120 protein-coding genes (1 of these 120 running past the window's edge) are annotated in these 115,343 nt (G+C 46.0%); 31 read left to right on the top strand and 89 right to left on the bottom strand.

Annotated features, from left to right (window positions below; translation table 11 throughout):
- A protein-coding gene (locus tag EXZ60_RS05805; RefSeq protein ID WP_064625935.1) for a LysM-like peptidoglycan-binding domain-containing protein crosses the window boundary here: on the bottom strand, positions 1-151 show its start. The gene continues 413 nt to the left of window position 1, outside the view; 151 of the gene's 564 nt are visible here — the first part of the coding sequence; its start codon is at positions 149-151; its stop codon lies beyond the left edge, outside the window.
- A 235-nt stretch (positions 152-386) separates the two neighbouring features.
- Between EXZ60_RS05805 and EXZ60_RS05800 the strand changes: the two genes are divergently transcribed.
- Entirely contained in the window at positions 387-1,007 is a 621-nt protein-coding gene (locus EXZ60_RS05800; protein ID WP_010318783.1) for an FKBP-type peptidyl-prolyl cis-trans isomerase, read from the top strand.
- Between the two features lie 191 nt (positions 1,008-1,198).
- On the opposite strand, the gene rplQ is transcribed toward EXZ60_RS05800, so the two are convergent.
- The 37 genes from rplQ to kefG all read right to left on the bottom strand — a co-directional run bounded on the left by rplQ (position 1,199) and on the right by kefG (position 25,369).
- Complete coding sequence (rplQ, locus tag EXZ60_RS05795; RefSeq protein WP_017042856.1) at positions 1,199-1,585, bottom strand: 50S ribosomal protein L17; 387 nt, start codon at positions 1,583-1,585, stop codon at positions 1,199-1,201.
- Positions 1,586-1,611: 26 nt separating this feature from the next.
- Complete coding sequence (rpoA, locus tag EXZ60_RS05790; protein WP_010318781.1) at positions 1,612-2,604, bottom strand: DNA-directed RNA polymerase subunit alpha; 993 nt, start codon at positions 2,602-2,604, stop codon at positions 1,612-1,614.
- A 23-nt stretch (positions 2,605-2,627) separates the two neighbouring features.
- Complete coding sequence (gene rpsD / locus EXZ60_RS05785; RefSeq protein WP_013855928.1) at positions 2,628-3,248, bottom strand: 30S ribosomal protein S4; 621 nt, start codon at positions 3,246-3,248, stop codon at positions 2,628-2,630.
- A gap of 27 nt (positions 3,249-3,275) precedes the next feature.
- A complete protein-coding gene (gene rpsK / locus EXZ60_RS05780) occupies positions 3,276-3,665 on the bottom strand; it encodes a 30S ribosomal protein S11 (RefSeq protein ID WP_001118870.1) in 390 nt (129 codons plus the stop codon).
- Positions 3,666-3,685: 20 nt separating this feature from the next.
- On the bottom strand, positions 3,686-4,042 hold the full coding sequence (gene rpsM, locus EXZ60_RS05775) for a 30S ribosomal protein S13 (RefSeq protein ID WP_010318779.1): 357 nt from the start codon (positions 4,040-4,042) through the stop codon (positions 3,686-3,688).
- Positions 4,043-4,189: 147 nt separating this feature from the next.
- On the bottom strand, positions 4,190-4,303 hold the full coding sequence (rpmJ, locus tag EXZ60_RS05770; protein WP_000868186.1) for a 50S ribosomal protein L36: 114 nt from the start codon (positions 4,301-4,303) through the stop codon (positions 4,190-4,192).
- Positions 4,304-4,330: 27 nt separating this feature from the next.
- Entirely contained in the window at positions 4,331-5,665 is a 1,335-nt protein-coding gene (gene secY, locus EXZ60_RS05765; protein WP_017046739.1) for a preprotein translocase subunit SecY, read from the bottom strand.
- 20 nt (positions 5,666-5,685) lie between these two features.
- Positions 5,686-6,120, bottom strand: coding sequence for a 50S ribosomal protein L15 (gene rplO, locus EXZ60_RS05760; RefSeq protein WP_010318777.1), 435 nt, complete (start codon positions 6,118-6,120; stop codon positions 5,686-5,688).
- A gap of 5 nt (positions 6,121-6,125) precedes the next feature.
- Positions 6,126-6,302, bottom strand: a complete 177-nt coding sequence (rpmD, locus tag EXZ60_RS05755; protein ID WP_004398455.1) for a 50S ribosomal protein L30 — start codon at positions 6,300-6,302, stop codon at positions 6,126-6,128.
- Between the two features lie 5 nt (positions 6,303-6,307).
- Positions 6,308-6,808: a 30S ribosomal protein S5 gene (gene rpsE, locus EXZ60_RS05750; RefSeq protein WP_010318775.1), complete on the bottom strand. Its 501-nt coding sequence runs from the start codon at positions 6,806-6,808 to the stop codon at positions 6,308-6,310.
- A 14-nt stretch (positions 6,809-6,822) separates the two neighbouring features.
- Positions 6,823-7,176, bottom strand: coding sequence for a 50S ribosomal protein L18 (gene rplR / locus EXZ60_RS05745; protein WP_013855926.1), 354 nt, complete (start codon positions 7,174-7,176; stop codon positions 6,823-6,825).
- A gap of 9 nt (positions 7,177-7,185) precedes the next feature.
- Positions 7,186-7,719: a 50S ribosomal protein L6 gene (gene rplF, locus EXZ60_RS05740; protein ID WP_010318773.1), complete on the bottom strand. Its 534-nt coding sequence runs from the start codon at positions 7,717-7,719 to the stop codon at positions 7,186-7,188.
- A 10-nt stretch (positions 7,720-7,729) separates the two neighbouring features.
- On the bottom strand, positions 7,730-8,122 hold the full coding sequence (gene rpsH / locus EXZ60_RS05735; protein WP_010318772.1) for a 30S ribosomal protein S8: 393 nt from the start codon (positions 8,120-8,122) through the stop codon (positions 7,730-7,732).
- Positions 8,123-8,151: 29 nt separating this feature from the next.
- Positions 8,152-8,457 (bottom strand): 30S ribosomal protein S14, encoded by a 306-nt coding sequence (gene rpsN / locus EXZ60_RS05730; protein ID WP_010318771.1) that lies wholly within the window; start codon positions 8,455-8,457, stop codon positions 8,152-8,154.
- A gap of 17 nt (positions 8,458-8,474) precedes the next feature.
- Positions 8,475-9,014, bottom strand: coding sequence for a 50S ribosomal protein L5 (rplE, locus tag EXZ60_RS05725; protein ID WP_010318770.1), 540 nt, complete (start codon positions 9,012-9,014; stop codon positions 8,475-8,477).
- 24 nt (positions 9,015-9,038) lie between these two features.
- A complete protein-coding gene (gene rplX / locus EXZ60_RS05720) occupies positions 9,039-9,356 on the bottom strand; it encodes a 50S ribosomal protein L24 (protein WP_010318769.1) in 318 nt (105 codons plus the stop codon).
- Positions 9,357-9,368: 12 nt separating this feature from the next.
- Positions 9,369-9,740, bottom strand: a complete 372-nt coding sequence (gene rplN / locus EXZ60_RS05715) for a 50S ribosomal protein L14 (RefSeq protein WP_010318768.1) — start codon at positions 9,738-9,740, stop codon at positions 9,369-9,371.
- A 160-nt stretch (positions 9,741-9,900) separates the two neighbouring features.
- Entirely contained in the window at positions 9,901-10,155 is a 255-nt protein-coding gene (gene rpsQ, locus EXZ60_RS05710; protein WP_013855925.1) for a 30S ribosomal protein S17, read from the bottom strand.
- A complete protein-coding gene (gene rpmC, locus EXZ60_RS05705) occupies positions 10,155-10,346 on the bottom strand; it encodes a 50S ribosomal protein L29 (protein WP_010318766.1) in 192 nt (63 codons plus the stop codon). The genes rpsQ and rpmC overlap by 1 nt, the downstream gene beginning before the upstream one ends.
- Positions 10,346-10,756, bottom strand: coding sequence for a 50S ribosomal protein L16 (gene rplP, locus EXZ60_RS05700; RefSeq protein ID WP_010318765.1), 411 nt, complete (start codon positions 10,754-10,756; stop codon positions 10,346-10,348). Before rplP ends, rpmC begins: the two co-directional genes overlap by 1 nt.
- A gap of 11 nt (positions 10,757-10,767) precedes the next feature.
- A complete protein-coding gene (rpsC, locus tag EXZ60_RS05695; RefSeq protein ID WP_010318764.1) occupies positions 10,768-11,466 on the bottom strand; it encodes a 30S ribosomal protein S3 in 699 nt (232 codons plus the stop codon).
- Between the two features lie 19 nt (positions 11,467-11,485).
- Positions 11,486-11,818: a 50S ribosomal protein L22 gene (rplV, locus tag EXZ60_RS05690; protein WP_026027327.1), complete on the bottom strand. Its 333-nt coding sequence runs from the start codon at positions 11,816-11,818 to the stop codon at positions 11,486-11,488.
- Between the two features lie 10 nt (positions 11,819-11,828).
- The gene (gene rpsS, locus EXZ60_RS05685; RefSeq protein WP_010318762.1) at positions 11,829-12,107 is read right to left on the bottom strand and encodes a 30S ribosomal protein S19; all 279 of its coding nucleotides are present in this window, start codon (positions 12,105-12,107) and stop codon (positions 11,829-11,831) included.
- Positions 12,108-12,127: 20 nt separating this feature from the next.
- Complete coding sequence (gene rplB, locus EXZ60_RS05680) at positions 12,128-12,952, bottom strand: 50S ribosomal protein L2 (RefSeq protein ID WP_013855922.1); 825 nt, start codon at positions 12,950-12,952, stop codon at positions 12,128-12,130.
- Between the two features lie 16 nt (positions 12,953-12,968).
- Positions 12,969-13,271: a 50S ribosomal protein L23 gene (gene rplW, locus EXZ60_RS05675; protein WP_010318760.1), complete on the bottom strand. Its 303-nt coding sequence runs from the start codon at positions 13,269-13,271 to the stop codon at positions 12,969-12,971.
- Positions 13,268-13,870 carry a 50S ribosomal protein L4 gene (gene rplD, locus EXZ60_RS05670; RefSeq protein WP_010318759.1) on the bottom strand — a complete coding sequence of 201 codons (603 nt, stop codon included), beginning with the start codon at positions 13,868-13,870 and terminating at the stop codon, positions 13,268-13,270. Before rplD ends, rplW begins: the two co-directional genes overlap by 4 nt.
- A gap of 16 nt (positions 13,871-13,886) precedes the next feature.
- Positions 13,887-14,516: a 50S ribosomal protein L3 gene (gene rplC, locus EXZ60_RS05665; protein ID WP_013855921.1), complete on the bottom strand. Its 630-nt coding sequence runs from the start codon at positions 14,514-14,516 to the stop codon at positions 13,887-13,889.
- A gap of 14 nt (positions 14,517-14,530) precedes the next feature.
- Entirely contained in the window at positions 14,531-14,842 is a 312-nt protein-coding gene (gene rpsJ, locus EXZ60_RS05660) for a 30S ribosomal protein S10 (protein WP_001181007.1), read from the bottom strand.
- A gap of 423 nt (positions 14,843-15,265) precedes the next feature.
- On the bottom strand, positions 15,266-16,006 hold the full coding sequence (gene rlmB, locus EXZ60_RS05655; RefSeq protein ID WP_017042851.1) for a 23S rRNA (guanosine(2251)-2'-O)-methyltransferase RlmB: 741 nt from the start codon (positions 16,004-16,006) through the stop codon (positions 15,266-15,268).
- 17 nt (positions 16,007-16,023) lie between these two features.
- Positions 16,024-18,471 carry a ribonuclease R gene (rnr, locus tag EXZ60_RS05650; RefSeq protein ID WP_017046740.1) on the bottom strand — a complete coding sequence of 816 codons (2,448 nt, stop codon included), beginning with the start codon at positions 18,469-18,471 and terminating at the stop codon, positions 16,024-16,026.
- Positions 18,472-18,632: 161 nt separating this feature from the next.
- Positions 18,633-19,268, bottom strand: coding sequence for a tetratricopeptide repeat protein (locus EXZ60_RS05645; RefSeq protein ID WP_013855917.1), 636 nt, complete (start codon positions 19,266-19,268; stop codon positions 18,633-18,635).
- A gap of 218 nt (positions 19,269-19,486) precedes the next feature.
- Positions 19,487-20,785 (bottom strand): adenylosuccinate synthase, encoded by a 1,299-nt coding sequence (locus tag EXZ60_RS05640; RefSeq protein ID WP_013855915.1) that lies wholly within the window; start codon positions 20,783-20,785, stop codon positions 19,487-19,489.
- Positions 20,786-20,914: 129 nt separating this feature from the next.
- Positions 20,915-21,856, bottom strand: coding sequence for an isoaspartyl peptidase/L-asparaginase (locus tag EXZ60_RS05635; RefSeq protein WP_094143381.1), 942 nt, complete (start codon positions 21,854-21,856; stop codon positions 20,915-20,917).
- 216 nt (positions 21,857-22,072) lie between these two features.
- Positions 22,073-22,669, bottom strand: coding sequence for a peptidylprolyl isomerase (gene slyD / locus EXZ60_RS05630; RefSeq protein WP_013855912.1), 597 nt, complete (start codon positions 22,667-22,669; stop codon positions 22,073-22,075).
- Between the two features lie 97 nt (positions 22,670-22,766).
- Positions 22,767-22,967 (bottom strand): YheV family putative zinc ribbon protein, encoded by a 201-nt coding sequence (locus EXZ60_RS05625; protein ID WP_010318749.1) that lies wholly within the window; start codon positions 22,965-22,967, stop codon positions 22,767-22,769.
- A 31-nt stretch (positions 22,968-22,998) separates the two neighbouring features.
- The gene (gene kefB, locus EXZ60_RS05620; protein ID WP_088721332.1) at positions 22,999-24,798 is read right to left on the bottom strand and encodes a glutathione-regulated potassium-efflux system protein KefB; all 1,800 of its coding nucleotides are present in this window, start codon (positions 24,796-24,798) and stop codon (positions 22,999-23,001) included.
- Positions 24,782-25,369, bottom strand: a complete 588-nt coding sequence (kefG, locus tag EXZ60_RS05615) for a glutathione-regulated potassium-efflux system ancillary protein KefG (RefSeq protein ID WP_174223808.1) — start codon at positions 25,367-25,369, stop codon at positions 24,782-24,784. The genes kefB and kefG overlap by 17 nt, the downstream gene beginning before the upstream one ends.
- Positions 25,370-25,501: 132 nt before the next feature.
- On the opposite strand from kefG, the gene EXZ60_RS05610 reads away from it, so the two are divergent.
- The 6 genes from EXZ60_RS05610 (at position 25,502) to crp (ending at position 31,058) form a co-directional block, all read left to right on the top strand.
- Positions 25,502-27,421, top strand: a complete 1,920-nt coding sequence (locus EXZ60_RS05610) for an ABC transporter ATP-binding protein (protein WP_017049199.1) — start codon at positions 25,502-25,504, stop codon at positions 27,419-27,421.
- A gap of 1 nt (position 27,422) precedes the next feature.
- Positions 27,423-27,902 (top strand): TIGR02444 family protein, encoded by a 480-nt coding sequence (locus tag EXZ60_RS05605; protein WP_010318745.1) that lies wholly within the window; start codon positions 27,423-27,425, stop codon positions 27,900-27,902.
- 56 nt (positions 27,903-27,958) lie between these two features.
- The gene (locus EXZ60_RS05600; RefSeq protein WP_277435436.1) at positions 27,959-28,966 is read left to right on the top strand and encodes a hydrolase; all 1,008 of its coding nucleotides are present in this window, start codon (positions 27,959-27,961) and stop codon (positions 28,964-28,966) included.
- A 59-nt stretch (positions 28,967-29,025) separates the two neighbouring features.
- Entirely contained in the window at positions 29,026-29,232 is a 207-nt protein-coding gene (locus EXZ60_RS05595) for a YheU family protein (protein ID WP_010318743.1), read from the top strand.
- A gap of 82 nt (positions 29,233-29,314) precedes the next feature.
- A complete protein-coding gene (locus EXZ60_RS05590; RefSeq protein ID WP_010318742.1) occupies positions 29,315-30,184 on the top strand; it encodes a phosphoribulokinase in 870 nt (289 codons plus the stop codon).
- Positions 30,185-30,425: 241 nt separating this feature from the next.
- Complete coding sequence (gene crp, locus EXZ60_RS05585) at positions 30,426-31,058, top strand: cAMP-activated global transcriptional regulator CRP (RefSeq protein WP_010318741.1); 633 nt, start codon at positions 30,426-30,428, stop codon at positions 31,056-31,058.
- A 103-nt stretch (positions 31,059-31,161) separates the two neighbouring features.
- Here the strand turns inward: crp and EXZ60_RS05580 are convergent, their stop codons facing one another.
- From EXZ60_RS05580 to EXZ60_RS05545, 8 genes are all read right to left on the bottom strand, one after another.
- Positions 31,162-31,956 (bottom strand): DUF1338 domain-containing protein, encoded by a 795-nt coding sequence (locus tag EXZ60_RS05580; RefSeq protein ID WP_277435435.1) that lies wholly within the window; start codon positions 31,954-31,956, stop codon positions 31,162-31,164.
- 67 nt (positions 31,957-32,023) lie between these two features.
- Entirely contained in the window at positions 32,024-33,481 is a 1,458-nt protein-coding gene (gene astD, locus EXZ60_RS05575) for a succinylglutamate-semialdehyde dehydrogenase (RefSeq protein ID WP_277435434.1), read from the bottom strand.
- 31 nt (positions 33,482-33,512) lie between these two features.
- Positions 33,513-34,532, bottom strand: coding sequence for an arginine N-succinyltransferase (gene astA / locus EXZ60_RS05570; protein ID WP_088721335.1), 1,020 nt, complete (start codon positions 34,530-34,532; stop codon positions 33,513-33,515).
- A gap of 66 nt (positions 34,533-34,598) precedes the next feature.
- On the bottom strand, positions 34,599-35,810 hold the full coding sequence (locus EXZ60_RS05565) for an aspartate aminotransferase family protein (protein ID WP_026027324.1): 1,212 nt from the start codon (positions 35,808-35,810) through the stop codon (positions 34,599-34,601).
- Between the two features lie 378 nt (positions 35,811-36,188).
- Positions 36,189-36,767 carry an aminodeoxychorismate/anthranilate synthase component II gene (locus EXZ60_RS05560; protein WP_017042838.1) on the bottom strand — a complete coding sequence of 193 codons (579 nt, stop codon included), beginning with the start codon at positions 36,765-36,767 and terminating at the stop codon, positions 36,189-36,191.
- A 310-nt stretch (positions 36,768-37,077) separates the two neighbouring features.
- Positions 37,078-38,820 carry an L-tyrosine/L-tryptophan isonitrile synthase family protein gene (locus EXZ60_RS05555; RefSeq protein ID WP_277435433.1) on the bottom strand — a complete coding sequence of 581 codons (1,743 nt, stop codon included), beginning with the start codon at positions 38,818-38,820 and terminating at the stop codon, positions 37,078-37,080.
- Positions 38,821-38,896: 76 nt separating this feature from the next.
- Positions 38,897-40,333, bottom strand: coding sequence for an FAD-binding protein (locus EXZ60_RS05550; RefSeq protein ID WP_277435432.1), 1,437 nt, complete (start codon positions 40,331-40,333; stop codon positions 38,897-38,899).
- On the bottom strand, positions 40,330-41,166 hold the full coding sequence (locus EXZ60_RS05545; RefSeq protein ID WP_277435431.1) for a TauD/TfdA family dioxygenase: 837 nt from the start codon (positions 41,164-41,166) through the stop codon (positions 40,330-40,332). Before EXZ60_RS05545 ends, EXZ60_RS05550 begins: the two co-directional genes overlap by 4 nt.
- A gap of 335 nt (positions 41,167-41,501) precedes the next feature.
- On the opposite strand from EXZ60_RS05545, the gene EXZ60_RS05540 reads away from it, so the two are divergent.
- Positions 41,502-42,392, top strand: a complete 891-nt coding sequence (locus EXZ60_RS05540; protein WP_277435430.1) for a LysR family transcriptional regulator — start codon at positions 41,502-41,504, stop codon at positions 42,390-42,392.
- Between the two features lie 45 nt (positions 42,393-42,437).
- Here the strand turns inward: EXZ60_RS05540 and EXZ60_RS05535 are convergent, their stop codons facing one another.
- The 14 genes from EXZ60_RS05535 to pilM all read right to left on the bottom strand — a co-directional run bounded on the left by EXZ60_RS05535 (position 42,438) and on the right by pilM (position 57,724).
- Complete coding sequence (locus tag EXZ60_RS05535; RefSeq protein ID WP_277435429.1) at positions 42,438-45,053, bottom strand: ExeM/NucH family extracellular endonuclease; 2,616 nt, start codon at positions 45,051-45,053, stop codon at positions 42,438-42,440.
- 306 nt (positions 45,054-45,359) lie between these two features.
- The gene (locus EXZ60_RS05530; RefSeq protein WP_088718007.1) at positions 45,360-46,124 is read right to left on the bottom strand and encodes an ABC transporter substrate-binding protein; all 765 of its coding nucleotides are present in this window, start codon (positions 46,122-46,124) and stop codon (positions 45,360-45,362) included.
- Positions 46,125-46,279: 155 nt separating this feature from the next.
- Entirely contained in the window at positions 46,280-47,296 is a 1,017-nt protein-coding gene (trpS, locus tag EXZ60_RS05525; RefSeq protein WP_013855895.1) for a tryptophan--tRNA ligase, read from the bottom strand.
- Between the two features lie 155 nt (positions 47,297-47,451).
- Positions 47,452-48,138 carry a phosphoglycolate phosphatase gene (locus EXZ60_RS05520; protein ID WP_026027427.1) on the bottom strand — a complete coding sequence of 229 codons (687 nt, stop codon included), beginning with the start codon at positions 48,136-48,138 and terminating at the stop codon, positions 47,452-47,454.
- Positions 48,139-48,233: 95 nt separating this feature from the next.
- The gene (gene rpe, locus EXZ60_RS05515; RefSeq protein WP_013855893.1) at positions 48,234-48,908 is read right to left on the bottom strand and encodes a ribulose-phosphate 3-epimerase; all 675 of its coding nucleotides are present in this window, start codon (positions 48,906-48,908) and stop codon (positions 48,234-48,236) included.
- A gap of 112 nt (positions 48,909-49,020) precedes the next feature.
- Positions 49,021-49,851 (bottom strand): Dam family site-specific DNA-(adenine-N6)-methyltransferase, encoded by an 831-nt coding sequence (locus tag EXZ60_RS05510; RefSeq protein ID WP_013855892.1) that lies wholly within the window; start codon positions 49,849-49,851, stop codon positions 49,021-49,023.
- A 69-nt stretch (positions 49,852-49,920) separates the two neighbouring features.
- Positions 49,921-51,420, bottom strand: a complete 1,500-nt coding sequence (locus EXZ60_RS05505) for an AAA family ATPase (RefSeq protein WP_277435428.1) — start codon at positions 51,418-51,420, stop codon at positions 49,921-49,923.
- 48 nt (positions 51,421-51,468) lie between these two features.
- Positions 51,469-52,557 carry a 3-dehydroquinate synthase gene (aroB, locus tag EXZ60_RS05500; RefSeq protein ID WP_088721344.1) on the bottom strand — a complete coding sequence of 363 codons (1,089 nt, stop codon included), beginning with the start codon at positions 52,555-52,557 and terminating at the stop codon, positions 51,469-51,471.
- 23 nt (positions 52,558-52,580) lie between these two features.
- Positions 52,581-53,102, bottom strand: a complete 522-nt coding sequence (aroK, locus tag EXZ60_RS05495) for a shikimate kinase AroK (protein WP_010317691.1) — start codon at positions 53,100-53,102, stop codon at positions 52,581-52,583.
- A 186-nt stretch (positions 53,103-53,288) separates the two neighbouring features.
- Positions 53,289-55,004, bottom strand: coding sequence for a type IV pilus secretin PilQ family protein (locus EXZ60_RS05490; protein ID WP_013855889.1), 1,716 nt, complete (start codon positions 55,002-55,004; stop codon positions 53,289-53,291).
- A 23-nt stretch (positions 55,005-55,027) separates the two neighbouring features.
- On the bottom strand, positions 55,028-55,549 hold the full coding sequence (locus EXZ60_RS05485; RefSeq protein WP_013855888.1) for a pilus assembly protein PilP: 522 nt from the start codon (positions 55,547-55,549) through the stop codon (positions 55,028-55,030).
- Complete coding sequence (gene pilO / locus EXZ60_RS05480; RefSeq protein ID WP_013855887.1) at positions 55,536-56,129, bottom strand: type 4a pilus biogenesis protein PilO; 594 nt, start codon at positions 56,127-56,129, stop codon at positions 55,536-55,538. Before pilO ends, EXZ60_RS05485 begins: the two co-directional genes overlap by 14 nt.
- Positions 56,122-56,724 carry a PilN domain-containing protein gene (locus EXZ60_RS05475; protein ID WP_277435427.1) on the bottom strand — a complete coding sequence of 201 codons (603 nt, stop codon included), beginning with the start codon at positions 56,722-56,724 and terminating at the stop codon, positions 56,122-56,124. The genes pilO and EXZ60_RS05475 overlap by 8 nt, the downstream gene beginning before the upstream one ends.
- A complete protein-coding gene (pilM, locus tag EXZ60_RS05470) occupies positions 56,714-57,724 on the bottom strand; it encodes a type IV pilus assembly protein PilM (RefSeq protein WP_094165236.1) in 1,011 nt (336 codons plus the stop codon). Before pilM ends, EXZ60_RS05475 begins: the two co-directional genes overlap by 11 nt.
- Before the next feature lie 149 nt (positions 57,725-57,873).
- Between pilM and EXZ60_RS05465 the strand changes: the two genes are divergently transcribed.
- On the top strand, positions 57,874-60,372 hold the full coding sequence (locus EXZ60_RS05465) for a PBP1A family penicillin-binding protein (protein WP_170888852.1): 2,499 nt from the start codon (positions 57,874-57,876) through the stop codon (positions 60,370-60,372).
- Positions 60,373-60,408: 36 nt separating this feature from the next.
- On the opposite strand, the gene oxyR is transcribed toward EXZ60_RS05465, so the two are convergent.
- Positions 60,409-61,299 carry a DNA-binding transcriptional regulator OxyR gene (gene oxyR / locus EXZ60_RS05460; RefSeq protein ID WP_026027425.1) on the bottom strand — a complete coding sequence of 297 codons (891 nt, stop codon included), beginning with the start codon at positions 61,297-61,299 and terminating at the stop codon, positions 60,409-60,411.
- 146 nt (positions 61,300-61,445) lie between these two features.
- Between oxyR and EXZ60_RS05455 the strand changes: the two genes are divergently transcribed.
- From EXZ60_RS05455 to EXZ60_RS05445, 3 genes are all read left to right on the top strand, one after another.
- Positions 61,446-62,174, top strand: coding sequence for a redoxin family protein (locus tag EXZ60_RS05455; RefSeq protein ID WP_013855882.1), 729 nt, complete (start codon positions 61,446-61,448; stop codon positions 62,172-62,174).
- Between the two features lie 113 nt (positions 62,175-62,287).
- Positions 62,288-63,757, top strand: coding sequence for a dihydrolipoyl dehydrogenase (locus tag EXZ60_RS05450; protein WP_026027892.1), 1,470 nt, complete (start codon positions 62,288-62,290; stop codon positions 63,755-63,757).
- A 129-nt stretch (positions 63,758-63,886) separates the two neighbouring features.
- Positions 63,887-64,141, top strand: a complete 255-nt coding sequence (locus EXZ60_RS05445; protein WP_017046763.1) for a DUF3624 domain-containing protein — start codon at positions 63,887-63,889, stop codon at positions 64,139-64,141.
- A 193-nt stretch (positions 64,142-64,334) separates the two neighbouring features.
- Here the strand turns inward: EXZ60_RS05445 and argH are convergent, their stop codons facing one another.
- The 4 genes from argH to argC all read right to left on the bottom strand — a co-directional run bounded on the left by argH (position 64,335) and on the right by argC (position 69,472).
- Complete coding sequence (argH, locus tag EXZ60_RS05440; RefSeq protein ID WP_013855879.1) at positions 64,335-66,209, bottom strand: argininosuccinate lyase; 1,875 nt, start codon at positions 66,207-66,209, stop codon at positions 64,335-64,337.
- Between the two features lie 129 nt (positions 66,210-66,338).
- Positions 66,339-67,562, bottom strand: a complete 1,224-nt coding sequence (locus EXZ60_RS05435) for an argininosuccinate synthase (protein ID WP_017043213.1) — start codon at positions 67,560-67,562, stop codon at positions 66,339-66,341.
- Positions 67,563-67,655: 93 nt separating this feature from the next.
- On the bottom strand, positions 67,656-68,447 hold the full coding sequence (argB, locus tag EXZ60_RS05430) for an acetylglutamate kinase (RefSeq protein WP_010317663.1): 792 nt from the start codon (positions 68,445-68,447) through the stop codon (positions 67,656-67,658).
- Positions 68,448-68,470: 23 nt separating this feature from the next.
- Positions 68,471-69,472 (bottom strand): N-acetyl-gamma-glutamyl-phosphate reductase, encoded by a 1,002-nt coding sequence (gene argC / locus EXZ60_RS05425; RefSeq protein WP_081245068.1) that lies wholly within the window; start codon positions 69,470-69,472, stop codon positions 68,471-68,473.
- 155 nt (positions 69,473-69,627) lie between these two features.
- Between argC and argE the strand changes: the two genes are divergently transcribed.
- The 3 genes from argE to EXZ60_RS05410 all read left to right on the top strand — a co-directional run bounded on the left by argE (position 69,628) and on the right by EXZ60_RS05410 (position 74,536).
- Entirely contained in the window at positions 69,628-70,764 is a 1,137-nt protein-coding gene (gene argE, locus EXZ60_RS05420) for an acetylornithine deacetylase (protein ID WP_013855875.1), read from the top strand.
- A gap of 232 nt (positions 70,765-70,996) precedes the next feature.
- The gene (gene ppc / locus EXZ60_RS05415; RefSeq protein WP_026027891.1) at positions 70,997-73,630 is read left to right on the top strand and encodes a phosphoenolpyruvate carboxylase; all 2,634 of its coding nucleotides are present in this window, start codon (positions 70,997-70,999) and stop codon (positions 73,628-73,630) included.
- A gap of 366 nt (positions 73,631-73,996) precedes the next feature.
- Entirely contained in the window at positions 73,997-74,536 is a 540-nt protein-coding gene (locus EXZ60_RS05410; protein WP_010317655.1) for a PadR family transcriptional regulator, read from the top strand.
- Positions 74,537-74,598: 62 nt separating this feature from the next.
- On the opposite strand, the gene cysE is transcribed toward EXZ60_RS05410, so the two are convergent.
- The 5 genes from cysE to epmA form a co-directional block, all read right to left on the bottom strand.
- Positions 74,599-75,420, bottom strand: a complete 822-nt coding sequence (gene cysE / locus EXZ60_RS05405; RefSeq protein ID WP_010317654.1) for a serine O-acetyltransferase — start codon at positions 75,418-75,420, stop codon at positions 74,599-74,601.
- 86 nt (positions 75,421-75,506) lie between these two features.
- Positions 75,507-76,535, bottom strand: a complete 1,029-nt coding sequence (gene gpsA, locus EXZ60_RS05400) for an NAD(P)H-dependent glycerol-3-phosphate dehydrogenase (protein WP_088718026.1) — start codon at positions 76,533-76,535, stop codon at positions 75,507-75,509.
- A 211-nt stretch (positions 76,536-76,746) separates the two neighbouring features.
- The gene (gene secB, locus EXZ60_RS05395) at positions 76,747-77,214 is read right to left on the bottom strand and encodes a protein-export chaperone SecB (protein ID WP_013855870.1); all 468 of its coding nucleotides are present in this window, start codon (positions 77,212-77,214) and stop codon (positions 76,747-76,749) included.
- Between the two features lie 167 nt (positions 77,215-77,381).
- Entirely contained in the window at positions 77,382-77,816 is a 435-nt protein-coding gene (locus EXZ60_RS05390; protein ID WP_010317649.1) for a rhodanese-like domain-containing protein, read from the bottom strand.
- A gap of 156 nt (positions 77,817-77,972) precedes the next feature.
- The gene (gene epmA / locus EXZ60_RS05385) at positions 77,973-78,947 is read right to left on the bottom strand and encodes an elongation factor P--(R)-beta-lysine ligase (RefSeq protein ID WP_194574588.1); all 975 of its coding nucleotides are present in this window, start codon (positions 78,945-78,947) and stop codon (positions 77,973-77,975) included.
- A 244-nt stretch (positions 78,948-79,191) separates the two neighbouring features.
- Here epmA and frdA point away from each other — a divergent pair, with 244 nt between their 5' ends.
- From frdA to frdD, 4 genes are read left to right on the top strand one after another with little or no spacing between them, the layout of a single operon-like run.
- Positions 79,192-81,006, top strand: coding sequence for a fumarate reductase (quinol) flavoprotein subunit (gene frdA / locus EXZ60_RS05380; protein ID WP_277435426.1), 1,815 nt, complete (start codon positions 79,192-79,194; stop codon positions 81,004-81,006).
- On the top strand, positions 81,006-81,764 hold the full coding sequence (locus tag EXZ60_RS05375; RefSeq protein ID WP_013855867.1) for a succinate dehydrogenase/fumarate reductase iron-sulfur subunit: 759 nt from the start codon (positions 81,006-81,008) through the stop codon (positions 81,762-81,764). Before frdA ends, EXZ60_RS05375 begins: the two co-directional genes overlap by 1 nt.
- A 2-nt stretch (positions 81,765-81,766) precedes the next feature.
- Positions 81,767-82,150 carry a fumarate reductase subunit FrdC gene (gene frdC, locus EXZ60_RS05370; protein ID WP_017043204.1) on the top strand — a complete coding sequence of 128 codons (384 nt, stop codon included), beginning with the start codon at positions 81,767-81,769 and terminating at the stop codon, positions 82,148-82,150.
- Between the two features lie 12 nt (positions 82,151-82,162).
- Positions 82,163-82,540 (top strand): fumarate reductase subunit FrdD, encoded by a 378-nt coding sequence (gene frdD / locus EXZ60_RS05365; protein ID WP_010317640.1) that lies wholly within the window; start codon positions 82,163-82,165, stop codon positions 82,538-82,540.
- A 124-nt stretch (positions 82,541-82,664) separates the two neighbouring features.
- On the opposite strand, the gene efp is transcribed toward frdD, so the two are convergent.
- Positions 82,665-83,231, bottom strand: a complete 567-nt coding sequence (gene efp / locus EXZ60_RS05360) for an elongation factor P (protein ID WP_017043203.1) — start codon at positions 83,229-83,231, stop codon at positions 82,665-82,667.
- Between the two features lie 33 nt (positions 83,232-83,264).
- Here efp and epmB point away from each other — a divergent pair, with 33 nt between their 5' ends.
- Positions 83,265-84,287 carry an EF-P beta-lysylation protein EpmB gene (epmB, locus tag EXZ60_RS05355; protein WP_277435425.1) on the top strand — a complete coding sequence of 341 codons (1,023 nt, stop codon included), beginning with the start codon at positions 83,265-83,267 and terminating at the stop codon, positions 84,285-84,287.
- Between the two features lie 72 nt (positions 84,288-84,359).
- Entirely contained in the window at positions 84,360-84,833 is a 474-nt protein-coding gene (locus EXZ60_RS05350; protein ID WP_013855863.1) for an MgtC/SapB family protein, read from the top strand.
- Between the two features lie 51 nt (positions 84,834-84,884).
- Here the strand turns inward: EXZ60_RS05350 and EXZ60_RS05345 are convergent, their stop codons facing one another.
- The 5 genes from EXZ60_RS05345 to EXZ60_RS05325 form a co-directional block, all read right to left on the bottom strand.
- Positions 84,885-85,442, bottom strand: a complete 558-nt coding sequence (locus EXZ60_RS05345; protein ID WP_026027420.1) for a hypothetical protein — start codon at positions 85,440-85,442, stop codon at positions 84,885-84,887.
- Positions 85,443-85,750: 308 nt separating this feature from the next.
- Positions 85,751-86,038, bottom strand: coding sequence for a hypothetical protein (locus EXZ60_RS05340; protein WP_194570796.1), 288 nt, complete (start codon positions 86,036-86,038; stop codon positions 85,751-85,753).
- A gap of 130 nt (positions 86,039-86,168) precedes the next feature.
- On the bottom strand, positions 86,169-87,827 hold the full coding sequence (gene ltrA / locus EXZ60_RS05335) for a group II intron reverse transcriptase/maturase (RefSeq protein ID WP_194570797.1): 1,659 nt from the start codon (positions 87,825-87,827) through the stop codon (positions 86,169-86,171).
- Positions 87,828-88,949: 1,122 nt separating this feature from the next.
- Complete coding sequence (gene groL / locus EXZ60_RS05330) at positions 88,950-90,584, bottom strand: chaperonin GroEL (RefSeq protein WP_013855861.1); 1,635 nt, start codon at positions 90,582-90,584, stop codon at positions 88,950-88,952.
- A gap of 69 nt (positions 90,585-90,653) precedes the next feature.
- Positions 90,654-90,944, bottom strand: coding sequence for a co-chaperone GroES (locus EXZ60_RS05325; RefSeq protein WP_010317634.1), 291 nt, complete (start codon positions 90,942-90,944; stop codon positions 90,654-90,656).
- A 252-nt stretch (positions 90,945-91,196) separates the two neighbouring features.
- Here EXZ60_RS05325 and EXZ60_RS05320 point away from each other — a divergent pair, with 252 nt between their 5' ends.
- Positions 91,197-91,814 carry a metalloregulator ArsR/SmtB family transcription factor gene (locus tag EXZ60_RS05320; protein ID WP_017043200.1) on the top strand — a complete coding sequence of 206 codons (618 nt, stop codon included), beginning with the start codon at positions 91,197-91,199 and terminating at the stop codon, positions 91,812-91,814.
- A 116-nt stretch (positions 91,815-91,930) separates the two neighbouring features.
- A complete protein-coding gene (locus EXZ60_RS05315) occupies positions 91,931-92,269 on the top strand; it encodes a DUF3135 domain-containing protein (RefSeq protein WP_013855858.1) in 339 nt (112 codons plus the stop codon).
- A gap of 76 nt (positions 92,270-92,345) precedes the next feature.
- On the opposite strand, the gene EXZ60_RS05310 is transcribed toward EXZ60_RS05315, so the two are convergent.
- Both EXZ60_RS05310 and EXZ60_RS05305 read right to left on the bottom strand, forming a co-directional pair.
- Positions 92,346-92,771: a DUF805 domain-containing protein gene (locus EXZ60_RS05310; protein WP_026027889.1), complete on the bottom strand. Its 426-nt coding sequence runs from the start codon at positions 92,769-92,771 to the stop codon at positions 92,346-92,348.
- Between the two features lie 17 nt (positions 92,772-92,788).
- Positions 92,789-93,136: a 5-carboxymethyl-2-hydroxymuconate Delta-isomerase gene (locus tag EXZ60_RS05305; RefSeq protein ID WP_013855856.1), complete on the bottom strand. Its 348-nt coding sequence runs from the start codon at positions 93,134-93,136 to the stop codon at positions 92,789-92,791.
- A 292-nt stretch (positions 93,137-93,428) separates the two neighbouring features.
- Between EXZ60_RS05305 and tpiA the strand changes: the two genes are divergently transcribed.
- Positions 93,429-94,202, top strand: coding sequence for a triose-phosphate isomerase (tpiA, locus tag EXZ60_RS05300; RefSeq protein ID WP_026027419.1), 774 nt, complete (start codon positions 93,429-93,431; stop codon positions 94,200-94,202).
- A 147-nt stretch (positions 94,203-94,349) separates the two neighbouring features.
- Positions 94,350-95,687, top strand: coding sequence for an MATE family efflux transporter (locus EXZ60_RS05295; protein WP_185762017.1), 1,338 nt, complete (start codon positions 94,350-94,352; stop codon positions 95,685-95,687).
- Between the two features lie 105 nt (positions 95,688-95,792).
- Here the strand turns inward: EXZ60_RS05295 and rraA are convergent, their stop codons facing one another.
- From rraA to priA, 7 genes are all read right to left on the bottom strand, one after another.
- Positions 95,793-96,314 carry a ribonuclease E activity regulator RraA gene (gene rraA / locus EXZ60_RS05290; RefSeq protein WP_129532797.1) on the bottom strand — a complete coding sequence of 174 codons (522 nt, stop codon included), beginning with the start codon at positions 96,312-96,314 and terminating at the stop codon, positions 95,793-95,795.
- A 76-nt stretch (positions 96,315-96,390) separates the two neighbouring features.
- Positions 96,391-97,308 carry a 1,4-dihydroxy-2-naphthoate polyprenyltransferase gene (locus EXZ60_RS05285; protein WP_017043197.1) on the bottom strand — a complete coding sequence of 306 codons (918 nt, stop codon included), beginning with the start codon at positions 97,306-97,308 and terminating at the stop codon, positions 96,391-96,393.
- 122 nt (positions 97,309-97,430) lie between these two features.
- Entirely contained in the window at positions 97,431-98,762 is a 1,332-nt protein-coding gene (gene hslU, locus EXZ60_RS05280; protein ID WP_013855851.1) for an HslU--HslV peptidase ATPase subunit, read from the bottom strand.
- 35 nt (positions 98,763-98,797) lie between these two features.
- Positions 98,798-99,364 carry an ATP-dependent protease subunit HslV gene (gene hslV, locus EXZ60_RS05275; protein ID WP_017046778.1) on the bottom strand — a complete coding sequence of 189 codons (567 nt, stop codon included), beginning with the start codon at positions 99,362-99,364 and terminating at the stop codon, positions 98,798-98,800.
- Between the two features lie 120 nt (positions 99,365-99,484).
- Entirely contained in the window at positions 99,485-100,027 is a 543-nt protein-coding gene (locus EXZ60_RS05270) for an SPOR domain-containing protein (protein WP_017043196.1), read from the bottom strand.
- A 102-nt stretch (positions 100,028-100,129) separates the two neighbouring features.
- Positions 100,130-101,137 (bottom strand): DNA-binding transcriptional regulator CytR, encoded by a 1,008-nt coding sequence (gene cytR, locus EXZ60_RS05265; protein ID WP_017043195.1) that lies wholly within the window; start codon positions 101,135-101,137, stop codon positions 100,130-100,132.
- Positions 101,138-101,442: 305 nt separating this feature from the next.
- Entirely contained in the window at positions 101,443-103,644 is a 2,202-nt protein-coding gene (gene priA, locus EXZ60_RS05260; RefSeq protein ID WP_277435424.1) for a primosomal protein N', read from the bottom strand.
- Between the two features lie 268 nt (positions 103,645-103,912).
- Between priA and rpmE the strand changes: the two genes are divergently transcribed.
- Together rpmE and EXZ60_RS05250 are read left to right on the top strand one after the other, a co-directional pair.
- A complete protein-coding gene (gene rpmE, locus EXZ60_RS05255) occupies positions 103,913-104,128 on the top strand; it encodes a 50S ribosomal protein L31 (RefSeq protein WP_010318344.1) in 216 nt (71 codons plus the stop codon).
- 205 nt (positions 104,129-104,333) lie between these two features.
- Positions 104,334-105,611: a malic enzyme-like NAD(P)-binding protein gene (locus EXZ60_RS05250; protein ID WP_026027888.1), complete on the top strand. Its 1,278-nt coding sequence runs from the start codon at positions 104,334-104,336 to the stop codon at positions 105,609-105,611.
- 148 nt (positions 105,612-105,759) lie between these two features.
- Here EXZ60_RS05250 and metJ read toward each other — a convergent pair whose 3' ends face one another.
- The gene (gene metJ, locus EXZ60_RS05245; RefSeq protein ID WP_010318342.1) at positions 105,760-106,086 is read right to left on the bottom strand and encodes a met regulon transcriptional regulator MetJ; all 327 of its coding nucleotides are present in this window, start codon (positions 106,084-106,086) and stop codon (positions 105,760-105,762) included.
- 393 nt (positions 106,087-106,479) lie between these two features.
- Here metJ and EXZ60_RS05240 point away from each other — a divergent pair, with 393 nt between their 5' ends.
- The 3 genes from EXZ60_RS05240 to metF all read left to right on the top strand — a co-directional run bounded on the left by EXZ60_RS05240 (position 106,480) and on the right by metF (position 111,193).
- A complete protein-coding gene (locus EXZ60_RS05240) occupies positions 106,480-107,646 on the top strand; it encodes an O-succinylhomoserine (thiol)-lyase (protein ID WP_277435423.1) in 1,167 nt (388 codons plus the stop codon).
- Entirely contained in the window at positions 107,646-110,057 is a 2,412-nt protein-coding gene (locus tag EXZ60_RS05235; protein ID WP_081245075.1) for a bifunctional aspartate kinase/homoserine dehydrogenase II, read from the top strand. Before EXZ60_RS05240 ends, EXZ60_RS05235 begins: the two co-directional genes overlap by 1 nt.
- 245 nt (positions 110,058-110,302) lie before the next feature.
- Positions 110,303-111,193, top strand: a complete 891-nt coding sequence (gene metF / locus EXZ60_RS05230; RefSeq protein ID WP_017043191.1) for a methylenetetrahydrofolate reductase — start codon at positions 110,303-110,305, stop codon at positions 111,191-111,193.
- 118 nt (positions 111,194-111,311) lie between these two features.
- Here the strand turns inward: metF and zapB are convergent, their stop codons facing one another.
- Positions 111,312-111,554, bottom strand: a complete 243-nt coding sequence (gene zapB, locus EXZ60_RS05225; protein ID WP_010318338.1) for a cell division protein ZapB — start codon at positions 111,552-111,554, stop codon at positions 111,312-111,314.
- Between the two features lie 317 nt (positions 111,555-111,871).
- On the opposite strand from zapB, the gene glpX reads away from it, so the two are divergent.
- Entirely contained in the window at positions 111,872-112,879 is a 1,008-nt protein-coding gene (gene glpX / locus EXZ60_RS05220; RefSeq protein ID WP_277435422.1) for a class II fructose-bisphosphatase, read from the top strand.
- Between the two features lie 113 nt (positions 112,880-112,992).
- On the opposite strand, the gene pfkA is transcribed toward glpX, so the two are convergent.
- On the bottom strand, positions 112,993-113,955 hold the full coding sequence (gene pfkA / locus EXZ60_RS05215) for a 6-phosphofructokinase (protein WP_026027416.1): 963 nt from the start codon (positions 113,953-113,955) through the stop codon (positions 112,993-112,995).
- Between the two features lie 260 nt (positions 113,956-114,215).
- Positions 114,216-115,124 (bottom strand): CDF family cation-efflux transporter FieF, encoded by a 909-nt coding sequence (fieF, locus tag EXZ60_RS05210; protein ID WP_010318335.1) that lies wholly within the window; start codon positions 115,122-115,124, stop codon positions 114,216-114,218.
- Positions 115,125-115,343: the final 219 nt, after the last annotated feature.

Below are 115,343 nucleotides of genomic sequence, written 5' to 3'. Positions count from 1 at the left end.
TCGCTAATAAAGCGCGCTGGTGAAGCTTAGGCAGCGCCAGCCAAACTGTGCGAACACGTAAAATAAGGCCACGCCAATCGAATGCATGCCACTTCTGTTGGATAAACGCTAAATAATCAGTTTGCGGTTTCTTCTTGTGACGACGATTCATCTTAACCCGTCTCCTTTTCTGTCGAGCTACAGTATAAAAACTCAAGAGGGATCAGTATAGAGCCAAGGTGGCGATAACGTAAACGTTGACACAATCTTGAACATTTTTCTTTGGGATCTGCGATTTGTCACAACCTGAAGGTTCAATATTGGATATTTCCCATTAGCATTTCATCCCATGCTTGAAACTGATATCCTTTGGCACTTGTTTATTTACATAAAAAGAGTGACTGTTTATGTCTGAAGTAAAATTTGACACTGTAGAGCAAAAAGCAAGCTACGGTATCGGTCTACAAATGGGCCAACAACTTGCGGGTAGTGGTCTAGAAGGACTTAACGTTGACGCCATCGCCGCAGGTATCGCAACCGCATTAGTAGGCGACATGCCATCAATTGAAATTGATGAAATCAATAATGCACTGCAAGAGTTGCACATGCGTGCAGAATCTCTACGCCAAGAAGCTGCCAAAGCAGCCGCAGCCGACGGTGAAGTATTCTTAACAGATAACGCACTACGCCCTGAAGTGACCGTTCTTGAATCTGGTCTACAGTACGAAATTCTTACAGAAGGTACGGGGGATATCCCGACATCTGACAAGCAAGTACGTGTTCATTACCACGGTGAATTGACTGACGGTACAGTATTTGATAGCTCTGTATCTCGCGGTCAACCAGCTGAATTCCCAGTAACAGGTGTAATCAAAGGTTGGGTAGAAGCACTACAACTGATGCCTGTGGGTTCAAAATGGAAACTCTATATTCCACAAGATCTTGCCTACGGTGAGCGTGGCGCTGGCGCTGCAATTCCTCCTTTTGCAGCTCTAGTATTTGAAGTAGAGCTACTCGACATTCTATAAATAGAATTGATATAGAATTGATAATGAGAAGGTTGGCATTCGCTGACCTTTTTTTATTAGTATTTCTTACTTAGCATCTATCAAAAACGACACTACGCATACTTATCTGGTTAGCCCGTGTTCAAAGATAAAATCTACGCATACAAAAAAGCCGAGTATTACTACTCGGCTTTTTTAATTATACGAACTGATTACTCAGCAGCAGCTTCTACAGCTACTTCTGGGCGATCGACAAGCTCAATGTATGCCATTGGAGCTTTATCACCAGTACGGAAACCGCACTTTAGGATACGTGTGTAGCCGCCTTGGCGAGCTGCAAAACGTGGACCTAGTTCGTTAAATAGTTTTGCCACAACTTCGTTATCACGAGTGCGAGCAAATGCTAGACGACGGTTTGCAACACTGTCAGTCTTAGCTAGTGTAATCAAAGGCTCAACGACGCGACGTAGCTCTTTTGCTTTTGGCAAAGTAGTCTTGATAACTTCATGACGTACTAGAGAGCTAGCCATGTTGCTGAACATCGCTTTGCGATGACTGCTGTTGCGGTTGAGTTGACGACCACTCTTACGATGGCGCATGACCTAATCCTTCTAACTAGTATCGATTAATCTTCAGCGATAGACGCTGGCGGCCAGTTCTCTAGGCGCATGCCCAAAGATAGACCACGTGATGCAAGCACGTCTTTAATCTCTGTAAGAGATTTCTTACCAAGGTTTGGCGTTTTAAGTAGCTCAACCTCAGTGCGCTGTACTAGATCACCGATGTAGTGAATCGCTTCTGCTTTCAAACAGTTAGCAGAGCGAACTGTTAGTTCAAGATCGTCTACAGGACGCAGTAGGATTGGATCGAATTCTGGCTTCTCTTCCTTCTCCTCAGGTACACGTACATCACGAAGATCTACGAACGCATCCAATTGTTCAGCAAGAATAGTTGCTGCACGACGGATTGCTTCCTCAGGTTCTAGAGTACCGTTCGTTTCCATATCGATAACGAGCTTATCTAAATCAGTACGTTGTTCTACGCGAGCGGCTTCCACAGAGTAGGCAATTTTGTCTACTGGGCTGTAAGTAGCATCTACAAGTAGACGACCGATTGGACGCTCATCCTCTTCAGTATGGATACGAGCTGAAGCTGGAACATAACCACGACCACGTTCTACTTTGATACGCATAGCGATCTCAGCGTTGTCATCCGTTAGATGACAAATCACGTGCTCAGGGTTAGTGATCTCTACATCACCATCATGGGTGATGTCACCTGCAACAACAGGGCCCGAGCCTGATTTGTTTAGCGTAATGAACACTTCATCTTTGCCTTCGGCAACGCGAACAGCCAAACCTTTTAGGTTCAGAAGGATCTCAAGGATATCTTCTTGAATGCCTTCTTTGGTGCTGTACTCGTGTAGTACGCCTTCAATCTCCACTTCAGTTACAGCACAACCTGGCATTGAAGATAGAAGAATACGGCGAAGTGCATTACCCAGAGTATGGCCGAAACCACGCTCTAACGGCTCAAGAGTTACTTTTGCGTGTGTCGTGCTAATCTGTTCGATATCAACAAGACGTGGCTTAAGAAATTCTGTTACAGAACCCTGCATTGTGTCCTCTCTTTAGTTTAACCTTACTTAGAGTAAAGCTCGACGATCAATTGTTCGTTGATGTCAGCTGACAGGTCAGAACGCTCAGGCATACGCTTGAATGTACCTTCCATTTGGCCGCCATCTACTTCAATCCAAGTTGGTTTTTCGCGTTGTTCAGCAACTTCTAGAGCTGCTTTAATGCGAGATTGCTTTTTAGCTTTCTCACGGATTGCAACAACGTCGTTAACCGCAACATTGAAAGAAGGAACGTTTACAACTTTACCGTTAACTAGGATAGCTTTGTGGCTTACTAGCTGACGTGCTTCTGCGCGAGTAGCGCCAAAGCCCATGCGGTAAACTACGTTATCAAGACGACCTTCAAGAAGCTGAAGTAGGTTTTCACCAGTATTGCCTTTAAGACGTGCAGCTTCTTTGTAGTAGTTACGGAATTGTTTTTCTAGAACGCCATAAATACGACGAACTTTTTGCTTCTCACGAAGCTGAACACCGTACTCAGATAGACGACCGCGACGAGCGCCGTGTACACCTGGTGCGTTGTCAATTTTACACTTGGTATCAATCGCACGAATGCCTGACTTAAGGAACAAGTCAGTACCTTCGCGGCGGCTAAGCTTCAGCTTAGGACCCAAATATCTTGCCATGATCTTTCTCCAATCTTCCTAGAAACGTTATACGCGGCGTTTCTTAGGTGGACGACAACCGTTATGAGGGATTGGTGTCGCATCAACAATGTTAGTGATACGGAAACCAGCAGCGTTCAGTGCGCGAACAGTTGATTCACGACCTGGACCTGGACCCTTAACCATAACCTCTAGGTTCTTAAGGCCGTATTCTTTAGCCATTTCAGCACAACGCTCAGCAGCAACCTGTGCAGCGAACGGAGTAGACTTACGAGAACCGCGGAAACCAGAACCACCAGCAGTTGCCCAAGCTAGAGCATTACCTTGACGGTCTGTGATAGTTACGATTGTGTTATTGAAAGATGCATGGATGTGCGCTACGCCATCAGCAACTTGCTTGCGTACACGCTTACGTGCGCGAGTTGGTTGTTTTGCCATTGTACTCTATACCCTTCCGACTATTTCTTGATCGGTTTACGCGGACCCTTACGGGTACGAGCGTTGGTTTTAGTACGCTGTCCACGTAGTGGTAGACTGCGACGATGACGAAGACCACGGTAACAGCCAAGGTCCATAAGACGCTTGATGTTCATGGAAACTTCACGACGAAGATCACCCTCTACAGTGTATTTAGCTACACCATCACGCAGTAGATCGATCTGCTCTTCAGTTAGTTCACTGATCTTAACACTTTCAGCAATACCCAAATCAGCTAAGATAGCTTTCGAACGGGTCTTACCGATGCCGTAGATTGCAGTTAATGCAATTACAGCATGCTTCTGATCAGGAATGTTAATGCCTGCTATACGGGCCACTATTCACTCCTAGTACTTATATAAGAAATTATCCGCAGCAAAGCCCGTCGAGGATACGCTGCGGCATACTACTTCTTTTGCACACAAAAGGTAGGCCGAGGAATATACTCGACCGACCTTTATATTTCAAGTAAAAATTTCTGCTAATTAGCCTTGGCGCTGCTTGTGCTTTGGCTCACTGCAAATCACGCGAACGACGCCGTTACGCTTGATTACTTTACAGTTACGACAGATTTTTTTAACGGAAGCACGAACTTTCATTGCTAAACTCCGTAAGTGAAATCTGAATTAACGGCCGTAGCCCTTCAGATTTGCTTTTTTCAACACAGAATCATACTGTTGGGACATCATATGAGTCTGTACCTGTGCCATAAAGTCCATAATCACAACCACTACGATAAGTAGTGATGTGCCGCCGAAGTAGAAACGTACGTTCCACGCGACCATCATGAACTCGGGAATCAGACAGATAAAGGTAATGTAGAGAGCACCCGCTAAGGTTAGTCTGGTCATTACTTTATCAATGTATCTCGCTGTCTGCTCACCTGGGCGGATGCCGGGTACGAACGCACCGGACTTCTTCAAGTTATCCGCTGTTTCACGAGGGTTAAACACCAACGCTGTGTAAAAGAAACAGAAGAAAATAATCGCTGCTGCATAAAGCATAACGTACAGAGGTTGACCAGGGCTAAGAGCCAAAGACACATCAGTTAACCAACCGAATGTGCTGCTCTCACCATTTTGACCAAACCACTGAGCTAATGTTCCTGGGAACAAAATAATACTCGATGCAAAAATTGCAGGTATTACACCCGCCATATTAATTTTCAATGGCAAGTGAGTACTTTGCGCTGCAAACACTTTACGACCTTGTTGACGCTTTGCATAGTTAACGACAATACGACGCTGACCACGCTCCATGAAAACAACGAAATAAATTACAGCAAAAGAAAGTACCGCAATTAACAACAGAAGAAGCACATGCAATTCACCTTGACGCGCTTGCTCAATCGTTTGTCCGATTGCCGAAGGCAATCCAGCAACAATACCTGCAAAAATCAAGATGGAAATACCATTTCCTATTCCACGCTCAGTAATTTGTTCACCTAACCACATTAAGAACATGGTGCCAGTTACTAAACTCACGGTAGCAATCAGGGTAAACATGGTTTGGTCGATAACAACCAGATTGTTGACCATGTTTGGTAAGCCTGTTGCGATACCAATAGCTTGGAATATTGCAAGTACAAGCGTGCCATAACGCGTATATTGGCTAATCTTACGACGCCCTGCCTCACCCTCTTTCTTGAGTTCGGCTAACGCTGGATGAACTACAGTTAGCAATTGGACAACAATTGACGCCGAAATATACGGCATGATGCCCAATGCTAAGATAGATGCACGCGAAAGAGCACCACCGGAGAACATGTTAAACATTTCAACGATGGTACCTTTTTGCTGTTCGAACAAATCGGCAAGTACAGCTGCGTCAATACCAGGAATCGGCACAAAAGAACCGGCTCGGAATACTAAAAGTGCACCAATTACGAATAATAAGCGCGACTTTAGCTCACTTAAGCCGCTCTGAGCACTACGAAAATCTTGTCCTGGTTTCTTAGCCATCTGTACCTCGTTCCTCGAGATTATTCCTCGATTTTACCGCCTGCAGCTTCGATTGCAGCTTTAGCGCCTTTAGTCACGCGAAGACCTTTCACAGTCACTGCTTTGCTAATCTCACCAGAAAGAACAACTTTAACATTTTCGATGTTCTTAGTGATTAGGTTAGCTGCTTTCAAGCTGTTTAGATCGACCACGTCACCCGTAACTTTCGCTAGCTCAGCTAGACGAATTTCAGCAGACACTAGGCTCTTACGAGAAGTGAAACCGAATTTAGGTAGACGTTGTTTTAGAGGCATTTGACCGCCTTCAAAACCTGGACGAACTGTACCGCCAGAACGTGACTTTTGACCTTTGTGACCGCGGCCACCTGTTTTACCAAGGCCAGAACCGATACCACGGCCTAGACGCTTAGGAGCGTGCTTAGAACCAGCAGCCGGTGATAGAGTATTCAAACGCATTCTGATTACTCCTCAACTTTAACCATGTAGTAAACCTTGTTGATCATACCGCGTACACACGGTGTATCTTCAAGTTCTACTGTATGGTTGATACGACGAAGGCCTAGACCACGCAAAGTAGCTTTGTGCTTTGGTAGACGACCAATTGAGCTTTTAGTTTGAGTTACTTTAATAGTTGCCATGGTGCTTACTCCGAAATCGCTTCAACAGTGAGACCACGTTTAGCTGCAACCATTTCTGGTGACTTCACATCTACTAGACCAGCAACTGTTGCACGAACAACGTTGATTGGGTTAGTAGAACCGTACGCTTTCGCAAGTACGTTATGTACACCGGCAACTTCTAGTACAGCACGCATCGCACCACCGGCGATAACACCTGTACCTTCTGCAGCTGGCTGCATGTAAACTTTAGAGCCCGAGTGACGACCTTTCACCGCGTGGTGAAGAGTGCCTTCGTTAAGAGCGATAGTAACCATGTTACGACGCGCTTTTTCCATTGCTTTTTGAATCGCTGCAGGTACTTCACGAGCTTTGCCGTATCCGAAACCTACGCGACCATTACCGTCACCAACTACAGTTAGTGCAGTAAAGCTCATGATTCGACCACCTTTAACCGTTTTAGAAACACGGTTAACTGCGATTAATTTTTCTTGCAAATCACTAGCTTGTTGTTGTTCTTTAGCCATCTTCCAACCCTACCTTAGAATTTCAGACCAGCTTCGCGAGCAGATTCTGCTAGCGCCGCTACTCGACCGTGGTATTGGAAACCAGAACGATCAAACGCAACAGCTGATACGCCTTTTTCAAGAGCGCGTTCTGCAATAGCTTTACCTACCGCTTTAGCTGCGTCTACGTTACCGGTGTTCTTAACTAGCTCACGGATCGCTTTTTCTACAGTAGAAGCTGCTGCGATAACCTCAGAGCCGTTTGATGCGATAACCTGAGCGTACACGTGACGAGGAGTACGGTGTACTACTAGGCGAGTTGCACCCAGTTCAGCAATCTTACGACGTGCGCGTGTAGCACGACGGATGCGAGATGCTTTCTTATCCATAGTGTTACCTTACTTCTTCTTAGCTTCTTTACTACGCACATTTTCATCTGCGTAACGGACGCCTTTACCTTTATAAGGTTCTGGCTCACGGTAAGAACGGATGTCAGCCGCAACTTGACCCACTACTTGCTTATCGCAACCAGTTAGGACAATTTCAGTTTGGCTAGGACATTCAGCATTGATACCCGCTGGTAGTTCATGCTCTACAGGGTGTGAGAAGCCTAAAGTAAGACTTACTGAGTTGCCTTTAATAGCAGCACGGTAACCAACACCTTTAAGAACAAGCTTCTTAGTAAAGCCTGCAGTAACACCAACAACCATGTTGTTTACTAGTGCACGAGCAGTACCTGCTTGTGCCCAAGCGTTAGCAACACCTTCACGAGGACCGAAAGTAAGGTTGTTTTCTTCCTGTGCAATAACTACGCCTTTATTCAGGACGCGAGTCAGCTCACCTTTACCACCTTTTACAGTGATTTCTTGGCCGTTTAGTTTCACCTCTACGCCAGCTGGAATAGCGACAGGTGCTTTAGCAACACGAGACATATCCTACTCCTTACGCTACGTAGCAAATGATTTCACCGCCAAGACCTGCTTTGCGAGCAGCACGGTCAGACATCAGACCCTTGGAAGTGGACACCACAGCAACACCCATACCGCCCATCACTGTTGGTAACGCGTCTTTTTTCTTATAAACGCGTAGACCAGGACGTGAAACACGTTGGATTTGCTCGATTACTGGTTTAGCTTGGAAGTACTTAAGAGTAACTTCTAGCTCAGGTTTTACTTCGCCTTCAACAGCGAAATCTGCGATATAACCTTCAGCTTTTAGCAGTGCAGCAATTGCAACTTTAAGCTTTGAAGAAGGCATTTTTACAGCAACTTTATTTGCTGCCTGACCGTTACGAATGCGGGTCAGCATATCCGAAATCGGATCTTGCATGCTCATAAGATTTACTCCAAATGATTAAGTGGCAATTACCAGCTAGCCTTACGAAGTCCAGGAATCTCGCCTTTCATGCAAGCTTCGCGAACTTTGATGCGGCTTAGACCGAACTTACGTAGGAAACCGTGTGGACGACCAGTTTGGTTGCAACGGTTGCGCTGACGTGAAGCACTTGAATCACGTGGAAGAGCTTGCAGTTTAAGAACTGCGTTCCAACGATCTTCTTCAGATGCGTTTACATCGCTGATGGTAGCTTTTAGCATTGCACGCTTTTCTGCGAACTTAGCTACTAGCTTTGCACGTTTTACTTCACGTGCTTTCATTGATTGTTTAGCCATAACAGTAACCCTTCACCTTACTTACGGAATGGGAAGTTAAAGGCAGCCAGCAGAGCACGGCCTTCCTCATCGGTACCAGCAGAAGTCGTGATAGTGATATCAAGACCGCGTACACGATCGACTTTATCGTAGTCGATTTCTGGGAAGATGATTTGCTCGCGAACGCCCATGCTGTAGTTACCGCGTCCGTCAAAAGACTTAGCGCTAACACCACGGAAGTCACGTACACGTGGAAGTGCAATAGAGATTAAACGCTCTAAAAAATCCCACATACGTTCGCCACGCAAGGTTACTTTACAACCAATTGGGTAGCCTTCACGAATTTTGAAACCTGCAACAGATTTACGAGCTTTAGTGATCAGTGGTTTTTGACCAGAGATCGTAGCCATATCAGCTGCTGCATTTTCTAATAGTTTCTTATCGTTGATAGCTTCACCAACGCCCATGTTTAGGGTGATTTTATCAATCCTAGGGACTTGCATGACGCTTGTGTAACCGAACTGTTTGGTCAGTTCAGTCACTACAGACGACTTGTAGTAATCATGCAGTTTCGCCATAGTAGAACTCCAAATTACTTCTAATTAGTTAGAAACGATTTCACCGTTAGATTTGAAGAAACGAACTTTTTTGCCGTCTTCAAAACGGAAACCGATACGGTCCGCTTTACCAGTTGCTGCGTTAAAGATTGCAACGTTAGAAGCATCAATAGCTGCTTCTTGTTCAACGATGCCACCTTGTTGACCTAGAGCCGGAACCGGCTTTTGGTGTTTCTTAACAAGGTTGATACCTTCAACGATAACTTTACCAGTTACGAGAACCTTAGTTACTTTACCTTTCTTGCCTTTATCTTTACCAGCAAGAACGATTACTTCGTCATTACGACGGATTTTAGCTGCCATGTGTGCCGCTCCTTACAGAACTTCAGGTGCTAGTGACACGATTTTCATAAATTTCGCATTGCGAAGTTCACGAGTCACTGGACCAAAGATACGTGTACCGATAGGTTGCTCTGTATTATTGTTCAACAATACGCAAGCATTACGGTCGAAGCGAATGACAGAACCGTCTGGACGACGTACGCCTTTACGGGTGCGAACTACCACCGCCTTCAGTACATCACCTTTTTTAACTTTACCGCGAGGAATTGCTTCCTTCACTGTAACTTTGATGATGTCACCGATATGTGCATAACGGCGGTGAGAGCCACCCAGAACCTTAATACACATTACCTTGCGCGCGCCTGAGTTATCAGCTGCATCAAGTGTACTTTGCATTTGGATCATTGTTAGTGCTCCGCTAAATATTAAAACTAGACCCTCTCGGGTCGGGCTGCCTCTTTAAAAGGGACGCGAATTGTACCACCCTTTCCTAAGATTGGGTAGACAAAAAATAAACGGCTCCAAAAAAACTTTGGAGCCGTTTAAAATCATAGAATAACGATGATTACATCTTCGCTTTTTCTATAACTTTAACCAATGTCCAAGACTTAGTCTTAGACAGAGGACGACACTCACGAATCTCAACGGTATCGCCTAGGCCACACTCGTTGTTTTCGTCATGTGCGTGTACTTTAGTCGTACGCTTTACGAATTTACCGTAAATTGGGTGTTTCACCATGCGCTCGATAGCAACAGTGATAGATTTATCCATCTTGTCACTAATAACACGACCTAGTTGAGTACGAATTTTGTCGCTCATTATTCGCCTGCCTTCTCAGTCAAAACAGTTTTAACGCGTGCGATATCACGGCGTACAGCTTTCAAAGTATGAGTTTGCTGTAGTTGACCAGTTGCAGCTTGCATGCGCAAGTTGAACTGTTCACGTAGCAAATTCAGTAGCTCAGCGTTAAGCTCTTCAGCGCTTTTTGCGCGTAGATCTAGTGCTTTCATCACATCACCTGTTTAATTACGAATGTAGTTTTGAATGGCAGTTTACGAGCCGCTAGGCGGAACGCTTCACGTGCCAATTCTTCAGGTACACCGTCCATTTCGTACATAACCTTACCAGGTTGGATTTGGGCTACCCAGTACTCAACGTTACCTTTACCCTTACCTTGACGAACTTCTAGTGGTTTTTCAGTGATTGGCTTATCTGGGAACACACGGATCCAGATTTTACCTTGACGCTTAACGTGACGTGTCATTGCACGACGTGCCGCTTCGATCTGACGAGCAGTTAGACGACCACGTCCAACGGCTTTAAGACCAAATGTACCGAAGCTTACGTCAGTACCTTTAGCTAGACCGCGGTTGCGACCAGTATGAACCTTACGGAACTTAGTGCGTTTAGGTTGTAGCATCAGTCGACTCCTTACTTACGGCCTTTACGCTGCTTCTTAGGCTTGTCAGCCTTTGGCTCAACAGCGTTTGCAGCTGGCATACCACCAAGGATTTCACCCTTGAAGATCCAAACTTTAACGCCGATCACACCGTATTGAGTGTGAGCCGAAGAAGTTGCGTAATCAATGTCAGCACGTAGAGTGTGTAGAGGCACACGGCCTTCACGGTACCACTCAGAACGTGCAATTTCAGCGCCGCCAAGACGACCGCTTACTTCCACTTTGATACCTTTAGCGCCTAGACGCATAGCATTTTGTACCGCACGCTTCATAGCACGACGGAACATAACGCGACGCTCTAGTTGAGACGCGATGCTATCAGCCACTAATTGGCCGTCTAGCTCAGGCTTACGTACTTCAGCGATGTTAATTTGCGCTGGTACACCTGCAATTTTAGCTACAGCTGCGCGTAGCTTCTCAACGTCTTCACCTTTCTTACCGATAACAACGCCTGGGCGAGCAGTGTGGATAGTCACACGAATGCTCTTAGCAGGACGCTCGATAACGATGCGTGATAGAGACGCTTTTGAAAGTTCCTTAGTAAGGAACTGACGTACCTTGAAGTCGCCGTCTAGGTTGTCAGCGAAATCTTTGGTGTTAGCAAACCATGTAGCATTCCAAGGCTTAACGATGCCAAGACGAATACCATTAGGATGTACTTTCTGACCCATTGCTTACTCTCCTAGTCTCTTAGCGGTCTGCTACAACAACAGTGATGTGGCTTGAACGCTTCAAGATACGATCCGCACGGCCTTTTGCACGAGGCATAATACGCTTCATGACCGGGCCCTCATCTACGAAGATTTTAGCGACATTAAGATCGTCGATATCTGCACCTTCGTTGTGTTCTGCGTTAGCGATAGCTGACTCTAGAACTTTCTTAACTAATACAGCCGCTTTTTTGTTGCTGAAAGTTAGGATTTCAAGAGCCTGATCCACAGATTTACCACGGATTAGATCTGCAACTAAGCGAGCTTTCTGAGGAGAAATGCGAGCAAAGTTATGTTTAGCAATAGCTTCCATCATTTACTCCTTAGCGCTTCTTAGCTTTCTTATCCGCAGCGTGACCACGGTAAGTACGAGTTGGTGCGAATTCGCCCAGTTTGTGACCGATCATTTCATCAGTGACAAATACTGGAACGTGCTGACGACCATTATGGACAGCGATGGTCAAACCAATCATTGATGGAATGATCATTGAACGACGGGACCAAGTCTTAATAGGCTTTTTGTCTCCGCTTTCCACCGCTTTCTCTACCTTCTTCAGCAAGTGTAGGTCAATAAATGGACCTTTCTTGAGAGAACGTGGCATGGCTTATCCTCTTATATAGATTACTTATTACGACGACGTACGATGTACTTGTCGGTGCGTTTGTTGCTACGAGTCTTGAAGCCCTTAGTAGGCATACCCCAAGGAGATACTGGGTGACGACCACCAGATGTGCGGCCTTCACCACCACCGTGTGGGTGGTCAACCGGGTTCATTACTACACCACGTACAGTTGGACGTACGCCGCGCCAGCGTGAAGCACCAGCTTTACCTAGTTCACGTAGCATGTGCTCAGAGTTACCAACTTCACCGATTGTTGCACGGCCTTCAGAAAGTACTTTGCGCATTTCACCAGAACGTAGGCGGATAGTTGCATAAGTACCGTCGCGAGCGACAAGTTGAGCATATGCACCAGCCGAACGAGCTAGCTGTGCACCTTTACCAGGCTTAAGTTCAACACAGTGAATAGTAGAACCCACTGGGATGTTGCGCATTGGCAGAGTGTTACCTGCTTTAATTGGCGCATCAACACCAGACTGGATTGTATCACCAGCTTGAACACCTTTAGGTGCGATAATGTAACGACGCTCGCCGTCTGCGTACAGAACTAGAGCGATATTTGCGCTACGGTTTGGATCGTATTCTAGACGCTCAACTTTCGCTGGGATGCCATCTTTAGTACGTTTGAAGTCAACCAAACGATAGTGTTGCTTATGACCACCACCGATATGACGTACTGTGATACGACCGTTGTTGTTACGACCACCATTCTTAGAGTTTTTCTCTAGAAGAGGTGCGTATGGCTTACCCTTGTGTAGGTCAGCGTTAACAACTTTAACGACGTGACGACGACCAGGGGAAGTCGGCTTACATTTAACAATAGCCATTATTCAACTACTCCTGTTATTCCGCGCCGCCAACAAAGTCAAGATCTTGACCTTCTTTCAAAGTCACATACGCTTTTTTAACGTCGCTGCGGCGACCTTGGCGTAGACCTTGACGTTTGGTCTTACCCTTAGTGATAAGAGTATTTACAGACTTAACTTCAACTTCAAATAGCTTTTCTACAGCTGCTTTGATCTCTTTCTTAGTTGCATCTTTTGCTACTTTGAAAACGATAGTGTTCGCTTTCTCAGCAGTCATAGTTGCTTTTTCAGAGATGTGCGGTGCACGTAGAACTTTTAGTAGACGCTCTTCACTGATCATGCCAGCATCTCCTCAACTTGCTTAACTGCTTCTGCAGTCATTAGAACCTTGTCAAACGCAATTAGGCTAACTGGGTCAAGACCCGCTACGTCACGTGCGTCAACTTTATATAGGTTGCGAGCAGCTAAGAATAGATTCTCGTCTACTTCGCCAGTAACGATGAGTACATCGTTAAGCTCAAGTTCTTTAAGCTTAGCTAATAGCTCTTTAGTTTTTGGTGCTTCTACTGAGAAGTTATCAACAACGATTAAACGCTCTTGACGAACTAGTTCAGAAAGAATGCTCTTCATAGCACCGCGGTACATTTTTTTGTTTACTTTTTGGCTGTGATCTTGTGGTTTCGCAGCAAAAGTAACACCACCTGTACGCCAGATTGGGCTACGAATTGTACCAGCACGTGCACGGCCAGTACCTTTTTGACGCCATGGCTTAGCGCCACCGCCAGAAACTTCTGAACGTGTCTTTTGAGCACGAGTACCTTGACGAGCACCTGCTGCATACGCAACAACTACTTGGTGTACAAGGGCTTCGTTGAACTCACGTCCGAAAGTAGTTTCGGAAACAGTTAGTGCGTTAGCACCTTTAACCATCAATTCCATTACTTACTCCTAGACGTTATGCTTTAATAGCTGGTTTGACGATCACGTTAGCGCCAGTTGCACCTGGTACTGCACCTTTAATAAGAAGCAGATTGCGCTCAGCGTCAACACGTACGATCTCTAGGTTTTGAGTCGTTACACGCTCAGCACCCATGTGACCTGCCATTTTTTTGCCTTTGAACACGCGACCTGGAGTTTGACATTGGCCAATTGAACCCGGTGCACGGTGAGACAAAGAGTTACCGTGAGTCATATCTTGGGTACGGAAATTCCAGCGCTTAACAGCACCTTGGAAACCTTTACCTTTAGATGTACCAGTAACGTCTACTTTTTTAACTTCGTTGAAAAGTTCTACATTTAGCTCAGTGCCAACTTCAAACTCTTCGCCGTTTTCTAAACGGAATTCCCAAAGACCGCGACCAGCTTCTACACCTGCTTTCGCAAAGTGACCAGCTTCTGGTTTAGTTACACGGTTGGCTTTCTTAGTACCAGTAGTTACCTGGATTGCTGCATAGCCGTCAGTCTCAAGAGTTTTCACTTGAGAAATACGGTTTGCTTCAACCTCAACAACAGTTACTGGGATAGAAACGCCTTCTTCAGTAAATACGCGGGTCATACCCACTTTACGTCCGACTAGACCAATCATTCTTCTAATCTCCCTTAACCTAGGCTGATTTGTACGTCAACGCCAGCAGCTAGATCTAGGCGCATCAGTGCATCAACAGTTTTATCTGTTGGCTCAACGATGTCGATTAGACGTTTGTGAGTACGAATTTCGTACTGATCACGAGCATCTTTGTTGACGTGTGGAGAGATAAGAACAGTGAAACGCTCTTTACGAGTAGGAAGTGGAATAGGACCACGAACCTGTGCGCCGGTACGCTTAGCTGTTTCAACGATTTCCGCTGTAGAAGCATCGATTAGTTTGTAATCGAACGCTTTTAGGCGGATACGGATACGTTGGTTCTGCATGAGACAGAGCTCCAATAATTAAAAATTACACAAACAATATCGCCACTCAAACTCGTTAAAACGAGAGAATGCCGATTGATTTATGTGAAACCGTAGTGCCAAAATTAGGCACATTGTCAGTTAATTTTCGATTAACTTTAATCTATTACTAAACGCAACAGAGCTAATTGTATTAACTGCGAACATAAGCTGAGTATACGTTACTAAACTAACAGCTAGGTCAGTTTACTCCTCACTGCTCATTGGTTCACAACTGGATTTAACCAGTGCGGTGCATTATACAGATCACCATTACACATGCAAGCGCTGTGTAGAAATTAAACTTATAAACTATCTATTTCTTCTTTCACTGAGGAAGTAATAGAAGGGATAGAAGGATGAGGTGAGCACTCACTACCCTATCCTTTTATCCCTGATGCACAATTATACAGCTTGGCGCTGTCTCACTGCTTCAAACAGACATATCCCAGCCGCTACTGATACGTTCAGGCTAGAAACGGTGCCCGCCATCGGTATTTTGATCAGATCATCGCAGGTTTCGCGCGTTAAACGGCGCATACCATCCCCTTCAGCGCCCATAACAATCGCAAGGGGCCCTGTCAGTTTGGCTTGGTAAATGTCATGCGTCGCCTCACCGGCAGTGCCAACAAACCATACGCCTTGTTCTTGAAGGGCGCGCATGGTACGTGCAAGATTCGTCACTCGTACTAAAGGCACAGTTTCAGCAGCGCCACAAGCGACTTTGCTGACCGTTGCCGTCATTGGTGCTGACTTATCTTTCGGTACGATCACTGCAGCGACCCCGGCAGCATCGGCGTTACGTAAGCATGCGCCGAGATTATGCGGATCGGTAACACCATCCAAAACAAGTAATAGCGGTTGTTCATGCTGTGCGATGATTGCTTCTAAATCATGCTCATTAAGCTGTTTTGCTGGTTTTACACGAGCAATGATGCCCTGATGATTCGCCCCTTGAGCCTTGTCATCCAATGTTTTACGTCCCATCTGTTGAATAGAGACACCGCAATGTTGCAGTTCATTTAACAGTGGAAGCAGGCGATCATCTTGTCGCCCTTTTAGTACAAACGCTTCTATCAATCGCGCTGGATCTTTTTCAAGTACAGCGCTGACCGCGTGAATACCATAAATACATTCGTTACTCATGATTTACCCATTGATCGTTATTTACTAGCACGCGCTTTATTTGCTTTGGCCGCGGGTTTCTTTTTGCGTGCTTTTGTTGTTTTGCTTTTTTTTCGTTCAGGTTTTGAGCCTTCACTACTTTTTTCATCTGGGCGTTTAGTCGCTTCAACTAAAGGAGTTGCCTTTCCTTTACTTGACGTCACCTTCTTGCCACGTGCTTTCTCTCGTGCATCCGTTGCACGTTTCTTCGCTGTCTTGCCTTCTCCGCGCAGCTTACGGCTAGTGCCCACGATTTCAAAGTCAATTTGACGATCATCCAAGTTGACGGATAACACTTTGACTTTAACGGCGTCACCTAAGCGATAGATGTTGCCAAAACTTTCGCCGATCAATCGTTGTCCCACGGGATCAAATTGATAGTAGTCATTCGCTAGCGTTGAAATATGGACCAATCCATCAATGTGCAACTCAGTTAAACGAACGAAGAAACCGAAACCTGTCACGTTGGCTATGACTCCATCAAGCTCTTCGCCTACATGATCTTGCATGTATTCACACTTGAGCCAATCGGATACTTCACGCGTCGCATCATCAGCACGGCGTTCTGTCATTGAACATTGCTGACCATAGAAGTCCATGTCATCAAAAGAGTAGTGATAACCACCTGTGGTTGTCCAACGGTCGGTGTGATTACCCGATTCTTTGGCAATCAAATATTTAATTGCGCGGTGCAATAGGAGATCAGGGTAGCGACGAATAGGTGAAGTAAAGTGCGCATAGCGTTTGAGCGCTAAACCAAAGTGACCACAGTTATCCGCGTTATACACAGCCTGCTTCATGGAACGCAGTAACATGGTTTGGATCAACTCTTTGTCTTGGCGCTCACCAATCTGTTTCATTAAGTTAGCGTAATCGGTTGGCGAAGGCTCTAGCCCACCCGCTAAGTTCAAACCAAGCTCGCCTAAGAAATCCCTAAAACCGGTCAAACGCTCTTCTCCCGGTGATTCATGGATACGGTACAGAGCGGGCTCTTTCGCTTTTTCCACCAGCGATGCTGAAGCAATATTAGCGAGGATCATGCACTCTTCGATTATTTTATGCGCATCATTACGGACAACAGGTTCAATGCTGTCGATTTTACGCTCAGCATTAAAGATAAACTTAGTTTCAATCGTTTCAAATTCGATACCGCCACGCTCATCACGCGCTGCTTTTAGCACCTTATACATCGAATAGAGTTCTTCAAGATGAGGAACCACAGCTTGATAACGTTCGCGTAGCTCTTCATCCCCTTCAAGAATGGCGTGTACTTTGTTGTAAGTTAAACGGGCATGAGAGTTCATCACGGCTTCGTAATGTTTGTAACCCGAAATTTTGCCCGTTGCAGAGACTGTCATCTCGCACACCATGCATAGACGGTCGACTTGTGGATTAAGTGAACAAAGACCGTTCGACAGTACTTCCGGTAGCATAGGGACGACTTGCGATGGGAAGTAAACTGAGTTACCACGGTTGATCGCTTCTTTATCCAAAGCCGTATCGGGGCGCACATAATAACTTACGTCAGCAATCGCAACCCAGAGACGCCAGCCACCACCTTTTTTGGCTTCGCAATAAACCGCGTCATCAAAGTCACGCGCGTCTTCACCATCAATAGTCACTAAAGGTAATTGACGCAGATCCACGCGCCCTTGCTTCGCCTCTTCTGGAACTTCTTCTCTCAGGTTTTCGACTTGCTTTAATACTTCTTGCGGCCACTCATGAGGGATCTGGTGAGTGCGAATCGCTATTTGTGTCTCCATACCGGGAGCCATATTTTCCCCAAGTACTTCAACAACCCTGCCTGTCATTCCTCTTGCTCTGGCACCGCGATCGGTAATTTCAATCACCACCACGTTCCCCATGCGAGCTCCGCCTTTGTGCTCATTAGGGATCAAGATGTCTTGAGTGATGCGTGAATCATCGGGCACGACATAAGAGTAGCCATTTTCGAGGAAGAAACGCCCAACAAGTTGAGTTTTGCGTTCTTCCAACACTCGAACCAAACGCCCTTCTTTACGGCCTCTTTTATCCGTGCCTGTCGGTTGTACCAGCACGTAGTCGCCATGAATAATGGTACGCATTTGGTGATGAGGTAGCAAAACATCGTTATCTTTGCCAACGCTGCCATCAGGACGAACCCACCCATGACCATCTTTATGTCCGATTACGTGACCTTTGATCATTTCCAGTTTTTCTGGCAATGCATAGCATTGGCGACGAGTAAATACCAATTGGCCATCTCGCTCCATCGCACGCAAACGACGGCGTAGCCCTTCGTATTGCTCTTCACCAGATAAACCCAATGCCTCAAAAAGATCATTACGATTCATCGGTACATTGGCTTCGGTTAGAAATTCGAGGATGAATTCTCGGCTTGGAATTGGATTTTCGTAATTGCTAGATTCTCGATCCGCAAAAGGATCGTTATTGATAATTTCAGACATAGGCAGACCTGCTAAAGCAAGGAGAGATAGCCAGAGTATAACTGACTCACGGCAGAAGCTACAGCAGCGTATTGATTATTATAGGCTAATGCGTTAGAGGAAAAGCGCAGAAATGACTTCGCCCAACCGTGTGGGCGAAATAAGAAAAGCAATAATGAAGGCTACCAAAACGTATCTCTGCGCTTGGCTCGCGCAACCACATTTTGTGGCATTCGCTGCTCTAACCCCTGCCGGAGCATAGAGATCCGAGAATGTATTCTTTGATCGATAGTCACCGAATTATAAAGCCAGCGATAAGCATCTTCATAATCAAGCGGGCTGCCATAATCACGCAGCAAAAGCTCAGCTAGATGGATACGAGCATTAATATTGCCCATCGCAGCGGCTTCACGCAGATAGGGAATAGCTCGCTCTTTATCCTGCTGTACTAAAGTACCACGCGAATAATAACGCCCAAGCTGCTCTAACGCAGCGGGTAAACCTTGATGAGCTGCATTTTCCATATAGTACAAGCCAAGTTCGACATCTTGATCTACACAGACCCCCCACGCTAGCATATCTCCATACAAAAACTCGTAGGAAGGCAGGCTGATGCGAGTAGCACGCGCAACAATATCTTCTACCAATTGGCAGTTGTCGGCCTTGACTTGCTCTAAATGTTTATTTTGCTCAATTAACTTGATTAGTTCAGCTTCGGTGTAAATAGGGACTGGCTCACCCACTTCCGCCACGTTGGCATGACTCAAGGATGAGGTCAGCGCTAAAAACAATGAAGCTGCTACCGTTCGTAGCTTCATACCTGCACTCTTTATGTCTATCGATAGCCTTAAAATTATAGCCTCAGTTTCATCTAGGGCTGGGCTTGATAACTTTATCGACCAGTGCGGCAAACTCTTTAGACAAAATTTGCCGTTATTCGGCCATTTATTGCCACACCAAGGACAAAATATCATCAATACAGGTATAAAAAAACCGGCTCTGAAAGCCGGTTTTAAAAACGTTTATCAATCAACCATTAAACTGAAAATGGGTGAACCTTGATAATGGTTTCGTTACGATCTGGACCTGTAGAAACGATGTCAACAGGTACACCAGTCAACTCTTCAATACGTTTGATGTAATCAAGCGCCGCTTGTGGCAGGGCATCAATTGATTTAGCACCGAAGGTATTTTCAGACCAACCAGGCATAGTTTCGTAAATAGGTGTTACCGCTTCAAAAGCGTCAGCTGCCATTGGTGATACTTGAGCAATTGAGCCATCTGGCATTTGGTAACCCGTACAGATTTTTAGCTCTTCTAGACCATCAAGTACGTCAAGTTTAGTCAAGCAGAAGCCTGTGACTGAGTTAATTTGAATGGCGCGACGCATCGCTACCGCATCAAACCAACCACAACGGCGCTTACGGCCTGTTGTTGCACCAAACTCATGGCCTTTCGTGCCTAGGTGATTACCGATTTCATCATCCAATTCGGTTGGGAATGGACCTGCACCAACGCGAGTACAGTAAGCTTTCGCGATACCTAGAATATAACCTAGATGACGAGGGCCGAAACCAGAACCTGCAGCAACACCACCAGCAGTCGTGTTAGAAGACGTTACGTATGGGTAAGTACCGTGGTCGATATCAAGCATAGTACCTTGCGCACCTTCGAACATGATTTTGTCGCCACGCTTACGCGCTGCATCAAGTTCATCGGTCACGTCGATCACCATCGAAGTCAGCAAATCAGCATAGCCTTGTGCTTGCTCAAGTACGGATTCGTAGCTTACTGGTTCAGCTTTGTAGAAATGCTCAAGTTGGAAGTTATGGAACTCCATCACTTCTTTTAGCTTTTCTGCAAATGAAGCCATATCGAACAAGTCACCAACGCGTAAACCACGACGAGCCACTTTGTCTTCATAAGCAGGACCGATACCACGACCTGTCGTACCAATTGCTTTTTTACCACGAGCCGTTTCACGAGCTTGGTCAAGCGCAATGTGGTAAGGAAGAATAAGTGGGCAAGCTTCAGAAATGAAAAGACGTTCGCGGACTGGAATACCACGCTCTTCTAGAGGCTTCATTTCATTGATTAGTGCGTCAGGTGAAAGCACAACACCGTTGCCGATGATGCATTTCACTTTATTGCGAAGAATGCCGGATGGAATTAAATGAAGAACGGTTTTTTCACCGTCAATGACCAAAGTGTGGCCTGCATTATGGCCGCCTTGGTAGCGAACCACGTATTTTGCATCTTCAGTTAAAAGGTCTACGATTTTACCTTTGCCTTCGTCACCCCATTGGGTGCCTAGAACGACTACGTTATTTCCCATCTTTCCAAGTCTGATTGCTAGTTAAAAAAGGATTCTAGCACCGAATCCTTTTCCTTGCAGTCCTTTTTTAAACACGAAAATGTCATAAAAATATAACTTAATAAATGATTCAGTTATTAGGCACGTAAGTTACTCATCCGAATATATTTTTACGATCAGCTCTCCTTGACGATCAACACAAGCACGGTACATACCAGAACTGTTCATTGCAAAATGAATGTCGCCTTGCGCATCAATGGCGATCAATCCACCCTCACCACCGAGCGTTTTAAGTTCACCCTGAATAATGGTTTCACATGCGGTATGAACATCTTCTTTTAAATAACGCATGCGAGCGGCAACGTCACTGGCAACCATTTTACGAATGAAATATTCCCCCATGCCCGTTGTCGATACCGCCACATTACCATTTTCAGCCACCGTTCCTGCACCTATGATGGGAGAATCGCCGACGCGACCAAATTTTTTATTCGTGATGCCACCGGTACTAGTAGCAGACGCAAGGTTGCCTTGTTTATCCAATGCAACTGCGCCAACAGTGCCAAATTTCTTGTCATCTGGGAATTTTGATTCCGACAAAGCAAATTGATTGTTGCTTTTCATCGCTAGCAACTGTTCATAACGACGCTCAGTAAAAAAGTAATCTTGTTCTGTATATTGATGCCCTTGAGTAAAAGCAAACGCTTCTGCGCCCTCACCAATCAACAACACATGATCACTGTGCTTCATTACATCACGCGCGAGCTGCACCGGATTTTTAATGTGCCGAACCCCAGCGACCGCGCCTGCGTCCATCATTTTGCCATGCATGACAGAGGCGTCCATCTCCACCATCTCTTGATGCGTTAACACCGAACCTTTTCCTGCGTTAAACAACGGAGAGTCCTCAAGTATTTTCACAGCCTCCACCACCGCATCCAGTGCATCACCACCTTGTGCCAGTACTTGATGCCCCGCTCGGACAGCACTTTCTAGCGTGTTCAAAATATCGTGCTTTAATGATTCGCTCATTTGTTGACGAATGATGGTTCCGGCGCCGCCATGAATTGCTATAGCAAAAGGTTGTGACATGAGAATTCCTTAACTTAATAAATTGAGAGGCAATACACTTCTGTTCTACACATTAACTATACCCAAATAACTTGAAGTTGCAGGTAGACGGCAAGTGAGTACTGTAATAATTAACAAGCAACAAAAAAGCGCTAATCGCATGACGATTAACGCTTTCCATTTCATTGTATCAGTCGGTTATTACTGCCTACTTTGGCACTACCAACCAAAAAATGATTAATGTGAACCGCAGCTGCCGCCACCGCAACAACCTTCTTTTTTCTCACCATGGTCATGGCCTTCACCACCACAGCAACCACCTTCATGATCATGATCGTGGTCATGGTCGTGGCCATGTCCACAGCCACCAGCTTGGTGAATGTGACCATGTTGGATCTCTTCTTCAGTTGCAGCGCGAATCGCAACGACTTCTACATCAAACGTTAATGTTTGGCCAGCCAACATGTGGTTACCATCAACTACTACTTCGTCACCATCCACTTCCGTGATTTCAACTGGAATTTGGCCTTGGTCAGTATCCGCTAGAAAACGCATACCCACTTCAATTTCATCAACGCCTTGGAAAACTTCAGCAGGTACACGTTGTACAAGCTCATCGTTGTATTCACCGTACGCTTCTTCAGGAGCGATAGTTGCTGTGAACTTATCGCCCACAACTTTTCCTTCTAACTCATTTTCAAGGCCAGTGATTAGATTGTTGTGACCGTGAAGGTAATCTAGTGGTGCATCAACTGTTGATTGGTCTACGACTGCACCATCTTCCAATACTAATTGGTAGGCTAGGCTTACAACCACGTTCTTTTCAATTTTCATAACAACTCCAAGGAGGTTTGTTCCTAGGTTGTCATCTTCAAACCTAAGAAATCGATCGGTATGAGGCGTATTATGAAGATCTATTCCAGAAACTCAATTATTCTGGTTTAAAAATCCCGATCATCTCTTGCCGAGCATGTTCACTTTTTTCTACAGATTTGGGCTTTCGCTGCTCATGGTAGTCGCACTCGACACACTCAACGAGCTCTATGTTATTTTCAACCCACCAGCGCAGAGTATCTTGTGACTGACAACTTGGGCACTTTGCACCGGCAATAAAGCGTTTTTTCTGTTTCACGTTACATCCTACAACTGAATATTGATTGGCGTTATTTTTCCCAATAATGACGAGATTGGCGATCATTATCCATTTCACGCCCAAATATTTCTTCCAGCTCTTTACGTGCCTCTTTGGCGCGCAGTGCGAGTTGTTTGTCTTGGTTATGTTGCGGTAGCAGCTCTTTGAGCATCGCATTATCGAGTTTTCTAAAATGTGCTTCGGCGCGCTTGGCTTGGTAAGGGTGCATGCCCAATTCGACCAGTACTTGTCGGCCGAGGTCCAAAGCGCCTAAGAAAGTTTCCCGCGAGTATTTATCGACCCCATGGCTGAGTAACTGATACGCCTCTACCCGGCTACGAGCGCGAGCTAAGATCTTTAACTGCGGGAAATGGTGCTGACAAAGCTCGACAATTTTCATCACTTCATCGGGCGCATCAGTACAGATGACAATCGCCTCAGCTTCTTCTGCACCCGCGGCGCGCAACAGTTCAAGTTGAGTTGCATCACCATAAAAAACGTTATAACCGTACTCTCTCAATAATTTAATTTGACTGGCATCGCTTTCTAATACGGTAATTTTAATCTTATTGGCGTACATCAAACGCCCTACAATTTGCCCAAAACGGCCAAAACCCGCAATGATGATTTGCGGCTGTTTATTGACGACATCGGAATGCATCTCATCGTCACTGCTGAGGTTCAATTTTCGCGCAAACCATTTGTCCTGAATCGTCAGTAATAAAGGTGTGGTGACCATCGACAGACTGACCACAACGAGCAAAAAGGCCACTTGATCCGGTGATAGCACACCCTGTGCGCTTGCCGCAGTGAAAATCACGAACGCGAACTCGCCGCCTTGGCTGAGGATCGCCGCCATTTTGCTGCGCGCTTTAGAACGCGTACCCGACAAACGCGCGAGGAGATAAAGGATTCCTCCTTTGAGCACCACTAGACCGAATACAGCCGCCAACACTTGCAGCGGCGCTTGCGCCAATAAGCCCAAATTAACCGCCATTCCAACGGCAATAAAAAATAGCCCGAGCAATAACCCTTTAAACGGTTCAATCGCGATTTCTAGTTCATGGCGAAATTCACTTTCAGCCAGCAGCACACCAGCCAGGAAAGTACCGAGCGCCATTGACAAGCCAAGCTGCTGCATCAGCAGTGCAATACCAATTACCAACAGTAAGGCAGCAACGGTAAAAAGCTCTCGCACGCCACTGGTCACAATATAACGAAACAGTGGGCTCAAGAGGAAATGCCCCGCCACCAGCAAAGCGGTAATACCACCCAACATCCAAATCATATCTAACCAGCTTCCACCCGCGTTGCCTGCCAGCAAAGGCAAAAAGGCCAACATTGGGATGACAGCGATATCTTGAAAAAGCAGTACCGCAAAACCAGACTGGCCAGCTTCACTGCGTGTTAGCCCTTGTTCTTCAATTACGCGTAATGCGATTGCTGTCGAAGAGAGCGCAAGGCCCATACCAATCACTAAACTACTCTGCCAGTTAACGCCTAATAGATAAGCAATACTGGCGATGACTAAGGTACTGACCACCACCTGCGCGCCACCCAAACCAAGGATCGGCCCACGCATCTGCCACAATTTTTTGGGATTTAATTCCAGCCCAATCAGAAACAACAGCAGCACTACGCCAAATTCAGCAAAGTGTAATATGGCTTGCACATCACTGATTAAACCGAGCCCCCAAGGGCCTATGGCTACACCAGCTAACAAATAGCCGAGCACCGAACCCAGCCCTGCACGCTGAGCAATCGGTACGGCCACCACAGCCGCGGTTAAAAACACCACGCTGCTTTGTAAAAAATCACCGCTTAACGCCATCAAGCTCTCCTTGTGTGGCCAGTGGGTGTTGCAACCAGTGTCGATAATGCTCAGCGTGTTGATAGCGCTCCATATCACTCACATTACGTGACCAGTAGAGCACTAACGGTTCCATCCAGTTCATACAACACAGAGCCGCGGTTAATTCAAATGGTTGGAGAATTTGATCCAGTGGGTATTTGTTGTAGCCCCGCTCATCAAACGCTTCTTTTTTTCCGCCCGTGGTGATGACGCTACGCCAGTATTTACCATGCAACGCCGTCTGTCCGCCGAAGGCAAACCCTTTGGCAAGCACGCGATCAAACCACTCTTTGAGTAGCGCTGGGCAGGAATACATATAAAGAGGGTGTTGAAACACAATCACATCATGCTCAAGTAGTTTTTGCTGCTCTGCGTGCACATCGATAAAAAAATCGGGATAGGTTGCATACAAGTCATGCACTGTGACGTGGGAAAGTGACGCAATATTGTGCAGCATAGTTTGATTGGCGATGGAGTTTAATGGCTCAGGATGCGCATAAATCACCAATATTTTAGGTGTAATTTGGTCAGGCATGACGGTGGTGGACATTTTTGTCTGCGCTCCCAATAGTTATCAATATGTTATTAAGCATAATAACGCAATTTGCATAATGATCGACATTTATCCTTATTGCCCCTACTATTCCACGCGATAACGTCTCGATATGAAAAATAGATTTTTATGATTACCTTCTCTGATATTCAATTACTGCGCGGCGGTAAACCGCTCCTTGAAAAGGCCTCTGCAACTATCCAGCCGGGCGATAAAGTTGGCCTAGTAGGCAAAAATGGCTGTGGCAAATCAACGCTCTTTGCCCTACTCAAAGATGAGCTATCTATTGACGCTGGCTCCTTCAGTAAACCAGCTCACTGGGAATTGGCTTGGGTTGCCCAAGAAACTCCGGCTCTTGATCGCAATGCGATTGAATATGTCATCGATGGCGATCGTGAATATCGTGAATTAGAACGACGCCTCAGCGTTGCTGAAGAGGCTGACCAAGGAACCTTGGTTGCAGAGCTGCATGGAAAAATTGAAACCATCGGCGGATACAGTATTCGTGCCCGTGCTTCTGAACTGCTTGATGGTTTGGGGTTTAGCCAAGAACAGATGGGATGGAGTTTAACGCAATTTTCGGGTGGTTGGCGGATGCGCTTAAACTTAGCGCAAGCGCTGTTGTGCCGCTCGGATTTACTGCTGCTTGATGAACCAACCAACCACTTGGATTTGGACGCCGTCATGTGGCTTGAACGTTGGTTACAAAACTATCCCGGCACCTTGATCTTGATTTCCCATGACCGCGATTTTCTTGATCCGATCGTCGGACGCATCATCCATATCGAAAATCAAACCATGAATGAATACACCGGAAACTACTCATCGTTTGAAAATCAACGAGCGCAAAAACTGATCTTGCAGCAAGCCATGTACCAGAAGCAGCAAAAGCAGATGGTGCACATGCAAAGCTACATCGACCGTTTCCGCTACAAGGCCTCCAAAGCTCGCCAAGCACAAAGTCGTATCAAAGCGTTGGAACGAATGGAAAAAGTGCTGCCAGCTCAATTTGATAACCCATTTAATTTCGAATTTCGAGAGCCTTCAGCACTGCCTAACCCAATCATGATGATGGACGAAGTCTACGCCGGGTATGGTGAACGTTTAATTTTAGAAAAAATTCGCCTCAACCTTGTACCGGGAAGCCGTATTGGATTACTCGGGCGTAACGGTGCGGGTAAATCAACATTAATTAAATTGCTCTCCGGTGAGTTAAAACCACAAGGCGGCGATCTCACTTATTCGCAAGGTGTAAAAATTGGTTACTTTGCCCAGCATCAGTTAGAAACACTGCATCCAGAAGAGACCCCTCTGCAGCACATGATGCAAATCGCCCCAGATAAAAACGAACTTGAGCTGCGTAATTATCTGGGTAGCTTTGGTTTCCAAGGCGACAAAGCGCTAGAAAAAATCGCTCCGTTTTCCGGGGGTGAAAAGGCTCGCTTAGTGCTTGCGCTAATTGTGTGGCAAAAACCGAACTTGCTGCTGCTTGATGAACCCACCAACCACTTAGACTTGGATATGCGTCAAGCCCTAACGTTTGCCCTGCAAACCTTTGAAGGCGCGATGGTCATCGTCAGCCATGATCGCTATCTACTGCGCGCAACCACCGATGACTTGTACTTGGTGCACGATCGTCAAGTCGCGCCTTTCGATGGGGATTTGACCGACTACTACAAGTGGCTGACAGAACAACAGAAAGCGGAACGTAGAGAAGTTCAATCTCAGCAACCTGCCAAAGACAGCAGCAACAGTGCCGCTGCCAAAAAAGATCAAAAGCGCCGAGAAGCGGAATTTCGCATCCAAACCGCACCAATTCGCAAAAAACTGACACAACTCGAAGCGAAAATGGACACATTGAACGCGGCACTGGCGCAAACTGAAGAGCAATTGTCTGATACTTCGCTGTATGAAGCCGAAAACAAAGCTAAACTTACCGAAGTGATTGCGCTTCAAGCTCGCAGCAAATCGGCACTTGAAGCAATCGAAATGGAATGGATGTCGGAACAAGAGACACTCGAACAACTAGAGCAGGAATTCAGTCGCTAAGATGAGCCAAGAGCACGTACGATTATCACTGACCTTAGAACGCTTATGGCAATTCAGTTTGCAATACTACAGCGTGCGAGAAGTGAAAGAGGCGTGCTTAAGTTTACAAAATAACTTCCACGGCAACGTCAACTTATTGCTGCTACTCAAATGGCTTGATGAGCAACAAGTGACGGTTGCCGATGCTGACTGGCAAAATGTCACTCAATGCATCGGTCGTTCAGAAGCGCTGTTGCACAGTTACCGAGAGTTAAGACGACGTTTGAAGAGCATGGTGCCAGATACGCTGTACCGCGAGGCGCTGCAATTTGAGCTGCAACTTGAAAAGCAGCAGCAAGCTGACCTTGTGGAATGTATCAACGCATTGGCATTGCAGAATAACCATGGTGAACAATTAACGCTGCGTTACTGTCGCCAGCTTGGCTGTGAGCATTTGCATCTCGCCTTTAAAACCCCAGCGCCTCATTCTCAAAAACCGTAACTACATCAATTGCTCTCTCAGTGTATACTGGTCGCAATTCATAAAAATAATACGCTATGGTTATGACTCCATTTATCGCTGCTACTGGGCTAACAAATCCACACCTTCAGACTCTGCTTCCTCGTTTGTTGCGCAAACGCGCACGTTTTGAGCCGCTGTGGCAAACGCTGTTTACACCTGATGGTGATTTTTTAGACCTTGCTTGGAGTGATGATTGGCGCTCAGAGCGAGTACAAAATAAACCCCTATTCGTCTTGTTTCATGGCTTAGAAGGCAGTTTTCATAGCCCTTATGCCAATGGCTTAATGTACGCCTTCGCACAGCAGGGATGGTTATCGGTCATGATGCATTTTCGCGGCTGTAGCGGCAAACCGAACCATCTGGCGCGTGCTTACCATTCTGGTGAAGTTGAAGATGCACGCTTTGTGCTCGAATACATACGCAAGCAATGCCCGAATCGACCTATCGCGGCAGTGGGCATTTCTCTTGGCGGCAATATGTTGGTTAATTACTTAGCACAATATAGTCACGACCCGATCGTTAGCGCGGCAACCGTTGTCTCTGCTCCACTCGATCTGGCAGCGTGTTCCACACGTATTGAACAGGGATTTTCAAAGGTTTATCGCGCTTACTTACTGACATCATTGAAAAAAAATGCACTAAAGAAACAGCATCTTTTACATAATGAGTTAGGTATTTCTCACCATCAAATTAAACACATCAAAAAACTTTACGAATTTGACAATCTCATCACCGCGCCTTTGCATGGTTTTCAAGATGCGCAGGATTACTACCAGCAGTGCTCAGGCCTTTCAAAGCTGACACAAATTCGCGTGCCGCTACAAATCATTCAAGCGCAAGATGACCCCTTTATGACGGATGCCGTGATCCCAAAATTTGCCTTACCAGAGAACATCCATTACCGCTTATTTACCCAAGGTGGCCATGTCGGTTTTCTCAGCGGTAGCGCGCTTAAGCCTAAATTTTGGCTCGAAGAAGCACTTCCAACCTATTACGAAGATCTGCGTCACGGCAACCCTATTGACCATCAATGCAACGCATGATTAATCACATATCGCTTTAAATCGATACCCTTTTCTCCATGACAGTTTAAGAGGTCGTCATGCTTATTCCTTGGCAGCACATTGCGCCTGAAACACTGGATAATTTGATTGAAACGTTTGTATTACGCGAAGGTACTGATTACGGAGAGCAGGAAGTACCATTGCAGCAAAAAATCGAGCAAATAAAGAAACAGCTCGCAACAGGGGAAGCGATCATCGTCTATTCTGAGTTGCATGAAAGTGTGGATATTCAATTGCGTAAATAATTTCCGCACAAAACAATCTACTCTTTTCGTGCTATATTGCAGCCATCGATAACAAGTACGTTACATACAGACAGGGTTTGTCATGTCAGCAAAACATCCAATTATCGCTGTCACCGGCTCGTCCGGTGCCGGTACAACTACGACCTCTGAAGCCTTTCGCAAAATGTTCAATATGATGAACATAAAACCAGCATGGGTTGAAGGGGATAGCTTCCACCGCTTTACCCGGCCAGAAATGGATGTGGAAATTCGTAAAGCGCGCGAACAAGGGAAGCACATCAGCTACTTTGGTCCACAAGCCAATGATTTTCCTGCATTGGAAGAATTTTTCCGCCAATATGGGAAATTAGGCACAGGCCAAGTTCGTCGTTATCTGCACTCTTTTGACGAAGCTGTGCCCTACAATCAAATGCCCGGTACCTTTACACCTTGGCAAGATTTACCAGAAAACTCGGATGTGATGTTTTACGAAGGTCTGCATGGCGGTGTGGTTGATGGCGATGTTAACGTCGCGCAGCATGTCGATTTTTTGATAGGCATGGTGCCAATCGTTAACCTTGAGTGGATACAAAAGTACGTGCGTGATACTCGTGATCGAGGCCATTCACGTGAAGCAGTGATGGATTCTATCGTTCGTTCAATGGACGATTACCTCAATTACATCACCCCTCAATTCTCGCGAACTCACATCAACTTTCAACGGGTGCCAACGGTTGATACTTCAAACCCACTTAACGCCAAGGGCATCCCTAGTTTGGATGAAAGCTTCGTCGTGATCCGTCTGCGCGGTATAAAGAATGTTGATTTCCCCTATTTGCTCGCCATGATTGATGGCTCTTTTATGTCGCGCCACAACACCATTGTGGTACCGGGTGGCAAGATGAGTTTTGCGATGGAATTGATCGTCAGACCGATCCTGCAACAATTGATTGAAACAGGTAAAATTGGCTAAGTGATCGGACAAGTTGACGGTTACTTTTCATACCGTGATCATGTGCACAGTTTTGCGTAAAAAATCATGCCACTGACACGATTAAAATCAAGAAATCGTTTCTGAAAAAGGATACTATCCTTAACCGAAACACAAGTTAGCTTGCAGCATTTGGAAAGTGCTCTTATCCTAGTAAGCTTATTTTAGGCTTAGCTACAATATGGAAAGCGGCAAGCGTACCCTGCAGAGGAAGTGAGATATTATGGTTCTAGGTAAACCTCAAACCGATCCAACACTAGAGTGGTTTCTTTCACACTGTCATATTCATAAATACCCATCGAAAAGCACGTTGATTCATGCGGGCGAAAAAGCAGAGACGCTGTACTACATCGTCAAAGGCTCGGTAGCGGTATTGATTAAAGACGAAGAAGGTAAAGAGATGATCCTCTCTTACCTCAACCAAGGTGACTTTATCGGTGAGCTTGGTCTATTTGAAGAAGACCAAGAGCGTACTGCTTGGGTCCGTGCAAAATCACCTTGTGAAGTTGCGGAAATCTCTTTTAAGAAATTCCGTCAGCTTATCCAAGTGAACCCAGACATCTTAATGCGTCTGTCTGCACAAATTTCTCGACGCCTGCAAGTCACCAGTCAAAAAGTAGGCGATTTAGCCTTCCTAGACGTGACGGGCCGTATTGCACAAACGCTACTTAACCTGGCGAAACAACCTGATGCAATGACGCACCCAGATGGCATGCAAATCAAAATCACCCGTCAAGAGATCGGCCAAATTGTAGGCTGTTCTCGTGAAACTGTGGGACGTATTTTGAAGATGCTCGAAGAGCAGAATTTAATTTCTGCCCACGGTAAAACTATCGTGGTGTACGGAACTCGTTAATTTCAATCAAAACGAATGAGACTGAATGCATAAAGCCACCTTGGGGAACTCAGGTGGCTTTTTCTTTGGCGATATTTCAGTACGAAAGTAAAAAGATGAGAGGCTATTGCATGTCTGTACTTTCAAATATCTTATCTGCAGAGGCCGCCACAAAACCACTGTAGAGTTCACCGTTGACCATTGGATAGCGTTTGGCAAATTCATAGAATCCACCGGGAATCACCTCCACTCCTTCCGTAAATTGCACCGGTACTTTATCGGCCATGGTCGACGACTGCTCAAGCAGCACATCCGGCGTACCTTTCACTTCTCCACCATTTTCATTGATGGTAAAACCCGCTTGGCGTAGATGATCATTGACCGCTTTCACTTCATTAAACGCCTGCAGTTGATTAACACTAACAGTGAAATGGTTTGCGCCATAGCCATGCGCCGCCAACCAAGCGGCGTATTCACTTTCGTTGGCAAGCTGCAAATAATCGCTGTAGCTTAGTTGCCACAGGCGACCGCCATATAAAAAGTCACTGCTGTTTAATTTATTGCTATCGACTTGATGTACCAGCTTCTCCACAATGGCTTGGAGTGCAGGTGAGCACTCTTCCACTTTCAGCTCGCTTATGAATACTTTAGGCTGGGTCGGATCAGGGTGTTCATAGTGCTTCGCTACCAGCTTCTTACTTTCAAACACATAATCACCACAGGCAAGGTAGCCTAAGGCAAGAAAAGGCTTAGCCAGCGTTTCAATACCTAATGGCGCAACATTGAAGGTTCGCAACGCAATATGGTCATTAATCAAGGCTTCGTCTTCTTGAAGCAAGTGATGGACTTTGTCGGCAGAAGGGCAAAGGCGCTGAATGTAGTCATTCCATAATGATTGAAATAAAACGGTTGGCGTCATAACGCCTCCTTGTCTGTGCTCGGTTTAAACCATGCTAGTAGGCATGGGTTTTAGATAAAGTTTACTGCTATAGCTCAACCCCTGGGCTGAGCGTGGCAGGCAGTTCAGTCGAACAACCTTCCATTGATGCCATTGGGTATGCGCAGTAATCGGCCGCGTAATAGGCGCTTGGTCTTAAATTTCCCGATGCTCCCGGCCCACCAAACGGTGCATCACCACTGGCTCCGGTTAATGGTCGATTACGATTTACAATGCCAGCGCGGATATGATCGACAAAGTAGTCCCATTCGGCATCATTGGTCGACACTAAGCCTGCCGATAAACCAAAGCGAGTTTCATTAGCCAGTTGCACCGCTTGATCTAAGCTTTGGTAACGCACGACTTGTAACAATGGCCCGAAATACTCTTCATCAGGCAATTGGCTAACTGCGGTGACATCAATAATGCCCGGAGTGACAAACGCCGCCTGCAAAGGTGTCGCGGCCAGCAAGCTGACGCCACCCAAGGCGCGTAAATTGTCCTGAGCAGCAAGAATGAACTGCGCCGCCGCTTGTGATATTTGTGGCCCCATAAAAGGTGCTGGCTCAGCAAAGGGATGATCAATACGCAATTTTTGAGTGGCACTGACCAGCTTTTCAAGTAACAGATCACCTTCATTCCCTTCAGGAACGTAAAGACGCCGTGCGCAAGTACAGCGCTGGCCTGCACTTAAAAATGCGGATTGAATAATGGTATACACTGCCGCATCAAGCTCGCCATACTGCTTAGAGATGACCATTGGGTTGTTGCCGCCCATTTCTAAAGCCAGCATTTTCCCCGGCTGCCCAGCAAACTGGCGATGGAGTAAATGACCTGTATTTGCGCTGCCAGTAAAAAGAAGGCCATCAATACCTTTGGCCTGAGCAAGCGCAATACCCGTTTCCTTCGCGCCCTGCACTAGGTTAAGTACACCCGCAGGTAGGCCTGCTTCTTGCCACAACTTCATCACAAACTCACCCGTCCACGGAGTCTGCTCTGAAGGTTTAAACACAACCGTATTACCCGCTAAAAGTGCAGGCACAATATGACCATTCGGCAGGTGGGCAGGAAAATTATACGGACCAAAAACCGCAAGAACACCCAATGGACGATGACGTAATACCAGTTGATTACCCGCCGCTTCGCGTGTGTTTTCACCAGTGCGATCATGATAAGCTCGAATTGATATAGCGATTTTACCCGCCACCGCTGCCGCTTCAGTACGCGTTTCCCAGAGTGGCTTTCCTGTCTCTTTGGCGATGATCTGTGCAAGCTCTTCACTGCGCTGTTTCACTTTTTCAGCGAAGGCTAAGACATATTGCTCACGCTCAACAAAAGGACGTTTTTTCCACTCTATAAATCCGACTCTTGCCGCCGTTACCGCAGCTTCTACTTGCGCGGGTGTGGCGCTATCGCCCTGCCAAATCGTCTCATTGTTATAGGGACTAAGCGAAAGCATTGCCTCGCCTTGTCCAGCTAACCATTCACCTGCAATCCACTGAGTCATCTGTTAATCCTTACCTTCCAATGTACCTATTTTACTGCGCCAAAATTCGAACAAAACCACCACTATCAACCAATAGAGCTTGCGCCACTTTAGGTGAGATGATCACCGTTTCCGTTTCGCGGTTATAAGCACCTTTTGCAGCAGTAGCACGAAAGTTTTCAAACGAGCTATTGCAGATAAGATAATCTTGCGAGCTTGAATGCTCGGCCACTTCCACTTTAGCTCGCACCGAGTGACGTACGGATTCGATATTGCGCAAATCGCATTCAACCGTTGGACCTGCATCAAAAATGTCTACATAGTTACGGCAGGTGAACCCTTCACGCTCTAGTAGCGTTAACGCTGGACGGGTATTGTCATGCACTTGACCAATCACCGCTTGTGCCTCTTTACTCAATAAGTTGACGTAAATCGGCAGTTTGGGCATCAGATCAGCAATAAACCCTTTTTTACCAATGCCGGTTAAATAATCAGCCATAGTGAAATCAATCGAGAAAAAATGCTCTTGCAGCCATTGCCAAAAGGGCGAGTTGCCTTCGGCATCAGACACACCACGCATTTCAGCAAAGATGGTTTTAGAAAAACGATGTGGGTGTTCCGCCATCATCAGAAAACGGCATTTCGACATCAAACGCCCATTCAACCCTTGACGAAAATCTGGACGTAAAAAAAGCGTACAAATTTCACTGCATCCAGTGTAGTTATTGCCAAAAGTAAGCAACTTGACGGTATTGTTGACCTTCAGCTTAGGCGACGAATGCACTATCGTGCTGATGTGATAAGAATAAAACGGCACGTCATGGCCAATCGACGCTTCAACGCCAGTCGTCCCTGCTACCTCACCGGTTTCAGAATCAAAACCGACCATCAGGTAGCCCTCATCTCCCGGCTCTGAGACGTCGGGTTTAGCGAAGCTGTATTCAGAATGAGTAATACGGTTGGTTAAGAGCTTTTCATTCACGGGTAGTGATGTAAACCCGTGACCGGATTCAATAGCGCATGTGTGTAGCGCATCGTAGTCCGACATTGCGATAGGGCGAACAACTAGCATCAATACTTCCCTCCAGATGCTTGAAGTGGCCCAAGGCATCCTACCTTGGGCTGCTAGGCTTTTTCACTACATGAGTGATGCAATAGCTTTATCTAATCTTGCTAAGCCTTCTTCTATTTCTTGTTTGGTGATCACCAATGAAGGCGTCATACGAACCACGTTCATACCCGCAACCAACACCAGTAAACCTTGCTTGCCCGCGGCTTGTAGGATATCGCGAGCGCGACCTTGCCACTGCTCATTCAATGCCGCGCCAAGCAGTAGACCTTTACCACGGATTTCACTAAAAATGTGGTACTTCTCATTAATGTTAGCCAATCCTTCACGAAAGAGCGCTTCACGCTCTTTAACGCCAGCCAAGGTTTCTGGCTGACTAACCACATTAACTACCGCTTCCGCTACCGCGCAAGCCAGTGGGTTGCCACCATAAGTTGAACCGTGAGTGCCCACTTTAAAATGCGCGGCTAATTCGTTTGTGGTGAGCATAGCGCCAATAGGGAAGCCGCCACCGAGTGATTTCGCGGTACTTAAAATATCCGGCGTGACGCCCAATCCTTGATAAGCATAGAACTCACCAGTGCGGCCATTACCAGTTTGCACTTCATCAAAGATCAACAGGGCGTTGTGCTTATTGCACAATTCACGCACGGCTTGGACAAACTCAGCCGAAGGCGACACAATGCCACCCTCGCCTTGCAAGGGCTCCATCATTACCGCACAAGTGCGATCAGAGATGTGTGCTTGCAACGCTTCAATATCGTTATACGGTAGGTGGGTAACATCCGCAGGTTTAGGACCAAATCCATCGGAATAAGTCGCTTGCCCCCCGACCGTCACTGTAAAGAAAGTGCGGCCGTGGAAGCCTTGGTTAAAGGCGATGATTTCTGATTTTTGTTCACCATGGACATCAGCGGCCCAGCGACGCGCCAGTTTGAGCGCCGCTTCATTAGCTTCCGCGCCGGAGTTAGCAAAAAACACCTTTTCAGCAAAACTGACTTGCGTTAATTTTTTCGCCAAGCGCAAAGCAGGCTCATTAGTCATCACGTTACTGAGATGCCACAACTTATTGGCTTGCTTGGTGATCGCATCAACCATCGCCGGATGGCAATGGCCCAAACAACTCACTGCAATACCGCCAGCAAAGTCGATGTATTCATGACCTTGTTGATCCCACACTCGAGAGCCCTGCCCTTTAACTGGAATCATTTCCATCGGGTTATAACAAGGGACCATCACCTCATCAAACAGACTGCGATCTACACTATTTTCCACTGTCATTACACATTCCCTCTTGATACCGCATGCCAAGCAGATTGCGATCTTCCTATTAAACCCTTGAGTGGAAGATATTGTTTCGCTTTTTAGCTAATGCAGCATTGTATTTACAAATTATTAACCATTTCAATAGTGATTTATTCTTTTAGATCGGCAGAAGTACCGATAATCGTCACTACTTATGATTATTTATGCATTAAGTCACCTCTTTTATGAAGCACTTTTTTATAAATAATATAAATAAGCACAACAATGCCTTGAGGCGACAAGCCATCCCTCATTCCAACAGGATGTATGGTGCATAATATTGCAAAGATAAAAAACAGCAGAAATGATGAAGAAAATGTTAAGAAAGGTGATCGCAGTCCGGTTGAGAATGGTTCAACGGCGCAAAAAATTTGCGAGCAGTTGATGGCCCTGTTCTGTTTTAATCGATTCAGGATGAAACTGCACGGCATCAATTGGCAGTGTTTTATGTTGGTAACCCATGATTTCGTCCATCGAACCATCGGCCTGTTGAGTCCAAGCGGTGAGCTCAAAACAGTCCGCAAGAGAATCGGCTTTGACCACCAACGAATGGTAGCGAGTAACGGTTAACGGGTTATTGAGCCCTAGAAAGAGGCCACGGTTGGTGTGTTGGATCAGTGAGGTTTTACCATGCATCACCTTTTTGGCTCGCACCACTTGCCCGCCAAACACTTGCGCAATGGCTTGATGCCCAAGGCAGACTCCTAAGATAGGAAGTTTACCCGCAAAATGTTCAATCGCGGCCAGTGAAATTCCCGCCTCATTCGGCGTGCAAGGCCCAGGGGAAATCACCAGATGCGTTGGGCTGAGCGCTTCAATGCCAGCAATATCGATTTCATCATTACGCACCACCGTCACTTGAACTCCCAGCTCACAGAAGTATTGGTACAAGTTGTAGGTAAACGAATCGTAGTTATCGATGATAAGTAGCATGTGAATTAAAACGCTCTGGGTAAAAGTCAGCGAGAGGCGCTATTGTGCAATACTGGTTTGGAAAGGCAAGAAGTTATCGATTCTGTACTAAATACACTATTTGCACATTCGTTCATTATGTAACCAGTTCGGTTGTGATCATTATTTTACTTGCTCTCATTTGAAAGTAACACTTCTCATCGTATGGTCGAATAAGAGAATGGAAACAACGATAAAATAAATCTATCCCATAGTTAATGATCCATAAAAATAAAGCCAAGTAATCCGCTTACTTGGCTCTTCATGCTTATTTCCTAAAAATGTCGTTTATTTAAGCAGGGCTTTCTTGTAAATGCTCACTACTTGGTTGTTTGTTATGAGGCTGCCAAGGGGAATTTACCGAATAAGGCTGACGCACCGCTAATTCTGTTGCGGATAACACGCCATAACGAAGTACGGTGTGGTTATTCACCAGTAATATATCGCCAAGTTGTAAATCAAAAACATGCTGTACTTGTGAACATTCAAGAATAGGAGTTAAAACATTGGCTACTTGATTGATATTGTCAATTTCAGTCGACGACGATATATGCTTCGCCAATGATGGGCTCCAGCGTAAATTCATTCCCCAATCCCCCTGCATAATCACAGGATAAGCAGCCGTATCATTATATTGCACGAGGGTATTTTTCAGCCAACCACTTGCTTGACCATTAAGACACAACGCAGCCAGTGAGGCATCGAGTAAGTTAACCTTCAGCGGAGCAGATGAACAGTAAATCGCCCATTCATCAGGAGTCATGTCAGCATAAGAATAGCGACGCGCTATGCTGGTTGACGGTGTTTTTAGCCCGTACCAACTGGGCTCTGCTAATGTACTACTCCGAACATATTCTTCCGGAAGCAGAGCATGATTTCCGGCAAACCACGAAGACCAAAATGAAGCTTGAGGCAACGGGCTAAAGCCTTTTAAACAGACAGCAGAGAACGCCTTTACCAATTGGCTCACTTGAGCCTGCGGTAGCGCGGTCAGTGAGCATCCATGGTGTGACTCTAACGTCAGGCCAAACTGCTCTGTTTGTAGAGTGGCTTTCACCTCTCGTATCAACTGTGCCTCGTTAGCGTCTTCGATATTGAAACGCAGTAAACACCACAGCGTTCCTTGATGCATTACGGGAATAATCACGCCTTCACGTTGTTTGTGATTGGCCTGCGTATCAATAATAAATTCTCCGTGGCAAGCATCAAATAAGACACAAGTATGCCAAGGTGTCTTAAACGATCGCTCATCAAAAAGAAACAGCGAATATTTTTTGCCTTGCATTGGGTGTTCATGAATGCTGAGACGAATAGCGTGGCTCAAATGAGTATTGAGGAAATTATCGAGTGCACGTCCTTGCACCATCATTCCTTTAGCCATAAGGGCTAGTCGCTCACGTCGTTTCTTATAACTCAGCGGAGCAAGCGCATATCTCTGATCTTGATGCATGAATTTTTTCAAACCCAGATAGGTATGGTGCATTGCATTATCATGCTGTTTAAGACGTGCAAAATCACGCTCATATTCCGCATCACCAAAGCGCTGCTTTAATCCATTGAAATATTGATATTCATTTAAGTCATCAAACGCAGAGAAGTGCTCAAAGTTGATAATTTTGAGACAATCACTGGCGTTCATATTTTCCACCATATTCCGTAATTCATCAGAATAAGTGTAATGATGTTCTAAATCGACATTAATATAATCAGAAAATGTATGATAATCAGAAAAAATGTAAAACATCACTCCTGGAGAATAGACAGATTGAATATCACGAATGGCATTAACAAATTTTTGTAAAACTCGATATTCACCCAAGTCAGGCTTATAACCTAATACCTTATCTAGGTTATTCGTTTTACATGGAAAGGCGGGTAGTAATAATGTAATGACTTTGTTTTCAATGACACACTGAGCTATCTGCGTTTTTAACTTCTGATACCCAGTAAAAGTGGCGTCTATTTGTGCTAATAATTGGTCTAATAAAATAAAAGCAATATTATCCACACATTGCTGCTGTTGATGATCAAGCATAGTGTTTCCTTATTAAAAGCGAAGACCATTGACGGAATGATGCAGAACCCTCGGCCTTCACTCTCGGTTAAAAAGTTTATAGGCCAGCCAACAGTTCAGCCGCGTGCGCAAGCGACGCGAAAGCCGCAATATAACCATCAGGGCGGATCAGTAAAGCCTGCCCCTGGTAGAATGAACTCTCACTCCAATACTGCCCAGGCTTCGCCTGATCGTACAGATGAAGGCAACGCACAAACGGAGGAATTTCTGGTGGTAAGTCCGCATCGCCAGTCAACAGAAGCGTAAAGGAGCGGTAATCTAGCCATTGGTAAAAGCGGCAACTCTGCTGATCACGATGCATCTCAAAGTCATACACCCGAGAACCGTTTAAGCCACCATTGCCATACCCAATGCCCATACCTGTGATATTACCAGCTCGCTGTTCAACGATTTGTACATAGTCCTCCGCATGGGTTCCTCGCGCAGAATATTTAGTTGCACGCACCAATGCACCAGAGCTTTCAATCACGCTGCGAGCCACTGGTTGGCGCTCAGCCTGATAACTGTCCAGCAGCGTAGGTGATGCCTGACCACGCAACACCATATTGAGCTTCCAGATCAAATTGAACGCGTCAGCAACTCCGGTATTGAGCCCTTGGCCGCCATTGACCGAATGTATATGGCAGGCATCTCCTGCTAGAAAGACCCGTTGCTGGTGGTCATACCGTTCTGCAACAGACTCCTTAACCGAGAAATAAGAAAACCACTCAACCTGCTTAAACGTCAGTGAATGCGGCGACATTGCTCGGTTAATGCGCTCGATAACCTCTTGCTGAGTAAACTCTTCGGTGTCCATACGGATATAAAAACGATCCAAATCACCTTCACGTGGAATCCAGGCAACATCTGACGTCTCAGCCTGAAATACGATGATTTCTGGCACTTTCGGAAAATCTGACTCAATAACACCATCAATCACCGCCCAGATAATTTCTGGTCTCTCGATTTCAAATGGAATCGAAAAATGCTGACGTACAAAAGAGCGCCCACCGTCTGCACCAATCACGTAACGTGAACGAACTCGCTCGCCACTGCTCAGTTCCGTCACGCAGCCTTGCTCATCAACAGTGATATCGACCACAGATAAACCACGGCGCACGGCCGCGTTCTGCGCTTTGACTGCACTATCTAGCGCTTTTTCAATATGCGCTTGCCCCAACATCAAAAAGTGAGGATAGAAGCAGCCTTGCAGCGCTGTCCACCAATGAGACTGGCGTGACAAAAATTGACCATCAGCCCATACCGAACTGGTATTACAGGGTTTGCCTTGCTCGTAAAGTGGCTCAAATAAGTCAACGATATCAAGTAACTGCAGAGTTCGAGCATTAAGCGCATCGGCCCGTCCGACCACCAGTGGTACATTAGATTTATCAATAATTTGTGAGTTCAGACCGCAGCGCTGCGCTAAATAGTGGCACATAAGCCCAACAGGGCCTGCTCCAACGATCATAATATCAGTGTGGTAATCACTCATCGGTAAGACTCCAAACTTGGGTTATCAAACGGTGGATCGCTTAGCACCTGAACTCGACGGATATGACGTGGGGTATGTGATAAAAAGCTTTCTCGACCATGCAGTAAGTTAAAGTTATCCGTAATGACCACATCATCATTTTGCCACTCGTGAGCATAAAAATGACGAGGGTCATACAGCGCGTCACGTAAGCTACGGTGGAACTCAGCTATTTGCTCACTATCAATGCCACTAAAGGTCACATTCGGTGGGTTCAGCAGATCGCCACGTTCAGCGAAATGCGGTTCGGCATAACGAATGACCTCGTGTGAGAGATAGGGATGTTGAGCAATAATCGGGGAAATGGTGTGACTGCAATAGAACTCCATCTCTCGCTGGTAGTGCCCCGTGACTTTTCGCCATAATGAGCGCTGCTGTTCGGTTGCGTTTTGTAGCACCTTAGTAGTATGAGTGAAGGTCGTCCGGCCGCCTTGTGCTGGCAATGGCGCCTGAACACATTGAAATATCTGATATTCAGGCACTTGAGGGCGGAACATGCCATCCCAATGCAGCGGCATATAGCTACTATCAAAAATATGGTCCTTTGGCTGATCTTTTTGAATTAAATCTAACACTTTGCCAAATGGCCAAATACTGACCTCTCCCCATTGCTCGCAATATTCCGCAAATTGCTCGGCCTGTTCAAAGGCTTTAAATCCACGTATCAATACCAACTGATGCTCAATAAATAGTTTACGCAGTAGTGCTATTGGTACTTCGCTAATGGGAATTTTTAATCCATTTGTTTCTATTTTTACTCCAAAAGGATGGAGATTCGTGACCTGATAATTCATCACCCGTTCCTTTAAATTAATTTTTAATAAAACGTTAGAAATAAAACAACATTGCATCCATCATTTTCGAAAATTCGGTTGGATAATATTAAAAATATTTACACAATATTGATATTTATAAGATTGACATTGCTAATTTAATTATTAATCCCAGTTTATTTAGGAATAGATATCTCAATAGTGCCATCATTCAGAAGAAATTTATTATTTGCCCGTATTTAAAGGAAACCAAAATGGTTTATATCTCTCTAATTAGAGCTGTCATTATTTGATGAATGACAAAGGTTGACTAGATAACAAAACAAGAACGAAAGGTTACCAATAAGGGAACAATTATGTTGAGTGAGTTAAAACGTATTGCCATTTTTAATAAAGTGGTTGAATACGGTTCGTTTACCTCGGCTGGTGAATCGTTAGGCATAGCAAAATCGAAAGTGAGCGAGCAAGTTAGCTTGCTAGAATCACATCTTAACGTACGTTTACTGCATCGCTCTACCCGTAAAGTTAGCCTAACGACTGAAGGGCACGCATTTTATCAACATACCAATGGCCTCTTACCGCTGGCAGAAGACGCGCTACGGGCCGTCCAGCATTTGTCTACCGATGTGGCAGGCGTGATTAGGATCGGTACAAGCATTGATGTCGGCAGCTATATTTTAAGTCCGCTGATTTCAACATTTTCTGAGAGTTACCCCAATGTGCTGTTTGATATTCAACTCGAAGATGGTTTACAAGATCCAGTAGCCACACAATTAGATGTGCTGATCAGAATGGGTGAACTGACATCTTGCTCAATGGTTGGCCGCGAATTAATGCCTTTTAAAATGGGGATATACGCCAGTAAAAAATACTTAGCGAGTGCACCTTTATTAAGGAAACTACGAGATTTAGAGCAGCACCCATGGGTTGCGCTAACTTTATTGAATCTTCCTCAAGATAAAGTCACGCTAATCAATCCAAAGGGAGTGAGATGCAACATTAAAACCCGCCCTAAACATATCTGCAATGCGCCGCTTGGTGCGATGTCAATGGTACAACAAGGCATGGGGATCGGCTTGATTGCCAATTTTCTCGCTGACGAAATCAATGATCCTAACCTCGTCAGGCTTTTTCCAGATTATTATCTATCAGATAACACCATGAACATTCTTTACCCGAGCCGTCACCATCTTGCGCCACGAGTAAGGCTATTTATTGATTATTTAATTGAAAAAATCCGAGCTTGAGCAAAACAAAAACGCCCCGTCAGTTAACGGGGCGCACTTTAAGCCTTAACGACGACGTCGCCACATACCAAAGCCGAGTAATGAGAAGAGTGCTCCTAGGCCGAATGAACCGCCATAGATGTTCAGTTCTAACACGGCAGGATCATGATCAGATGCGCGGAAATGATCTTGATATTTAGGTAAATCACCTTTGAATTCACTGTTGTAATCAAACAGTGTCGATTCACCGCCATTGATATGCCAATCGGTCGCATCCACCACTTTGCCTTTCAAACTTTTGCTGACCAGCAAATGATCCAGTGCGCCAACTTCATCATTAAATGAGTAACTCCAGCTCTCTGGGTGTTTTATCGCCACGGCGTTAAGGTACCCATAATTGTGAGTAATCAACGCGCCATCATCACCAAACTGAGGAGTACCTGCAATGTAAGTGTTACGTGCCGCACGAATGGTTTTGCCATACTTCTCTGGGCTGTAGTCGGTCAATACAAGCATCGGGTCTTCCATACCGTAAGAGTTCATATCACCCAAAATGACTTTATGCCCTTTTATTTTTTGTAACGCTTCACCTAAAGCAACTGCAGCTGCGACACGGAATTGTTCACATGCACCTTGAAAATCAAGATCTTTGCCGCCTTGCCCACCTTGTTCAACTGGTGCGGCATCTTCCCAACATGCCGAACCTTTGGATTTTAGATGGTTAACCGCGACGGTAATTTTCTCATTGCCACCTTTAACTTTGAAGGTCGGTGCCAGCGTGTCACGCTGGTAATTTTTACCATCTTCAATCACTTTGCCTTTGTCATCCAACACTTCTGGTGCTTGCTGGCTTGGCATTGGAATTACACGATTTTCTGTCAACTTCACCACTTTTTCACGATAAATCACTCCTGTGGTGATCACATCCGTGCCAATAGAATCAAGTTCATCGGTCACACCATCATTATTTGAGTCAATCGCGACAAAACGGTAATGCTTTTTCTTATCCGAGATCTGGCTATTGATCTGATTGACCAATTGCGCAATCGCCGAACCTGCACCGAAACCGTTATTCTCAATTTCCATCAAACCGACAATATCAGCATCCAAACGTACAATCGCATTGACGATCTTCGCTTGCTGCAGTTCAAATTCTGCAAGGTTATTAGCACCACGATTATCACCATGCTGATTTGCATCACCGCCAAACGGCGAGTTGAAATAGTTAAGCACGTTGAATGTGGCAATGCGCAGATCGCCTTCATCGATATCCGGTTTCTCGCTGCGAGGATCATTGCGCACGAAATTCTCTTGGTTGAGCGAATTGGTCACAATCAGACGATATTCGTTGTAACCGTATGAGAGCACACCTTCTAAACCTATGATGCTGTCATCAATGCGGATGTAATCTTCCGTCGAACCATTTTGATCAATATCACTGCGACCAAACTCTGGGTAGTACGGAATTTGGCCATCGGCGGCTTTCGCATCTGATTCAATAAACAAGCGGCGCTGCGCGTTTTCGATGCTCTGCTGTTTGGCTTGCTCAGAGCCCGCAGCGAATAGCTGGTTCGGCTGCATGTTAATACGACCTTGCGCTAACACCATGTTATTGCGACGAGAAGCATAGTCATAACCAAAGGTACGCGTCACACGCATATCCAGCTCTGGGGTGGTTTTTACCAACATGCCTTCATAACGCTCTAATGTGTGCTCAAAGTTCTCATCGGTGGGCAAAATCTCTATCGCGGTCGCTTGTGGAGCCTCTTGCTCACCTTGTTTTAGCCATTGGTTGTTTTCGACTTTAAGTTGTGTGAGGTTGTAATATTCCTGTACTTTACCTTTCACACAAACCACATCCCCCGGTTTTAAACTTGAGCTTGATTGATCGGTAAAAACAAACAAACCTTCAGAGGTATTTAAGTTGTAATCATCTTCCAACGCTTGCAGATAAAAACCCTTAGTTAACCCTTTGGTAACGGCACTCACGACACCTTTGACAAAATATTCTTGGTCGGTGATGTAAGGGTAGCCACTAATAAAAGGAGAGGTTTGCCCTTCGCCTTGGATCGCTTGAATAGAGGTAAAGGTGGGCTCAGATCCCTCTTGAGTACAGGTAAATTCAGCCGGTGGCTCAACGGCATCGAGTGCGCCTAACCCTTCAATATTATCCTTGCCTAACGCGCTCCACTGCGCAGCTTGATAAGCCGCTGAGGGCGTGAGGCTATCGCTATTACGCACTAAAGTGGTGTCCTTGCCCCAGTTAATGCCGCCCATCACTCCCAACACATCATGTACGCTACCATCACTGTTTAGCAGCGCCACCGGATCATCACCGTTAAAATTAATCACCGAGCCATCATTTCCATCACTCACCGCTTGGATAGCACTATTGGCGCTGGCATGAGAAATCACTAACACATCGTTCGCGGCAATTACTCGCCCAGTCAGGGGCAACTGTGTATCCCAGTTCCCACCGCCATTGCTTGATTTCGCTAAAATGAAATTGTCTAAACTGACGGATGCATTGCTAGTGTTAGCAATTTCGATGGCCTTATTGAAGCTGCTGCCTTCTACATACTGAGAAATAATAATCTCAGCTTGAGCTGATACAGCCAATGTGGAGCTTATCGCCGCAGCGAGTAATGTTCGGCCAAAGGGTTTAATTCGTGTCGATTCCATTGTTCACCTCTTTCCCTGCTCTGTAACCGAAGTGGTAAGCAAGGTGTTGTAAATCACGTTTATAAAGGGGATTGGTTCCATTTGCGCGTACAGTGTTGTGTTTTTAAATGAAAGATAAAAACATTCACCATTCATATCGAGATCAACATCGCATAGCTAGAGCAAATACTTGAACTAAGCGCAAACTTTCAACAAAGAAGGTAAAGGGGGTTTTCGACAGTGGTATTGCAGTAAGGTGAAAAGTCTTATTTTTCTAAAAAGAAAAGCAAACAAGGTGCTCCGTACACGACAAACACCTTAGTTTGATTATTGTGGCTGGCTAAAAGAGAGGTAGCGATCAAAGACCGCCTGCGCGCGACCAGTTTGCTGCGCATCGAGAAAATAGTCATTAAGCTGATTTAACAGCGGCATCGAATTTTCTAAGCTACGGCGAACTTGCACGTGGTACGGCTTGTTTCTAGCGAGAAAATGATGAACGATTGGCCGATCAATTTTATATAGACCCAACTGAATTCCACCATAAATGGGTTCAATTTCACTCACAAACCAATCACACCGCTCTTTTTGCAGCATATTCAACGCTTGCTGTACGGAATTTAAATAGAGAGAGGGTTCTCTAGACAGTGCAAAATTCTCATAATTAAAGCCATTAACTCCGCATAATACGCCATCAACGGATGGGTCTTTTAAATCTTCATGGTTGTCTGGCAGCGTAAAATAACCGAGTTGAATTGTATAAAGCGGGACCGAAAAATAGCTGTACTCAGCCCTTTCTGCACGATAACTTGCATCCCATGTCAGATCGCAGCGACCGCGCTCTTGCGTCAGTTCATGTTGGACTCGCGCCCAAGGCATAAAATAAAACTGGTAATCGATGTTGTGAGATTTTAATGCGTCCAACACCAGCGTTGTGGCTGAGCCAGTCAAGGAATCGGCTTTTTCTTGATACGAGCTCCCCTGCCAATAGGTGAACGGGGGCCAAACATTCACATCACCAACACAAATACGAACTGGCTCTGCGGCGGCGGCACTACAGATGAACATCAATCCTAATAATAGCAGTCGTCTCATGTTCAAAACTCATCATCATGGTTATGATTTAAAGTGTAGACCTAAGCCTACAATACAAAGAGAAAGATCAAATTTTATTAAGCAGAAGTAAAAAATAAAGCTAGGAAAACCTAGCTTTATTTAATGCGAAAAGAGTTAGATTGTCGCAGGAAAAACTAAGGACGCTCGACAAACCCTACCGCTTTAAATGCTTTTTTCAAGGTGATCGCAGCGCGGGCCGAGGCTTTTTCTGCACCCGCTTTCATTACTGAATCAAGATACGCGCGATCTTCTCGAATGCGCGCGTATTCAGCTTGAACAGGCTCCAGCATGGCAACCAACGCTTCGCCAACATCTTTCTTGAAAGGGCCGTACATCTCAACACCTTGATATTGCGCTTCAATCTCAGCAAAGCTTTTGCCTGTCGCCGCAGAGTACAAACTCATCAAGTTGGAGATACCCGCTTTGTTTTCGGTATCAAAAGCGATGCGCGGTGGCGTTTCAGTATCTGTCTGAGCCTTATTAACCTTCTTGATAATCGACTTTGGATCTTCCAGCAAAGTGATGACATTCTTACGGTTATCATCTGACTTAGACATCTTTTTCGTCGCATCTTGCAGGCTCATTACTCGCGCGTTCACTTGAGGAATGTAAGGCTCTGGAATGGTGAAGATCGGCTTTTCAGGACTATAGATGTTGTTAAAACGAGTCGCGATATCGCGCGCAAGCTCTAAGTGCTGCTTTTGGTCACTGCCCACGGGTACTTGGTGCGCGCCATAAAGTAGAATATCGGCCGCCATCAACACCGGATAACCGAATAAGCCCGCATTCACATCGTTCGCATAACGTGCTGATTTGTCTTTGAACTGAGTCATGCGGCTCAATTCACCCATCTGCGTGTAGCAGTTGAGAAGCCAACCCAATTGAGCATGCTCTGGTACGTGTGACTGAACAAATAGCGTGCTCTTTTTAGGATCAACACCAACTGCAAGACAGATTGACAATGCATCTAACGTGGCTTCATGCAGTGCTTTCGGATCTTGACGAACCGTGATCGCATGCAGGTCAACCACGCAGTATTGACAATCATAGTCATCTTGCATCTGTTGCCATTGACGTAGAGCACCCAAATAGTTACCGATACTTAGTTCACCTGACGGTTGAACACCACTCAATACAATGGGTTTGCTCATAGGGATGATTTCCTTGCTACTTAAAATGAGATAAGACTGAAAATGTCTGTGAAAAAAAACCGCGCTTATTCGCTAAGTGATACTTGATTTAGCGATAACGCGGTTTATGCAGTGTACTCATTGACGAGTATTTTACTAGCGCATTGTGTGAACTTTTATGCTGAAACTCGCAACACATCAAGCAATTGGTCGATACAGTCCGCCACGTAATCAGGGTTGGAAGCTGAAATGGGCTCACCGTGATTGTAGCCATAAGTCAAACCAAACGAATAACAACCCGCATTTTTAGCCGCTAAAATATCGTTTTTCGAATCCCCAACCATCAACATTTCCTTGGCCGTTAGTTGATGTTTATCCAATAGCCAGTTAAGCGCCATTGGATCAGGTTTTTTGATCGGGAAGGTATCACCACCAATCACATCACTAAAAAAGTGCTCAATACCATGTTGTACCAATACGTCAGGTACAAACTTAGACGGTTTATTGGTCACCAAAGCTAATGTGAATCCAGCACTGTGTAGCTGCGCTAAGGTTTCTTTCACTTGGGGATATAAATGGCTCAGTTTATGGCCCGTTTGGGCATAAAATTCATCAAAACGCTCACGAGCGGTGGCTTTGATCTCATCGCTAAGATCAGGGTTGATGGTTAAACTTTGGCTAAGTGAGCGAGCGATCAGCACATCTGCACCATTGCCGACGTAATCACGCACTTGCATTTCTGATACTGATGAATAGCCTAACGATTGTACCGCTTGGTCGGCGGCTACGGCTAAATCTGGCACGCTGTCGAGCAAGGTACCATCGAGATCAAAGGCGATTAATTTAATTGAGCTTAAAGACATCTTAACTTCCGAATAATAGACAAGGGGCACAAAGCCCCTTGTTGCGTTATAAGTATGTTGCGTAGTGATTATTGAGGTGTAGTCAGTATTATGACTTAGCGCGCCACTTTGGCTAATTCTGCGCGCATCTCATCAATCACAGTTTGGTAATTAGGTTGACCAAAAATAGCCGAGCCTGCGACAAACATATCTGCACCCGCTTGCGCAATTTCACGAATGTTATCGACTTTGACCCCACCATCAATCTCAAGGCGGATATGACGACCCGATTGCTCAATCAATTGACGCACCGCGCGCAGTTTATCCAACGTATGCGGAATAAAAGATTGACCACCAAAACCAGGGTTAACCGACATCAGCAAAATGAGGTCCACTTTATCCATAATAAATTCGAGATGCGCAAGTGGCGTAGCTGGGTTGAGCACTACACCCGCTTGGCATCCGTGCTCTTTGATCAATTGCAATGTGCGATCAACGTGATCAGAAGCTTCCACATGAAAAGTGATCATCGAAGCCCCTGCTTTGGCAAAATCAGGAATGATGCGATCAACCGGTTTAACCATCAGGTGGACATCAATCGGTGCCGTAACACCATAGTCACGCAGCGCCTTACAAATCGGAGCACCAAAGGTCAAGTTGGGAACGTAGTGGTTATCCATTACATCAAAATGGACAACGTCTGCCCCAGCGGCAAGCACTTTCTCAACATCTTCGCCAAGACGAGCAAAATCTGCTGAGAGTATAGATGGGGCAATTAGGAAATCTTTCATACCTGACCTCTTAGGCTAGTGGGCGCAAATGCGTGATGAGCAAAATTCGCCCGCAATTCTACCTAAGCTGGCCAAGATATCCTAGCGCGACACCCGATTTAACTGCGAAATGTTAACCTTCGCATTCCGCTGTATTGAACAGTGCCAACAACTCATCTACTTTGTTGCGCCCTGCTCCATTACGGCTAATGGTGCGCTTAACCTTGACCACGTTAAGTTCTGCACCATGATATAAACGGCGCGTTAACTTAGTGTCATGATTGGAAATCAGTACCGGTATGCCACGATCATTGGCGGCTTTTTCGGCGACATCGGCCAATGAGGCTTGATCATCCAATGAAAAGCCATTACCAGAATAAGAAGTAAAATTGGCGGTGGTAGAGAGTGGCGCGTATGGCGGATCGCAATAGACAACACAGCCCTTGCGAGCACGACGAAACGTCTCTTCGTATCCTTCGCAAATAAAGGTCGCTTTCTTGGCTTTCTCGGCAAAAAACTCCAATTCTGCTTGCGGAAAATAAGGCTTTTTGTAGGAACCAAAAGGCACATTGAAACCGCCTTTTTTGTTGTAGCGACATAAACCATTAAAACCAAAACGGTTCATGTATAAAAACGCCAACGAACGATACAGTACATCATCGGTTTTATTGAACTCTTTGCGAATATCGAGATACGCTTCTTTACGGTTGTTATCGGCCGTGAACCAACGCTTAGATTCGGTGATGTACAGTTCAGGTTGATCTTTAATCAGGTTGTACAAGTTGATGAGATCAGGATTGATATCGGCCAACAAATACTGTTCAAAATCAGTATTGAGGAACACAGAGCCAGCACCAACAAAGGGTTCAACCAGTTTACGCGCTGGCGGCAGGTGACGTTGAATCTCTTCGACTAGGCCATACTTACCACCAGCCCATTTAAGAAAGGCACGCTGCTTCTTCATTTACTGCTCTATCTTTCAACCACGAAATAAGGCTGCGGAATGTAACATATTTTTGCGTCAAGCTCAGCGTTATTTCGCACGATCAATCTCTCGCTGTACTTGGCTGAGTGATTTGGCCCAAGGGCCTTGCAATTGCAACGCTTTCGGTAAGGTTTCAACGGCATCACGCGCAAACTGGATGGTTGGGTAATTACCATAGGTGATGATGTACCACTCCACATCATTGCGTGCTGTCGGATAAATACGCACCTTTTCTTGCAGCGCGTAGGTGTTAATAAAGTTTTGTGCTTCAGCAAGCGAACTGACTGCCGCTAATTGCAAAGTATAGCTGCGTGGCGAAAAGGCTTTGAGTTCTTCTCTCGCAAAGGAGAAAGTGATTTTCGTTGGCGCAGCAGCAGTGGCGGTCTCACTTACTGGCACAGTTTGCGCCGTGCGGTTTTGTGCATCAGCAAGTGCATTATTAATCACTGACGTATCGGCTTTGGTCGAATTGCCTTCCAAAAGCGCATCCACAACATCAGACTCAATCACCACTCGTTGCTGATCGCTGTCAATTATGCCCACGCTCTCTGAATTTTCCATCACATCGGGTGGTAACGCACTGGAATCATCTTCAGCACCTAAATAACTCGGGTCACTTTTCGCAAGCATCTTCCCACTATTGGTGGCGTCAGTTGCTGAATCATCGTTAAGTGTATTGACTATTGGTGCCGCGGCATCCCCTAGCGTCGGGATCACCGTCTGCTCGAGTGTGCCTGTAATTTGCGACGCTTGCTCATCGGGTGAGGGCTGGGTAAATAGCCACCAGTAACCTCCACCGATGATGAGCAGAAGCAGTAAAACCAAGGCAGCGATCTGCACAGGAGAACCGATAATCGAACGGATGATGATCCTTTTTTCCATTTTCTGCTCTCCTAATGCCATGATTTCCCCAGGCACGCGTTTCACCTTTTTGTAAGCGTTGCGTACGCGGCGCTCCATCTCATCGGGTACATAACGCATGACCAGATTTTCAAAAAAGCGATCCGCTTCTTCATTGCTTAGGGCTTCAATCTCAAGCTCTACGGGTTTATGCTCTTGTCCGTAGCTTAAACGAGTCAGCAAAGCATCAAGGCTATTGGCTTGTGCAAATAATACGACATTGATGGTCCACAATGGATTGGCTTGTGCTTCTAACACCAGCATCCATAGCTCAGACACTAAGGTTTCAGAGAGTAGATGAGCGTCATCGACAACAATCACCACATCACAACCGCCACCATCAAGCAGGCGAGCTAAGCTGTCAGAAAGTGTATCGTGAGGATTAAATAACGGGCCTGAAACGATTTGGGTAAGAATGGTGGCTCGACGCTGCTGGTCATCTTGATTGGGATGGCACAGCAACAGCGATTGGTTTTTATCTTCGGCCCACGCTTCTAAATAACGCTGCGCTAACCAAGATTTACCAAAACCTAATCCACCACCAACGGTAATGACATTTGAGCCAAAATTGGTCAATAATTGCAAACGCTCAAGTAGCTCGACTTGCGAATCTAATTCCAATATACGTAATTCATTCGCCAAACTCATTAGGCCGTCCTACTGACAGACAACTGTCAAATTAGTATCAATGAAGATTTACAGGGTGCGGCAGAAGTCAATCGCTTGTTCAATGACCGCTTCGGGTACACCTTTCACTACTTGTGATGTACCAATACTGGTTGGTAGCACCAAACGTAGTTCGCCTGAAAGCACTTTTTTATCACGCATCATGTGTTGCATAAAGTCAGAAAACGACATGCTTTCGGGCGTATGAATCGGTAAATTTGCTCTTTTGAGTATAGAAACAATCCGCTCAACTTGCTGATCGTTAATTAAACCTTGTAACTGCGCCGTTTTAGCCGCCATCACAGTTCCAGCAGAAACCGCTTCACCGTGTAGCCAATTACCATACCCGAGCTGCGCTTCAATCGCATGACCAAATGTATGACCTAGGTTCAACAACGCGCGAATTCCCGACTCTTTTTCATCTTGAGCGACCACATCGGCTTTAATTTGACAGCAGCGAGCGATGGCATAACTTAGCGCTTGCTCATCTAAGGCGTAGAGTTTATCGAGATTCTCTTCCAACCAGACAAAGAAATCATAATCGTAAATGATGCCATATTTGATCACTTCCGCCATACCAGCGGCAAATTCTCGCTCTGGTAAAGTCGCCAAACATTCAGTATCAATAATGACGGCTTTCGGCTGATAAAATGCACCAATCATGTTTTTACCTAAAGCATGATTGACTGCGGTTTTACCGCCAACGGAGGAGTCCACTTGCGAAAGCAGCGTGGTCGGTATTTGGATAAAATCGACTCCGCGCTGATAACAGGCTGCGGCGAATCCAACTAAATCACCAATCACGCCACCACCTAAAGCGATGATCACCACATCACGACTGTAATTACCTTCCAGCAGGTAACTCATCACCGTGTTAAATGTATCTAAAGTTTTGTACTGCTCGCCATCTGGCAGTTCAAGCAAGGAGACGTTACAAGCATGCGGTGCAAGAAGGGCGAAGATTTTATCCGCGTACAAAGGCGCGACCGTCACATTACTGATGACGACGACTTTTTGTTTGGCCGATAAGAAAGAAAGGAGGGCCGGATCATTAAATAATCCGGCGCCAATTGAGATTGGGTAGCTACGCTCATCTAAACTGACCGTAATCCGTTCCATGGTTTGCACTCCAAATAAAGAACTTAGGAATGTTCTTCTAGCATTTTTACGATCTCGTTGGCTACCACTTTTGCACCTTGATCGTCAGTACGAACCGTAAAATCAGCGATCTCAGCATAAAGATCGTTACGTTCATCAGCCAAGCATTCTAAGACTTCACGTGGATTGTCTGTTTGAAGCAATGGCCGTTTTTTGTCACGGTTCGTGCGTGCAAGTTGTTTTTCAATCGTCGTTTCAAGGTAGACCACAATACCACGAGCAGATAAACGATTACGGTTTTCTTTACTCTTAACAGAACCACCGCCTGTTGCGAGTACAATACCTTGTTTCTCGGTTAGGTCATTAATTACAGCTTCCTCACGTTTACGGAAGCCCTCTTCACCTTCGACGTCAAATACCCATGCGATATCTGCGCCTGTACGCTCTTCAATGACTGTATCTGAGTCTAAAAACTCCATATGCAGTTGTTGAGCAAGGTGTCTACCAATTGTACTTTTGCCGGCGCCCATTGGGCCAACAAGGAAAATATTGCGTTTCTCAGCCATGTTTAGCAGTAATTTACAACGTTAATTCAATGACATCGCCACAAGATTAGCCAGTATAATACTGACCGTTAAGACGCTCGTGGCACCTATTCCTCACAGATGATTCGTGATAAGACCCGAAATTATCTAGATATGGTGCCACTAATGCAACTTTATTTTTTAACCAATCGCAATATCAGCCGTAAGTTATTGAATGACGACTTTCGGTGTCACGAAAATCAGCAGCTCACTTTTACCCACTTGCTCATAGGAACGGCGGAACAATGCACCAAGTAATGGCAAATCACCAAGTAATGGCACCTTATCTACCGTATTGTTGACGCTATGTTGGAATATTCCACCAAGGACCACGGTTTCTCCATTATTGACCAATACTTGAGTGCCAATACGCTGAGTATTAATTGCAACCGCTTCTCCCGTCCCTGTTTTTACAATATCCCCAGGCCTGTCTTGAGTGACACTGAGATCTAACACTAAACGATTATCCGGCGTTATCTGCGGCGTTACTTTTAAACTCAGCACCGCTTTTTTGAAGGCGACTGTCGTTGCCCCGCTGGAAGAAGACTCCAGATAAGGGATCTCCGTACCCTGCTCGATATAAGCGGGTTTCTTGTTAGTCGTGATCAAACGAGGGCTGGAAATGATCTCCGCTTTCGACTCACGTTGCAGCGCTGAAAGCTCTAAATCCAACAACATATCCGACCCCAACTTAGCCACTTGGAAGGCAATACTTGAGGCATTAGCGGAGGTCGCCGCTAAGTTTACGTTAAGGAAGTCATCAACGGGCAATGTGCTTTCCCCCAGCTTGCCCACTTGGAATAAATTACTTTCAATACTTCCGCCTGCGGTGTTGTTGCCATTGGTCGAAGTAAAGCCCCAGCGTACGCCAAGTTCATCCAAATTACCTTCGTTGACCGTAACAATGCGCGCTTCAATCTGTACCTGTTTGACCGGGATATCGAGCGATTCAACAATTTGGCGTATCACCACAATATTCTCAGCCAATTCGCGGATCAGCAGTGAGTTGGTTCGCTCGTCGATACTGATGGAACCTCGCTCAGACAACATGCTGACTGCCCCTTCGCCGCCAATCATCTGCGCAATATCAGACGCCTTAGCAAAATTAATTTTGATGATCTCAGAACGCAGATCGCCCAACTCTTCAGCCAAACGTGCTTTTTCAAGCTGCTGCTTTTCACGTAAATCCAACTCTTCTTTAGGTGCAACTAAAATCACATTACCGTCAACACGCTTATCTAATCCCTTGACTTGCAAAATGATATCGAGCACTTGCTGCCAAGGCACGCCATCAAGCCGTAGCGTCAGGTTACCAGTGACCGAATCTGAGACGACTAGGTTAAACGCGTTATAATCTGCGATAAGCTGCAAAACATTTCGCACAGGAATATCTTGAAAGTTAATCGAGATAAGCTTGCCCTCTTTCTCAAGAATGCTCTTCGGCTTAGGTTTTTCTTGTTCTTTCAGTTTGCCAATCACCACCTCAAGGTATTTCCCTTTCAAGCTGTAATCATACTTAAACTCGCCATGAATGGTCGCCAGTAACTGTGTACTTGGCTCTTTGCGCAATACCTCGATACTCTCAACAACGGTTGCAAAATCTTTGACGTCCAAGACATACAGTTTCTCATTGGAGACATCCGTCTTAAGCAGTTCAATTTGTAAACCGTCAGCCACTTTCTGCACATTAACTACTGTCGAAGGTGATGCGAGTTCAACAATCAATACAGCGTCTTTGTTTTTATTGACTCGAAAATCAATGCCTTTAAGCTCGTTGGTCTGCGTCGTTTCTGCCGCCACACTTAGCCCTGCCACACTCAATAATAAGCCAAATAAGAGGCTCCGAAATACCATAGTCATTTGTGTCTGTAGTCCTTTAATCATAGTGATTTCTCTAAATTCAAATTCTATTTCAGAGCCAATTTGACGTTACGTTGATTCCAACAACCTAAGCCGTCTGGCAAGGTTTCATTGATCAGCAGGTAATTGGAATTAACTCGAGTAACTTTGCCGTGATTCAAACCTAAATATTGTCCCGCTTTCACGTTGACGACCTTGCCTTGGGGCGTTTGCACTAATGCCGATACCGCGCCCCCGCTACTCATCACGCCTTTTAATCGCAGTTGATTAAGCGGATAGCGCTCTAGCTGGCCATTTTTACTGCGAGCCGGAGGTTGCCAGCAGTCTGCCTTCACTACAGGCTGATTTTGTACAATCGCTTCTTTAGGCAGCACAAAAGGTTCGCGGGATTCATGTTGCGCATAATGAGCAACTTCAAATTGAATAATGGGTTTTAATTTGGAGACTTCTTTGCGTGCTTGCCCCTCAACCTGCTCCACATAAACCTTCAATGAATCTTGATTAGCTTTACAACCAACCAATACACTGGTACTAAACAGCACCATCAGCAGCAGATTATTGTTTTTCATCGTCCACCTCTTGCTTGAATTGATAGGTATAAGCGCGCACCCTAAAATGCAACGTGCTGCTTTCCTGGCTAACCCGTTGCCAATCAACATCATCGAAATTAATAATGCGGGGCAATTTCGCGATCGCCTCTGAGAAATCACCAATGTCGTGGTAATTACCAGTTAATTCGATATTGAGCGGCAAACGATACAGAAACTCTTTATTCTGTTTTTCTCCCCAATCAATACGTGTAAAGGTTAACGCGTTATCTAGCCCTAGTTCATTGACCGACGCCAGCATGCTTGCGAGCTCTTTTTGCACGGGTAATTGGCGTAATAAAAAATCATAACGTTCAGTTAATTCATCCAGTTGAGCTTGCAACTGGGGTAAGGTGGCGGCTTTGCTGGCCTTAATCCGTAAGGTCGATTTCAGCACCTCTTCTTGCTGTTTTAAGTTCTGCAATTGCTCATTTTGAGGCATAAGATAGAACCACGCGCCAACGCCTTGAATAATCAGCATCAACACCAAAATAACCAGCAGTTGAGGCAGCAACGGCCATTCAGCCATTTCATCCATATCAAGATCTTGAAAACTAGTCATGGACAGCTCCTGTAGGCCGAATCTTGGTTAGCACAGAGCCCTGTGGTGTCGGGGAATGAAACATAAATGACACTTTAAACGTCTGAAACTCCTTACCAAATCGCTTATTACCGTGCACGATAGAGTGCATGTTGATATCGGAAAGTAAGGCTGATTTTTCAAAATTATCGAGCATGGTCGCAAGACGCGCAGTGCTGTCACTGATGCCCGTAATTTCAATTTCTTCACCATTCATTTTGATCTTATCGACGTAGACTCCTTCAGGCATAAGCTGTGGCATCAAGTTCATCAACTCGGTGGTTTTATTGCGTTGACTTTGCAATGACTCAACAACCGATAAGCGAGTTAATAGTGCCTTGTGTTCTTGTTCCGTCATTTTTAATGCATTGATCTGTTTATCAAGCTGCTGAATGTATTGATTCAAATAGGCCAGACGAGACTCTTGCTGCTGCGCTTGCCCAGAGAAATACAAACCGATACCCCATTGAATACCAACAGCGCTCATCACACCTAAGACGACCAAGCCCATAAAACGACGCTTATGCGCCGCTCTTTGTTCCTCTCGCCAAGGCAGTAAGTTAATACTATGCAACATGAGAAGACTCCAACCACTCAATACCACGCAGTGCAAGGCCAGCCGCGGTGCTAAAACTCTGCCCAGACTGCTTACCTCGCTGGCGTTTCGCTAACTTATTGTTAAACAGAAGGAAGGGATCGAGAATCTCGCACTCAAGCTTGAGACGCCGCGAGATCTCTTGCGCCAACATCGGAGTATCTGCACCCCCACCTGAGAGCCAAATGCCTGCTAAACTGCCCGCGCCATTGACGGAGGTGAAAAGCTGCAACTGACGTTGAAGTCGCTCGATCAACTCATGCACAAAGCGCTCGTTTTTATCGGCTAATTCCGCATTGGTGCCCGACATCGCGCTGTCTTGGGACAACCACTGACAACCGAGAGGGATCTCTTTATGAAAAGGGGCTTTATCAGTAAAATCAATACAGAGCGCCGTTTGGGTATGGCCCACATCCATGAGCATCCAATCGCTGCGATGTTGTGCCCTGCTCGCCAACTGCCAAATGTTTAACAAACTGTGTATTTGCACATCAACCGCGATCGGTAAAAAGCCCGCTTTTTGAGCCGCTAACGCACGGCTTTCCACGACGTCTTTACGAGTGGCGTAAACTTGATAACTTACGGTGCTACTGCGACTTACGCTTTTTTCCATTACTTTGACGAAATCGAGACTCAGTTCTTCTATCGGGAACGGTGACTGATGAGAAAATGCCTGATAAATAGCAAACTCTTTTTCACGCGCCTGCAGGTCACTATCTATTTGTAATACCTTACTTATTACCGCATTGTCCGGTACCGATATGGCAACTTTGCGACTAAATAGTGGTAAACCCTTTCTTAGTTCTTTGAGTTTCTTTACAATTTTCTGATAATCCAGCGTGTGGTTATCGGAGAATATGTCCTCAGTAATAAATAATTCTTTATAACCGACGAGTGCATATGAATCACCCGCTAGCTTTAACACCACCGCTTTAATACTATGGTGGCCAATATCTATACCCGTAACCAATGATTTACCCATACGGCTTAGCTCCAGTAACGCTGCTTAGGCTTAGCTCGATTTGCTTATTTTGAGGTTAAATAAGCCACAATTTATTTTTAGAGCTAAATTTTTAGCCTAGAGTACAAGGGTTTGCATAAGGGCAGCCTTAACTAAACAGGGATTATCCGGTGAAGTTCATAAAGCGATTGTTATTACTTTCATTGATTTGCATTATTCTTGGAGTCACTACGATATTTGGCTTCTATTTTTACGTGAAGCCAGACCTCCCCGATGTAGCGACTTTACGTGATGTACAATTGCAGACACCGATGCAGGTCTATAGTCAAGATGGCAAGCTCATCGCCCAATTTGGAGAAAAGCGCCGAGTTCCGTTGCGTATTGAAGAGATCCCGCCTGAACTTATCGAAGCGATTATCGCCACCGAAGATAGTCGCTTCTATGAACACTATGGTTTTGACCCAATTGGTATCACTCGTGCTGCGGTCGCTGTGATCGCCTCAGGTAGCGCTAAACAAGGTGCAAGTACCATTACTCAGCAGCTTGCTCGTAACTTCTATCTCTCTAATGAGAAGAAGATCATGCGAAAAATCAAAGAGATTTTTATCGCTATTCATATCGAACAATTGCTGACGAAAAAAGAAATCCTAGAGCTTTATCTCAATAAAATTTATCTCGGTTACCGATCGTATGGAATTGGAGCGGCAGCCCAAGTTTATTTTGGAAAAGAAGTCAAAGATTTAACGCTGAGTGAAATTGCCCTGATTGCAGGACTTCCCAAAGCACCTTCAACCATGAACCCTATCTATTCTCTAGATCGCGCGACTAACCGCCGTAACGTGGTGCTACAGAGAATGCTTGATGAGAAATACATAACCCCAGCGCAATATGCGCAAGCCCGCTCTGAGCCCTTAATGTCGAAATACCACGGTGCTGAAATTGAACTTAATGCACCTTATGTGGCAGAAATCGCCCGTTCATGGATGGTGGAGCGCTATGGTGAAGAGTCGGCCTATACCTCTGGCATGATTGTCACCACAACGGTAGATTCCAAACAGCAGCAAGCCGCGAGTAAAGCTGCAATCAATAACCTACTCGCCTATGATGAGCGTCATGGCTATCGCGGTGCTGAAAAAGTAGTTTGGAAAGAAGGCCAAACGCCATTGAATGAACAGCAACTGGCCGAGCACTTAAATAATGAACCGACTTATGGAGATTTATTACCAGCCGTCGTTACCCACGTAAGCAGCCAATCGGCTACGGTTTGGGTTAAGAACCAAGGATTGCAGACCATTGAATGGCAAGGCATGAACTGGGCTCGCCGTTTCTTAACTGATTCTCGACAAGGACCGGTTCCGAGTACAGCGACGGAAATCATCGCCGCTGGTGAACAAATTTGGGTACGTAATCGTGCTGAATACAGTGATGACCATACCACCGACGAAGTACCACAGTGGTACTTAAGCCAAGTACCCAATGCCAACACTGCCTTTGTTGCCATGAACCCAGAAAATGGTGCGGTACTGGCGCTGGTTGGCGGCTTTAACTTTGTGCACAATAAATTTAACCGTGCGACTCAATCGGTGCGTCAAGTCGGCTCAAGTATTAAACCCTTTATCTACTCTGCCGCCATCGATAAAGGCATGACCTTAGCGACGCTCATTAATGATGCGCCGATTAACCAGTGGGACCAAAGCCAAGGTACAGCATGGCGTCCTAAAAACTCACCACCGACTTATATTGGCCCAACTCGTCTTCGCGTTGGCTTGGCTCAATCCAAAAACGTGATGGCGGTGAGAGTGCTACGCGCTGTTGGGCTGGATGAAACACGTGAGTATCTCACTCGCTTTGGTTTTGATATTGACCAAGTACCACGCTCAGAAACCATTGCCTTAGGTGCGGGAAGCTTAACGCCGGTTAAGATGGCGCAAGGCTATTCCGTGTTTGCCAATGGTGGCTATTATGTTGAACCCTATTACATCAGCAAAGTTGAAGATCCCTTTGGCAAACTTGAGTATCAAGCCACACCAAAAGTCGTTTGCCAACAGCAATGCACCCCAGACACAAATGAGTTCGATGAGCAAGATGTTGCATCGCACTATGCTCCACAAGTAATTTCCGAACAAAACGCATTTCTTGTCCGAGAGATGATGTACAGCAATATTTGGGGTGGCGGAAATTGGCGTGAAGGAACGGGTTGGAATGGTACAGGCTGGCGTGCACAAAAGCTGGGGCGTCGTGATATTGGTGGTAAAACAGGAACGACCAATGACTCCAAAGATGCGTGGTACAACGGCTATGCACCGGGCATGGTCGCTATTGCTTGGGTCGGATTTGATGATCATAACCGCAACTTAGGTAGGACAACCGAAAACAGCAATGTAGATGACGATGGTGTATCCGGTGCAGAAGCGGGAGCAAAAACGGCACAACCGGCTTGGATTGATTTTATGCGTCAAGTACTGCTCGATGTGCCAGCGCAAGACAAACCCATTCCCGCCAATATTGTGCGGGTAAGAATCGATATCGATACCGGCTTATTAACCAATAAGTTTGATTCAAGCTCGATGTTTGAATACTTCATTCAAGGCACAGAGCCAACCGAGTATGTCGCAGAGAGTGTCTCTGACAACATCTACTCTTCACCTACAGGTGAAGAGCTGTTCTAAAGCTCAGTAAAAAGAGGCTAAATTTAGCCTCTTTTTTTATTTCTCATTTAGCTTTGTTTTGATTGCATGAGCCAACTGCTCAAAACGCTGCCTCAGCGGCGATCCCGGCCGATAAGCTAATACTAAGCGGCGTGAAGGCTGCGGGTTGACCGCTTTAAGGTAACAAACGCCATCCTTCTCTTTGACATCTGGTAAAGAGAGCTCAGGTAACAGGGTAATTCCCCCACCCGCTGCGACCATATTACGCAGCGTCTCTAAGCTGGTCGCTTTAAAACGTTCGTCATCTTTTGCGCCTGCCGCAAAACAGAAACCTAAGGCTTGATCGCGTAAGCAATGACCGTCACCTAAAGCCAATACCGTTCGCCCTTTCAAATCCAACATACTTACTTCACTTTTTGCAGCCCATTCATGCCCACTAGGCACGGCAATACTCAATGCTTCGTCATACAGATCAATCTCTTTAAAATGAGCCGTTTCCGCAACGGAGGCCAACACTAAACAATCGAGTTTGCCATCTTCTAACTGGCGCACAAGCTGTTGGGTTTGCGCTTCGTGTAAATAGAGCTCCAGTTCAGGAAATTGCTCTTTTAAAAAAGGCACAATACGCGGCAAAAGGTAGGGACCTAAAGTGGGAATGAATCCAATATGGATAGGACCACTCATCGAGCCGCCTTGGCCGCTGGCCATATCTCTGAAGGTTTTGATTTCACTTAAAATACGCTTGGCCTGATCGACCAATTGTAGGCCCGAATCGGTGAACAATACTCGGCGACTGCTGCGCTCTAATAATACTGTTCCCAGCTCATCCTCCAGTTTGCGGATCTGGCCACTGAGTGTTGGCTGGCTCACAAAACAAGCTTCTGCTGCTTTACGAAAATGTTTATGTTCAGCTAATGATACTAAGTACTCAAAATCACGAATGTTCATCTTCAATCTCAATAGAATCCACCTATCAAAACCATAGCATCAAACGATTGGAGCTATCAAAGGTTTTCTTCCATAATGGCTTCAACAAATGAGAGCAGCGGCTCTTAAAATCATAACCTAACTTAGAAAATCACAAGGAAAATAGAATGTTAGTATCTAAAGAAGGCCAAGCGGTACCACAAGTCACTTTCCCTACTCGTCAAGGTGATGCTTGGGTTAATCTCACAACAGATCAATTATTCAAAGGTAAAACCGTTATCGTATTTAGCTTGCCAGGTGCCTTCACCCCAACCTGTTCATCAAGCCACTTGCCGCGTTACAACGAACTGTACCCGGTGTTTAAAGAGCATGGCGTTGATGACATCCTATGTGTTTCGGTGAACGATACCTTTGTGATGAATGCTTGGAAAGCAGACCAAGAAGCAGAGAATATTACTTTCATTCCTGATGGCAATGGCGAATTTACTGACGGTATGGGTATGTTAGTTGATAAAAGCCAAATCGGTTTTGGCAAACGTTCATGGCGTTACAGCATGCTAGTCAAAGATGGCATCATCGAAAAAATGTTTATCGAAGCTGATGAACCGGGTGACCCGTTCAAAGTATCAGATGCTGACACTATGCTGAAATACATTGCACCTAACTATAAAACACAAGAATCGGTTACCGTATTTACTAAACCAGGTTGCCCATTCTGTACTAAAGCAAAACAACTCTTGATTGACCACGGTCTTCAATATGAAGAAGTGGTATTGGGTAAAGATGCAACCACAGTGAGCTTACGAGCTATCACAGGCCGTACCACCGTTCCGCAAGTTTTCGTTGGTGGTAAACACATCGGCGGCAGCGAAGAGCTAGAAGCTTACCTGGGCTAATCACGCCTGCCCTAGGAAAATCTTCCTAGGGCATCCTCCTCATTTAGACTCAATGACAGCATTATTAAATGTTGCCATCGACTATTCACATTCCAAATTTAGAGAAAGCGATGATGAAACAGTTAAACGTTGATGTAGCCATTATTGGTGGTGGGACCGCAGGACTCGGCGCTTATCGTGCAGCAAAAGCACATACGACTAGTGTCGTCATGATCGAAGGTGGCCCATACGGAACCACATGCGCTCGCGTCGGCTGCATGCCATCTAAGTTACTGATTGCGGCCGCTGAAAGCGTCCATCACATCCACAAAGCTCCTGCTTTTGGTGTTCATCCTCAAGGTGAAATTGTCATTAATGGACGTGAAGTGATGGCGCGGGTAAAACGTGAACGTGACCGCTTTGTCGGATTTGTGCTTGAAGGCGTTGAGGAGATCCCCGCTGAAGACAAAATCTCAGGCTACGCCCAATTTATCGACAACCACACCCTACAGGTCGACAACCATACACGAATCAGCGCCAAGCGGATCGTGATTGCTACCGGTTCTCGCCCAGCCTACCCCGCGGTATGGCATGAACTTGGCGATCGCTTAATCATTAATGATGACCTATTTGAGTGGGACGACTTACCCGAATCTGTTGCCGTATTTGGCCCGGGAGTTATTGGCTTAGAACTAGGCCAAGCCTTGCATCGTTTAGGGGTGAAAGTGAAGCTGTTCGGCATTGGTGGACAAGTTGGCCCATTAACCGACCCTGATGTGATGGCTTACGCTGATAAAACGTTTAAGGAAGAATTCTATTTAGACGCTGACGTTAAAGTGGAAAGCATGAAACGCATTGCTTCTCCAACAGGCCAAAACGACAAAGTTGAAATCCAATTCATCAACCGTGAAGGGCAGCTCGAGACATTTGTCGTTGACTATGTGTTGGCGGCAACCGGTCGTCGCCCGAACGTAGATAAATTGGCACTTGAAAATACCGATGTAGCCCTTGATGCGCGCGGCGTACCAACGGCCGATCACTATACGCTGCAAACCTCTGTAGACAGTATTTTCATTGCTGGTGATGCCAGTAATCAACTGCCACTGCTTCATGAAGCAGCCGATCAAGGTCGTATTGCAGGGGATAACGCTGGCCGCTACCCAGATATTCGTGCCGGGCTTCGTCGTTCCTCTATCTCAGCGGTTTTTTCAGACCCACAAATTGCGATGGTCGGTGAATCCTACAAACAGCTAACCACTCGTTTAGGAAATTGTGGCTGTTTTGCTATCGGTACTGTGTCGTTTGAAAATCAAGGCCGTTCACGCGTCATGCTGCGCAATAAAGGGTTATTGCATGTGTATGGCGAACAAGGAACAGGGCGATTTTTAGGCGCTGAAATGATGGGACCGAATGCGGAGCACTTGGCTCATTTACTGGCGTGGGCACATCAAAATCAGATGACGATTTCACAGATGTTGGATATGCCTTTTTATCACCCCGTAATTGAAGAAGGCGTGCGCACCGCGCTGCGTGATCTAAACGCTAAACTGCATTTAGGTCCTGAGATGATAAAGCATTGCATGGACTGCGGTCCGGGCTGTTAATTTTCAACATCCATTCATGCGGTCGCCCTTGGGCGGCCGTTTTTTATACGCTTTAGTTTCAGCCGCGCCTTAGACTCACACCTTCACGCACGTTATACTGCCGTTATTTTCTCTTTAATGAACGCGCTTATGCCTTGCAATAACTGCCAATCTTCGTGGTTTTGGAAAAAAATCGGCCGCTGCCAACGTTGTATGGATCAGCTCACTGTTTTGTCAGTTGGGTGCTGGCTTGTGTGGTGGTGGTTATACAGGGAGAACCCTAAAACCATTGAATCGATCAGCTTGCTAATAGCGGGCTTTGCCTTTAACGGTTTGCTGTTTTTACATCTGTGGATGAAGTTTGTGGTACTCCCTTGGCGTAAGCGGCAAGGGCGCGACAAATAAAAAGCTAAAGAGCACAAAAGAAAAAGCCCCAGAACCAATAGTAGGTTTGGGGCCTTCTTAGATTCTTCTAAGAAAAAGCAGTGGTACAGTTATAGACCACGCTTTTCTTAAATTGTTCCGTGATCATTCGATCTTTTTGAGATCTTTTTCCAAGGCCTCATTAACGGCAATGATCGCGTTGGTAATCAACGCATTAAGCGACGTTGACTCGCTTGATGATCTGCTCAACCAAATTGATCTCAAGCGCCACTTCATCACAAGCGTGCTGCCGTGGGCATTGTTCACAATCTTTGAGCACTTTCTCTGGCAGTAAGCTTTTTGAGGTTGGAATAAAATCATGCTTCATGAAAAACTCTGGCGTTCGAGTCAGAACAAACACTTTCTTAATCGCCATTTGCCGCGCTTTATTCACCAAATACGAGACGATCGCTTTTCCTTGTCCTTGACCTTGCCAACCTGCTTCTACACCAAGCGAACGAATTTCAGCCAACCCAGAGTCATAGACATATAACGAGGCGCATCCCGTCACTTCACCATGGTGTTCCGCCACGGCAAATGAACCAATATCGCGCACCAACTCATTGCGTGAACGAGGCAGATTTTCTCCCATATTCGCCCAATAAGTGACCATACTTTCTAGCGTTTCAATATCCGTCAAACGGGCAGGACGAACTTTCACCGCCGTGGTGTCACGTTTGTCTAAACGCGCTTTGGCTTGATCAACCGCATAGGCCACTTGTTTTGGCGAAACGCCACCTAAAGCGCTGCGTTTTTCTAAGCAAGATTCAATAGTGAGGATCGCATAAACATCATCTTCAATGACCGACGAAAACTCTTTAAGCTCGGCAAGGGTCAGTTCTTCAAGCGCACACCCTTTCGCGATCGCGCCAACCACCGCTACGCCCACAATATGGTGCGCTTCACGGAAAGGGATCCCTTTGGCGACTAAATAATCAGCTAATTCGGTAGCATTGGCATAGCCTTGTTTGGCCGCTTCTAAAGTCCGTTCGGTTTTAATTTTGATGCCATCAAAGCAAAGCGCAGCCATTTCCATGCAGTCGTTCCAAGTATCCAGCGCGTCAAACAGCCCTTCTTTGTCTTCTTGCATATCTTTGTTATAAGCCAATGGTAAGGCTTTGACCGTCATCATCATGCCCGCAAGCGAGCCATAAACACGGCCAGTTTTGCCACGGATCAGCTCTAATGCATCAGGGTTTTTCTTTTGCGGCATCAAGGATGAACCCGAAGTCACGGTGTCAGCCAGTTCGATAAAACCAGACTCACCCGAGTTGTAGAAGATCATATCTTCCGCCAAGCGCGATAAATGCAGCATCGAGATCGACGCCACCGACATCAATTCCATCACGTGATCTCGGTCGGATACTGAATCGAGCGAGTTACGCGTGGCACGGCGAAACCCTAAATGATGAGCAAGCTGTTCACGATCAATCGGATAGGCCGTACCTGCCAGCGCGCCGGAGCCAAGCGGACAAGTATCAAGGCGCTTAATCGCATCATTTAAACGAGAATAATCACGCTCAAACATTTCAACATAGGCCAAACACCAATGCGCAAAGGTCACTGGTTGCGCACGTTGCAGGTGGGTATAACCGGGCAAAACCGTCGCTTGGTGCTGCTGAGCAACCGACACTAGTTTCGTTTGCAGGCGATCTAACCCCAACAGTAATTGCTGACCTTGCTGGCGGCACCACAATTTTAAATCGGTCGCGACTTGGTCATTACGAGAGCGCCCAGTGTGCAGCTTTTTGCCTAAATCACCCACTTTGCTGATCAACTGCTGCTCAACCCAAGAATGAATATCTTCTGCATCAGAGCGTAAGATCTGCTCAGGATCTTCCATCACTTCCAGTTTGAGTTCGTTGAGCGCAAGTTCTAGTTTTTGCTGCTCCTCTTCGCCCAAAACATTCACTGACACCAACGCCTTTGACCATGCTATAGAGCCCACAATGTCTTGTTCAGCCAATCGGTAATCAAAGCGAAGTGAATCGTTGAACTCTTTGAACCTCGTGTCTGCTGCTTGGGTAAATCTACCGCCCCATAATGCCATTGCGTATCTCCTGCTCTTAGGTCGCGACTGAGCGTGACCACATCAAATTGCTCAATCATTTTTATAATAAAGATCGCTACTAGAGCGATCTTTTATTGTTATTTTTGTGTCTCTACCTTGGGTGTTAACCTAGGCTTTATTCTTCTTCGCTTCGTTCAACGCTCTGATCCGGCTTGCCAACGAATAGAGACGAATGAAGCCGCCTGCGTGGCTTTGGTCATACACAACATCTTCACCAAAGGTCGCAAACTCTTCCGAGTACAAGCTGTTTTCAGAACGTTTTTGCGTCACTGTCGCTTGCCCTTTGTAAAGCTTCACAACCACTTCACCATTAACATCCTGTGCCAACTCATCGGCTGCGGCCATGATGGATTTACGCAGCGGAGTGAACCAACGGCCATCGTATACAAGATGCGACGCTTTGACACCCAGTTCTTCACGAAATTCGAATGAGGCTTTATCGAGCACTAACTGCTCAACAGCACGCAACGCTTCCATCATGATGGTGCCTCCTGGGGTTTCATAACAACCACGAGACTTCATACCAACCAAACGGTTTTCGACGATGTCGATACGACCAACGCCGTGTTTAGAGCCTTTCTCATTAAGGTAAACGAGTGCGTTGTAAGGCGTCATCAGTTCACCATCGACGCCAACAACTTCGCCTTTCGCGACCTGCAATGTGACAAACTCTGGTTCATTTGGTGCTTGTTCTGGATCTACTGTCCATACCCAGCAATCCTCATTAGGGGCGTTCCAAGTACTCTCAAGCACGCCACCTTCGGTCGAAATGTGCCACGCGTTCGCATCACGCGAGTAAATTTTCGTCAATGAAGCGGCGCAAGGAATGTTACGCTCAGCAAGGAAATCAAGACACTCTTCACGACTCACGATGTCCCACTCACGCCAAGGGGCAATCACATGTAAATCAGGCGCTAGGGCTGCAAACGCACCTTCAAAACGCACTTGGTCATTACCTTTCCCCGTACAGCCGTGACACAGCGCATCGGCACCCACTTTACGCGCTACTTCAACTTGCGCTTTGGCAATGATTGGGCGAGCCATTGACGTCCCAAGCAGGTATTTACCTTCGTAATAAGCACCTGTTTTTAGTGTTGGGTAGATGTATTCAGCGACCATCTCTTCTTTAAGATCGACCACATAACACTCTGACGCGCCAGACGCTTTCGCTTTCTCTTCAATGCCGACCAATTCTTCTTCACCTTGGCCGACATCGGCAACAAAGGCAACCACTTCACAATCGTAGTTTTCTTTTAACCACGGAATGATTACCGAAGTATCTAGACCGCCAGAGTATGCGACAACGACTTTATTGACTTGAACCTTGCTCATCTTACTTTCTCCATTTCCCGGCGCTGCGCTTGGCGGTCAGTGCTCTGGGTGATTAATTACTTACAGCTGTTATCAACAACTGATTAAATGCGTTTATTGAGGTAAAAATTGGGTCCCGATACTTTCGCCCGCAAACAATTTGCTGAGCTTATCTGGGTAACGCCATGTCGCCACTTCAATCGGGCGACCTAAATCATTTGCCGCTTCCAGCGCCGCTTTCACTTTGACAATCATGCCATCCGTGATCACTTTGCCTTTAATGAGCGCATTGGCCTGCTGCTCATTGAGGCTCGACAACAAATGGCCTTTGCCATCCAGCACACCGCTCACATCGGAAAGCAGAACGAGCTCTGCATCCAATGCGCCAGCCACTGCAACGGCTGCTTGATCGGCGTTGACATTCATCATTTGACCATCAGCGGTCAGGCCAATCGAGCTGATAATAGGCAAACCACCAGCGGCTAAAATCGCTTGCACGATTTGTGAATCACCAGGAGAAGCCTTGCCCACTGCGCCGAGTTCTGGATCCAACTCTTCGACTTTGCATAACCCGCCATCAGCGAGCGATAAACCAACCGCATTTAAGCCATCTTTAATCGCTTGCCCTTGCAGCATTTTGTTGGCTGTCCCAGCCAGCGCGCCTGCAATCAGCGGAATTTGGTCATAAGGCGTGACACGCAAACCTTCTTTCTTCACGGTTTTTAGTTGTAATTTCGCCATCAGGTCATCGACGAGATAACCGCCCCCGTGCACGATGACAATTCGTCGCTGAGCTTGGGCTTGATACAGTGCGATTGCGCCAAACAGTTTGCTTAGCGTTTCAGAACAAGACAGCGCAGCGCCGCCTAACTTAATCACTAATGGATTTTGCTTTGTATCTGTCATATTTAACCCTTACGCTTGGTGCGTTACACCAAAGCCGTTAGCTCAGAAAAACCGTAATGAATATTTAAACACTGCATCGCTTGGCTCGATGCCCCCTTTAATAAATTATCGATCGCGGACACGACGATAATATGCTCACCTTGCACTCGCCAACCGAGGTCGCAAAATGGCGTAAATTCAACATCTTTGATGCTCGGCAAGGTTGATTTGAGCCGAACCGCTGGTTTGTTAGCGTACGCCTTCTCAAAAGCATGGCTGACTTGTTGCTCTGAAATACCTGATGCAAGCTTCATCGTCACGGTGGCCAAAATACCGCGTTTGAAATTCCCTAAGTGAGGCGTAAAAATCACATCACATCCTAAATGGGCGACGATTTCAGGTTGGTGGCGATGAGTAAACACGCCGTATGGCTGTAAGCTCACTTCACAAAAACTATTGGTTAATGTCGCTTTTCTGCCCGCACCTGTGACACCGCTGGTGGCATTAATCACCGGCCATTGAGTTGTATCTAACAAACCCGCTTCAACCAAAGGCTTTATCGCCAGTTGCGATGCGGTTGGATAGCAACCTGCAACGGCGATCAATTGGCTCTGCTTAATTGCCTCATAATTCCATTCCGCCAGTCCATAAACCGCGTTTTCTAACCATTTAGGGTGTTGATGTTTAAAACCATAGTAATTTTGGTAAAAATCATCACCTTTGACGCGAAAAGCACCAGAAAGGTCGAAAACTTGACAATTTTGCGCAAGAAAAATAGGCGCGAGATCATGGCTCACCTCATGAGCCGTAGCTAAAAACACCACATCACATTGGCTTGCAACGCTCACCGGATCCACTAATGGTTGTACCTGCATGTCGACAATACCGGAGAGTTTGCCATGCAGCTCAGCCATTGGTTTTCCAGCATCTAGGCTATTGGCGGAAACGTATAAACCTGATAGCGTGAGTTGTGGGTGTTTTTGCACCATATACGCCAACTCAGCGCCGGTATAACCGCTAGCTCCGATAATTGTGGTTTTCAACATCTCGTGACATCCAATTTCAAGGTAAAAAAGACAATCTAAAAATGACTATAAATTTCAAAAAAGACACTTAACTCGGTTTTTTATTCACACAAAGTGATTTAATATGTGTTTTACCTTCTCACAATTACTCTGTCAATACTAGGAGCAAAGATAATATGCAATTACCCAGTTTTCTTGAGGTTTACCAAGGTCTGATTTCGACCTCTTCCATCAGCTCCACAGATGCTCGTTGGGACGAAGGTAACCAGAGTGTGATTGATAAATTGGCAAGCTGGTTTTCCAGCTTAGGGTTTGTAGTCGACACCATTGAAGTCGCGCCGGGAAAATACAATTTAGTGGCGAAGAAAGGGTGCGGCGAAGGTGGCCTACTGCTCGCGGGGCACAGTGATACCGTTCCATTTGACGAAGGACGTTGGAATTTTGAACCACACGCGTTAACGCAAGCCAATGATCGTTTCTATGGCTTAGGCACGGCAGACATGAAAGGCTTTTTTGCTTTTATCTACGAAGCGGTGAAAAAAGTCGATTGGAGTAAACAGAGTAAACCGCTGTATGTGTTGGCTACCTGTGATGAAGAAACCACTATGCTCGGCGCGCGTCATTTCACTGAACATGCACCATTTCAACCGGATTACTGCATTATTGGTGAGCCGACTAGCCTTGTGCCCATCCGCGGCCATAAAGGCCACGTAGCCAACGCTATTCGAGTGACAGGAAAATCGGGCCACTCGTCTGATCCTGCTCTGGGCGTAAATGCCATCGAAATCATGCATGAAGTGCTGTTCGCGTTAATGCAACTGCGCGACAAATTGATCAAAGAGTACCATCACCCAGGCTTTGCCATTCCTCACCCCACTTTGAACCTCGGCCATATCCACGGTGGCGATAGTCCAAACCGCATTTGTGGCTGCTGCGAATTGCATTACGATGTGCGCCCGCTGCCCGGCATGAGTCTAGATGGGCTCGATAACTTGCTGCGCAATGCACTGAATGAAGTCAGTGCAAAATGGCCCGGTCGCATTGAGATTACCGCGCTGCATGATGCGATTCCGGGTTATGAATGTCAGCATGATCACCCCTTTATTGGCAACATTGAAGAGATTTGCAATACCGCTTCACAAACCGTGAATTACTGTACTGAAGCACCGTTCTTACAACAATTATGCCCAACACTGGTACTCGGCCCAGGTTCGATCGATCAAGCGCATCAACCGGATGAATTCCTAGCGTTTGAATTTATTGATCCAACCATCTCGATTTTGTCCAAAGCAATGTATAAATACTGCTTCTAGCCTACCAAGCTTACTCAAGCGATAAATGCCTGACAGCTTTTCTACGGTCGGGCATTTTTGTAATAAAATTTCAGTAATTTACGCCAATTATTCACCAAATGATCACGTTCAATAACATTCAGCAATAATCGTAAAAATAGTCGGCTTTATTTGACTCTACAGGGATCTTTTCGCTAGATTGTGTACTTAGCAAGGAACAATGGATGTAATTTTTTTACAAGGCAGGATGACAATGAACGAAAAATACGCTGCGCTCAAAAGTAACGTGAGCATGCTTGGCCGTTTGCTGGGCAACACCATTCAGGACGCCCATGGTGACGTTATCTTAGAGAAAGTGGAAACCATCCGAAAACTTTCAAAATCAGCCCGTAATGGCAATCAAGCCGACCGAGACAGCTTGGTTGAAGAGATCAAAAACCTTCCCAACGAACAGCTCACCCCGGTAGCGCGGGCATTCAACCAATTTCTTAACTTAACCAACATGGCCGAGCAGTACCACACCATTTCACGTCACTGTGAAGAACATGTGTGTGAGCCTGATGCGATTAATTTACTGTTTACTAAACTGAATCAAAATAAAATCAGTAAATTGGATGCTGCTCAAGCGGTACGCGATCTCAATATCGAGTTAGTGCTAACGGCTCACCCAACCGAAATTACACGCCGCACGATGATCAACAAGCTGGTGAAAATTAACGAGTGTCTCTCCAAGCTTGAACTCAGTGACCTTTCATTTAAAGAGCGCCAAAAAACCGAACGCCGTTTAGAACAGTTGATCGCGCAAAGCTGGCATTCAGATGTGATTCGTAAGCAGCGCCCTACGCCACTGGATGAAGCAAAATGGGGCTTTGCGGTGGTGGAAAATTCTCTATGGCAAGCCGTGCCTGATTTTCTTCGTGAATTTGATGAGCACCTCACCAACTACTTAGGTGAAGGGCTACCAATTGATGCACGCCCTGTGCATTTTTCTTCGTGGATGGGCGGCGACCGTGATGGTAACCCCTTTGTGACTCATAAAATCACCCGTGAAGTAATGCTGCTTTCTCGATGGAAAGCGGCCGATCTCTACCTAGGTGATATCAATGAGCTGGTCAGCGAATTGTCGATGACCAAATGCAGTGACGCGCTACGCGATTTGGCTGGCATAGATGAACACGAACCTTATCGCGCCATTCTCAAACGCCTGCGTGAACTACTCAGCGAAACACTGGAAGTGTTAGATGCCAAGATCAATGGCCAACAACTGGCACGCAAAGCACCACTGCAAAATATCGCACAGTTGTGGGAACCGCTTTATGCCTGCTACCAATCTTTACATCAATGCGGCATGGGCGTCATTGCCGATGGCTCGCTGCTTGATACTCTGCGCCGGATTAAAGCGTTTGGTGTGCATCTTGTACGTTTGGACATTCGCCAAGAGAGCACTCGTCACTCTGATGTGATCTCCGAGCTCACCCGTTATTTAGGCATTGGTGATTATGACCAGTGGAGCGAGCAAGACAAAATTGCGTTTCTCACCAATGAGTTGAGCTCAAAACGTCCTTTGTTACCTCGTGACTGGCAGCCTTCAGAAGCGGTACAAGAGGTGATCGACACCTGTAAAATCGTTGCTTCTCAGCCTCGCGAAGCCTTTGGTGCTTATGTGATTTCGATGGCTCGTACCGCATCAGATGTACTTGCCGTACATCTATTGTTGCAAGAGTGTGGCTGCCCTTATCGCATGGACGTTTGTCCACTGTTCGAAACTTTGGATGATTTAAACAACGCAGAAACGGTGATCCGCCAGCTAATGGGCATTGATCTCTATCGTGGCTTTATTCAAAACCACCAGATGGTGATGATTGGTTACTCTGATTCGGCTAAAGATGCAGGTGTAATGTCCGCCGGTTGGGCGCAATACAGCGCAATGGAAGCTTTGGTTAATGTCAGTGAAGAGGCCGGAATTGAACTGACACTATTCCATGGACGTGGCGGCACCATTGGTCGCGGGGGCGCTCCAGCACATGCGGCACTGCTTTCACAACCACCCAAAAGCTTAAAAGGTGGCTTGCGTGTGACGGAGCAAGGCGAAATGATCCGCTTTAAACTTGGTCTACCAGAAGTAGCGGTCAATAGTTTTACGATGTACGCCAGCGCCATTTTAGAAGCGAACCTGCTGCCACCACCAGAGCCAAAACAAGATTGGCGCGACTTAATGGAGGTATTGTCTGAAGTCTCTTGCGAAGCGTATCGCCATATTGTTCGCGGCGAGCCGGACTTTGTCCCGTACTTCCGCCAAGCAACGCCAGAGCTAGAGCTGGGTAAATTACCGCTCGGTTCACGTCCGGCTAAACGCAACCCTAATGGTGGGGTCGAAAGCTTACGTGCAATCCCGTGGATCTTCTCTTGGAGCCAAAACCGCCTCGTGCTACCAGCCTGGCTAGGTGCGGGAGAAGCAATTCAGTTTTCTATCGATAAAGGACACCAAGCACTGCTGGAAGAGATGTGCCGTGAATGGCCATTTTTCTCAACGCGTTTAGGCATGCTAGAGATGGTTTACTCCAAGTGCAACATTGAAATCTCACGCTATTACGATGAACGCCTAGTCGATGAATCGTTACGCCCGCTCGGTGAGCGTTTGCGTTCTCAATTACAGAAAGACATCAAAGCGGTGTTAAATGTAGAAAACAATGAGAACTTGATGCAAAGCGATCCTTGGGGTCAAGAGTCAATCCGTTTGCGCAATATCTATGTTGAGCCATTAAATATGCTGCAAGCAGAGCTGTTGTACCGCACTCGCCAAACCGAAACCGCACCAGCAGAGTTAGAAGAAGCCTTAATGGTGACTATCGCGGGTATTGCAGCAGGAATGCGTAACACAGGCTAAGTAACAGCATTTTGTTTCACAAACTAGCTAAAAGGCCGCCTCTGTGCGGCTTTTTATTTTAAATCACAAAAATTATTGAGCATATTATCAGTTTTTTAAGCTAAACTAACAAAGTATTCTACTTTATGCTTATTATTTAGATATACTACTGCTCCTCTGCGGTAGCATACAAACATAACAAATCGCAGGTCGATATGCGTCACGCATATAATCCTAGGTGATAAACGGCTTTTTAAGGTGACACAACCCACTCCGTCAATAGAACGGTGGGTGTTGCTTAAACTCATTCATGATTGATGCCATCAGAAGCACAACACGAGTTTGAGCAAGTTGTTTTTGAGTTTATTAACCATTTGGATTAAAGACATGTCATTACCACACGTTATCCTCACTGTTTTGAGCACTCGCGATGCCACAGGGTACGACATCACAAAAGAGTTCTCTTCGAGCATTGGCTATTTTTGGAAAGCCAGCCACCAACAAGTTTACCGCGAACTGAATAAAATGGGTCAACAAGGCCTAGTCACTTGTGTATTAGAACCGCAAGATGGCAAGCCAGATCGTAAAGTTTACTCCATCACCGATGCAGGTCGCAGCGCTTTAGGTGAATGGTTTGACCAACCTACAGCTCATCCAACCGTACGTGATGAATTTAGCGCTAAATTGATCGCTTGCGCGGTACAACCAGCAACACCTTACCGAATTCAACTGGGTGAATTGGTTGAAGAATCGAAAAAACTGGTTGCTCACTACAAAGAGATTGAGTCTGCGTACTATGCAACACCAGCTACTCTCGATAAGCTACAGCGCCTTGAGCGTCTAACACTACGCCGCAACCTACTGGTTCGCCAAGCGTGGGTTGATTGGGCTGAAGAAGTGCTTGCTGAACTCGATGCAATGGCTTAATGCCAACCATAAAAAAGGGTGATGCTCTGTGAGCATCACCCTTTTTGTTTTCCGCGACCAAATCAAATACCATCACCGGCAATAAAACTTTGAGAGCGACCATTAAATTGTTGGTCCATATCTAACGAAGGCTTATCGGTTTGCGGACGACCGACAATTTTGGCTGGCACTCCAGCGACGGTAGTGTGCGGAGGCACCGCTTGCAATACCACCGAACAAGAACCAATTTTCGCCCCTTCGCCCACTTCAATATTACCGAGAATTTTGGCACCCGCGCCAATCATCACACCTTCACGAATTTTCGGGTGGCGATCGCCGCACTCTTTACCCGTTCCACCTAGCGTTACATCTTGCAAAATCGAGACGTCATTCTCCACCACTGCAGTTTCACCGATCACAATACCTGTGGCATGGTCAAGCATGATGCCGCGACCAATACGTGCAGCAGGATGGATGTCCACTTGGCAAGCTACCGAAATTTGGTTTTGAAAATAGGTAGCCAACGCCACTCGACCTTGCTTCCATAACCAGTTCGCGACGCGATAGCCTTGTAAGGCATGGTAGCCCTTGAGATAAAGTAGAGGCATTGAAAACATAGATACCGCGGGGTCGCGATTGACAGTCGCGCAGATGTCACACGCCGCCGCTTCCATAATGCTGGGGTCTGCGGCAAATGCCTCTTCGACCACTTCACGCACCGCCATCGCTGGCATTGAGGCCGTATTCAGCTTATTGGCAAGAATGTAGCTCAAGGCCGAGCTTAAACTATCATGCTTAATAATAGTGGCATGATAAAAACTGGCCAGCATCGGTTCTTGTTCTGACTGCTCGCGCGCCTCTTTGACTATGGCTTGCCACACTTTGAGTTTTTCGCAATGTTTCATCGTTGGTTGATCACCCTTCCTCATCCAATCTCTAGAGCGTCAATGTAGATTGCTAATAGGCTTTGTGCCTAATCATGAGCAATGAATTAGCGTTCTGCTTTTTTATCACGAGCCAGCAAATCTTGTGCTGCAACACGCGCATCTTTTCCTTGATACAGCACTTGATAGATTTGATCAACTATTGGCATTTCAACCTCCATGCGCGCCGCTAATAACCACACCTCTTTGGTGTTGCGATAACCTTCAACCACTTGGCCAATTTCTTGCTGCGCCGTATCCACGTCTTTCCCTTGTCCCAACGCCAAACCAAAGCGACGGTTACGTGATTGGTTATCGGTGCAAGTGAGCACTAAGTCACCCAATCCAGCCATCCCCATAAAGGTTTCAGGCTGAGCACCTAACGCTGCACCCAAACGGCACATTTCGGCCAGACCGCGCGTAATCAATGCAGTACGCGCATTCGCACCAAAGCCAATCCCATCGGACATGCCAGCGCCAATCGCAATCACGTTTTTCACCGCACCACCTAGCTGCATGCCAATAAAATCACTATTGGCGTAAACGCGGAAAGTTTTGCTGCAGTGAATTTTGCCTTGCAGATCTTCGACAAACTGCGCGTCAGGCGAGGCAACAGAAATTGCGGTAGGCATTCCCATCGCCAGCTCTTTAGCAAAAGTCGGCCCAGATAACACCGCCAATGAATAGCGCTCGCCAATGGTGTCATAGGCCACATCCATCAGTAACCGGCCCGTTTCAGGTTCAAGCCCTTTGGTTGCCCAACAAATACGGGAATCATCACGCAAGTGAGGCTTTAAACTCTTCATAACAAGGCCAAATACGTGGCTCGGAACTACAACCAACAAATCGCGGCTCGCTTGTACCGCTTTTTTCAAATCGGTTTCCACAATCAGCGAATCGGGAAAATCAATACCGGGTAAAAATTCTTGGTTAGCACGATCAGCGTCAAGACGAGCCATATGCTTAGCATCGTGTCCCCAAAGGACAACATTAGCACCGTTACGTGCTAAAGAAATCGCCAGAGATGTGCCGTAAGAACCCGCACCAACTACTGTCATGGTGATCGCTTTACCGTAAATACTGTTAGGATCTGTCATTGTTTCGTCCATTGCTATTCGTGTTGTCATGTTATACCTAAATTCCTTCCGATACAGCTTTCAATACGGAGTAGCAAGGAACGGAGGTATTGGCATTCGAAATAAACAAAAAATGCACAACGCACCATCATTATCTGGGATGCTTTGTGCATTTTTTATCATCAAAGTCTGACGTGGAACGCCAACGTTAATGATCTCACGTCATTAACGATTAAGCTTCTGCTTGCTCGCCTTGAGTCGCTTGTTGTTGTAGGTAGTTCATAAACAATGCATCAAAGTTCACTGGTGCAAGGTTAAGTTGTGGGAATGTCCCTTTAACAACTAAGCTAGAAATTGTTTCACGTGCATATGGGAACAGAATGTTCGGGCAGAATGCACCTAAACAATGAGCAAGTTGACCCGCTTCCATTTTTTCAGCAGTAAAAATACCACCTTGTTGCACTTCGCATAAGAACGCGATTTCTTCCGCGTTTTTCACTGTCACCGTTAGGCGTAATACGACTTCATACACACCCTCACCCAGATCACGACTTTGAGTGTCAAGATCCAACTTCACATCTGGATTCCACTCTTTTTGGAACATAACAGGTGAGTTTGGCGCTTCAAAAGAGACATCTTTTAGAAAGATACGTTGAATTGCGAAATTTTGTTGTGCTGTTTGTTGTGCGGCTTCAGCCATGATTAAATCCTTAAATACTTACAAATTCAGTGTTGCTTTTAGACTAACCGAGCTGATTTCGAATGACTAGATGAGCTCACGATTACGTGGAAAACATCACAACTCTTAGCATCAAATGCTGGCTTTTCAGCCAGCACACTCAGTTCAAGATAACCGCGATCAGTGAATTATTTATTGCCACGAACCAATGGCAAGTTCGCTTCATTCCAAGCTACAAGACCATTTTTCAGTAAATTCACATTCTCAAACCCAGCTTTAGCAAGCAGGTTGGCACTCTCTTGCGCGGTTTGACCCGTTTTACATACCACAATGATTGGGTCAGACTTGTGCTTTTCAAGGCTAGCCAAGTTACCGGATTTAATATCTGACGGTAAAATGTGAACCGCATCGGTAATATGGCCTTTTTTAAATTCATCTTTCGTGCGGATATCGACAACAACACCGTTTTCTCGATTCATTAAAAGCGTCGTTTGTGAAGCGGTGATCTCTTTATAGGCTGCCGTGGTTGATTTCACGATGCTCATGATTAAGGCGACGAGAATACCTACCCATGCCAAAGATAGAATCATATTGTGTTGGAAAAATTCGATGTACTCTTGCATATTCTGTGCTCTTGCAATGTGGGCTTAAAATCAGACAAGGAGTATAACGAGGTTGTCAGCCAGACGCGAGGGCTTACATTGCATAATAAGAAACTGTTGCCGTTTTTCAGCGCGCTCATCGCACTACAAGCGCGCAATCCACATCAGCTTAAAAGCTTAAGCTATCGGAAAAGGAAAAGCCGTCACGTTATCAATATGATCTTGGCCTAACGCCAGCATAATCAAGCGATCAATACCAAGCGCTACTCCTGAACATTCAGGTAAGCCAGCCTCTAACGCTGCTATCAAGTGGTAGTCAATCGGCTGTTCGACCAGCCCCATCGTTTTACGCTTTTGGTTATCCGCTTCAAAACGAGCCAGTTGCTCTTGTGGGTTGTCCAGCTCATGAAAACCATTCGCAAGTTCAATCCCTTTGAAATAGACCTCAAAGCGATCCGCAACACGATGATCTTGCGGGTTAATCTTAGCTAGTGCCGCTTGTGATGCAGGAAAATCGTAAACAAAAACGGGTACCTGTTGACCAATTTCCACCTCAACACCGACACTAAATAGCAGTTGCAGTAAGGTATCTCTATCCTCTTCTGGCTCAGCAATGTCACTTAGACCTAATCGGCTCGCAGCCGCTTTTAACTCGTCCATTGAGCCTTCTAACGGACAAACCCCAAGTACCTGCAAAAATGCTTGTTGGTAGCTCATCTTCTGCGCCGCTCCACACTGCAAAATAAGTTGCAGCAATTGATCCATCTCATCCATTAAATCATGGTGAGTAAAACCAACCCGATACCACTCTAACATCGTAAATTCTGGGTTGTGATAGCGGCCATTTTCCTCGTTGCGAAACGCTTTATTGATCTGATAAATCGAACCACTCCCCGCCGCCAAAAGTCGTTTCATATGAAACTCTGGGCTGGTCATTAAATAGAGTTGACGGCCATCAGCATATCCTGGACCAACAAATTGGGTTTGGAAGGTTTGCAAATGAATGTCGGTTACCGTGGCATGACTCATGGCTGGTGTATCGACTTCCAATACATCTCGTAGTTCAAAGAAATGGCGGATCTGCTTGAGTAACTGAGCACGCTGTTTGAGTTGTGATATTGATGCGGTTGGCATCCAGTTTTTTCTATTCATGTTCTGGCACACATAAGTTTGGATGATATGAATTTTACTGACTTAAAGCGCAATTCCAAATTCTAACGTGATTATTATCACACAAAGAAAAATAAGTATGCTCGCGCTTGCACTTCCGAAGCAAAAACCTAACAGAATCAATTTTTTCCTTACACAGCTCTTCTACACTACCCGTACCACTTAAGGCTTACGAACCTTTAACTATAACAAGCGGATTTTCCGCATCACACACCGGAGGATAACTGTGCAAATTATCACCACAGATATCGCAGTCATCGGCGCAGGCGGCGCTGGTCTTCGCACTGCAATTGCAGCCGCTGAAGCAAACCCTGATTTAGAAGTTGCTCTGATTTCTAAAGTTTATCCTATGCGATCTCATACGGTTGCAGCGGAAGGAGGCTCAGCAGCAGTTATCAAGGAAGAAGATAGCCTTGACAACCACTTCAACGATACCGTTGGTGGTGGGGATTGGCTATGTGAACAGGATGTTGTTGAATATTTTGTGGCCAACTCGACCCGCGAGATGGTGCAAATGGAACAGTGGGGTTGCCCATGGAGCCGTAAAGAAAATGGCGAAGTCAACGTACGCCGTTTTGGTGGCATGAAAGTCGAACGTACTTGGTTTGCGGCTGACAAAACAGGCTTCCACATGCTTCACACCCTCTTCCAAACTTCAATGAAGTACCCACAAATCAATCGATTTGATGAGTATTTCGTGGTGGATCTACTTGTTGAAGATGGCGAAGTTCAAGGGCTTATCGCGATTCATATGTCCGAAGGTGAGCTAGTAACCATCAAAGCAAAATCTGTGGTATTAGCCACTGGTGGCGCGGGCCGTGTGTACCACTGCAACACCAACGGCGGCATTGTAACTGGCGATGGTATGGCGATGGCTTATCGTCATGGCGTCCCTCTACGCGATATGGAGTTCGTGCAATACCACCCAACTGGCCTACCTGGCACGGGTATTTTGATGACGGAAGGCTGCCGCGGTGAAGGTGGTATCATCGTCAATAAAAATGGCTATCGTTATCTGCAAGATTACGGTATGGGCCCAGAAACTCCAGTGGGTCAGCCTAAAAACAAATACATGGAACTCGGTCCTCGCGACAAAGTTTCTCAAGCTTTCTGGCATGAACAACAGAAAGGCAACACCATCAAACATCCGCTTGGTGATGTTGTGCTGCTTGATCTTCGCCACCTCGGTGAAGAGTACTTACAAGAGCGTTTGCCGTTTATCTGCGAATTGGCGAAAGCTTACGTCAACGTTGATCCAGCAAAAGAGCCGATCCCAATTCGCCCAACCGTACACTACACCATGGGTGGTATCGAAACGGACGGTCAGTGTGAAACGCGCATCAAAGGTCTGTTTGCTGTCGGCGAATGTGCCTCGGTTGGCTTGCATGGTGCAAACCGTTTGGGTTCTAACTCGTTAGCTGAATTTGTGGTTTTTGGCCGCGTTGCGGGTGAAAGTGCAGTGAAACGCGCAGCGGAATTCAAAGGTTGGAACGATGAATCTATCGCCAAACAAGTCAAAGCCGTAGAAGAGCGTATTGCAGCGTTAATGAACCAAGAAGGTGATGAAAACTGGGCCACCATTCGCACTGAGATGGGGCACACCATGGAAGCGGGTTGTGGTATCTACCGCCAAGAAGATTTAATGCAAGCGACGATTGATAAAATCACCGAGCTAAAAGCACGCTACAAAAACATTAACATTAAAGATAAAGGCAAAGTGTTCAACACCGACCTTCTGTACGCTATCGAAGTCGGTTATGGCCTTGAAGTGGCTGAAGCTATGGTTCACTCAGCTATCTTGCGTAAAGAATCTCGCGGTGCGCATCAGCGTTTAGACGAAGGTTGTACTGAGCGTGATGATGTGAACTACCTCAAGCACTCTTTAGCTTTCTATCAACCTGATGCCGCTCCAAGTATCGACTACAGCGCGGTTAAGATCACGAAATCTCAGCCGAAAGCTCGTCTCTATGGTGAAGCGGCAGAACAGGCTGCCGCTGCGGAAAAAGCGGCAGAAGAGAAAAGCGCAGAGGAGCAAAAATAATGTCAGCAAATCGCATTCAAAAAGTAGACATTTTGCGCTACGACCCAGAAAAAGATGCTAAGCCACACCTGCAAGCATTTGAAGTTCCTTTTGATGACACCATGTCAGTGCTCGACGCGATTGGCTACATCAAAGATAACCTCGATAAGGATCTCTCTTATCGCTGGTCTTGCCGTATGGCGATCTGCGGTTCATGTGGTGTGATGGTCAATGGCGTACCTAAATTGGCTTGTAAAAGCTTCCTGCGCGATTACCCTAATGGCGTGAAAATTGAACCTTTAGCCAACTTCCCAATTGAAAAAGATTTGATCGTGGATATGACTTCGTTTATCGAGCGTCTTGAAGCCATTAAACCCTACATCATTGGCAACGATCGTAAACCTGAAGATGGCACCAACTTACAAACGCCAGAGCAAATGGCCAAATACAAACAATTTGCTGGTTGTATTAACTGCGGTCTTTGCTACGCGGCCTGCCCTCAGTTCGGTTTGAACCCTGAGTTTATTGGCCCCGCAGCATTAACCCTTGCTCACCGCTACAACTTAGATAGCCGTGACCATGGTAAAGCCGAGCGTATGAAGCTTATCAATGGTGATAACGGTGCTTGGGGTTGTACCTTTGTTGGTTACTGCTCTGAAGTGTGTCCAAAACACGTTGATCCAGCAGCAGCAGTAAACCAAGGCAAAGTTGAGTCTTCAATGGACTTCGTGATTGCCATGCTGAAACCTGATGGTTCACCAAAGAAAGTGGAGGGATAAGAATGAGTAACCGTAAACCTTACGTTCGTGAAATGACACGTACTTGGTGGAAAGATCACCCATTCTACCGCTTCTACATGTTGCGTGAAGCCACGGTACTGCCACTGATATTCTTTACCTTATTCCTTACCTTTGGCTTGGGCTGCTTGGTTAAAGGCCCTGAAGCATGGGAAGGCTGGCTAAGCTTTATGGCAAACCCAATTGTGGTCGCAATCAATATTGTCGCGTTGGCGGGGAGTTTGCTGCATGCACAAACCTTCTTTAGCATGATGCCGCAAGTGATGCCAATCCGCTTGAAAGGTAAGCTAATCGACAAGAAAATCATCGTCTTAACTCAGTGGGCAGCGGTTGCGTTTATCTCACTGATTGTTCTCATCGTGGTGTAGGAGCTTATAGTCATGAACAACAATTATAAGGTAAATCGCACGCCAAAACGTTCTGATGAACCTATCTGGTGGGGGCTGTTTGGTGCTGGTGGAACATGGTTTGCGATGATTACCCCGATCACCATTCTCGTGTTGGGTATTTTAGCACCATTAGGCATTATCGATGCTGAAGCAATGAGTTATGAACGCGTTTCGAGTTTTGCGACTAGCATCATCGGCGCACTGTTTATCATTGGCACATTAGCCTTACCGATGTGGCATGCCATGCACCGTGTCCATCACGGTATGCATGACCTAAAATTCCACACCGGTTTAGTGGGTAAAATCGCTTGTTATGCGTTTGCTGGGCTGATTTCCGCGCTCGCAGTCGTTTTTATCTTTATGATTTAAAGATAGAAAAGTGATGACATCAAAGAGCTGCCTCGGCAGCTCTTTTTTATTACGGCACTCACTCAGCTTTGGAGCAATAAAAAAGGCCGCTTACCGAGCGACCTTCTTACTTACTTTTAGGTGATTATTTGACTCGACCTACGTATTCGCCAGAGCGGGTATCCACTTTGATCACTTCACCGATAGAGATGAACAGTGGCACACGTACCACAGCACCAGTGACCAACGTAGCGGGTTTACCACCCGTACCTTGCGTATCACCTTTCAAGCCCGGATCAGTTTCAGCCACTTCCAGTTCAACAAAGTTTGGTGGCGTTACCGCAATTGGGTTACCGTTCCAAAGCGTCAACATGCAAGTGTTGTTTTCCACTAGCCATTTTGCGCTTTCACCCACCGCTTTATTATCCGCCGCAATTTGCTCGAATGTTTCATTATTCATAAAGTGGTAGAATTCGCCGTCGTTATAGAGATAATCAAGATCGATATCCATTACGTCAGCCGTTTCTACTGAATCACCTGACTTAAATGTTTTTTCCAACACTTTGCCAGAAAGAAGTTTACGGATTTTGACACGGTTGAAGGCTTGGCCTTTACCTGGTTTCACATATTCATTTTCGAGAATGACACAAGGCTCATTATCAAGCATAATTTTGAGACCGCCTTTAAATTCATTCGTGCTAACAGTAGCCATTTTTTCCTCTTACCATTCTTCGAGTTAAATTCAATGCCGCATATAATAACCCGAAAACTTGATTCTGTTGAGCAAAACTGGCTTCAACAATTAACGAATGCGATCTCAAACCCTGCCGAGCTTCTCCAGCAGTTAGAGATTGATCCTGCCCTTTGGCAAAACGGGTTTGCCGCACGCAAACTCTTCGCACTACGAGTGCCACAAAGTTTTGTTGATCGCATGGAAAAAGGAAACCCTTACGATCCCCTGTTGCGTCAAGTTTTACCACTCAATGAAGAGTTTGAATGGCATGATGGGTACTCAAATGATCCGCTTGATGAGCAAAACAATGCCATTCCGGGATTGCTGCATAAATACCGCAACCGAGTGCTAATGATAGTCAAAGGTGGTTGTGCAATTAACTGCCGTTACTGCTTTCGTCGTCATTTCCCCTACCAAGAGAATAAAGGCTCAAAGCAGGTGTGGCAGCAAAGCGTCGACTATATTGCCGCGCATCCCGAGCTCAATGAGGTCATTTTATCGGGCGGTGATCCGTTAATGGCGAAAGATGAAGAACTGCGTTGGCTCATCGATGCAATCAGCAGCGTGCCTCATATTAAACGATTGCGTATTCACTCGCGCTTGCCCGTGGTGATCCCCGCTCGAATCACCGATGCATTGTGTGATCTGCTGGGTGAAACTCGCTTACAAGTCATTTTGGTGACGCACATTAACCATGCCAATGAAATCAATCTAGAATTCAAACAGCAGATGAGTCGTCTGCGCGCCATCAATGTTACCTTACTCAACCAAGGTGTATTGTTAAAAGGTGTTAATGATAGCGTTGACGCGCAAGTCGCGCTCAGCGAAACGTTATTTGATGCAGGAATTTTGCCTTACTACTTGCATGTGCTGGATAAAGTGCAAGGCGCAGCGCACTTTTTTGTTAGTGATCAAAAAGCAAAAGAAATAATGGCAGGTGTCATTGAGCGAGTCTCGGGCTATCTTGTTGCTAAGCTAACTCGAGAAATCGGTGGCAGAGCCAGTAAAACGCCACTCGATCTGCATCTTGAATAATTACAGAACTTCAAAAGAGCGGTTCGGTGTCAATCAACGAACTCTTACCTTCATACTTTTGGGAAAACCATCATGCAATCTCTCGGACAATTTCTTGATCTTAGTCCATTCAGTTGGTCTGCATTATTGTGCTGTGCTATCAATGGGTTACTGATTGGCGTTGAACGCCAAACCCGTGGCAAACCGGTGGGCATTCGCACATCAATATTAATCATCTCAGGGACTTACCTCTTTCTAGCGATGGCCGTATCACTGTCCCCTAACACCTTAGATCAAGCTCGCGTGCTTGGACAAATTATTACTGGGGTTGGTTTTTTAGGCGCAGGCGTGATGATGACTCAAGATGGGAAAATCCATGGCGTCACCTCAGCCGCTGTTATTTGGGTACTGGCATCACTGGGATTGATGATCGGTCTTGGTTACTTACAGCAATCCATCATTATCACGGTATTGGCATTGTGTGTGTTGTATGGCGTGGATAAGGTAGAAAATAGCTTTCAAAGTTTGCGCCGTGGTGTTCATCAACGCTTTCGTCGTCGTACATAAGGTGAAAAAAAAGAGCAGCTTGATGCTGCTCTTTCGATTTCAATTCATCGGCTATTTAGCAAAGTTGATGATAGGAAAACACTTAAAGAAACCGTTATCCGCACAGTTAATTAGACCAACCTGAACACCTTCAATTTTTGTGGTTTTGTTGAACAAACCCACTTGCACTTTCGATGTATCAGAGAAGTTTGCTGCACCAACATCAACCATGGTATTACCTTCAGAGTAGTTCACTAGACTGACGTTAGCACCTTGTACATTGTTGGTCAGATTCACTACACCCACGTTAGCACCCACGGTTTGCCCTGTATTCCAGTTTAACAAACCGAGTGAAGCACCGGTCATCTCTTGATTGACTTTCGATGCCCCTAAAAGACCTAAATTTACACCCGTCGTAGAGTCAGTTTCAGATAATCCAACAACGGCGAGATCTAAGCCTTTAACTTCATTCACTTTACCGTAAAGAGCCGCAACACGAACACCTGATACCGCATTTTCATCCGGCGCATTGAAGTTATTAATGGAAGAAAACATAACTGGAGTGCCAGCCATCGCAACAGAAGAAGATAACGCAGCCACTACGGCTAGTGCTGAAAGTACTTTTTTCATAAAGATCTCCATTGACCAATGAAACCGTTAATATTTGGTTTGTTCACGCTATTTCACTCACATCATCACCAAATTGTGATCAGTGAAGAGACGAAGTCTAGAAGAGTCGGATCACTCAAACGTCAGGATTGAGCTAATTATGCGAAAAAAAACCGGAGGCAAGCTCCGGTTTCTTATTGAGAGAGGATGATGTCGGGTAGCGGCGACGCATTACTGCACCACCGCCCCCTAAGAACCGTACGTGCGAGTTTCCCCGCATACGGCTCAAGCCTTTATAAATTCACACTTACGTATGAACCAGCAACAAATTAACCGCAGGTTTCACTGACCAAGGCAGGAGCCAACTTGATAGAGCTATATAATTCGAACTCTTCATCTTCCTTATTATGCTTCTTACAGAGCGGTACGATGTACCACTTTTTATCTGTTGAGTTTACCTTGATAACATGAGCCCCAACTTCTGGACTATTCAAACAAGATTTTTCTCCACATTGACTTGGAAGTGAGTTAGCACCGCTGTATTCGAGCCAGTGATCAAGCCAACTATTACAGTGACAAGTATTATTACTTGTCCCTTTCAGGTTTTTTAGTTTCATTAAGCAACTACCTATAACTAATAAATTAATAAATTAATAAATTAATAAGCCAGAATAAAATTCTAGAGCCTTCCTCAATAGACTGATATCTATCAAGTTATAGTTATATATGGGGGCTGCTTCCTGATATTCAACCATTTGAATTTGCATGTAGTTGTCTATGGCAGTTAACATGCAACATCATCAAATTCGAGCTTATGTCCGTGCCGCCATCCACTCTTCTGACGATATGATGAATATCCCATTCATCTTCTGAGTTGAACTGCTGGTGACACACCGCACATTTGTAGTCTTGTCTCTCGACAATCTTCCATAGCTTCCAGTTACCCGACAAAGATTTCTTCAATCTTTGCATCTTCAAACGCTCAAAGTATTGTTCGTCCTCCGGTAGGTAACAGTTAGCTGTTGCCCGAATTTTCACATGTTTGTCGATTTTCACTCTCGCTGCACTCTGCAAGCGGTAGTGGCCATCTTCCCCTTTCGGTTTCAGTGCGCTAAATACCCAGTTTCTATCACCCACCGTTTTAAAGTATTTCTCTTTAATCCAGCGCTTACGGCGATTCAAATGGATTCGGCGACACCACTGCCACAACATTTTCCAGATCCGGTAATCGATATACTTGAATGTCTCACTTGCACATACCCAGCGGTGGTAGTTACACCATCCTCTGATCATCGGATTCAACTTTGCTATCACCGCTGAAGCTGGCACCGTTTTATGGCTGTTGAGATAATTTCGTATACCGCGCAGCAAATTCTTCACGTTTTTCTTTGACGGCTTAATCAACATCTTGCCGTCGTATTTACGCAAATTCTGCCCGAGAAAATCGAACCCGTCGTCTATGTGCGTAATCAGCGTTTTTTCTGCTGACAATTGCAGTCCACGTTCTGCCATAAAGGCTTCAACGATCGGTAAAACCTCATCTTCCAGTAACTCTTTCGAGATCCCAGTAATGATAAAGTCGTCTGCATAACGCACATAATTGACCTTAGTTTTGTAACTGGCTTTAGTGTTCTTCTTTCCAAAGTGAGATTCGAGCACCGTTTCCAGTCCATCTAGGGCCATATTGGCAAGTACGGGTGAGATAATCCCACCTTGTGGTGTACCCGCCTCCGTCAAGTTGAACTTCCCAGATTCCATGAATCCGGCTTTCAGCCATTTCTTGAGTATCGCCTTATCCATGGGGATATTGTCGATAAGCCAGTCATGACTGATAAAGTCAAAACACCCTTTGATATCGCCCTCCAGCACCCAACTCGCACTAGCCTTGCGGCTGAGATTCACGAAACATTGTTCGATAGCATCAGCACAAGAGCGATTCGGGCGAAAGCCATAGCTGTTTCGATCCGCCGTGGTTTCCGATATGGGTTCAAGAGCTAACAGGTATAGTGCCTGCATTGCTCTATCACGCATGGTTGGTATTCCCAGCGGCCTACGCTTGCCATTAGCTTTAGGAATATAGACTCGCCTCAGCGGACTTGGCTTGTAGCCTTTACGCATCAGTTGGTCTATGGCTCCCCATTTCAAAGCAGGAGTGTTCCAGATTTCTCCATCAACACCCGGTGTGTTTTTCCCTCTGTTTTCAGTGACGCGCCGAATGGCTATCACCTTGGCAGCAAACGAACGAGTTAACATGCGTTGCAGTCTTTTGACCTGTCGCCAGTCAGACTTTTTCGTTGCCTTTGCGATCCGTACCTGTAGCCCTCTCACCGTACGATACATTAGTGACCAGTCGATGCTGTGCCACTGCTGTGTCTGGTGGGAGGATGCAGATACGTCAATTTGCATTGAAGTATGCACCTTGCTTTCCTCCATTAACGATAAGTTAAACAAGCAACATAAGGCGCATCTGTGACCCATAGGGCAGAGATTTACCCTATGAGGCTTGAACTTGTTGCTGACAGTACCCTAGATCCTCAAATAGGAAAGGTAACGCCCACAATTGGACTCTGACAGTTTCAACTACCGTAAAACTTGACGGCTTTACTGATTTTCACGCAATTAAAGACCAAGCAGACGTGGGCCCCGTTTCCGGTGAAAGCACGTTGGCTTTCTATCCAGCTCATTACAAGCTGGCTTTCGCTTTTTCTGCTCTCCTGTTCCCGCATCCTCAACAGCGTCTCTTACGAGTTGCCTGCCCTATTGGGGCAAAGATACGGGGTTTCCGAGTTCCATTTTCATTACACGAGTTACTTAGGTTCTACCTATCCACCGATGGCGCATGAGTCAGCGTATCCCCAGATGTAAAAGAGATAACCGGCCATATACCTTTTGGTCAGAGCGTTAGTGACGACTAATCCTCCCAAAGGGATAATTAGTCGTCACAACAATAGCCTTACGCTCGTCGAGGCTGACGGTGTTTATCAGTAGTTCACTTACGTTAACCATATAACTCAGCCTAGCCCCTCAACCACCTGCTATTGGCGATTGTCTTAACCTTCACTTCGCAGCAAGGATTAACCACTTGCGTGGGGGTACATTGTCAGGAAGCTCCGCACACCGCGTTACCGCAGATGCACTATCCCTAGGCTACTATTGGCTGAACAATAGGTCTCACTGTCCAATCACCTACCCGTCCGAGTATGAAATTGGTTAAGACAATAATGAAAACAGCTTCGCACCGTGTAGGTGGCTCAAGCTTAAATAAGACACGAATATTCCCGTTACTTCACAGACACTAATAGTGCTGCTTCAACGTATATCATTCGCCTAAAGCGAGGGACACAGACTTTCACCCATGCCTAAAATCGGACCTCTTACGAGGACCGATATTCGGGCTTGGGTTAAGCCCGAATATCGGGTTTTATTTATTTGCTATTTCGGCGGGTGGGATAGTAACCACAACATAAAGTTAGTGGTTACTATGGACGTAGCCCGCTCGGCTAGCCTACCTACGCGACTCTCGTCGCACTACATCATCCCTCCCATACCGCCCATGCCGCCCATATCAGGCATTGCCGCTTCTTTCTTCGGTAGCTCAGTCACCATAGCTTCTGTGGTGATCATGAGGCCCGCGACTGAAGCTGCGAACTGTAGAGCACTACGAGTCACTTTGGTTGGATCCAAAATACCCATGTCGATCATATCGCCATATTCACCCGTCGCAGCGTTGTAACCATAGTTACCTTCACCAGCGCGAACATTGTTAGCTACAACAGAATCCTCTTCGCCCGCGTTTTTCACGATTTGACGAATTGGTGCTTCCATCGCACGTAGTGCAACACGAATACCTACGTTTTGCTCTTCGTTGTCACCTTCAAGGCCCGCAACTTTAGCAGCCGCACGGATCAGTGCAACACCACCACCCGCAACCACGCCTTCTTCAACGGCTGCGCGAGTTGCATGCAGTGCATCTTCTACGCGATCTTTCTTCTCTTTCATTTCAACTTCAGTGGTTGCACCGACTTTGATCACTGCAACGCCACCTGCCAGTTTGGCCACGCGTTCTTGTAGTTTTTCTTTGTCGTAATCTGAAGTTGCGTCTTCAATTTGTTGACGAATTTGTGCAACGCGACCTTTAATGGCTTGCTCTTCACCTGCACCATCAATGATGGTGGTGTTTTCTTTAGTGATAGAGATGCGCTTCGCTTGGCCTAGATCTTCCAAGGTCACTTTTTCAAGCTCAAGACCGATCTCTTCAGAAATCACAGTACCGCCCGTTAGGGTAGCAATGTCTTGTAGCATCGCTTTACGGCGATCACCAAAACCAGGTGCTTTCACGGCAGCAACTTTTACAATACCACGCATATTGTTCACAACTAGCGTCGCCAATGCTTCACCTTCAACATCTTCCGCCACAATCAGTAGTGGACGAGAAGCTTTTGCTACCGCTTCAAGTGCAGGAAGCAGTTCGCGAATGTTAGAAATTTTCTTATCAACCAATAGGATGAATGGGCTATCTAGATCAACACTGCCCGCTTCTTGGTTATTAATGAAGTAAGGAGATAGGTAACCACGATCAAACTGCATGCCTTCCACTACATCGAGTTCATCTTGCAGTGCTTGGCCTTCTTCAACAGTGATAACGCCATCTCGGCCCACTTTTTCCATCGCTTCAGCAATGATGTTACCCACGCTTGAATCCGAGTTCGCAGAAATAGTACCCACTTGCGCAATCGCTTTAGTGTCTGAACAAGGTACTGAAAGCTCTTTCAACGCTTCAACCGCCGCCACGACAGCTTTGTCGATGCCACGCTTAAGATCCATTGGGTTCATACCCGCTGCTACAGCTTTCAAGCCTTCAGTGATGATCGCTTGCGCTAATACCGTTGCGGTTGTCGTTCCGTCACCCGCTGCATCGTTAGCTTGAGAAGCAACTTCTTTCACCATTTGTGCACCCATGTTCTGGAATTTGTCTTCCAGTTCAATTTCACGCGCAACAGTGACACCATCTTTGGTGATAATAGGTGAACCAAACGATTTATCTATCACAACGTTACGGCCTTTAGGGCCAAGGGTGACTTTTACTGCATCGGCTAGAATATTAACGCCTTCTAGCATTTTAATACGTGCATCGTTACCAAATTTAACGTCTTTAGCAGCCATCTTTAATTTCCTTTTCTAAATTCTGTTTTAATCAATCGTTTTTGAATCAGAGCAAAAATTACTCAATGCTTACTCGACAATCGCCATGATGTCGTTTTCAGACATAATGAGCACTTCTTTACCGTCGATCTTTTCCGTTTTAGTACCGTAGCTTTCTGCAAAAATAACCGTATCACCTACTTTGACATCCAGCGGTTGTACCGAACCATTTTCAAGGATTCGGCCTTTGCCTACTGCTAAGATGACGCCGCGAGTCGATTTCTCTGCAGCGGAACCTGTTAGAACAATGCCACCAGCAGATTTAGATTCAACTTCTTGGCGTTCAACGATAACTCGGTCGTGTAATGGACGAATGTTCATCGGTCGTCTCTCCTGATTAGATTTTCCGTTAGGTTTATGAAAAGGCTGATTACTCAGCTCGTGAGTGATATGTGGGGGAGCAAGCAAGGGATCCCAAGGGGGGAAAGCGAAAATTTTGTGATCTATTTAACGAATTGATAGCGAATCTTGGTTCTGTGCTGACAAAAGTTACTAGCGGCTCATCCTGTATAGTCAATAATTTGCTTTATTAAGCTGCTTCTTCATAATAGATAAGGCAAACAGAGGAATGCGATGAAAACCATTGACCGAATACTTCAAACCATCAAACGCGATGGAGCGGTAACCGCTAAACGACTGGCCGACGACCTAGGTATTACCACCATGGGGGCTCGCCAGCACCTACAAAGTTTGGAAGATGATGGCATTGTGGCGTTTCATGATGTCAAAGTAAAAGTCGGACGCCCTACTCGACACTGGTCTTTGACACAACAAGGCCACGACCAATTTGCTGATCGGCATGGCGAGTTAATCATCCAAGTGATTGATGCTGTTGAGCACCTTTTTGGTAAAGAAGGACTAGCCAAAGTGGCGGCAGAGCGTGAAGCTCACACATTAGCACAGTATCAACAAGCATTAATTGATTGCCACAGTTTAGAAGAAAAACTAGCTAAGCTAGTGACGCTTCGTGAGCAAGAAGGCTATATGGCAGAGCTCATACCATCAACGAACGGTTACACTTTAATTGAGAACCATTGCCCTATCTGTAAAGCTGCGGCACGCTGCCCTAATCTGTGCCAATCTGAACTTAATATTTTCCAAACGTTGATCGGTGAGCAATATGTAGTTGAGCGGAGCGAACACATCATTATGGGTGAGCGTCGCTGCCGTTATCAAATCACACCACGCTAAGATCGTCTCATTAGTAAGAAATGGCGATTTCGTTCCAACTCCTACCTCATTGATCGGTTATGCTTTCATTGTGTTGATAAAACAATCAACAGAGAAATAGTGTAAAGGAGAAAGATATGGAGCCCCCTCAAAAACAGGCCTTACCTTCTTTTGATGAGTTGGTTGAACTTGCCAAACATAATCCAGATGCCTTTACGCAACTGAAAAAAGATATCTGTGAAGAGATGATCCTCTCCTCTTCCAACAACATGCAAGACAGGTTATGGGCTCAGCAAAGTCACATTGACTTGGTGGTGAGCCAATGCAAAAACCCTGTCCATGCTAATGTTATGCTGATGCGTGAGCTCGGCGAACAGATGATGAAATTTAGAAATGCCTTAGATGGCGAATCGGCGCGCACTCAACCGAGCGCGACCATCATTCCATTTGTGCCGCGCCACAGCGACTGGCGTTAACCTCGCTATTTGAAGCTTTTTAAAACAACAGGAGGCATTGGCCTCCTGTTGTTTCATCAATTTTTTTCTATCAAGTTTACTCTGGTTCAGGTCCGTAGCGGTTGCGGCTTTGCGTTCCCTTCATAAAACCACATTCGACTAAAATCCATGAGCCACAAACCAGTGCGACCAGCGATACCAATGACTCTGTCATACTGGCTTGAGTGGCAATCTCGGCACTAGCAAAAGGCATACTCATACGGCCGATCACCAAGGGGACATTAAGCAATAACCACCAAGCAGACTTATCTCTGTCATGCCAACGTTTTACCGTGATGGCCAAATCAGGCAGTAACACCACTAGCAAAAACAGCGGCAAGATCAGGTGCGTATAGGCAGGAAATATTTGGTTTGCAGCGAGTGCGAAGCCCATAATGGACGCGTAATAACAGAGATTCCACATCCAAAATACTTTGCGCCCGATGCGTCCTTGAAATGAAAATAGCAGTTCTTTAATTGACATCTTGTTACCTAAAATGGTTAATTTACAACCTTTTGGAAGCAATCTTTATCCATATCACGCACATTCACGGTCAGACTCCTGACTTGACTAGCTTGCTGTTGCAATACCGTCATTAATTGACGTGACAACTCTCTTTTTTGTTCAGGTGTCCGCCCTGACAGCAAATCAAAGCTGAGGTGAATAAAATCAACACTGTCGCCCTCTTCACCAATGCACCAATGGTGGCAGCGTAGCGCCCGTGATTTCACTGAGTCAGCGTCAAATAATCCGCAGCGAAGTGCGACTTGGTGAAGATCTTCCAATAACCCTTGAACATTCACACGCTCATCCACAGAGTTCGAGTATTCCATAACAAGGTTGGGCATACGAATTCCTTTTCTTCATTCATGATCAAATTTCAACACTGGTGAGCCTTATTGGTATCACTAGCTTTTCTTTTAACAGCCACTAATAGCAATTAATCTCGTAAAATCCGAGCCATTATCGGCTATTCTGTCTATCTGATCACTGATAAGGGGTGTCACGCATTGCTTAAGATCCCATAAAGTCATGACTCGAATCATGATCTGACCGATTTTATCTGTTATATTCTTTCGCAATCACGTTTATTTTTGACATTCATTCATTTTAACTTTGATAGATAATGGAGATATTCCTATGCGTCATCCTGTAGTTATGGGTAACTGGAAACTAAACGGCAGCAAAGAGATGGTTGTTGAGCTGCTAAATGGTCTGAATGCAGAGCTTGAAGGCGTAACGGGTGTTGACGTAGCCGTTGCTCCACCAGCACTTTTTATTGACCTAGCAGAGCGCACTCTGACCGATGCGGGTAGCGCGATCATTCTGGGTGCCCAAAACAGCGACGTACACAACAGTGGCGCATTCACTGGCGATATGTCTCCAGCAATGCTGAAAGAATTCGGTGCAACACACATCATCATTGGTCACTCTGAGCGTCGTGAATACCACAACGAATCCGATGAATTTGTGGCGCAAAAATTTGCATTCCTAAAAGAAAATGGCCTAACACCAGTACTTTGTATCGGTGAATCTGAAGCACAAAACGAAGCTGGCGAAACAGTAGCCGTATGTGCACGTCAACTTGACGCTGTGATCAACACTCAAGGTGTTGAAGCGCTAGAAGGTGCGATCATCGCTTACGAACCAATCTGGGCGATCGGCACAGGTAAAGCAGCAACAGCAGATGATGCTCAACGTATTCACGCTGCCATTCGCGCGCACATTGCTGCAAAATCAGAAGCAGTCGCGAAGAATGTCGTTATCCAATACGGCGGTTCTGTAAAACCTGAAAATGCAGCAGCTTACTTCGCACAACCAGACATTGATGGTGCTCTAGTTGGCGGCGCAGCACTTGATGCGAAAAGCTTTGCAGCTATCGCAAAAGCAGCAGCTGAAGCGAAAAAAGCGTAATTATTCACACTAATTATCGTTAAGAAGGTCAGCATTTGCTGGCCTTTTTTGTTTCTTCACTCGCGTCACACTTCCCATCCCAGCAGCTATAGTCGCGATCGCCAGAATCAAGTATCCTAACGTTTTGCTTAACCTACGTTGCCAGTAATGCACGATAAACACGGCCTATTAACCGCCCCAATTCCAAATGTGCTCAGTCAAATGACGATCCCAATGATTTTTGGTTTGATCGCGATTTTGATGTTTAACTTGGTCGACACCTTTTTTATCTCACTGCTGGGCACCGAATCTCTTGCCGCCATCAGTTTTACCTTTCCCGTCACCTTTGCGGTTAACTGCATCACCATGGGAATTGGTATTGGACTTTCGACGAGTATTGGCCGCTTACTCGGTCAAGGTGACGCTAAAAATGCAGCGCGTTTTTCCAGTCACGGCGTGTTACTGGCTGTGGTGCTGGTGACATTTGCTTCAATTCTGGGTTTACTGACCATTAAGCCACTCTTCCTACTGCTTGGTGCCACTGACGATTTAATCCCTTTGATTGAGCAATACATGCAGGTTTGGTATTTGACCATTCCTTTGCTCGTTATTCCCATGGCTGGTAACAGCGCAATTCGAGCCACGGGTGACACCAAAACGCCGGCTAAAATTATGATGCTCGCAGGTTGTATTAACGGTCTGCTCGATCCGCTACTGATTTTTGGTTATGGCCCTTTCCCTGAATTAGGAATCCAAGGTGCTGCTATTGCCAGTGCATTCAGTTGGTTAGGCGCACTGTGTGGATCGCTATATATCTTAATCAAAAGAGAAAAATTATTGGCATGGCCGTATTTTCCTACTTTATGGCATGATTGGCAGCAGATCTTAAAAGTGGGCACACCAGCGGCACTCTCCAATGCAATGAATCCACTCTCTGGCGCGCTATTAATGATAATGCTGGCCAGTCATGGCACGGCTGCCGTGGCCGCTTACGGCGCCGCGCAGCGTATTGAGTCGATACTCATTTTGGTCTTGATGTCACTAACCTCAGCACTGACTCCCTTTATGGCACAAAACATCGGCGCAAAAAATATTGAGCGTAGCTTTGCTGGCTTGTTCCTCAGCATGCGTTTTTCTATCGTATTTCAATTGATGATTTTTGCGATGATGGTACCGCTGAGCATCCCTTTGTCAGCCCTATTTTCTCAAGAGCCCTCGGTGCGCGATCTATTGTGGCACTATTTGCTGGTGGTGCCACTGAGCTATGGCTTTCAAGGCATTGTGATGATGCTTGTCTCTGGATTGAATGCATTGCATCAACCCATGCGCGCCTTTCAGTGGAGCGTGATGCGGCTATTTGTGTTCACTCTTCCTGCCGCGTGGTTAGGTTCGTATCTCTATGATGTCGAAGGGCTGTTTATCGGGATTGCCGCAGGCAATACCTTAGGTGGGCTGCTGGGTTATTACTACGCCCTGCGTCTAAAACGAACTTACCTGTTTCGCTAATGCTACCATTTATCTGGTTGAGCACGTCGTGGTGAACTAAATATAAAAAAGCCAGCATTCATGCTGGCTTTATCACTTAGAAGCATCGCCTTTCAGCGCGAGAAACTACTCTTCAATCTCGTCAAGGTCATCATCTAAGTCCATATCCACATTTAAAGGCTCAGGAGATAAAATAATACCCGTATTATCAGCGTATAAATAATCTTCAGGTAGGAAAGTGACGCCACCAAAATTGACAGGCACATCCACTTCACCGATACCTTGATTGGATGCTCCAACAGGAATAGAGGCGAGCGCTTGAATGCCGATGCTCATCTCTTCGAGTTCATCCACTTCGCGGACACAACCGTAAACAACGATGCCTTCCCACTCATTTTCTTCAGCAAGAGCGGCCAATTCTGCATCAATCAGCGCACGGCGCAGTGAACCACCACCATCAATTAACAGCACCCGTCCTAGCCCATCTTGCTCTAATACTTCACGGATTAAGCTATTATCTTCAAAACATTTAATCGTCGTAAGCTGGCCAGCAAAGGATGCGCTTCCACCAAAGTTACTAAACATTGGCTCCACCACATCGACTTGGTCGAGATAAATATCACATAACGCAGAGGTGTTGTATTCCATAATGGTTCTTCTCTTGCCGAAAATTATCTTCACCGAGTATATAGGGTCATTAAGTCATTGCAATGACAAGCGACAATTAACTCGTCAGAGTTTGAGCTATAACAATTCCAACAAACAACAAGTTGGTGATCAGTGAACATTTGACGATAGCGGGCATCATAGGTGCTATCTGCGCAGGTTGATCACTCACCCACACCGCTTTACTGTGTTTTACCACTACCACAATGCTCAACAAAAAGGGCAAACTGATCCACGTTGGGCTGCTTTGCATCACCAAATACCAAGCAAAAGCGATCACCGCACCCGCCAATAGCATAAAGTGATATTGCTTGGCGCGCGTTTGCCCAAGACGTACGGCAACGGTTTTTTTACCGCAAACTGCATCATTTTCAATATCACGCATATTGTTGACATTGAGCACCGCTACTGCCAATAAGCCACAGCCTAACGCGGGTAAGAACAGGCTCGGTTCCACATGGCCGGTATGCAAGAAATAGGTTCCAGACACCCCAAGTAAACCAAAGAAAATGAATACGGATAAATCACCTAAGCCGACATAGCCGTAGGGTTTGTTACCGACCGTGTAAGCAATCGCGGCCACAATAGCGAGCACGCCCAGTCCGACAAAAGCCAGAATACTTTGCACGCTATCCAGTGCATAAAAGATCAACACCAAACCCGAGATAACCGTCAATGTGATGTTAATCAGCATCGCTTGCTTCATATCATCGAGCGTCACCGCACCGGATTGAATCGCCCTGATTGGCCCTAAGCGAGCCTCATTATCCGTGCCCTTGACCGCATCACCATAATCATTTGCAAGGTTAGATAAGATTTGTAATAAGGTCGCGGTAAGCAGAGCAAGCAGCGCTACTGGCAACGAAAAATGGCCCGATGAGAAAGCTAACGCGCTGCCCGTTAAAATAGAAACTAGCGCGAGAGGGAGCGTTTTAGGCCTGGCCGCATCAAGCCAGATATGGAGCGAATTCTTCATGCAAGGTCACTGCCGTTCAAAAAAGGGGTCAGTATATACTGTTCTGCTGACGAGTATAACACGGCAATAAAAAGCCCGTCACTTTGGACGGGCTACAAACGGTCTACTGGCCATTCGACCCGCTAAAGAATAAAGCGGCTCAAATCTTCATTCTCGACTAACTCACCTAGGCGCTGCTTGACATAGGCGGCATCGATAATCATTGAGGAGCCAGGTTTTTCTGTTGCATCAAATGAGATTTCATCCATCAAACGCTCCATCACGGTATGCAGGCGACGTGCGCCGATATTTTCCGTGGTTTCATTCACTTTCCACGCGGCTTCCGCAATTTGAGTGATGCCATCTTCAGTGAATTCAATGTGCACCTCTTCCGTCTTCATCAGCGCAATATACTGCTCGGTCAGAGAGGCTTTCGGCTCAGTCAAAATACGTTTAAAGTCATGGCTCGATAATGCTTCAAGTTCGACGCGAATCGGCAAGCGGCCTTGCAACTCGGGGATTAAATCAGAGGGCTTCGCCACTTGGAATGCACCCGACGTAATAAAGAGGATATGATCAGTTTTAACCATGCCGTGCTTAGTCGAGACAGTACTGCCCTCAATCAAAGGTAGCAAATCACGTTGCACTCCTTCACGCGACACATCTGGACCTGAGCTTTCGCCGCGTTTACAGATTTTGTCAATCTCATCGATGAAGACAATGCCGTTATTTTCAACATTAAAAATAGCTTGATCTTTCAGCTCTTCCTGATTGACCAATTTTGCCGCTTCTTCCTCAGTCAAAGCTTTGAAGGCCTCTTTGATTTTGAGTTTGCGTTTTTTCTTGGTATCTCCCGCAAGGTTCTGAAACAAACCTTGCAGCTGATTGGTCATTTCTTCCATACCCGGAGGTGCCATAATTTCAACCCCCATTTGAGGGACAGCGACATTGATTTCAATCTCTTTGTCGTCGAGCTTTCCTTCACGCAACTTTTTACGGAAGATTTGGCGAGTGTTCGAGCTCTCTTCGCCCTTTTCATTCTCTCCCCAAGCATCACGAGCTGGCGGCAATAAAGCATCTAAAATACGCTCTTCTGCTTGCTCTTGCGCGCGAAATTGCACTTTTTCCATCGCTTGCTGGTGAGTCATTTTTACCGCGACATCGGTTAAATCGCGAATAATGGTTTCCACTTCTTTACCAACATAACCCACTTCGGTAAATTTGGTCGCTTCCACTTTAATAAATGGTGCGTTGGCAAGCTTGGCGAGACGACGAGCAATTTCCGTTTTTCCCACCCCAGTTGGACCAATCATCAAAATGTTTTTCGGCGTTACTTCGGCGCGCAAGCTCTCTTCGAGCTGCATGCGACGCCAGCGGTTACGCAGCGCAATCGCCACCGAACGTTTGGCTTTATCTTGACCAATAATATGGCGATTTAATTCGTGAACAATTTCACGTGGAGTCATTTCAGACATCAGATTTTCCTTAATTCTTTACCCTAACACTGTCTTTATTTTTCGGTGATCACTGTTTGTTGCAGTAGCAATTCCGCCGGTATTTCTAGTTCTTCGATAGTGTGGAAATGGTTGGTAAACACGCAAATGTCGCCCGCAATTTTCAGTGCTTTTTCAGCGATTTCACGTGCATCTAAATCGGTATTTTCTAATAATGCAGTCGCCGCAGCTTGAGCAAAATTACCACCCGAACCGATAGCAATCAGGTCGTTTTCTGGTTGAACGACGTCACCATTGCCCGTAATAATGAGCGATGCCGTTTCATCAGCCACCGCTAAAATCGCTTCTAGCTTACGCAGTGCTCGGTCACTACGCCAATCTTTTGCCAGCTCAACCGCGGCCTTAGTAAGATGACCTTGATGCATTTGCAGCTTACTTTCAAAGCGCTCAAACAAGGTAAACGCATCGGCTGTGCCACCTGCAAACCCTGCCAAGACTTGATTATTGTACAGACGGCGAACCTTGCGCGCGTTGCCTTTCATTACGGTATTACCGAGCGATACTTGTCCGTCACCGGCGATGACAACTTTATTATTACGACGTACAGAGACGATGGTAGTCACGACAGGACCTCTTATTTGTTTTCACGATGGAGTTAGCAAATATATGAGGATGGTTGGGGAAGATTTCAAGTCACAAAAAACACTCACCGCGAATCGATTGGATGCGGTGAGTGATCGCTCTTATTGTGGTTCAGTCCAAATGGCGCACGGCTCAATTTTAGCGCGTTGTAATTTATGCTCGTCACGCTGCGCATCACGCTTATATTTGTATGGCCCTAATACCACGCGATACCAGCTGCTGCCTTCCGTTTTTCGGATTTCACTTTTTAAACCCTGAAACGCGATATCAAGTTTACGGCTTTCAGCCTGTGCCGAGGTTTTGTACGCCCCACACTGCATGATATAAGGGATTTCAGACACTTTTTGTTCTTTGGCTACCACTTCTACTTCACGTTTCGGCAAGCTATCCACGTAATCCCATTTTTCCTCAGGGGGCGGTGGAATCACTTTCTCTGGCTTAGGTTTTGCGACTGGTTTTGTAGGAACCACAACCGCTTGAGGCGGCTCAGGATCACGGCTGAGTAAGAACAGCCCATAACCAAAACCGGAAACGAGCAACAGTGCCAATAAGCCACTACGCCAAGGTTTACGACGTGGAGTTGTTTTTTTCGGGGTCGGCTTTTTCGGACTACGACCGCGCCTTACATAATCTTTATTAGCCACAGAGAATTCAAAAGTTGATGGTTTGTGCCAATGTTAATGCAGTTTCCAACGACTTAATAGTGTTGAAAGAGTTGCAGCGCATCAAAAATGCGCTGCATGTGGTTAGCTCAAGCGAGGAGGCGCTGCGCTTTCTCGAATCACTAACTTGGTTTCTAATAGTCGAGAACCTGCGCCAACCTCTTGACCGCGAAGAAGATCGAGCATCATGAGCATCGCTTGACGCCCTATCTCATAGCGCGGCTGTGAGATGGTCGTTAACGGTGGATCGCAGTAGAGCGCAAATTGAATATCATCAAATCCCACCACTGAAATATCTTGTGGAACGCGCAAACCCAATTTTTTGGCTTCCTTAATGACACCGATCGCCATACTGTCATTATGACTAAAAATGGCTGTGGGTGGCTCAGATAACGCCAATAATTGGCGCAGTGCTTTAGCCCCAGCTTCAAAAGTAAAATCACCATAAGTGCAATAATTAGGGTTCATGGTAATTCCTGCGCGGCGTAAAGCTTGTTGATAACCTTGATGGCGGAACTTACACAGCGTGGCCTCTGCTGGCCCCGATATTTGCGCGATGCGTTTGTGCCCGAGCTGCGTCAAATAGTTCACCGCTTCAAACGCTGAAGTAAGGTTATCAATATGTACCGTCGGCAACTCAAGTTCTGGCGCAAATTCACATGCCATGACCATAGGTGGCAGGTTTTTTTGCTCCGGCTTACTAACATCAAACGGCAAATCCGTTCCCAGCAACAACATGCCATCGGCCTGCTTAGTAAATACGAGGTTAACTAACGAACTTTCTCGCTTTTTCTGCTGACCACTATCACCCAACAGTACTAAATAACCATGTTCCATCGCCGCATCTTCGATACCACGAATGATCTCTGTGAAGTAAGGGTCACAAATATCAGGCACGATAGCGACAATGGTTTTAGATTCATTACGGCGTAAGTTGCGAGCGAGAGAATTTGGTGAGTAACCAGCTTCCAAAACAGCATCTTCGACACGCTTTCGCGTTGAAGATGATACTTTTTCAGGGTTCATCAACGCCCTAGATACCGTGGCGGTTGATACACCTGCAAGCTGGGCAACATCCTTCATTGTCGCCATAGAAATTAACCTCTTTAAAAGTTGTTACTGGGCTGAAATCACCCGTTGTTATGTTTATAAAATCCGGTTGTAAAATCTGGTTATCCGTTTTGAACGCTGAGCTGTTATTCACAGCGGATATATGAGTGATAGTCTATTCATTTCCACCCAGAAAGTTACGGTCAGATTAACAAATTTTACATAATAAGCGTGAAGCCACTCACATTAGAGAGGATTAAATTGGCTGACAAAAGTAACAGTAACCTTTTTAGCATTCGATTGCTTCAATATGTTACATCTCATTTCATCGAAAACGCTACTGAGGTTTAACTGAGATCTTGCGGTTCAATATCTAACGACCAGCGAATTTTCTTGGCTAATGGTAACAGTCCAATCGCAGGCTTAGCACTCATCAATAGTTTTTGCATTTTGGAGCGATGTTGAGTTTGCAGTAATAACTGCCAGCGATATTTGCCCGCTCTTTTCGCTAATGGTGCTGGGGTTGGCCCTAAGACTAAGCACGAATCATCAAATAACGGATGCGCTTCTAACGTATGCCTAATTTGGCGTAAAAACTCTTCCACCATCGAAGCTTGATTGGATTCCGCTTTAAACAGTGTGAGATAGGTGTAAGGCGGCAACATCGCTATTTTCCGCTCTTCTAACGCGGTTTCTGCAAAATGACGATAATCCTTTTGCAACAGTGCTTGCAGCAAACTGTGTTCTGGGTGATGCGTTTGTAAAATGACTTCGCCGGGTTTACTAGCGCGCCCTGCTCGACCTGCCACTTGAGTAAATAGCTGCGCCAAGCGTTCGGCGGCGCGAAAATCACTGCTGTATAGCGAACCATCCACATCCAATAACGCCACTAAAGTCACATCGGGAAAATGGTGCCCTTTAGCAAGCATCTGCGTGCCAATTAAAATCTGATACTCACCTTGTCGAATCGATGATAACGCACTTTCTAAACTGCCTTTACGACGCGTACTATCGCGATCAATACGCACCGTTTTATATTCGGGGAAAAGCTGCGCCAGTTGCGCTTCAAGTTGCTCGGTACCTACCCCAACCGTGACCAACTGAGTTGAACCACAACCTTGACACTGATGAACCACCGGACGTTGCGAGCCGCAATGGTGACAACGCATGTCACTGCTGTATTGGTGAAAGGTATAGTACGCATCGCAACGTTTGCACTCGGCAATCCAACCGCATTCATGGCACATCAGCGCGGGCGAGAAGCCGCGCCGATTGAGAAACAGCATCACTTGGTTACCTGCGCTGAGGTGTTTTCTCATCTCAGCAATCAGCGGCGCTGATAACCCACTCTCTAAAAACAGGCCTTTCACATCCAACACTTTGTTTTTAGTGGGAACCGCTACGCCCGCACGCTGAGTTAAGCTTAAGTGATGATATTTGCCGCTCAATGCATTATGCAACGTTTCTAATGCTGGAGTGGCGGAACCGAGCACAATCGGGATCTGCTCAAGGTTTGCACGCATTACCGCGACATCTCTTGCATGGTAGCGTAGGCTATCTTGCTGTTTATACGAAGCGTCGTGCTCTTCATCAACAATGATGATACCTAGGTCTGCAAAAGGCGTTAGCAGCGCTGAGCGAGTACCAATAATAATGCCCGCGATATTATCACGCGCCGCTAACCACGCGTTGAGGCGCTCGGTTTCATTGAGCCCCGAGTGGACCACGGCAACTGGCACATTAAATCGCTTACGAAAGCGGTTAATGGTTTGTGGTGTTAGACCAATCTCAGGCACCAGTACCAATGCCTGACGTCCTTTTTCTAAAACGGGCTTGATTAAGTTTAGATAAACTTCGGTTTTCCCTGAACCGGTGACCCCTTCAAGTAAATAGCATGCGAAATGGTGATGGCTATTAATTGAAGCAATCGCGATCGCTTGTTCTTGGTTGAGCTTGGGCTTTTCCACATCCGCTTCAACATTTTGCGGCCAAGCCGTCAGTGTCGGCCGTTTTTCCAGTGATTCTATCCAGCCTTTCTCTTGTAAGGTTTTGAGTACGCTGCTACCTACCTCTTCATCAATAAACAGTTGATGGGGCACAGCGCCAGACTCAAGCATCGCCATCACTTTGGCTTGCTTTACCGCTCGCCCGAATCCTTGCATGAGTTGATCGCGCCCACTGGGCGTCAGTTGCCACTCCACTAAAGTCGAAAAATCGGCCGCTTTCCCTTTACGTAATGCGCCAGGCAATGCATTAAATAGCGTGTCGCCTAATGGGTATTGATAAAACTGGCTACACCACAACAGCAATTGATAGAGTTTCTCTGGCCAGACTGGCTGGCTATCGAGTACCGCTTTTAGCGGCTTTAATTGATCGACTGAAAACTCAGACTCACTGACTATAGCGGTGACGATACCCACCAGCGTTTGCCGACCAAATGGCACCGACACTCGTCCACCAACAATCGGAAACAGATGACTTGGGATCTGATAATCAAACTGCTTATCCAATGGGACAGGTAAGGCAACGCGTGCAATGGTGGGGCGCATAATCGACCGTTCGTTCTACAAAAAATGTGAAAAGACAGTCTACTGGATGCGTCACCGAAATTCGAGCTTCGTCATTGGACAAAAATGTGGCGAAAATAGCGGCGAAATGGCTTGATCCACTGAAGAGGATTCATTAATATATCGCGCCTTGATGATATGGCTTCTTGCTTGATGTTAAGCAGTCAGCGGTATCAACATTTTTTTATTAACTACGTGTGGTGTCCGGCATAGATTCGGATAGCGACGCGGCCCAATTTGAGGTTATCCCATGAAAGCTGGTATCCATCCAGAGTACAAAGCAGTTAGCGCGACTTGTTCTTGCGGCAACTCTTTCGAGTTCAGCTCAACGCTAGGCAAAGATTCTATCCACCTAGACGTGTGTGACAAATGTCACCCATTCTACACTGGTAAGCAACGTATCGTTGATACTGGCGGCCGTGTAGATCGCTTCAACAAGCGTTTCGGTGCTCTTTCTAGCAAATAATCTCTTTTTTGCTAGAAAATTAAAAAAGGATGCTTCGGCATCCTTTTTTGTTGGCATTTTTTGTATAGTTGTCAGTACGCACTGGTCTTATCTGCGACATTTTCTCCATTTTTTGATGAAGCACGTCAGGTTCCCGCCTAGGAAGTTTGAGCGACATCCATTAGAATTATGGACCTTTTCCAATCCAACACGAGCACTTATACCTATGTCTGATGACACTCACCAAGAATTAACGGCAGAAGAACAATTTCGCCAACGCGCACTCGATTACCATGCTTACCCAACCGCGGGTAAAATTGCCATTTCATTAACTAAGCCTGCCGACTCGGCTGAAGACCTTGCTCTAGCTTACAGCCCGGGCGTTGCTGAACCGGTTCGTGAAATCGCACAGAACATCGACAACGTTTATAAATACACTGCGAAAGGCAACACCGTCGCTGTGATCTCAAACGGCACGGCTATTCTTGGTTTAGGTAACTTAGGTCCGATGGCTTCCAAGCCCGTCATGGAAGGAAAAGCGCTACTGTTTAAACGCTTTGCTGGGCTTGATTCAATTGATATTGAAGTAAAACACCGCACAATCGATGAATTTGTCGATACGGTTGCCAACATCGCCGACACCTTTGGCGGCATCAACTTAGAAGATATCAAAGCACCAGATTGCTTTGAGATTGAACGCCGTCTGATCGAGCGCTGTAATGTGCCTGTTTTCCATGACGATCAACACGGCACTGCGATTGTTACCGCCGCTGGCATGCTCAATGCGATTGAACTGCAAGGCAAGAAACTCAACGAATGCACTATCGTCTGTCTTGGCGCTGGCGCAGCAGCCACCGCTTGCATGGAACTATTGATTAAGTGCGGCGCAATGCGTGAAAAAATCTACATGCTTGATCGCAAAGGTGTGATTCATACTCGTCGCGATGACATTAATGAATATAAGCAGTTGTTTGCTAATAACACCGACAAACGCACACTGGAAGATGTGATTGAAGGCGCTGACTTATTCCTAGGTGTGTCAGGCCCCAATCTGCTGCCTGCCGAAGCGCTAAAATTAATGGCCGATAAACCGATCGTATTTGCTTGCTCAAATCCGGATCCGGAAATTAAACCGGAACTCGCACGCGCAGTACGTGACGATTTAATTCTCGGCACAGGCCGTAGCGATTATCCAAACCAAGTCAACAACGTGTTGTGCTTCCCATTTATTTTCCGTGGCGCTTTGGATGTCCGTGCTAGTGAAATTAATGACCAAATGAAGCTAGCCGCAGTTGAGGCGATACGTGAACTGGCTAAAGAAGAAGTGCCGGCTGAAGTGTTGAAAGCCGCAGGCGTAAAAGCGTTAAGTTTCGGCCCTGAATACATCATTCCAAAACCGATGGACCCACGCCTACTGCCTCGTGTTGCTAAAGCGGTTGCTCAAGCAGCGGTTGACTCTGGCGTTGCTCGAATCGAGATGCCTGTCAATTACATGCAAGAATAATCACAAGCTTGAGCGGCTAAATGCCTCGCTCGAAAAAAAACCGCTGACTTTCAGCGGTTTTTTTATATTCTGAGACACAGAGCCAAAGTCACCATGGCAACTTACCCAGTATCCTCTCGATTTTATCTCGTTGTACCGCAATTACGCGCTACACTTCTTCATCATCATACGCTTCAAATTCAATGCCCATGGCGGTCATTAATGCTTTTGCTTCCGTCGGAATATCGTCTGGACGATCTTTTCTCAAATCTTCGTCGGTCGGTAAAGGTTGACCGGTATAAGCATGCAAAAAGGCTTCACACAGCAGCTCACTGTTCGTTGCGTGGCGTAAGTTATTGATTTGACGGCGAGTGCGCTCATCAGTTAATACTTTCAACACTTTCAATGGGATTGAAACGGTGATTTTTTTGACTTGCTCACTCTTCTTCCCATGTTCAGCATATGGGCTAATGTATTCCCCATTCCAGTCTGCCATTGCGCACCTTCGTTATCGTAATTGGTCGTTAAAAATTTGAAAGTTGGATTTTAGCGGGATTTACCGCCATAAGCAAAGACATATAGACGTCTAGATATATTGACGTCTTCTTTTGAGTTCAGTAAAGTGTGCCATTATCGACAAAGAGATACCCGAAATACTTGAAATTTCAGCAGAGCGGCAAGTCAAGGCAGCCAGACTATGTGATTGAAGTAGGTGAACCTAGCCAACATCGCAGCAACTTCAAGTTAGAAAGGGGATAGCAATCTCACGCACTATCGGATATAGCTAATACTCGAGACAATGGACGTTGCCATTTCGTTGTCCCCAGATAAAGCAGGAACCCCTCAATAAAAGTCAGTTTATTGAGTTTAATTAAGTAAGGAAACCGTCATGACCACTCGCAAGCCAGCCACCATCGCCGTTAGAACCGGTATTGAATCCGACTCTCAATATCATGCTGTTGTGCCTCCAATTTATCTTTCGACAAATTATAGCTTTCCTGCGTTTGGTGAAGTGCCTAAATACGATTACACACGCTCTGGCAACCCGAATCGAGGTCTGCTCGAAAAAGCGTTGTTTGAACTCGAATCGGGTCAAGGCGCGGTGGTGACTAACTGTGGCACTTCGGCGCTGAATCTATGGGTTTCCGCCTTTTTAAGTCCTGACGATCTGATTGTGGCCCCGCATGACTGCTACGGTGGCACATATCGACTGTTTAATACACGCGCCAAAAAAGGCGATTTTAAGACACTCTTTATTGATCAATCCGATCCAAACGCTTTGCAGGCCGCTTTGGCGAAAAAACCCAAATTGGTACTCATTGAAACCCCATCCAACCCATTAGTTCGCGTGGTAGATATTGCTGATATTTGCCAACAAGCACACTCTGTCGGTGCATTAGTGGCGGTTGACAACACCTTCTTAACGCCAGTCTTCCAAAAACCATTAGAGTTGGGCGCAGATTTTGTCATCCACTCCACCACCAAATTCATCAACGGCCACTCCGATGTGATTGGCGGAGTTGTTATCACCAAAACAGAGCAGCACGCTGAAGAGCTAGCATGGTGGGGCAACTGCCTTGGCTCAACGGGAACCCCTTTTGATAGCTATATGACGCTGCGTGGCATTCGTACCTTAGGCGCAAGAATGCGCGTCCATGAGGAAAGCTCACGTGCCATTTTGGACTATCTGCAAAGCGAAGCCTTAGTCAAGGTCATTCATCACCCGAGTTTGCCAGAGCATCCTGGCCATGAGATAGCGAAAAAGCAGCAATCTGGCTTTGGCTCTATGCTCAGTTTTGAGTTTGCGGGCAGCTTTGAACAGCTCAAATATTTTGTCTCTCAGTTAACATTATTCTCACTGGCAGAATCATTAGGAGGCGTGGAGAGCTTAATCTGCCACCCCGCTTCGATGACTCACCGAGCGATGGGCGAAGAAGCGTTGGCCGAAGCCGGTGTTTCACAGCAGCTATTACGCCTATCGGTCGGCTTAGAAGATGCCCAAGATTTGATTGACGATCTCGTGCAAGCCTTTGCTAAAGCGAAGGAGGCCTATTAATGACTGCCCTACGTCAATTGCACAAGTTTGGCGGTAGCAGCCTTGCCGATCCTGAATGCTACAAACGGGTCGTTAATATCTTAAAAGAGTATTCTCAAGCTGATGATTTGGTGGTGGTTTCTGCCGCAGGAAAAACCACCAATCGTTTAATCGAATTTCTCGACGCTCTCAATAAAGATGGCCGAGTAGCTCATGAGAACTTGCAATCGGTCCGTCAGTACCAAATCGATTTAATCAACGCGCTGCTCGATGAAGATGCAGCGCAACCGCTCATCACTTTACTCACCAACGAAATTCGCACCTTGGGTCAGCTTTGCGCGCCCCTATCGCCAGCTCAACAAGCGGCGGTACTTGGCCATGGTGAAGTGTGGTCATCACGCTTATTGGCGGCGTTACTCAATCAACATAACCTTGCGGCTGTGGCACAAGACGCCCGCGAATTTCTTCGCGCGCAAGCAGGCACACAACCGGAAGTGGATCGCGCCCGCTCCTACCCTTTGCTGAAAGAAATTTTGGCACAACACGCGCATCACCGAGTGATCATCACAGGCTTTATGGCTCGCAGTGAACAAGGTGATACTGTGCTACTTGGGCGCAATGGCTCTGATTACTCCGCTACGATGATCGGCGCACTTGCGGAAGTAAACCGAGTAACGATTTGGAGTGATGTGGCCGGTGTTTATAGCGCCGACCCGCGCATTGTTAGTGATGCCTGTTTACTGCCGCTACTGCGTTTGGACGAAACCAACGAGTTAGCGCGCCTTGCCGCCCCAGTATTGCACAGCCGAACTTTGCAGCCCGTGGCGCAAAGCACCATGGATTTGCACTTGCGCTGCAGTTATCAACCCGAAGCAGGATCGACTCGTATTGAGCGTGTATTGGCATCGGGACGCGGTGCCAAAATCATTACTTCACTTGATGATGTGCTGTTGATTGAGCTTAATTTTGCTCACGGGCATGACTTCCAGCGCCTACAAAATGATGTACTACGCAGCTTGCGTCGTGCTCAACTCGAACCGCTAGCTTTCGATACTCAAGCCGATCAACACCAACTGCGCCTTGCCTATACTGCTGAGATTTCAGGTGGAGCCCTAGCCCATCTGCAAGATGCCGCTTTTGAAGCAGAAATTAAACTCAAAGAAGGCTTTTCATTAGTCGGTGCCGTGGGTGCGGGAGTGACGAAAAACCCCAATCACTGCTACGGCTTTTATCAACAGCTACGTTCATCACCGATCGAGTTTATCTGTGAAGCCGAATCTGGGCTGAGTTTAGTCGCAGTACTGCGTAAAACGCCGATCACCCCCTTAGTGGTGGGTATGCATAACCAACTATTTCAGGCGCAAAAACGGGTCGCACTGGCATTATGTGGCAAAGGCAACATTGGTTCGAGTTGGTTAAAACTCTTTGCTGAACAAAAATCAGAGTTAGAAAAACGCCATGGCATGAACTTCGAGTTGGTCGCGGTGGTCGATAGCCAAACCTATTGGTTTGATGAGCAAGGGATTGATGCAGCATCGGTTTTAAAGCATTTTGACGATGAAGCGATTGCCAGTGAAGGAATGGCTTGGCTACAGCGATTAAGCAATATTCAAGGATATGACGAAGCGGTTGTGCTCGATGTAACCGCAAGCAAAGAACTGGCTGATCACTACCTCAACATTGCTGAAAATGGGGTGCACCTCATCTCAGCGAATAAAGTCGCGGGCTCTTCCTCTAGCGTCGATTACCACCAAATAAAAGAAGCGTTCGCGAAAATTAGCCGCCATTGGCTCTACAACGCGACGGTTGGCGCAGGCTTACCCATTAACCACACGGTACGTGATTTGCGTGAAAGCGGTGATGAAATCGTCGCCCTCTCTGGTATTTTCTCTGGCACTTTATCTTGGTTATTTCAGCAATTCGACGGCTCAATACCGTTTAGCGAACTGGTCGATTTAGCATGGCAACAAGGACTTACCGAGCCTGATCCGCGCAGCGATCTGGATGGTTCAGACGTAATGCGCAAACTGGTGATCCTAGCCCGTGAAGCGGGATTACATATCGAACCGGAAAATGTCAAAGTTGAATCACTGGTTCCTGATGAGCTCAAGCACCTCTCACTGGATGACTTTTTAGACAAAGGCCAACTGCTGAGTGAAAAATTAGCAGAGAGACTAACCAAAGCACAACGTGAAGATAAAGTGCTACGCTATGTCGCAAGGCTTGAGAAAAATGGCAAAGCAACGGTGGGGGTTGAAGCTTTAGAGCGTGAACACGCTTTGGCTAACCTTTTACCTTGTGACAACATTTTTGCTATCGAGAGTAAATGGTATCGCGATAACCCGTTAGTGATTCGTGGTCCGGGCGCTGGTAGAGAAGTGACAGCAGGAGCTATCCAATCGGACCTCAACTTGCTGTCAAGCTTGCTGTAACACTCCAGCTTATTCCAGATTAAGGGGCCACTAGGCTCCTTAGTTTAACTGTGAAAGGATGATATTCGGTCATGCATACCGAGGTTGAGCATGACTTGAAGGTCACTCACAATCAACATGAATAATATTCATAATTACAGTGTTGACATTAAATGCTATTCAATACATTCTGTGGACATATAGACGTCTAAACGTCAACTTAAGGAATGATAGATTGGCGGAAGAACGCCACAGGGAGAAATAAAATGGGATACACGCACGCCGGTCATATTGATGCACTCAACCAGAACGTGGCTGAGCTATCAGATAATATCAATGTCTCATTTGAGTTTTTTCCACCCAGCTCAGCGCAAATGGAAGAGACATTGTGGAATTCCGTTCACCGTTTAAAAACCCTGCAACCTAAATTTGTTTCTGTGACTTACGGAGCAAACTCTGGAGAGCGCGACCGCACCCATTCGATCATTAAAGAGATTAAAGATCAAACTGGCCTTATTGCAGCACCGCACCTCACTTGCATCGATGCCTCTCGCGATGAGCTTATTCAGATTGCCGATGACTACTGGCACAACGGCATCCAGAACATAGTTGCACTGCGTGGCGATATTCCCGCTGGTGGCGGCAAACCAGAAATGTATGCTTCCGACTTAGTGACTCTACTCAAATCTCGCCATGATTTTGATATTTCTGTCGCGGCATTTCCAGAAGTCCACCCTGAAGCGAAAAGCGCGCAATCCGATCTGGTCAATCTAAAACGCAAAATTGATGCAGGTGCAAACCGCGCAATTACTCAATTCTTTTTTGATGTTGAAAGCTACTTACGATTTCGCGACCGCTGCGTAGCCGCTGGTATTGATGCTGAAATTGTACCGGGCATTCTACCGGTATCAAACTTTAAACAAGCTTCTCGCTTTGCCGCGCAAAACAACGTTAAAGTCCCCGGATGGATGGCGAAACAATTTAATGGATTAGATGATGACCCAACCACACGCCAGCTCGTGGGTGCAAGCCAAGCAATTGACATGGTTCGCATTTTAAGCCGTGAAGGTGTCAAAGACTTCCATTTCTATACGCTCAATCGCGCTGAAATGACCTACGCATTGTGCCATACGTTGGGCGTAAGACCTAAAGCATAAACTTTCTCTGCACTCATAACGCTATTATTAGTAAATGTTGTTCGTGATAAAACGCGATGATTGATTAAAAGTAACGCCGACTTGATGTCGGCGTTGTGGTATCACTTAAGCGAGCAGATTATTCCACGTCGTCCATTTTACCAAGTAAGCTACGAATACGATCTTGCCATGCATTCTGCTCTTGCTCCATTTGTTGCGCTTTTTGCTCAAGCTCTTCACGCGCTACTTTTAGCTCATTCGCTTCATTCACGAGCTGCTGTTTCTCTTCTTTAAGCTCTTCCACTTCCATTTGTAGAAGTGCGATGGTGTCAACTGCGGTTTGAATTTTTGCTTCTAGTAGTTCTAATACTTCAAAAGACATGGTGCATACCCTTAGTTATTCGGTTGAGGTGAACAAAATTTCACTTATTGGTTCATTCTACTCAGCACAGCGCTCAGAAACACTCACTATATGCAAATTTTCTCGCTATTTGGCTAAAAAATCGGCTCAACTTAACCGCAAGCTCACTTAAGCGCTAAAGCTAGGCAGAAAAACACCTTATCTGGCGATAGATTCACTCAATTTGACGCTTAGCTTTGATCAAGTGCAACCCTTGTGAACTAAAAAAGCAAACGTTTACTATTTGATATGCTAAAATTCCCGCCGAAATTTCCTATTCCCTTTTCTTTGGAGCTAGCATGAAACGCGATTTAGCAATGGCATTCTCTCGAGTCACTGAAGGTGCCGCACTGGCAGGTTACAAATGGCTTGGCCGAGGTGATAAAAATGCGGCCGATGGCGCAGCGGTAGAAGTCATGCGCAACCTACTCAATAAAACCGACATCCAAGGTGAAATTGTAATCGGTGAAGGCGAAATTGACGATGCTCCAATGCTCTACATTGGCGAGCTTGTTGGCCTTGGTGGCGATGCGGTTGATATCGCAGTGGATCCTATTGAAGGTACGCGCATGACGGCAATGGGCCAGTCAAACGCATTGGCTGTTTTGGCGGCTGGCGAAAAAGGCAGCTTCCTTAAAGCACCTGATATGTACATGGAAAAGTTGGTGGTTGGCCCCGACGCTAAAGGGTGCATTGACCTCAATAAGCCTTTAAAAGAGAATTTAGAAAATATCGCCGCCGCGCTGAATAAACCATTAGACACTCTAGTGGTGATCACCTTAGCGAAACCTCGCCATGATGCCACCATAGCGCAGATGCAAGAGATGGGTGTTCGCGTGTTTGCTGTGCCAGATGGCGATGTCGCCGCCTCGATCCTAACTTGCATGCCTGATAGTGAAGTCGACGTGATGTACTGCATAGGCGGTGCACCTGAAGGAGTGGTTTCAGCCGCGGTCATCCGAGCTCTAGATGGTGACATGCATGGCCGTCTACTACCACGTCATGAAGTCAAAGGCGATACGGAAGAAAACCGCATTTACGGTGCAAAAGAGTTAGCTCGCTGCGCGGAAATGGGTGTCGAAGCTGGCGTAGTGCTTAAAATGGAAGAGATGGCCCGCAGTGATAACGTCATTTTCTCAGCTACTGGTATCACCAAAGGGGATCTGCTGGAAGGTATTACCCGCAAAGGCAACATCGCCACCACAGAAACGCTATTAATTCGTGGCCGCTGTCGTACCATTCGCCGCATTAAGTCAATTCACTACTTAGAGCGCAAAGACCCAGAAGTGCGCGCGATCATTTTGTAATCCGCCAGTGCTTTGCTCTGTTTTATTTTAACAACAAAGCATAGAGAGACAAAAAAGACCGCACAATGCGGTCTTTTTTATTTACTCACTTTATACCGAGATGGAAGAAGCGATTAAAACAGCTCTTCAGCCACTTTATACAAATCAGTGCGAACTGGACGCTTCATATTTTCAATTGCGTCGATAATATCGTGGTGAACCAACTGCTCTTTCTGAATACCAACACAACGACCACCGTGGCCATCAAGCAGTAAATGTACCGCAAAATTACCCATGCGTGACGCAAGAACACGGTCAAACGCCGTCGGGCGACCACCGCGTTGAATATGACCCAGCACGGTAGCGCGAGTTTCACGTCCCGTTGCTTTTTCAATTTCTTTCGCCAGTTGGTTAGCATCCATCATCAACTCAGTCAGTGCAATAATGGCGTGTTTCTTACCTTTCTTAATGCCGTCTTGAACGTTCGCGATCAGTTGGTCCATATTCAAGCCAGTTTCAGGGGTGATGATGTATTCACAACCGCCTGCAATCGCCGACATCAGAGTCAAATCACCGCAATGACGACCCATAATTTCAACAATAGAAATACGTTGATGAGAAGAGGAAGTATCACGTAAACGGTCAATCGCATCGATAACCGTATTCAATGCTGTTAAGTAGCCAATGGTGTAATCGGTACCTGCAATGTCGTTATCAATCGTGCCTGGTAAACCAACGCATGGAAAACCCATTTCGGTCAGCTTTTTCGCACCCATGTAAGAACCGTCACCGCCGATGACAACTAAAGCATCAATACCATGCTTTCTTAGGTTTTCGATCGCTTTTTCACGTACTGCGACTTCACGAAATTCAGGGAAACGCGCAGAACCTAGGAAAGTACCACCTTTATTGATAACGTCAGAAACGCTTGAACGATCCAATTTTTTAATGCGATCTTCATAAAGACCAAGGTAGCCATCGTAAATACCAAATACTTCCAAATCAGCACCGAGTGCCGTACGAACAACACCACGGATTGCTGCGTTCATGCCAGGTGCGTCACCGCCACTAGTCAAAACACCGATCTTCTTAATCATGCTCACCCTCGATTTTTTGGGAACTTAATACTAATTTTTTACGCTGTCCGTTAGCGATAAAACCGACAGCAAAATCTTTCTAATCTGTGCATAATGTTACCTTTCCTAAAGAGGAATACTACTGTTATTTGCACGAAATTATGTAAGTTTGCTACTTATGTAAGAGTATTACAGTTTTGAGTTAATGCTTTGTTGATTCATATCAGAATCAGGCTTATTTATTGTTCTTAAAAAGATAGTTAATAAGCGCGTTTTTGTCGCTACCACCCTTGTGATTTTTGCTTTTTTTCTGGTCCAAACACCACAGAATAAGGATCTTGGTGGATTAATACATCAGCTCCCGGGAAAGCCTCGAGTAGCTTATCTTCCACCTCATCGGAAATGCGATGCGCCTCAATCAAGCGGATATTGTCATCTAGTTCCAGATGTAACTGAATGAATCTTACAGGTCCAGACATGCGAGTTCTTAATTGATGCACACCCAACACACCAGCCACAGAAAGACATTCTGTGCGGATTTGCTTCAATTCCTCATCAGGTAACTTACGATCCAATAAGGTCTGAATGGCCTCTTGCACCATACGAAAAGCGCTGTAAAGAATATAAACGCCAATGCCGATCGCAAAGATGGCATCGGCCTGTTTAAAGCCAAACCAGCTCAATATAAGCGCGATCATAATCGCCGCATTCATGAACAGATCGGTTTGGTAATGCAATGAATCCGCGGCAATGGCTTGGCTGCCCGTTTTTTTCACGACATGCTTTTGGAACAACACTAAGCCAAAAGTCACTAACATTGCAAACAGGCTGACATAAACGCCATATTCAGGAGAAGTTAATTCGTGTGGGCGGAAAAAACGGTCAACCCCATTGAGGATAAGAAAACAGGCCGAGCCTGAAATGAACATCGCTTGGGCAAGAGCCGCAAGCGATTCCGCCTTACCATGACCAAAGGCGTGCTCTTTATCTGCGGGCTGCAGTGCGTAACGCACCACAATTAAATTGACCACGGAAGCGGCAATATCAAGTAAGGAATCAATCAAGGATGCGAGTAGGCTGACCGAGCCAGTAACCCACCAAGCTATCACTTTTACTATCAGCAACAATGAGGCTACAAGGGTTGCTGTCCAGGCAGCAAGCGTAACAAGGCGTGCGTATTCTTGTTTCATATCACTAAAATCAGCTTGAGAATGAGCAGGTAGTATACCTTCTCAAATTAAGAATGAATATGACACAAAAATGAACAGGCCTCACCCGAGGCTAATGCCGTTCACTTAAGAGTGAACGGCATTTTTGTTCTTAGCATACCGTTGTGGTCTAGGCTTAACTGTTCTAGGGAATGTTCTTTCCCTTCGCCCTTCAAGTATTAAGCTTTCAGCCATGTTGTG

The organism is Vibrio sp. 1151_11 (assembly GCF_029478525.1).
GTDB classification, from domain to species: Bacteria; Pseudomonadota; Gammaproteobacteria; order Enterobacterales; family Vibrionaceae; genus Vibrio; species Vibrio anguillarum.
This window is presented reverse-complemented; position numbering and strand designations above follow the sequence as displayed.

Bases quoted from the DNA above. Each gene is read 5' to 3' on its own strand.
- EXZ60_RS05435 (WP_017043213.1), bottom strand. From the start codon at position 67,562: ATGAGCAAGGTTCAAGTCAATAAAGTCGTTGTCGCATACTCTGGCGGT.
- EXZ60_RS05340 (WP_194570796.1), bottom strand. From the start codon at position 86,038: ATGAAACTAAAAAACCTGAAAGGGACAAGTAATAATACTTGTCACTGT.
- EXZ60_RS05565 (WP_026027324.1), bottom strand. From the start codon at position 35,810: ATGACAGTGGAAAATAGTGTAGATCGCAGTCTGTTTGATGAGGTGATG.
- rpsC (WP_010318764.1), bottom strand. From the start codon at position 11,466: ATGGGTCAGAAAGTACATCCTAATGGTATTCGTCTTGGCATCGTTAAG.
- rpoA (WP_010318781.1), bottom strand. From the start codon at position 2,604: ATGCAGGGTTCTGTAACAGAATTTCTTAAGCCACGTCTTGTTGATATC.
- rpsE (WP_010318775.1), bottom strand. From the start codon at position 6,808: ATGGCTAAAGAACAACAACAAGCTAGTGATTTGCAAGAAAAATTAATC.
- EXZ60_RS05375 (WP_013855867.1), top strand. From the start codon at position 81,006: ATGTCAGCAAATCGCATTCAAAAAGTAGACATTTTGCGCTACGACCCA.
- EXZ60_RS05645 (WP_013855917.1), bottom strand. From the start codon at position 19,268: ATGAAGCTACGAACGGTAGCAGCTTCATTGTTTTTAGCGCTGACCTCA.
- crp (WP_010318741.1), top strand. From the start codon at position 30,426: ATGGTTCTAGGTAAACCTCAAACCGATCCAACACTAGAGTGGTTTCTT.
- EXZ60_RS05450 (WP_026027892.1), top strand. From the start codon at position 62,288: ATGAAACAGTTAAACGTTGATGTAGCCATTATTGGTGGTGGGACCGCA.
- rpsH (WP_010318772.1), bottom strand. From the start codon at position 8,122: ATGAGCATGCAAGATCCGATTTCGGATATGCTGACCCGCATTCGTAAC.
- EXZ60_RS05445 (WP_017046763.1), top strand. From the start codon at position 63,887: ATGCCTTGCAATAACTGCCAATCTTCGTGGTTTTGGAAAAAAATCGGC.
- rraA (WP_129532797.1), bottom strand. From the start codon at position 96,314: ATGGAATACAACACCTCTGCGTTATGTGATATTTATCTCGACCAAGTC.
- EXZ60_RS05590 (WP_010318742.1), top strand. From the start codon at position 29,315: ATGTCAGCAAAACATCCAATTATCGCTGTCACCGGCTCGTCCGGTGCC.
- secY (WP_017046739.1), bottom strand. From the start codon at position 5,665: ATGGCTAAGAAACCAGGACAAGATTTTCGTAGTGCTCAGAGCGGCTTA.
- frdD (WP_010317640.1), top strand. From the start codon at position 82,163: ATGAACAACAATTATAAGGTAAATCGCACGCCAAAACGTTCTGATGAA.
- tpiA (WP_026027419.1), top strand. From the start codon at position 93,429: ATGCGTCATCCTGTAGTTATGGGTAACTGGAAACTAAACGGCAGCAAA.
- rnr (WP_017046740.1), bottom strand. From the start codon at position 18,471: ATGTCTGAAATTATCAATAACGATCCTTTTGCGGATCGAGAATCTAGC.
- EXZ60_RS05325 (WP_010317634.1), bottom strand. From the start codon at position 90,944: ATGAACATTCGTCCATTACACGACCGAGTTATCGTTGAACGCCAAGAA.
- rplN (WP_010318768.1), bottom strand. From the start codon at position 9,740: ATGATCCAAATGCAAAGTACACTTGATGCAGCTGATAACTCAGGCGCG.
- rpmD (WP_004398455.1), bottom strand. From the start codon at position 6,302: ATGGCAACTATTAAAGTAACTCAAACTAAAAGCTCAATTGGTCGTCTA.
- EXZ60_RS05610 (WP_017049199.1), top strand. From the start codon at position 25,502: ATGATTACCTTCTCTGATATTCAATTACTGCGCGGCGGTAAACCGCTC.
- EXZ60_RS05535 (WP_277435429.1), bottom strand. From the start codon at position 45,053: ATGGAATCGACACGAATTAAACCCTTTGGCCGAACATTACTCGCTGCG.
- EXZ60_RS05250 (WP_026027888.1), top strand. From the start codon at position 104,334: ATGTCTGATGACACTCACCAAGAATTAACGGCAGAAGAACAATTTCGC.
- aroB (WP_088721344.1), bottom strand. From the start codon at position 52,557: ATGGAACGGATTACGGTCAGTTTAGATGAGCGTAGCTACCCAATCTCA.
- metJ (WP_010318342.1), bottom strand. From the start codon at position 106,086: ATGGCAGACTGGAATGGGGAATACATTAGCCCATATGCTGAACATGGG.
- rpsN (WP_010318771.1), bottom strand. From the start codon at position 8,457: ATGGCTAAACAATCAATGAAAGCACGTGAAGTAAAACGTGCAAAGCTA.
- rplE (WP_010318770.1), bottom strand. From the start codon at position 9,014: ATGGCGAAACTGCATGATTACTACAAGTCGTCTGTAGTGACTGAACTG.
- EXZ60_RS05555 (WP_277435433.1), bottom strand. From the start codon at position 38,820: ATGCTTGATCATCAACAGCAGCAATGTGTGGATAATATTGCTTTTATT.
- argB (WP_010317663.1), bottom strand. From the start codon at position 68,447: ATGACAGATACAAAGCAAAATCCATTAGTGATTAAGTTAGGCGGCGCT.
- EXZ60_RS05485 (WP_013855888.1), bottom strand. From the start codon at position 55,549: ATGAAAAACAATAATCTGCTGCTGATGGTGCTGTTTAGTACCAGTGTA.
- EXZ60_RS05640 (WP_013855915.1), bottom strand. From the start codon at position 20,785: ATGGGAAATAACGTAGTCGTTCTAGGCACCCAATGGGGTGACGAAGGC.
- EXZ60_RS05505 (WP_277435428.1), bottom strand. From the start codon at position 51,420: ATGAGTTTGGCGAATGAATTACGTATATTGGAATTAGATTCGCAAGTC.
- astD (WP_277435434.1), bottom strand. From the start codon at position 33,481: ATGACTCAGTGGATTGCAGGTGAATGGTTAGCTGGACAAGGCGAGGCA.
- pilM (WP_094165236.1), bottom strand. From the start codon at position 57,724: ATGGGTAAATCATTGGTTACGGGTATAGATATTGGCCACCATAGTATT.
- argE (WP_013855875.1), top strand. From the start codon at position 69,628: ATGCAATTACCCAGTTTTCTTGAGGTTTACCAAGGTCTGATTTCGACC.
- EXZ60_RS05510 (WP_013855892.1), bottom strand. From the start codon at position 49,851: ATGAAGAAGCAGCGTGCCTTTCTTAAATGGGCTGGTGGTAAGTATGGC.
- metF (WP_017043191.1), top strand. From the start codon at position 110,303: ATGGGATACACGCACGCCGGTCATATTGATGCACTCAACCAGAACGTG.
- EXZ60_RS05635 (WP_094143381.1), bottom strand. From the start codon at position 21,856: ATGTCACAACCTTTTGCTATAGCAATTCATGGCGGCGCCGGAACCATC.
- ppc (WP_026027891.1), top strand. From the start codon at position 70,997: ATGAACGAAAAATACGCTGCGCTCAAAAGTAACGTGAGCATGCTTGGC.
- EXZ60_RS05595 (WP_010318743.1), top strand. From the start codon at position 29,026: ATGCTTATTCCTTGGCAGCACATTGCGCCTGAAACACTGGATAATTTG.
- gpsA (WP_088718026.1), bottom strand. From the start codon at position 76,535: ATGACAGATCCTAACAGTATTTACGGTAAAGCGATCACCATGACAGTA.
- epmA (WP_194574588.1), bottom strand. From the start codon at position 78,947: ATGAATAGAAAAAACTGGATGCCAACCGCATCAATATCACAACTCAAA.
- fieF (WP_010318335.1), bottom strand. From the start codon at position 115,124: ATGAAACAAGAATACGCACGCCTTGTTACGCTTGCTGCCTGGACAGCA.
- epmB (WP_277435425.1), top strand. From the start codon at position 83,265: ATGCCGCATATAATAACCCGAAAACTTGATTCTGTTGAGCAAAACTGG.
- EXZ60_RS05240 (WP_277435423.1), top strand. From the start codon at position 106,480: ATGACCACTCGCAAGCCAGCCACCATCGCCGTTAGAACCGGTATTGAA.
- EXZ60_RS05545 (WP_277435431.1), bottom strand. From the start codon at position 41,166: ATGAATTATCAGGTCACGAATCTCCATCCTTTTGGAGTAAAAATAGAA.
- secB (WP_013855870.1), bottom strand. From the start codon at position 77,214: ATGGCTGAAGCCGCACAACAAACAGCACAACAAAATTTCGCAATTCAA.
- kefG (WP_174223808.1), bottom strand. From the start codon at position 25,369: ATGTCCACCACCGTCATGCCTGACCAAATTACACCTAAAATATTGGTG.
- groL (WP_013855861.1), bottom strand. From the start codon at position 90,584: ATGGCTGCTAAAGACGTTAAATTTGGTAACGATGCACGTATTAAAATG.
- rpsQ (WP_013855925.1), bottom strand. From the start codon at position 10,155: ATGAGCGACAAAATTCGTACTCAACTAGGTCGTGTTATTAGTGACAAG.
- trpS (WP_013855895.1), bottom strand. From the start codon at position 47,296: ATGAGCAAACCCATTGTATTGAGTGGTGTTCAACCGTCAGGTGAACTA.
- rplQ (WP_017042856.1), bottom strand. From the start codon at position 1,585: ATGCGCCATCGTAAGAGTGGTCGTCAACTCAACCGCAACAGCAGTCAT.
- argC (WP_081245068.1), bottom strand. From the start codon at position 69,472: ATGTTGAAAACCACAATTATCGGAGCTAGCGGTTATACCGGCGCTGAG.
- argH (WP_013855879.1), bottom strand. From the start codon at position 66,209: ATGGCATTATGGGGCGGTAGATTTACCCAAGCAGCAGACACGAGGTTC.
- EXZ60_RS05295 (WP_185762017.1), top strand. From the start codon at position 94,350: ATGCACGATAAACACGGCCTATTAACCGCCCCAATTCCAAATGTGCTC.
- EXZ60_RS05320 (WP_017043200.1), top strand. From the start codon at position 91,197: ATGAAAACCATTGACCGAATACTTCAAACCATCAAACGCGATGGAGCG.
- EXZ60_RS05285 (WP_017043197.1), bottom strand. From the start codon at position 97,308: ATGAAGAATTCGCTCCATATCTGGCTTGATGCGGCCAGGCCTAAAACG.
- EXZ60_RS05540 (WP_277435430.1), top strand. From the start codon at position 41,502: ATGTTGAGTGAGTTAAAACGTATTGCCATTTTTAATAAAGTGGTTGAA.
- rplX (WP_010318769.1), bottom strand. From the start codon at position 9,356: ATGGCAGCTAAAATCCGTCGTAATGACGAAGTAATCGTTCTTGCTGGT.
- EXZ60_RS05605 (WP_010318745.1), top strand. From the start codon at position 27,423: ATGAGCCAAGAGCACGTACGATTATCACTGACCTTAGAACGCTTATGG.
- EXZ60_RS05580 (WP_277435435.1), bottom strand. From the start codon at position 31,956: ATGACGCCAACCGTTTTATTTCAATCATTATGGAATGACTACATTCAG.
- rpsJ (WP_001181007.1), bottom strand. From the start codon at position 14,842: ATGCAGAACCAACGTATCCGTATCCGCCTAAAAGCGTTCGATTACAAA.
- rpmJ (WP_000868186.1), bottom strand. From the start codon at position 4,303: ATGAAAGTTCGTGCTTCCGTTAAAAAAATCTGTCGTAACTGTAAAGTA.
- EXZ60_RS05390 (WP_010317649.1), bottom strand. From the start codon at position 77,816: ATGCAAGAGTACATCGAATTTTTCCAACACAATATGATTCTATCTTTG.
- EXZ60_RS05305 (WP_013855856.1), bottom strand. From the start codon at position 93,136: ATGCCCAACCTTGTTATGGAATACTCGAACTCTGTGGATGAGCGTGTG.
- pilO (WP_013855887.1), bottom strand. From the start codon at position 56,129: ATGACTAGTTTTCAAGATCTTGATATGGATGAAATGGCTGAATGGCCG.
- efp (WP_017043203.1), bottom strand. From the start codon at position 83,231: ATGGCTACTGTTAGCACGAATGAATTTAAAGGCGGTCTCAAAATTATG.
- cytR (WP_017043195.1), bottom strand. From the start codon at position 101,137: ATGGCGACAATGAAGGATGTTGCCCAGCTTGCAGGTGTATCAACCGCC.
- EXZ60_RS05550 (WP_277435432.1), bottom strand. From the start codon at position 40,333: ATGAGTGATTACCACACTGATATTATGATCGTTGGAGCAGGCCCTGTT.
- hslU (WP_013855851.1), bottom strand. From the start codon at position 98,762: ATGTCTGAAATGACTCCACGTGAAATTGTTCACGAATTAAATCGCCAT.
- EXZ60_RS05600 (WP_277435436.1), top strand. From the start codon at position 27,959: ATGGTTATGACTCCATTTATCGCTGCTACTGGGCTAACAAATCCACAC.
- slyD (WP_013855912.1), bottom strand. From the start codon at position 22,669: ATGAAAATTGAAAAGAACGTGGTTGTAAGCCTAGCCTACCAATTAGTA.
- EXZ60_RS05455 (WP_013855882.1), top strand. From the start codon at position 61,446: ATGTTAGTATCTAAAGAAGGCCAAGCGGTACCACAAGTCACTTTCCCT.
- rpmC (WP_010318766.1), bottom strand. From the start codon at position 10,346: ATGAAAGCACTAGATCTACGCGCAAAAAGCGCTGAAGAGCTTAACGCT.
- astA (WP_088721335.1), bottom strand. From the start codon at position 34,532: ATGCTAGTTGTTCGCCCTATCGCAATGTCGGACTACGATGCGCTACAC.
- EXZ60_RS05490 (WP_013855889.1), bottom strand. From the start codon at position 55,004: ATGATTAAAGGACTACAGACACAAATGACTATGGTATTTCGGAGCCTC.
- EXZ60_RS05560 (WP_017042838.1), bottom strand. From the start codon at position 36,767: ATGCTACTTATCATCGATAACTACGATTCGTTTACCTACAACTTGTAC.
- rplF (WP_010318773.1), bottom strand. From the start codon at position 7,719: ATGTCTCGTGTTGCTAAAGCACCTGTCGCTATTCCAGCTGGCGTAGAG.
- rpe (WP_013855893.1), bottom strand. From the start codon at position 48,908: ATGAAAGATTTCCTAATTGCCCCATCTATACTCTCAGCAGATTTTGCT.
- priA (WP_277435424.1), bottom strand. From the start codon at position 103,644: ATGCGCCCCACCATTGCACGCGTTGCCTTACCTGTCCCATTGGATAAG.
- EXZ60_RS05315 (WP_013855858.1), top strand. From the start codon at position 91,931: ATGGAGCCCCCTCAAAAACAGGCCTTACCTTCTTTTGATGAGTTGGTT.
- rplD (WP_010318759.1), bottom strand. From the start codon at position 13,870: ATGGAATTGATGGTTAAAGGTGCTAACGCACTAACTGTTTCCGAAACT.
- rplP (WP_010318765.1), bottom strand. From the start codon at position 10,756: ATGCTACAACCTAAACGCACTAAGTTCCGTAAGGTTCATACTGGTCGC.
- EXZ60_RS05530 (WP_088718007.1), bottom strand. From the start codon at position 46,124: ATGAGACGACTGCTATTATTAGGATTGATGTTCATCTGTAGTGCCGCC.
- rplB (WP_013855922.1), bottom strand. From the start codon at position 12,952: ATGGCTATTGTTAAATGTAAGCCGACTTCCCCTGGTCGTCGTCACGTC.
- rpmE (WP_010318344.1), top strand. From the start codon at position 103,913: ATGAAAGCTGGTATCCATCCAGAGTACAAAGCAGTTAGCGCGACTTGT.
- rplR (WP_013855926.1), bottom strand. From the start codon at position 7,176: ATGGATAAGAAAGCATCTCGCATCCGTCGTGCTACACGCGCACGTCGT.
- cysE (WP_010317654.1), bottom strand. From the start codon at position 75,420: ATGAAACATTGCGAAAAACTCAAAGTGTGGCAAGCCATAGTCAAAGAG.
- oxyR (WP_026027425.1), bottom strand. From the start codon at position 61,299: ATGAACATTCGTGATTTTGAGTACTTAGTATCATTAGCTGAACATAAA.
- EXZ60_RS05475 (WP_277435427.1), bottom strand. From the start codon at position 56,724: ATGTTGCATAGTATTAACTTACTGCCTTGGCGAGAGGAACAAAGAGCG.
- kefB (WP_088721332.1), bottom strand. From the start codon at position 24,798: ATGGCGTTAAGCGGTGATTTTTTACAAAGCAGCGTGGTGTTTTTAACC.
- frdC (WP_017043204.1), top strand. From the start codon at position 81,767: ATGAGTAACCGTAAACCTTACGTTCGTGAAATGACACGTACTTGGTGG.
- rplO (WP_010318777.1), bottom strand. From the start codon at position 6,120: ATGCGTTTGAATACTCTATCACCGGCTGCTGGTTCTAAGCACGCTCCT.
- rplV (WP_026027327.1), bottom strand. From the start codon at position 11,818: ATGGAAGCTATTGCTAAACATAACTTTGCTCGCATTTCTCCTCAGAAA.
- rplW (WP_010318760.1), bottom strand. From the start codon at position 13,271: ATGATCAGTGAAGAGCGTCTACTAAAAGTTCTACGTGCACCGCACATC.
- EXZ60_RS05235 (WP_081245075.1), top strand. From the start codon at position 107,646: ATGACTGCCCTACGTCAATTGCACAAGTTTGGCGGTAGCAGCCTTGCC.
- rlmB (WP_017042851.1), bottom strand. From the start codon at position 16,006: ATGAGTAACGAATGTATTTATGGTATTCACGCGGTCAGCGCTGTACTT.
- EXZ60_RS05520 (WP_026027427.1), bottom strand. From the start codon at position 48,138: ATGTCTTTAAGCTCAATTAAATTAATCGCCTTTGATCTCGATGGTACC.
- rpsK (WP_001118870.1), bottom strand. From the start codon at position 3,665: ATGGCAAAACAACCAACTCGCGCACGTAAGCGTGTACGCAAGCAAGTT.
- EXZ60_RS05800 (WP_010318783.1), top strand. From the start codon at position 387: ATGTCTGAAGTAAAATTTGACACTGTAGAGCAAAAAGCAAGCTACGGT.
- rplC (WP_013855921.1), bottom strand. From the start codon at position 14,516: ATGATTGGTCTAGTCGGACGTAAAGTGGGTATGACCCGCGTATTTACT.
- EXZ60_RS05310 (WP_026027889.1), bottom strand. From the start codon at position 92,771: ATGTCAATTAAAGAACTGCTATTTTCATTTCAAGGACGCATCGGGCGC.
- EXZ60_RS05345 (WP_026027420.1), bottom strand. From the start codon at position 85,442: ATGAAAAAAGTACTTTCAGCACTAGCCGTAGTGGCTGCGTTATCTTCT.
- EXZ60_RS05350 (WP_013855863.1), top strand. From the start codon at position 84,360: ATGCAATCTCTCGGACAATTTCTTGATCTTAGTCCATTCAGTTGGTCT.
- glpX (WP_277435422.1), top strand. From the start codon at position 111,872: ATGAAACGCGATTTAGCAATGGCATTCTCTCGAGTCACTGAAGGTGCC.
- aroK (WP_010317691.1), bottom strand. From the start codon at position 53,102: ATGGCTGAGAAACGCAATATTTTCCTTGTTGGCCCAATGGGCGCCGGC.
- rpsD (WP_013855928.1), bottom strand. From the start codon at position 3,248: ATGGCAAGATATTTGGGTCCTAAGCTGAAGCTTAGCCGCCGCGAAGGT.
- EXZ60_RS05410 (WP_010317655.1), top strand. From the start codon at position 73,997: ATGTCATTACCACACGTTATCCTCACTGTTTTGAGCACTCGCGATGCC.
- pfkA (WP_026027416.1), bottom strand. From the start codon at position 113,955: ATGATTAAGAAGATCGGTGTTTTGACTAGTGGCGGTGACGCACCTGGC.
- rpsS (WP_010318762.1), bottom strand. From the start codon at position 12,107: ATGCCACGTTCTCTCAAGAAAGGTCCATTTATTGACCTACACTTGCTG.
- zapB (WP_010318338.1), bottom strand. From the start codon at position 111,554: ATGTCTTTTGAAGTATTAGAACTACTAGAAGCAAAAATTCAAACCGCA.
- ltrA (WP_194570797.1), bottom strand. From the start codon at position 87,827: ATGCAAATTGACGTATCTGCATCCTCCCACCAGACACAGCAGTGGCAC.